The sequence below is a fragment of the Martelella sp. K41-7 genome (genome assembly GCF_055808365.1).
This window is the reverse complement of record NZ_CM147867.1, coordinates 1266180-1381522: the sequence shown is the minus strand read 5'-3', so window position 1 is coordinate 1381522 and position 115343 is coordinate 1266180. Positions and strand designations below refer to the sequence as shown.

Here is a 115343-nt window from a genome sequence, read left to right as displayed (position 1 = left end):
ACAGGGTTTCATGCTGGAAGCGGAATATCGAAAGCGCTACCGCAACGGCCAGCACACGCTGCGTTTTGCGGGGATCGACCAGCAGGGCAGAAACCGCTTCTCATCAGGCACGACCGATGCCGAGGCCACGGGACGCGCCATGATCGCTTCCACGGCCCAGTTCCAGATCAATCCGCGCTGGGTATTCGGCTGGGACGCAATGATCCAGACCGATAATAATTTCGCCCGGACCTATTCGCTCGACGGTCATGACGACAAGATCTTCAACAACCAAGTCTACCTGGAAGGCCTCGGCAAGCGCAGCTCGCTTTCCGTGAAAGCGAATTATTTCGACGTTCAGGACGCCGACAACCAAGATGCAGCGGAGAGCAAGCAGGCCATTGTCGTGCCGGTCATCGACTATGACTATGTTGCGCCGGAGCCGATTTTTGGCGGTCAGCTTTCGGTCACCAACAATTTGACCAACATTGTACGCAACAAAAACGATGTCGTATCAACAAGCATCAACGACCGTTTTCTGGGCCTTGAGGGCAACAGCACCCGGCTGACCAGCGAAGTCGCCTGGGAGCGCACCTATACGACCCCACAGGGTCTGCAGGTCTCGCCATTGCTGGCCGCCCGCGCCGACGGTTATCTGCTGAATGTCGACCAGCCCGACCAGATCAATGGCGGGGCTTATCACTACGCCGGCAACTTCGTTGATCAGGATGCTGCAGCCCGCGGTATGGTGACAGCGGGACTTGAGCTGAACTACCCCATCCTGATGACCAACAGCTTCAGTACGCACATCATTGAGCCGATCGGTCAGATTTACGTCCGTCCTGACGAACAATATGCTGGCGGTCTTCCGAACGAGGATTCACAGAGCTTAGTCTTTGACGCCGCGTCTCTGTTCGATCGGGACAAATTCTCCGGCTATGATCGCGTTGAAGGCGGCACACGCGCCAATGTCGGCTTCCGTTACCGCGGCGTCTACGAATCCGGTATACTGGTCGACGGATTGTTCGGTCAGTCCTTTCAGCTGGCGGGCAAAAACTCATTTGCATCGCCCGACCTTACCGGTGTGGGTATTGGTTCAGGCTTGGAAAGCGAACGCTCTGACTATGTCGGCGGAGTCGGCGTCTCCTTCCCCTTCGGACTTTCCCTCAACGGTGCCGCGCGATTCGACGAGGGCGATTTCTCGTTGCAACGAACGGATTTCGGTGTCGGCTACAACTCACACTGGTTCGATACCGCTCTGGACTACACGAACATCCAGGCCCAACCCGGTTATTCGTTCGATGAACGCAACAGCGAAATCAAATCCACAAGCCGCATCCGCCTCAATGACAATTGGAACGTAGCGGGTTCCATCACCTACGATCTTGCCAACAATGTTCTGACCAATCGCTGGGTCGGCCTGACTTACGAGGATATCTGCACGATTTTCTCGATCACCTATCAGGAAGACTGGGACAATAATAACCGTGAGGCTGTCGACTGGACCATAGGCGCGCGGCTGACCTTCCGGACACTCGGCGACATTGCCATCGGCAGCGACCCCCTCAATTAGGCGGCAGCAACCGGCATCGCCGATCAATGCCTTGCTTTTGCCCCTAAAATGGACAAAACATTTCATTAAGATACCGGGTTGAAATAGGTGCCGATCGAACAACGGTACACGTAAACACAAACGACGCCTTGTCGGATCTTGCCTTGGAGGGGCGACAGAAGCGTGTGAATTCCACCTGGGGAAGATACCGCTCTGCTGAAAGGCCGAACAGGGAGCTCCGCGCAGGACCATTGCTGCGCGCGACTGTCGAAAGGAAAAGAACATGACTGCCGCGAGACTTTCAGTGAGACTTTTTGCCGCCGCCATGATCGCAGCGGCGACAGTCGTCGGTTCAGCGCCGCAACCTGCTGTCGCCAAGACGATCGACATTGCCCTTATTGTCAATAATGTCCCGATCACCAACGATGATATCGCCAAGCGCCGCAACCTTATGCGTTTGATGGGAACGAGTGGCAATCTCAATGAGAAAGCGCGCGAGGCGATGATCGACCAGGCGCTGAAACAGTCGGAGATTGCCCTGCGCGGCATGTCCGTCACCCAGCCGGAAGTCGATCAGTCCTTTGCCAGCTTCGCCAACAGCAATGGCATGTCGGTTGCTCAGATGAGCAGCATCCTCAACCAGGCCGGCGTCGGGGTTGATCATTTCAAATTCTATATCGCCGTCAGCATGAGCTGGGGTCAGTTGCTGCGCGCGCGCTACGGCTCTGAAACCCTTCTGCCTGAAGACGAGTTCATCGCCCAGCTCGAACAGGCCGAAAAGGATGGAAAGAAGCCGGAAACGACCGAGTATCTGCTGAAACGCATCGTATTCGTCGTCCCGGAAAAAGAGCGCGGGTCGCTTCTTGCAAAGCGCAAGCGCGAGGCCGAGGCGTCGCGGTCTAAGTTTCCTGGATGCGATCAAGCTGTCACCTTTGCCGCAACAATGAACGATGTGACCGTGCTCGATCTTGGCCGCTATCTGGAGCCGCAATTGCCCGCGCAGTGGAAAGACGTTGTCGTCAAGGCCAAGGGTGATACGACATCGGTGATCACCACCCCATTTGGCGCGGAATATGTCGCTATTTGCCAGCGTGAAACCGCAGATGACGATTACGCGGCCCGACTTGTCCTGAGTGCCAAGGAGGATTCTGCCGAAAAGGACATGGACACGGAAAGCAAAACCTACATGAAAGAGCTGAAGGACAAGGCCCAGATCGTCACTCCGGGTAAGTCCTGATTTTCAGGGTATGACAGAAAACCTTCCCCTTGCCCTTTCCCAAGGAGACCCGGCCGGCATCGGACCCGAGATCGCTCTGAAGGCTTGGTCTCGTCGCAACGAGACCGGCATACCTGCCTTCGTTTACCTCGGCGATCCCCGCATTCTTGAGCAGCGCGCGTCGATGCTCGGTCTCAATGTGCCGATCGCGGTTTCTGCGCCGGAAGCGGCAGGACAGGTTTTCGCGAATGCCCTGCCGGTATTCGCAATCGATGCGGCGATGCCAGTTGCCCCTGGCACACCGGACCCGGCTACGGCGCCGGGTACGATTGCCGCCATAGAAACCGGCGTCAGACTGACGCTGCGCGGAAAGACGGCAGCACTTGTGACCAATCCGATTGCTAAATCGGTGCTCTACAGCTCCGGCTTCGGATTTCCCGGTCATACCGAATTTCTGGCAGATCTCGCGCTTCGCGAGACCGGAACTGCGTACCGCCCTGTGATGATGCTCGCCTGCCCGCTGCTACGTGTCGTACCGGTCACGATCCATATCCCGCTTTGCGAGGTACCGGCCGCGCTCGACCGGTCACTGATCCTCGAAACGGTCCGAATCACAGCGGCGGACCTGAAAAAGCGGTTTGCAGTCGCGTCACCACGCCTTGCTGTTGCCGGCCTCAACCCCCACGCCGGCGAACAGGGCACAATCGGACGCGAGGACGAGGAGATCATCCGCCCGGCACTTAATACCCTTCGCGACGAAGGCATTGACGTCGTCGGTCCGCTGCCGGCAGATACGATGTTTCACGCTGCCGCCCGCGCGCGCTACGACGCTGCCATCTGCATGTATCACGATCAGGCCCTGATACCGGTGAAGACGCTAGGTTTCGAGGAGGGTGTCAACGCGACATTGGGCCTCCCCTTTGTACGAACATCGCCAGATCACGGAACAGCTTTCGACATCGCCGGACGCGGCGTCGCCGATCCGCGAAGTCTCGAAGAAGCATTGAAGCTTGCGGCTGATCTTTCCGGTAAAGGGCCTCGTGCATGAGCCAGATCGACGATCTCCCGCCGCTGCGCGCGGTGTTGGCAACCCATGAACTGAATGCCAAGAAGGCGCTCGGACAAAATTTTCTGCTCGATCTCAACCTGACACAGAAGATAGCGCGCACGGCTGGCAACCTTGAGGGCGCGCATGTCGTGGAAGTTGGCCCCGGCCCCGGCGGCCTGACCCGCGCCATTCTTTCGCTTGGCGCGGAGAGGCTCACCATCATCGAACGCGATCCGCGCTGCCTTCCGGCTCTGACAGAGATCGCCGACCACTATCCCGGACGGGTCGAAATCATCGAAGGCGATGCGCTCAAGGTCGATTTCGCCGCCCTCGCCGCTGGTCGGCCCGTGAAATTGATCGCCAATCTGCCGTACAATGTCGGCACACAGCTTCTGGTAAACTGGTTGTTACCCGGAAAATGGCCACCCTACTGGGAAACGCTCACGCTGATGTTCCAGAAGGAAGTCGCTCAACGGATCGTGGCCGACCCCGGTAGCAATCATTATGGCAGGCTTGGCGTTCTTGCTGGCTGGCGCACCGAGGCGCGAATTGCCTTTGACGTGCCCCCGCAGGCATTCACACCGCCGCCGAAGGTAACCTCAAGCGTCGTCCATCTGTCGCCGCGCCTCGCGCCGCTGGCAGTCGAAGCCGCTGCACTCGAAAAAGTGACGCAGGCGGCATTCGGCCAGCGCCGCAAGATGCTGCGGCAAAGCCTCAAGGGTCTCGGCGGAGAAAGCCTGCTTGAAAGAGCCGGGATCGAGCCGACACGGCGCGCAGAAACGCTCAGTGTTGAAGAGTTCTGCACGCTCGCCTCGGCGCTGGGCTGAACTCACTCCGAAAGCAGCGAATCCACATGAAGCGGGACAGTACTCTCATAATCACGCTTCGCACGCTCCGTCCTCAGAATTGAACGCACAAGGTCATAGGCATCATCGAGGTCGTCATTCACGACGACATACTCGTAGTCGCGCCAGCGCGATATCTCGCCGGTGGCGTTGTTCAGACGCACCTCCATGGCTGCCTTGCTATCTTCCGCGCGTGCCAGAAGCCGTTGCTTCAGCGCCTTCATGGATGGCGGCAGCACGAAAATGCCGACTACATCGCGTGGCAACGCCTGTTTCAGCTGCTCGGCACCCTGAACATCAATATCGAAAAGCACGTCCCTGCCGGCCGCCAGCGAGGCTTCCACGGCCGCCCGCGGTGTCGCATAATAGTTGCCGTGAACCTCAGCCCATTCAAGGAAGGCGCCTTCATCACGCCTAAGAAGAAACTCCGAGGGTTCCAGAAAGAAATAATGGACGCCCTCCTGTTCGCTCTTGCGACGCTCCCGCGTGGTGGCGCTGATCGACAGGTCGATCAACGGATCTTCCGCCAGAAGCCGTCGTGCAATCGTCGATTTTCCGGCGCCGGAGGGGGCAGCAAGCACGAGCATAATGCCGCGTCGGTTCACAGGTTTTTCTTCAGCCATGGGCTACTCCAGATTCTGTATCTGCTCGCGGAACTGGTCGATGACCGTTTTCAGTTCAAGCCCAGCGGCAGTCACCGCCACCGCGTTTGATTTTGAGCAGACCGTATTTGTCTCACGATTGAATTCCTGCGCCAGAAAATCAAGCCGGCGCCCGCACGGGCCACCCTCGGAAAGCAGCTTCCGGGCCGCCTCGACATGCGCCTGAAGCCGGTCGACTTCTTCCTGGATGTCGGCTTTGGTGGCCAGAAGAACAGCCTCGGCATACAAACGCTCGGCGTCCAGCGAAGGTCCGGCATCAACAAGCTTCTCGACCTGTTCCCTGAGCCGGGCAGCGATGGCAGAAGGCTCACGTGACGGATCGGCAGCAATCATGGCAGTGAGCTCAGCCATCCTGTCGACCTGCCGGCCCAGCAGCACCGCGATTTTCTCACCCTCTTCACCGCGCATGGAGCAGAGCCTTTCAAGCGCAACATCGAGATCGGAAAGAATCATCTGATCGCGCTCATCAAGCACCGCATCACTTTCCTCGACCTCACGGAAATCTGCAACGCCACGCAACGAAAGCAGCGCCTCCAATGACAGCCGGCTGTCATCGACCAGGTCACCCAGCCGCGCTTTCAGGTCAACAACGGCTTTAAGTGCGGCATCGTTGACCACCAGCTCCAGCCTACTCTCAGCGAGCGTGAGTGAAAGTGTGGCCTGAACATTGCCACGCGACAGCGCCGCAGCCAGCTTCTTTCTGCAAACGGCTTCGAGTTGATCGCAGCCCGAGGGAAGCCTGATACGGTAATCGAGCCCTTTTCCATTTACCGATCGCAATTCCCAGGACCAGCGATAGCGCTGCCAGTGCCCGTCACTACGCGCAAAGCCTGTCATCGATTGCGGCTTCATGAAATCCCCCAATTGCCAATGCGAACCAAAACGGGACCAGTGGAATGAATTTGACATTTGAGTCCCGTTTCAGCGACCTCATCCATCAAATGTCAAATTCTAAAATTCCACCAGAAAACATATACTTGCTAGCGGTTCGTATGATTCCAACATTTGCTTATGAGGTCGCAGCAAGGGGAGCCAAATGTTGGAATCGGACGACTAGCCCGTTCTCGGCGCAACCTACAGCATTTCGCTCAATACGGTAACCACTCGACGCCAGGTTCAGCGATCAGTTCCCAGCTTGTTCGGCTTCGATCTTGCGCCAGCGGCGTACATTGGCGTTGTGCTCGTCGAGCGTTTTCGCAAAGGCATGACCGCCGCTGCCATCGGCAACGAAATAGAGGTCGTCCGTTCGCGCCGGGTTGGCAACAGCCTCCAGCGCGGCCCGGCCGGGATTGGCGATGGGACCAGGCGGCAAGCCGTCTATTCGGTAGGTATTGTACGGGGTTTCCTTTTCGAGGTCTGAACGGTAAATCGGCCGATCCGATGGTTTTCCCTCGCCGCCGAAAAGGCCGTAGATCACGGTCGGATCGGACTGCAGGCGCATGCCGCGGTCAAGTCTGTTAAGGAATACGGCGGCAACCTGCGGCCGCTCACGTGCAACGCCGGTTTCCTTTTCCACGATAGACGCCAGCGTCACAAACTCCTGCTTGTTTTCGACCGGAAGTCCCGGATCTCGCTTCAGCCAGATCTCGTCAACCAGTGTCTGCTGGCCCTCGCGCATCTGGTCGAGGATCTCCGTACGATCGGTTCCGCGCGAGAACCGAAAGGTCTGCGGCATCAGGCTGCCTTCCGGAGGAAGCGTCTCCGGCAGATCACCGGTCAGATCGGGATTTTCTGCCAAGCGATCGAAAACTTCCTCGACGGTAAGGCCTTCCGGGAAGGAAATACTGTAGAGAATGGTCTTGCCCGATTCGAGAAGTTCGGCAATCTCAGCCATGGACGCGCCAGCTTTGATCTCGTAATCGCCAGCCTTCAGGGTTTCGTCACTGCCCAGATTTGCAGCAGTGACATAGCGGAAAATCCGGGAATCGCTGATGATACCGTCCCGTTCCAGGTCACGGGCAATGGTTGAAAGACCGGCACCGCTGCGCACCGTGAATTCTGCATTGACAGAAAGCGGGCCAGCCTCATTGTAGCTCGAAGTCGCATAGTAATAGATGCCACCTGCCGCAGCCGAACCGAGAAGCAGCAGCGTCATCACAAAATTCAGAACTATGACGATCTTGCTCTTCGCCCTTTTCGAGCGCTGAACCGGCTGTGGCACTCGTTCCGGGCGCAATGCTTCCTTGGCCGATTTCGGCATGGCGGGGCGACGTTCTTCACCATGACCATTGCCGTTTTCGCGACCGCTATTCTGATCAGAACCGCGCACCGGTACCTCTTTCAAACAGTCTTTCCGCACACGCTCTTGCGCTGCGGTTTCATTCGCTGAAAGCCTGAGTGAGAAGATCACACAAGCAAAAGTGACAAACCACTGAACCCATGTTCAAATGATCAAACTGTCATAAAAAAACGGCTGCAAAATGTCAGCCGTTTCTTTTCATCCTCCACAAATTCCACGCCACCTAGCCGTTATAGCGGCGCAGCACCAGCGATGCGTTGGTTCCACCAAACCCGAAGGAATTCGACAGAGCGATGTCGATATTCCGCTTGCGGGCAACCTTCGGGACAAGATCAATCGCGGTTTCACGTTCGGGATTATCGAGGTTGAGTGTCGGCGGCGCGATATTGTCGCGAATTGCAAGCGTCGAGAAGATCGCCTCGATCGCACCGGCAGCCCCGAGCAGATGGCCAGTCGCGGACTTCGTCGACGACATCGACACCTTGCTCGCACTTTCGCCCAGAAGGCGTTCGACAGCGCCCAGCTCGATGGTGTCCGCCATCGTCGATGTACCGTGCGCGTTGATGTAGTCGATCTCCGACGGAACAATACCGGCCCGTTTCAGCGCGGAGGTCATGCAGCGGAAAGCGCCCTCGCCGTCTTCGCTGGGCGCCGTGATGTGAAACGCGTCGCCGCTGAGACCATAGCCGACAACTTCGGCATAGATGGTCGCGCCACGTGCCTTGGCATGCTCAAGCTCCTCAAGGACGACGACGCCTGCGCCTTCGCCCATGACGAACCCGTCACGGTCAACATCATAGGGACGCGATGCGCGCTGCGGATCGTCGTTGAAATCGGTAGACAGCGCCTTGCAGGCCGCAAATCCGGCCAGCGACAGACGGCAAATCGGCGATTCCGTACCGCCCGCGACCATTACGTCGGCATCTCCGAAACCGATCATACGGCTGGCATCGCCAATCGCATGTGCGCCGGTGGAGCATGCCGTGACGACGGAGTGATTGGGCCCGCGCAACTTGTGACGGATGGAGACCTGACCGGAGGCAAGGTTGATAAGGCGACCCGGAATGAAGAACGGCGAAACCCGGCGCGGGCCGCGGTCGCGGAGTGTGTAACCCGCCTCGACAATACCATTAAGACCGCCGATCCCGGAGCCGATCAGCACGCCGGTTGCGATCTGGTCGTCATCGCTTGCAGGATGCCAGTCGGCGTCGTTCAGCGCCATGTCGGCGGCAGCCATCGCGTAGGTGATGAAGGGGTCTACCTTGCGCTGTTCTTTCGGCTCAAGCCATTCATCGGCATTGAACGTGCCGTCGCTGCCATCGCCAAGCGGTATTGAGCAGGCAATCCTGGCTGCAAGGTCATCCGTCTCGAACGCAGTTACCTTACTTGCGCCGTTCCTGCCTTCCAGCAGGCGCGACCAGGTCACGTCGGTTCCGCATCCCAGCGGCGTTACCATACCCAAACCGGTGATTACTACACGCCTCATTGGTGGATCGCCCCTTCTTCAATTTTGTATGCACCCGGCCTCTTGATGAAGCCCGGCAGCCGCTTTCCCGGTTTAGCGGCTTGCCTATCCTGAACTCAGCCGACGGACGATCACCTGCAAACAGCGAAGGTGCTACCCGTCTAAACGCAAAGCCATCGAAATCCGAACCGGGTTCAGGATAAAAAAATGGCCCGTTTGACCGGGCCGATCAAGGCGGAGCTCAGGAAAAGCCCTGAAAACCGCCCGCTATTTTAGTCGATCAGACCTGGGCCTTCTCGATAAACTTGATGGCGTCGCCCACCGTGAGAATGGAGTCGGCCGCATCGTCGGGAATCTCGACACCGAACTCTTCTTCGAAGGCCATAACCAGCTCGACGGTGTCGAGCGAGTCAGCGCCCAGATCGTCGATGAAGCTGGCGCTTTCAACAACCTTATCGGCGTCAACGCCCAGGTGATCAACTACAATTTTCTTAACGCGTTCTGCGATATCGCTCATGTCGGTATCCTCGACCTGTCTCAAGTTCGATGGAATGCCAAAGGCATTCTCTTAAAGTTAACGCCGTCAGCTCCCTCTTTTTTGAGAGATGCGGCGGCAAACACGTGAACCAACGCCCACTTTGGAAAAATACCGGCCACCTGGACCGGATATCATCCGCTGGACTGTTCTTGGCAGTCCCGGCCCGCTTACCATGGTTTGTCCATGGCGCAAAGCCCAAAAAGCGCCGCATAGCGGCAAGTGCGGGCATTTCAAAGGCCCATCCCTGCCCAAAACGGCCCTCAGATCAGACCATCACCATGCCGCCATTGACGTGCAGGGTCTGGCCCGTCACATAGCCTGCCTCATTTGAGGCAAGATAGGTCACAGCCGAAGCAATGTCATCACCGCTTCCCATGCGCTTCATCGGCACTGCGCCGAGGATGCCCTCTTTCTGCTTGTCGTTCAGCTTGTCGGTCATCGCTGTTTCTATAAAGCCCGGTGCCACACAGTTCACAGTGACATTGCGGGGAGCAACTTCCTGCGCAAGCGACTTCGAAAAGCCGATCATACCGGCCTTGGCAGCACAGTAATTGGCCTGCCCAGGATTGCCGGTGACGCCGACGATCGAGGTGATGTTGATCACCCGGCCGAAACGACGCCGCATCATCGGATGCATGATGGTGCGCGTCAGCACAAAGGCAGCTGTCAGATTGACGTCAAGCACGCTTTGCCAGTCCGCGTTGCTCATGCGCACGAACAGGCCGTCCTTGGTGATGCCGGCATTGTTGACCAGAATGTCGATGCCGCCGAGATCGGCTTCGGCCTTTTCGCCCAACGCCTTGACCGCTTCGCGATCAGACAGGTCGGCAGGAAACACATGGGCGCGTTCGCCAAGCTCTGCCGCCAGGGCCTCAAGCTTTTCCTTGCGCGTGCCATGAAGCGCGACGGTTGCGCCCTGGCCGTGAAGCTGACGGGCGATCGCTTCGCCGATGCCGCCGCTTGCGCCTGTCACGAGCGCCTTGCGCCCAGTCAGATCCAACATGTCAAAACCTCATCCGGTTAAATTCGGTTACGCGGTCCGCCGCAGCAGTCCGGTTTCGCATTCGTCGGGCCTCAGCCCTTGATCGCCTTCAGCACGCCATCGATGTCATCGGGCCCGCCAACGGTCACGCCATTCAACGCGCGGTCGATACGCCGGGCAAGGCCGGTGAGCACCTTGCCGGCGCCAATCTCATAAAGCGTATCAATTTCATTTGCCGCAAACCAGCTCACGGTTTCGCGCCAGCGCACGCGTCCGGTGACCTGAGCCACCAGCAGGCTGACGATCTCGTCCGGGTCACTCACCGGTTCGGCACGCACATTGGCGACGACCGGCACAACGGGCGCCCCCTTGCGAACCTCTGCGAGCGCCTCTTCCATCGCATCAGCAGCCGGTGCCATCAGCGATGAATGGAACGGTGCGGAGACCGGCAGCAGCAATGCGCGCTTGGCGCCTTTTTCGCTGGCGATGGCAACCGCCTTTTCGACGCCTGCCTTTTCACCGGAGATCACCACCTGACCGCCGCCATTGTCGTTGGCGATTTCGCAGACACCTTCAGAAGCGGCTTCGCTGCACAGGGCCTCGATCTCCTCGAACGACAGTCCGATGATTGCCGCCATGGCGCCCTTGCCCACCGGAACGGCCTTCTGCATCGCATTGCCGCGAATGCGCAACAGCCGCGCGGTATCGGCCAGCGAGAATGTACCGGCAGCGCACAGTGCGGAATATTCACCGAGCGAATGCCCTGCAACGTAGGAAATGTCCTTGGCGAGATCGAGACCCTCGGCCTCAAGCACGCGCACGACGGCCAGCGAAACAGCCATCAGAGCGGGCTGGGTATTGGCGGTCAGCTGAAGCGCATCCTCCGGACCGTCCCAGATGGTCTGGGACAGTTTTTCGCCGAGCGCATCGTCGACTTCCTCGAAAACCAGCCTTGCAGCGGTAAATTCTTCAGCCAGCGTCTTGCCCATGCCGACGCTCTGGCTTCCCTGTCCGGGAAAGGTGAATGCGACTGTCATCTGCGGTCCCCTCAAGCCAATCATTAAATGCTTCTCAGCATGGTTTATCGCATGAACCATGCGGGAAAGGCATTCCATTTGACGTTTCGGGCCCGCGTGTCAATAGCCGCCTGATGCCAATCCCGCGCGAATCCGGACCCAAATTGCGCGCTCAAAGCTTGCACTGAAACGATATCGGGCTAAGTTCCGTCAAAATCCGCAAAATCGAAAATTCAGGTCATTTCATGAAAACCAATAATTTAGGCCGTACAGGAATCGAAGTTTCGCAAATCTGCCTGGGAACCATGACATGGGGCACCCAGAACAGCGAGGCAGAAGCACACGCACAGATGGACTACGCCGTGGAAAACGGCGTGAACTTCTTCGATACGGCGGAAATGTACCCCGTCACGCCGCTGAGCGCTGAGACCTATGGCCGCACGGAAGAGTTTGTCGGCACATGGTTCGAAAGCCGGAAGAAGCGCGATGATGTTGTGCTGGCGACCAAGATCGCCGGGCCCGGCCGCCCCTGGGTGCGTGACGGCAAGCCGATCACGCCGCAGGCGATCCGCACCGCGCTCGACGCCAGCCTGAAGCGGCTGAAGACCGATTATGTCGATCTCTACCAGGTCCACTGGCCCAATCGCGGCCATTTCCATTTCCGCAATTCATGGACCTATACGCCCTACGGCCAGGATCGCTACCAGAGCCATATCGATATCGCCGAAACGCTCGATACGCTGGACAGTCTGGTCAAGGCCGGAAAAATCCGCGCCATCGGCCTGTCCAACGAAACGGCCTGGGGCACGATGCGCTATCTCAACCGTGCGGAACAGAATGACCGGACCCGTGTTTCCACCGTTCAGAACGAATACAGCCTGCTCTACCGCCATCATGATCTCGATATGGCCGAACTCGCCTATTACGAAGATGTCGGCCTTCTGGCGTTCTCGCCGCTGGCAACAGGCCTTCTAACCGGGAAATATCTTGGCGGAAGGGTGCCGGAAGGCTCTCGGGCCTCGATCCAGCCCGAACTCGGTGGCCGCCGCCAGCCGCAGCAGGAACCGGCCGTGGAAGCCTATCTCGCGGTTGCCGAAAAGCATGGCCTCGACCCGGCCCAGATGGCAATTGCCTTTGTCCTTTCCCGTGCCTTTGTCACCGCCGCGATCATCGGCGCCACATCCATGGAGCAGCTCAAAACCAATATCGGGGCTGCAGACATGAAGCTCACCGATGAGGTTCTTGCAGATATCGCCCAGGTCCATCGCACCTTCCCGATGCCGATCTAGCCCAATTTTTGGTGGTAACATTGTTTCGGCTTGCGGACGCACCATATGGGTCCGCAAGACCACAGGTTTTGTGACACCGAACGGGCAATAGCAGGGACCGGAATTGGACTATATCTATATTACGCTCGGTCTCATTGGACTGTTTTTCGGCGCCGAATGGCTTGTCAGCGGCGCCGTTGCCACAGCAAGGCGTATCGGCATTTCGCCGTTGATTGCCTCGCTGGTCATTGTCGGCTTTGGAACATCGCTGCCCGAACTGCTGGTTTCGGTTCGCGCCGCACTCTCCGGCGCGCCGGGCATCGCGCTCGGCAATGTCGTCGGCTCCAACATTGCCAACATCCTGCTGATCGTCGGCGCTGCAGCCGTCATCTTCCCGATTTCCGGCTGGGATCGCAGTGTCAGGCGCGATGCGGCAACCATGGTTGCTTCGGCGGTTTTCCTGTTTTTCCTTGTTCAATACGATGTGATCGGTCGCGTCGCCGGTCTCGTCCTTCTCGCAATGCTCTCTCTGTATCTGCTGAGGACCTATCTTTGGGCCCGCAAGACCGGTGCCCGTCTCGATGAGGAAATCGAGGTTGATATTGACGCCATGCCGGTCTGGAAAATGGTCCTGCTCATCGTTGCGGGCCTTGTCGTTCTTCTTTTCGGCGCCGAGTTTTTGATTCTGCGGCGCCACCGCGCTTGCAGCGCATTTCGGCGTCTCCGATGCCATCATCGGCCTGACGGTCGTCGCCCTCGGTACCAGCCTGCCGGAACTCGCCACCGCTGTCGTCGCCGCCACCAGGCGCCATTCTGACGTCGCGATCGGCAATGTCACCGGTTCCTGCATCTTCAACACGCTTTGCATCCTGGGCGCCACGGCGGTGATTGCGCCGCTGCCGGTATCAGACGGCTTCGCCACGCTCGATGTACCGGTCATGCTGACGGCGAGCGTGTTCTTCGCGGGGATGCTGTTTTTCGCCCCGAAGTTCCACCGGGCGACGGGGGTGGTGATGCTGCTGGCCTATGCAGGATATATCTGGGCTTTGGTGTAACGGCAGATGCCGGAGCCCATTGCCTTCAGGCCCATTGCTAAACATGATTAATTTAGTCATATTAAAGCGATGAACAAAAGACCAGAACCCAAACGCTTCGAAGTCCTCTCCACAGAGCAAATCACCCCGAATATGCGCCGCGTCTCCATTGGCGGTCCTGCGATGGCCACCTTTCCGACCGGACAGGATGGCGGCTATGTGAAGCTGAGGCTTCCCGGCCCGGATGAAAAGCCTTTTGTGCGGACCTATACGATCCGCAGACAGAGCGCCGACGCGCTCGACATCGATTTCGCCCTGCACGGCGATAACGGCAGCGGCGGCCCCGCCGTTTCATGGGCGAAAGACGTAAAACCCGGCGAGACGATCACCGTCGGCGGACCGGGGCCGGCCAAGCCGCTTGCGCCCGGCGCCGACTGGTATCTCGTCCTCGGCGACATGACCGCGCTCCCCGCCATCGCCGTCAATCTGGAGGCGCTGCCCGCAGATGCCGTCGGCGATGCCGTGATCGAGATCCAGAGCGAAGCGGACCGCCAGGACCTCCCCCACCCCGAAGGCGTCACCCTGCACTGGCGCATCAACCCCGAACCCGGCCATCACCCGCAAGAATTCGAAACCTTCGTCCGCGCGCTCCCCTGGCGAACGGGCAGCGTCTACGGCTGGTGCGCCGCCGAATTCGAAACCATGCGCCGCCTGCGCACCTATCTCAGACAGGAACGCGGCCTCGGCCCCGACCAGCTCTATATCTCCAGCTACTGGAAACAGGGGCTCGGGGAGGATCAGCATCGGGTGGTGAAACGGGCGGATGCTGAGACGGCGGTGGGGTGAGAGGGGTTGCAACGTGAGTTGCGGCTGACGGCAATGGGGCCGAGAGCGGATTGGCGGGTTTAGGCAATCGGAGTTGGTGGAGCGCCATTCTCTTCGACAACGTGAAATTACTACCTGCATTAAATGGTGGCAGCGGATCGTCGATCAAATCGACTGTCTGGAAACCTAGAACAAGCCTTAGCTATCGAGAGGGCTGAATCCGTCTCCCGTTCAAGTGGAACTTATGCACTCGTCGGTTCCGCGACATCCTGATCGGCGTATCGTCGTCTAATCGTTTTCCACTGATATCGGTCGCGGCAAGTCCAGAGTTGCTGATCAAGCAATTGTCAAAATCCAGAACTCCGAAACACCGCGCCTCAATAAATGTCTCTGCAAAAGTGCAAGCTTCAAAAGTGACGTCCCCTAAGAGCCCGATTTAAAAGTTGTTGAGTGATATCAGAAGGATGTGATTCAACCACCTCTGCCAAGAACGTGGAGGATCGCATGCCCTGGAATGATATCACCCGCCTGCAGCATAACCGGGATCGCCTTCGCTATCCAACCGATTTGACGGACCGTGAGTGGGCTGTAATTGCTCCACTGATACCGCTGGCCAAGCCCGGCGGGCGGCCACGGAAAACGAATATGAGGGAAGTGGTGAACGCGATCCTTTATATTGCGGGCAGCGGCAGTCAATGGCGGGCTCTGCCGAAGGACTTCCCTCCGGTCTCCACGGTGCGAGGCTATTTCTATGGCTGGCGCGACATCGGCCTTTGGCAGACCATCAATCATCTGCTCGTCTGCGCTACGCGCGAACTGGAGGGGCGCGAGGCCTCGCCCACAGCCGGTGTCATCGACAGCCAGAGTGTCAAGACCACCGAAAGCGGCGGGGTTTCGGGCTACGACGCCGGCAAGAAGATCAAGGGCCGCAAGCGCCACATCATCACCGATACGATCGGGCTGATGCTGTTCGTGCTTGTCCATGCTGCCGATATCCAGGACCGCGACGGTGCGCCCGATGTCCTGAAAGCCATCCGCTACCGTTTCCCCTGGTTGCGCCATGTCTTCGCAGATGGCGGCTATGCCGGGCAGAAGTTGCGAAAAGCGCTGCGCGGATGCGGCCAATGGAACCTTGAAATCATCAAGCGCTCCGACATAGCGAAAGGCTTTGAGGTTCTGCCCCGCCGATGGGTGGTGGAGCGCACCTTCGGCTGGTTCGGACGATGCCGTCGGTTGGCCAAAGATTGGGAAAAGTCCATCGCAAGCGCCACAGCATGGGTCAACATCGCCAGCATCAGGGTGATGACCAGACGCCTCGCACGATATTGTTTCCCATCATGAACTTTTGAATCCGGCTCTAAGACGGCCTCCTCAAACCGAATTCTCGAAAGATCATAGTTGACTAAGCGGACTTGGTGCAGGTGGATACCACGCAACGCCAGTCCCTCGTCATCATGCTCCAATTCCAACCATCGCCGTCTCCAGTTCGTGCGAGCGACCGCCGAGAGAGCCGCCATGACGACGAAGTCAGTGCCAGGGAGCGTGGCAGGGTCACAGGTACATCCCTTCTTATAAACCGCCCCCGTTGCGACAGAGCAGCGCTCCAGCAAGAACTGGCGAAGCGTCCTAATGACAGGCTCCTGATATTCTTGATGCTCTTCGCGCGCCACTACTGACAACAATTCGATACCGCCAAGTTTGGCACTGTCCGCCTCAGCCCCCAGCAGCTCGACACCCTTTTGATAACGATTTGCGATAGCCGCGCGCTGATTTACCCGATAGCTCCGCAGCGCAAGAAATGCTGCGGTGATCGCGACTAGAGTTGTCATCAAGCCAATTACGAGATCATAGACGCTTTTGGAACCTATCCAAAACCCGTATGCTGACCTGCCATCTGGAGTGCTGAGCCACTTAAAAGCGCTTTCAAGACTTGCGCGTTCGGCGATAATGAAACTTATCGCAAGTACTGCGCCCCATATAACCCATATAACTAGAGGCCTACCCATTCGTCTCCGCTGCCTGTAGGTAGTTAACCTCGACCCCCGCTCCGCTGCCAAAAGCATTGCGACAATCGCTCTTTGACACGTTCGGCGGAACGCCTTTAAGATTTTTCTGCGCAACTTTAGCCACCCTTTAGCCATATCTTGACCAATACAGTTTCTTGGCTGTTCTATCAAACAGAATGTAGTATTGGTGCCAAGATGCGCAGGCCTGTTGCATGCCATTTTTGAAAGCAAGGCAACGATGCTGTGGTTGCTTTCGGGTAGAACATCGAAGATTTCGAATGTGAGGGAAGATGGCGGCCTACAAATACTACTTTGCATATCCGCTCGAAGCGATCTGGATCGGACCACGCCTTACCGGCGACGAACCGCTTGGCGATGGCGGCTGGCGAGCACTTATGGAAGAGGTTGCAGGAACCGCCGAGGTGTACGGTTGGGTGCTTCGGGTGGAGCGCGATGGCTGTATGGTACTCACGCCACCGACAGATAATGACGCAGATCAGGCTCCTAATCGGAATATTGAAGCCGACATAACGAGGTGGCGCGATATTTGCGCACGCTTTAATGCCTTCAGCTTACTGTTGGCCTCGGAAAGCGACAAATCAAAAGATGAAGCAAGCGTCCCCTTTAGGTATCTCGACCATCAAGAAATCGTGGTGACGAGCGGCGCAAACGGCGAGGATTATCCAGCCTTCGGATTGCATCAGACAGCTCACGCACTTTGGCGGCTGAGGCTTGAAATTGGCCACGATCCTAGAAACTTGGGTCCGCTTGTGATGAGGCCCCTGCGTTCAGCTGAAACCGTTGAAAAAGCAATTAAAGCCTATAAAGCATTAAGTAAGGATCCAACGGCACTGAGGCTGCTCGACATGCTAGCAATCGCGCAAAGCGACTTCCATTCAGGTCAGCATAACACATCCGTGGTTCTTTCATGGTTTGTTATTGAGTCTTTTCTCAACACCGAATGGAGCCGATGGCTAGAAAGCAAAAATGGGAAGGTAGGGGAAACTACAGGCGGACAAAACATTACGCGGATCAACTCCGACCGGAAGCAATATCTAACCGGTCGCGATTATACCGCTTCTATAATCTCTCAAAACCTAGAGCTGCTCGGCATTCTCACATACGATGACTTGGCAGAAATCAACGAAGTGAGAAAGAACCGCAACGCAATAGCTCACAAAGCTGGTATCGAATTCGGAATGGAGGCGCCGATGCTTGCGCTGCGCACCGCGATGAAACTTTTCAGTCGAGAATACGATGCGGATGTCGTTCCGAATTTGGTGCGCTCGTGGTTTACGCCATGACTATGCGATAAATGTACCAAAGCTACAAATCCCTTGAGTTTACCTTGATAGGGGCGAGACAATTCCGTTGCTCTTTGGAATGGCAGCTACCCTCAAAATGAAGTGTTAGCTCATTCGCCGCAAGACCGCCTTTGTTGTAACCGATGCGCAGCCCAAGCGCCTCAAACGAGGGCGCAACGCTGACCTTCCCTGCTACCGTCACGGCCGTTCATCTCCCCACCCCTTGCATTCCGCCCGAAAATCCGTATAAGCCGCTCATCCAAAGGTCCGGTCTTCAGGCTGGTGGCTGAACGGAGGGCTGTTTTCGCTGTGGCGGAAATGCCTGGCGCGGTAAAAGCGCCTGCCTCCCGTGTCGCCGCTCTCGACCGTCTCGTCTAACGCTTTTCTTGCCGGGGTTTCCCCTCAAGAGCAGTCGTTGAGGCTTAGCCGCCGAATTCCGGGTCCTGGAAACGCAAGAAAGGCGAATATCAATGGCACTTTACGAACACGTGTTCCTGGCCCGCCAGGACATCACGGCGCAGCAGGTCGACGGTCTCGTCGAGCAGTACAAGGCACTGCTCGAGGAAAACGGCGGCAAGGTTGGCCGTATCGAAAACTGGGGCCTGAAGTCCCTCACCTACCGCATCAAGAAGAACCGCAAGGCGCATTACGCGCTGATGGACATCGAAGCGCCGGCTGCCGCGATCCACGAAATGGAACGCCAGATGCGCATCAATGAAGACATCCTGCGCTACATGACCATCAAGGTCGATGCGCATGAGGAAGGCCCTTCGGCGATGATGCAGAAGCGCGACCGCGACGACCGTCCCCGCCGTGATGGTGGCCGTGACAACCGTGGTGATCGCGGCGATCGTGGCGATCGTGGCGATCGCCGACCGCGCAGCTGATTGCGAGATTAAGGAGTTAAAATCATGGTAGCTATCGCTTCTATCCCGTCGCGTCGTCCGTTTAACCGTCGTCGCAAGACCTGCCCCTTCTCCGGTGCCAACGCTCCGAAGATCGACTACAAGGACGTGCGTCTTCTGCAGCGCTACATTTCCGAACGCGGCAAGATCGTTCCGTCCCGTATCACAGCCGTCAGCCAGAAGAAGCAGCGTGAACTGGCCCGCGCCATCAAGCGCGCCCGCTTCCTCGGCCTGCTGCCCTACGTCCTTTCGTAAGGCATTTCGGCCTTACGGCCAGACTTTCGGAGAAGGCGCATCCGGCGGCTTCTCCGGCAAAGGCTCCGGCGCGGTGGGCGCGCAGCAGTCTTGAAAATAAACCCAGGTTGAGAATGGCCCGATATTGGCTTCTCTAACTGCTCCTTGGAAGCAGGACAGCGGATGAATAACCTCAATGCAAAGACATTGCTGATCGGCGCGCTTGCCGGCGTTGCGGGCTTCATGCTTGCTTACGCTGCGAGTTTCAACGCGCTGTTTTCAACGCTGCTTTCCGCTGCCTCCGCGCTTCCGATTCTGATTGCCGGCCTCGGCTGGGGCAATTTTGCAGCCATCGTCGCAATCATTGTCGCCGGCGGTCTCGGCGCGACCCTGGTTTCCCCGTTTTTTGCGCTTTATACGCTGGCCATCACGCTGGTGCCGGCCGGCTGGCTCAGCCATCTCGGCAATCTGGCGCGCCCGGCAAGCGAGATCGGCGGTCCCGACGGACTGACCGCCTGGTATCCGCTTTCCGATATCCTGATCCATCTGTGCGCGGTCATCACCGTTGCGCTGATCATTCTGGGTATCGTCGCCGGCTATGGCCCCAATGCTACCGGACAGCTGATCGACGCCTTCGTGGAAGCGCTGACGATGCAGAACCCGGAGCTGGCCAGCGATGCCGCACTGATCGCGCAGTTCAAGTCGATGTTCGTGGTTATGCTGCCGATCGTCCAGGGCGCAACCTCTGTGATCCTGCTGTTCGTGGCCTATCATTTTGCAACCCGGATCGTGATCTCGTCAGGCCTGACCAGTCGCCCGCGCGAAGATGTTGCAAAATCACTGCGCATGCATCGCAATGCCATCTTCGTTTTTCTCGGAGCTTTGGTTGCGACCTTCTTCGGCGGAACCATCGGACTGATGGGGGCTGCCTGCCTCGGCGCATTCGGTGGCGGCTTTCTTCTGGCCGGACTTGCCCGCATGCACCTTGCCGCACGCGGCAAGAGCTGGGGCGTGCCCGTTACCATTCTCTCCTATCTGTCGCTGATTTTCACCTTCCCGGCCCTGATCTTCGTGGTGATGGGCCTTCTCGACACACGGCGGGCAATCGCTCTTTCACCGGGAGCAACACCGCCAGACAATGATGACAATGAAAGGAATAACCCATGGACGTGATCCTGCTTGAACGCATCGCCAAGCTTGGCCAGATGGGCGAAACCGTAAAGGTTCGCGATGGCTATGCCCGTAACTACCTGCTGCCGACCGGCCGTGCGCTACGCGCCAATGCCGCCAACAAGGCCCGTTTCGAAGCCGAACGCGTGGTTCTTGAAGCGCGCAACCTCGAGCGCCGCAACGAAGCCCAGACCGTTGCCGACACGCTTGACGGTAAGTCCTTCATCGTTGTTCGCTCCGCCGGCGAAACCGGTCAGCTCTACGGCTCGGTTGCTACCCGCGATATCGTTGAGATCCTCGCAGACGAAGGCTTCTCGATTTCGCGCAACCAGGTTGTTCTCAACCACCCGATCAAGACCGTCGGTCTGCACAAGGTTGAAATTCAGCTCCATGCTGAAGTTTCTGTGACCGTCGAACTGAACGTTGCCCGTACGGCGGAAGAAGCTGAACGTCAGAAGAAAGGCGAAGACCTCACCTCTGCCGATGCCATCTACGGTGTCGACGAAGATGCGCTGCGTCCGGAAGACTTCTTCAACCCGGATGCCGATTACGACCTCGACGAAGACGACGCTGAAGAAGGCGAAGAAGCCGAGGCTTCCGCAGAAGACGACGGCGAAGAAGAAGACAAGAACGCCTGATCGGCGTCTTGAAACTCTTGTCATTCAGGCCCGGTCTCTTAACCGAGAGACCGGGCTTTCTTTATGCTATACTGAGGCGGGCTGGCTTCGATTCGTGTCAAGGTTTGCGGGTGTTTTGCGTCAAGTTTAACGCAGCCAGAACGGCCTGCCTGTGGATTACAGGGACGAAGGCCGTGTAAGCGCATATCCCCGGATGAACGGGTGTCTTTGACTGCGTCAATTGTCTATGCTCCGTCCCACCGCCTTCAGACCTTCGGAAAAGATCGATCATGAATGACATCGCGCCTACCCTTTCCTTCCAAGCATCCGGCGCGCCGCAAGCGCGTGAAGCGCCGAATAATCTGGAAGTCGAACAGGCTCTCCTCGGTGCGATTCTCGTCAACAACAGTGCGTTTTACCGGGTCTCCGATTTTCTGAAGCCAGAGCATTTCTACGAACCGCTGCACCGCAAGATCTATGAACTTGCCGGCGATACGATCCGCATGGACAAGATCGCCAACACGATCACGCTGAAAACCCACCTGCCCTCCGACATGAAGGTCGGCGACCTGACCGTCGCGCAATATCTTGCCCGTCTTGCCGCCGAAGCTGTCACCATCATCAATGCCGAAGATTACGGCCGCACGATCTACGATCTTGCGCTGAGGCGTCAGCTGATCGAAATCGGCGAGGGTATCGTCAATACCGCCTATGACGCCCCGATTGACCTGCCGCCGTCCGAGCAGATCGAGGATACCGAGCGCAAGCTGTTCGCACTGGCCGAAACGGGCCGCTACGAGGGCGGTTTCCAGTCGTTCGAAAACGCCGTGACCATCGCGATCGACATGGCCAGCAAGGCCTTCGAGAGTGACGGCCATCTCTCCGGCGTTTCAACCGGTCTTCACACGCTTGATACCAAGATGGGCGGTCTGCAGCGCTCCGACCTGATCATCCTTGCCGGCCGTCCGGGTATGGGCAAGACCTCGCTGGCCACCAATATCGCCTGGAACGTTGCCTCGGCTTACGAGCCAGAGGTTATGCCAGATGGTACGATTGAGGCCAAGCAAGGCGGTGTGGTTGCCTTCTACTCGCTCGAAATGTCTGGCGAACAGCTCGCTACCCGTATCATTTCCGAGCAGACGGAAGTCTCGTCATCGAAAATCCGCCGCGGTGACATCACCGAAGCCGATTTCGACAAGCTGGTAGCCTGCTCGCAGACCATGCAGAAAGTGCCGCTCTACATCGACCAGACTGGTGGTATTTCAATCGCTCAGCTTTCCGCACGCGCGCGCCGGCTGAAGCGCCAGCGCGGCCTAGACCTGGTGGTGGTCGACTATATCCAGCTGATGACTGGCTCGAAGAGATCCGGCGAAAACCGCGTGCAGGAAGTGACCGAAATCACCACGGGCCTCAAGGCGCTGGGCAAAGAGCTGAACGTTCCGATCATCGCGCTTTCCCAGTTGTCGCGTCAGGTGGAAAACCGTGAAGATAAACGCCCGCAGCTTTCTGACCTTCGCGAATCAGGTTCGATCGAGCAGGACGCCGACGTGTGTTTGTTTGTGTATCGTGAGGAATATTACGTTCAGAACCTCGAGCCGCGCGACCCGGACGATCCTGCCTATGACGAGTGGAAAATGAAATTCGACAAGGTGAAAGGCACCGCCGACGTGATCATTGCCAAGCAGCGTCACGGGCCGACAGGCACTGCCAATCTCGCCTTTCAGGCCGCCTATACCCGGTTTGCGGATCTCGCCGATCCGTCCTATTCCAGCTTTGACGATTAATGATGGGCGAAGCAGCGTAAACGCGCTACATTCGCCGTAAGTTTGCAACAAACGGCGATTTCATGTGTGAATATTCGAACATTTATGAAGACGAGACGCTTTCAGAAGGTGAAATTCCCTTCGAAGCGGCACCTACCCGGCTGACGGTCGACCTCGGTGCCATTGTCAGCAACTGGAAGACCATGCGCGGGCTCTCCGGCTCTGCCCGCACGGCGGCTGTCGTCAAGGCCGATGGCTACGGGCTCGGGATCGAGGATGTCGGCGAGGCGTTGTATGGCGCAGGCGCTGCCGATTTTTTCGTTGCGGTGCCTGAAGAAGGGGCGACCCTCAGGCGTTTTGCGCCGGATGCCCGGATCTTTGTGCTGTCCGGCATGTGGCCGGGTACGCAGGAGGTGTTCTTCGAAAACGACCTTGTCCCCGTTCTGGCAAGCACGGAGCAGCTGTCCTTGTTCTTTTCTGCGGTGGCGGAATTTGGCGATTTCCCGTGCGCACTCCAGATTGACACCGGTTTCAACCGGCTGGGTCTGACGGTGGAGGAAGCGCTTGCACTGGCCGGGGACGTTTCGCGCCCGGCAAGTTTCGAGCCTGTTCTGATTCTCTCACACCTTGCCTGCGGGGATGATCCGGCAGCGCCGATGAACAAGACCCAGCTCGAATTGTTCCGCACTGCCACTGCAGCCTATGAGGGCGTGGACGCCAGCCTTTCTGCATCTGCCGGTATATTCCTCGGTCCTGACTATCATTTTGACCTGACCCGGCCCGGTATCGCACTTTATGGCGGCGATTCGCAGCCCGGCACGTCGAAAAGGCTCACGCCTGCGGCAACTGCGGAAGCCCGCATCGTTCAGATTCGCGCGGCTCGCGCCGGTGAAACGGTAAGCTATGGTGCCACATTCAGGCTTTCCCGCGACAGCCGGCTCGCGGTTGCCGCTGCGGGCTATGCCGACGGGTATCACCGTTCACTATCGGGCTCGGGCGCACCATTGCGCGGGGCGGTCGAACCCGGCGGTTCCGGTTTCATTGCCGGCCACAAGGTACCGATTGCCGGACGGATCACCATGGACATGACCATCTACGATGTGACCGATGTGCCCCAAGGCGCCATCCGCGTCGGTGACTATATCGAGCTTTGTGGACCCAATCTTGCGCTGGACGATGCAGCCACGGCAGCGGGCACAATCGGATATGAGTTGCTGACCTCCCTTGGCTTGCGCTACCGTCGCCGCTATATCCAGCCGGACTGACGCGTTTTCGAAAAAGAAGAGATCTTGGCCAAACAGAAGACCCAGTTCATCTGCCAGAATTGCGGCAGCGTGCATCCACGCTGGGCGGGCCGGTGCGATGCCTGCGGCGCCTGGAATACCATCGTCGAGGAGAACCCTCTGGCGGGCATCGGCGGCGGTCCGGCACGCGCGCCGAAGAAGGGCCGCGCTGTCGCGCTCGTGCCACTTGACGGTGAAAGCGAAGAAGCGCCGCGCATAGCCAGCAATATGTCTGAACTCGATCGTGTCACCGGTGGCGGTTTCGTGCGTGGCTCGGCAGTGCTGGTGGGCGGCGATCCGGGGATTGGTAAATCCACGATCCTGATGCAGGTGGCGGCGGCCCTTGCCCGACAGAACCAGCGAGTGATCTACGTCTCAGGCGAAGAAGCCATCGCCCAAGTACGTCTTCGCGCGCGGCGTCTCGGTGCGGCTGACACGGGCGTTTTGCTTGCGGCCGAGACCAATGTCGAGGACATTCTGGCCACCCTTGCCGAAGGCCCCCGCCCCGATCTGGTTATTGTCGATTCGATCCAGACGCTGTGGTCGGATCAGGCCGAAGCCGCACCCGGCACGGTCACGCAGGTACGTACCGGCGTTCAGGCGATGATCCGTTATGCCAAACAGACCGGAACCGCGATGGTGCTGGTCGGCCACGTCACCAAGGAAGGCCAGATCGCCGGCCCGCGCGTGGTCGAACACATGGTGGATGCCGTGCTTTATTTCGAGGGCGAGCGCGGCCACCATTACCGTATTCTGAGAACCGTGAAGAACCGCTTTGGCCCAACCGACGAGATCGGCGTGTTCGAGATGGGCGACAGCGGCTTGCGCGAGGTCGCCAACCCCTCCGAGCTGTTTCTTGGCGAGCGCAACGACAAGGCCCCCGGAGCTGCCGTATTCGCCGGCATGGAGGGTACAAGGCCCGTTCTTGTGGAAGTCCAGGCGCTTGTCGCCCCCACATCGCTTGGCACGCCGCGCCGCGCTGTCATTGGCTGGGATTCGGCACGGCTATCGATGATTCTGGCGGTTCTTGAAGCCCATTGCGGTGTCAAACTCGGGAATCATGATGTTTACCTCAACATCGCCGGCGGCTATCGCATCACCGAACCGGCAGCCGATCTTGCAGTCGCAGCTGCGCTGATTTCATCGCTTGTCGGACTTGCCCTCCCCGTCGATTGTGTCTATTTCGGCGAGGTCAGCCTTTCAGGTGCGGTAAGGCCCGTAACCCATCCGGCTCAACGATTGAAGGAAGCGTCGAAACTCGGGTTTTCGCGCGCTGTCCTGCCAGCCGGTTCGGCGGAAATTGCGCCGGGGAATGTAAACGGGTTAAAAGGACTTGAGAGTCTGCCGGACCTGGTTGCCGATATAGCCGGCATGAAACCGGAGCCCGGCCCGAACGATGACGGTTGATCGAACCTGAAATCGCCGGGCAGAGCAACCAACAGCATGTGCGGGCCGATGCCCTACGACAAGCGGAGCGATGAATGCCAATAACCCTGTTCGATATTATTGTTGTAGGCGTTGTTCTGTTCTCTGCTTTTCTGGCCACGGTCAGAGGCTTTTCCCGCGAAATCCTGTCTCTTCTTGCCTGGGGGCTTTCTGCAGTCATCGCGTTTTACGCCTATCCCTGGCTCACGCCGACGCTTGAGGGCTTTCTCGGCGACCCACGACTGGCAAAAGCCGGCGCCTTCGCTGCTATCTTTCTGATCGCACTTGTCCTACTTTCGCTGGTGACCACGCGATTTGCAGACTATATTATCGACAGTCGTGCAGGTGTGCTCGACCGATCACTCGGTTTTGTCTTCGGCCTTGTGCGCGGTGTTCTGATTCTGGCTGTTGCTGTCGCTTTCTGGAACTGGATGGTCGGCGATGCGCAAAGCCCCGACTGGATCAGAAATGCGAAATCCAAGCCGGCGCTCGATATGCTGGCAACAAAGCTGGAATCCTATCTGCCCGGCGGAAGGCAAATCGAAAGCAATCTCGGTCGCGATGCGACACATTTGCTGGCGATGATCGACGGCAAGCCAGCCATTCAATTTTCGCCTGATTTCAGGCCTATGAACTGATAAGTCCGGTCCGAACAGAAATCGGACGAGCCCTGCCCCAGCCAATTGCGGACCAATCGATGAACACCAGTTTTGACGACCATGATGATTTCAGCCTTGACGACGATACGCTGCATGAAGAATGCGGCGTCTTCGGCATTCTGGGCCATCCCGATGCCGCCGCGCTGACGGCACTCGGCCTGCATGCGCTTCAGCATCGCGGCCAGGAAGCAGCGGGCATCGTTTCTTATGACGGGCAGCAGTTCCGCTCGGAGCGCCATCTCGGTCTTGTCGGCGATCATTACACAGACCCGGCCATGCTGGAGAGCCTCAGAGGCTCCATGGCCATGGGGCATGTCCGCTATTCGACGACCGGCGGCACGGTGCTGCGCAATGTTCAACCGCTTTTCGCCGAACTCGGCGTCGGAGGCATTGCCATTGCTCATAACGGCAATTTCACCAACGGCCTGTTCATGCGCCGCAAGCTGATCTCCGATGGTGCGATCTGTCAGTCGACCTCGGATACCGAGGTTGTGCTCCATCTGATTGCCCGCTCCCGTGCCAAGACATCGTCCGACCGGTTCATTGATGCCATCAGCCAGATGGAAGGCGGCTATTCGATGATCGCCATGACCCGGACAAAGCTGATCGCCGCCCGCGACCCGACCGGAATCCGTCCGCTGGTGATGGGCGAACTCAACGGCAAACCGATTTTTTGTTCGGAAACCTGCGCGCTCGACATTATCGGTGCAAAATTCGTCCGCGATGTCGAAAACGGTGAGGTGGTCATCTGCGAAGAGCAGCCCGATGGCTCGATTCAGATTGATTCGCGCAAACCCGCGCTGAAACAGCCCGAGCGGCTCTGCCTGTTCGAATACGTCTATTTCGCCCGTCCCGATTCCATCGTCGGCGGTCGCAATGTCTATCAGACGCGCAAGAATATGGGCGTGAATCTGGCGCAGGAAGCCCCGGTTGAGGCGGATGTGGTGGTGCCCGTCCCTGACGGTGGCACGCCAGCTGCAATCGGGTATGCACAGGAAAGCGGCATTCCCTTCGAGCTCGGCATCATCCGCAATCATTATGTCGGGCGCACCTTTATCGAGCCGACGCAGCAGATCCGGGCCTTCGGCGTCAAGCTCAAGCATTCCGCCAACAAGGCGGTGATTGCCGGCGCCCGTGTCGTGCTGATCGACGATTCGATTGTGCGCGGCACAACCTCGGTGAAAATCGTGCAGATGCTGCGTGAAGCCGGCGCAAAGGAAGTTCACATCCGTGTTGCCAGCCCGATGATCTACCATTCGGATTACTACGGCATCGACACACCGGATCGTGACAAGCTTTTGGCCAATAACCACGAAACACTTGCCGACATGTGCGAGTTTATCGGAGCGGATTCGCTGCAGTTCCTGTCGATCGACGGGCTCTATATGGCCGTCGGCGGCGAGAAGCGGAACAATGGCCTGCCACAGTTCACTGATCATCAGTTCACCGGGGATTATCCGACCCGCCTACTCGACAGAGAGCACGAGGGTGAGTTTTCCAAGATCGAGCTTCTGGCCGGCAACGGCTGAAGACTGAATTCTTCCGGAGAAGACATCATGAGTAAGTCACTCGAAGGCCGGCTGGCCGTCGTAACCGGGGCCTCTCGTGGCATCGGTTATTTCACTGCATTGGCACTGGCCAGTGAAGGCGCGCATGTGATTGCCTGCGCACGAACGGTCGGTGGACTCGAGGAGCTCGACGACGCGATCAAGGCTGACGGCAATGGCTCTGCCACGCTGGTGCCGATGGATCTTGCCGATATGGGTGCTATTGACCGCCTTGGCGGTTCGATCTTCAAGCGCTGGGGCAAGCTCGACATCATGGTTGCCAATGCCGGCGTGCTTGGTGTTGTTTCACCGCTCGCGCATCTGGAAGCCAAGGTATTCGAGCAGGTCATGACCGTGAACGTGACCGCCACCTGGCGGCTGATCCGTTCTCTCGAGCCGCTCCTGCTGCAGTCCGACGCCGGACGCGGCGTGCTGATCTCCTCTGGTGTTGCCCACACATGCCGGCCGTTTTGGGGTGCCTATGCGGCTTCAAAATCCGCAGTGGAAGCGCTGGGCCGCACATGGGCGGGCGAAACCGCGCACACCCCGATCAAGGTCACCAATTTCGATCCCGGCCGCACCCGTACCGCCATGCGCGCGCAGGCAGCCCCCGGCGAAGATCCGATGACATTGCCACATCCAAGCGAAGTCGCGGCCAAGATCGTGCCGCTGACAGATCCGGCATATCAGGAAAGTGGCAGACTGTTTGTTTTCCGGGAAGATAAGCTGAAGGACTACCGCTTGCCGGAATAAGGTTCGGGCCAAAAGGGAAAGACACGACATGGCAACCTGGTTGAATGAACCGGCGGAATGGACCACAGAAGACAGCACGCTCGAACTGGTGACCGACAACGCCACCGACTTCTGGCGCAAGACCTTCTACGGTTTTGTCCGCGACAGCGGGCATGCCTATGTCGAACCGGTTTCGGGTGACTTTTCCGCCAGCGCGACCATGACGGCCGACTACGAAACGCTTTACGATCAGGCGGGCCTGATCCTGCGCATCGACGAAACCCACTGGATCAAGGCGGGCATCGAGTACACTGACGGGCTGATGCATTTCTCGACCGTCGTTACCCGCGATGTCTCCGACTGGTCGGTGATCCCGCTACCTCAAGCGGATCCCAAGACACCGGTTTCGATCCGTATAACCCGGCATGATGACGCGGTGCGGGTGCAGTTTCATCTCGGCGACGGCCACTGGCAGTTGGCACGTCTCTGCCCCTTCCCTGCATCTGATGCCCAGATCGGGATGACCGCCTGCACGCCGGAACGCGCAGGCCTCAAAGTGCGGTTTTCAGGCTTTACGGTCGGCTCACCGATCTCGCGCGAACTTCACTGACCGGGTATCAGGCCTTTCGCATCCGCCACATCAGGCCGGCGCAAACGGCCAGCAAAGCGAACGCGCAGAGGCTCACAGCCTCAAATCCAATCCCTGCATAAAGCCCGCTCATAAGCAGCGGGCCGAAAAACACGGCAATATAGGTTGCTGTGGTGTTCAGGCCGATCAGCGTACCGCGTGCTTCAGGTTTTCGCTGTGCCAGCAGCAGCACGGTCAGATTGAGACCATAATGGTTGAACATGCCGAGCAGAAACGTTGCCAGCAGCGACGACCAGTAGGCCTGCGTGACCACAAACAGCGACAGGTAGAGAAACGCCGATCCGGCAAGGAAAAACGGAAAAAGCCGCGCCGGACCAAAGCGGTCGACATGCCCTGCCAGCGCTCCGCCGAATCCGAATCCAAAACCATATGCCATCACAGCAAGGCTCGCGGCCCAAGCAGAAATACCAAGCGTTTCTCGCATCTGGTGGCCGAGCAGAGCATAGCTTCCATAAAATGCAATCATGAACAAAAGCCCGGTCGAAAGCAGGCTGACAACCCCGCGAACGCGGATCACTTCACGGCGACTGAAACGTTTGGCGACAGGCGCCGGTGCACGATCACCGGTAACAGCAAAGACAGCCGCCGCTGCTACAGCCAGAACAGAAAGTGCCCCATAGGCAATACGCCAGTCGAGAACATCGCTGAGCAGTGCGGAAAGCGGCACGCCACAGATCAGCGCAATCGACCAGCCTGAAAGCACAAAACCAAAGGCCCGCGCACCCTGCCCTTCCGGTGCGGAACGCACAGCTTCGGAGTAGATCGCGGGCAGCAATACACCCGTCGCAAGTCCGGCCACGGCCTGAAACAAGGCCAGCACCTGCCAGGCATGACTGAGAGCAGAACCGGCAAAGCCCGCTGCGATCAGCAGTGCCGAGACGGCGAGCACCAGCCGCATGGCATACCGGTCAATCAGCTGTGAAAGAAAAAAGCCGAAAAGGCCGTTGCGCCGCCGAAAGCGGAAATCGCCCATGTTATCGAAACCGCGCTGGTATCAAGCGCCGCCGCCACATCCCCGAGGATCGGCCCGAGAATAAAGGAATTCGCGCCGATCAGAAAGACGCCGGCGACAAGCGCCGCCAGCCTTAGGCGAAGAAGCAGAGGTGATTGCACGGAAAGGCCTGTGTGTGGTGATTCACTTCGACCATTATCCGTGATCCCGGGCGACAATCAACCGCCCGTCCGGGTGAATCCTATGCCTGCCTTGCAATCCAGTCGTGGTCGGGATGGTTCTTGAAGCGCCACTTGCGCATCGGCCCGGCCATGACGTTCAGGTAATACATCTCGTAGCCATGCGGCGCGCCGCATGGGTGATGGCCCTTCGGCACCAGCACTACCTCGCCATCGTGAACGGCCATGGTCTCGTCCAGTTCGCCATCTTCCGTGAACACTCGCTGGAAGCCGAAACCCTGCGAAGGGTTCAGACGGTGGTAATAGGTCTCTTCCAGATATGTCATCTCCGGAAAATTATCCTCGTCATGCCGGTGTGGCGGATAGGACGACCAGTTGCCGGCCGGCGTGAACACTTCCGTCACCAGCAGGCTGTCAGCAACATCGCGGTCTTCCATCGCAATCGGATGGATGTAGCGGGTGTTGGAGCCCTTGCCGCGTTCTTCCAGCCCAATATCCTCGATGACCTGCGCCTTGTGGCCACCGTGGCCGGGCGCCGAACAGACGGCGAGCGTGCAGTCGGTGTCAGCCGTAGCAGACCAGCCGGCATGATCCGGCACATAGACGGCAGCAGGCTTTTCTCGCTCGAACACATTCATGCGTTTGCCGAGTGTACCGAAATCCTCGCCCGCGCCGGAAATCCTGGCCTTGCCTTCAACGAGTACGAGAATCACCTCGCGGTCGCCGGTGTCTTCGGAAACACTCTCACCGGCGGACAGGTGATAAAGTCCGAAGCCGACATAGCCCCATCCCGCACTTTCCGGTGTGATGTCATGGACCTTGCCGAGGGTCCCGTTCGGTTTGACCAGCAGTTTGCTCATCGCGATATCTCCTCGTCGTCTATTATTGCAGTCCGGCTTCACGCGCTGCCGCCTTCAGCGCTTTCAGCCCCATGCTCTGATAATGGGAGGGGTTGCGCACCGCCGGGTCCTGTTCAGCCTCGATCACGACCCAGCCGGAGTAGTCATGCTCGGCAGCAATTTTCAGCACGCTCACGAAATCGACCATGCCCTCCTCGTCACCGGGAACGGTGAAGACGCCGCGCCGCACCCCCTCCAGAAAACTCAAACCCTCACCCTGGACCTGCTGCATGATCGCGCCACGCACATTCTTGGCATGGATGTGGGCAACGCGCGCCATATGACGACGCGCAAGCGCCGCCGGGTCGCCGCCGCCGAAGGTGGCATGGCCTGTATCGAGCAGCAGATGCACATCCGGTCCGGTCAGCGCCATCAGCCGGTCGATCTCCGCCTCGCTCTGGATGATCGTGCCCATGTGATGGTGATAGACCAGCGCGATGCCGCTTTCGGCGCAGTAGGCGCCAATCGCATCAAGCTTGTGTGCAAATACTTCCCACGCCCCCTCGTCAAGCACCGGCCGGTCGCCAAGGGCAGCTGCATCATTGCCGTGAATGGCGTTGGACGTTTCACAGACAATGCAGACCCTCGCGCCCTGCGACTTCAGCAGATCAAGATGCGGGCGGATCGCGGCCTTTTCATCGTCTACGGAATGAACAAGCAGGTTCAGCGAATGCCAACCAGAAACAAATTTCAACCCGTGTGCCGAAAGCACTGCCGAAAGGGCTGCCGGATCGGTCGGGAATTTATGGCCCTTCTCAATGCCATCGAAGCCGATTTGGGCGGTTTCCGAAAGGCAGGTTTCAAGCGAAATATCGGCGCCGAGGCTCTGGTCGTCGTCGTTGGACCAAGCAATCGGATTGGTTCCGTAAAGGATCATGGTTTACCCTTTCAAAGGCAAAAGAAACTCAATCGAAGGCCCGCTGACGGGTGCGGTCTTCGAGATAGGTCTTGCGCGCCGCATTAACTTGGTCACGTTCGGAGACCTCCGGCACGGCCACATCCCACCAGTTGCCACCGGCTTCCGTGGTGATCATCGGATCCGTGTCGATCACGATCACATGGCTTCGGTCGCTGGTTTTCGCCCGCTTCAGCGCTTCCTCCAGTCCTGCGATGTCATCGACTTTCTCGGCGATGGCGCCAAGCGCCGCAGCATGGGCGGCGAAATCGATATCGGAGGGAACGACATGGCGTGCGGTGTCGATCAGATTGTTGAAGCTTTCGCCGCCGGTTGCCCGCTGCAGCCGGTTGATGCAGCCAAAGCCACGATTATCCAGAACCACCACTGTGATCTTCTGGCCGAGCATGACAGAGGTCGCCAGCTCGGAATTCGCCATCAGATAAGAGCCGTCGCCGAGCATGACGATGACATCGCGCTCCGGCAGGGCCATCTTGACGCCGAGCCCGCCGGCGATCTCGTAGCCCATGCAGGAATAGCCGTAGTCGAGGTGATAGCCATTGGGCAGTTCCGTCTGCCAGAGCTTGTGCAGTTCGCCGGGCAGCCCGCCGGAAGCACACACCACCACGGTATCATCGCCGCTCTGGCGTTGGACCGCGCCGATCACATGACCATCGCTCGGCAGCGCGTTGCCCGCCGGCGCATCGGTCGCGGCCGCAACCGAGGTCATCCATGCTCTCTTGAGTTCCGGATCAATTGCAGACGCCCGACGGCCGCCAAGCTTCTCGCCCAGCATCTCAATCGCTACGCGGGCATCCGCAACCAGCGGCAGCGCATCGTGCTTGTAGCTGTCGAAGGCCGTGACGTTGATAGCCAGAATGCGCCGCGCCGGGTTCCGGAACACCGACCAGGAACCGGTGGTAAAGTCCTGAAACCGTGTCCCGAGGCCGATCACCAGATCGGCATCAGCAGCAATGGCATTGGCAGCCGACGAGCCGGTCACACCGATAGAACCGAGGTTCAGCGGATGGCTTGCCGGCAGCGAGGACTTGCCCGCCTGAGTTTCTGCCACGGGGATCTGATGGGTTTCCGCAAAGGCTTTCAGCGCATCGGTAGCACCGGAATAAAGAACGCCACCGCCCGCAACGATCAGCGGGCGTTTCGCCGCCTTGATGGCTTCAACGGCACGCAAAAGCGCATCCGCATCCGGAGCCGGACGGCGCTGGTACCAGATTTTCTCGCCAAAGAAGCTTTCCGGCCAGTCAAAGGCTTCGGCTTGCACGTCCTGACAGAAGGACAGTGTCACAGGACCGCAGCGTTCCGGATCTGTCAGCGTTGCGAGTGCGCGCGGCAGCGCGGTCAAAAGCTGTTCGGGACGGGTGATCCGGTCGAAATAGCGGCTAACGGGACGGAAGCAGTCATTGGCCGAAACCGTGGCGTCGTCAAAGTCCTCGACCTGCTGCAGCACCGGATCCGGCGCACGGCTGGCAAACATGTCGCCGGGGATCAAAAGCACCGGCAGGCGGTTCACATGGGCCAGCGCACAGGCCGTGACCATATTGGTCGCGCCAGGCCCGATGGAGGTCGTCACCGCCATAGCCTGCCGGCGGTTCTTCGCCTTGGCATAGGCGATTGCGGCATGGGCCATGGTCTGCTCATTGTGGCCGCGCCAGGTCGGCAGCAAGTCGCGCGCGCCGTAAAGCGCCTCGCCAAGAGCTGCGACATTGCCGTGCCCGAAAATCGCCCAGCAGCCCGGAATAACTGGATCACCGTCTTCATTCTTCTGGGCAATAAGATAGCGCACCAGTGCCTGTGCGGCAGTCAAGCGTATCGTTTTCATCAAACCGCCTCATCATTTGTATGCTGTTTGGCCTGTTGTCGCGCGTCATCCCAGTGACGGCAGAACCGGCGATATTTCTCTGTCATTTCGACCATGGCCTCATCATCGCTGATGGAACCGGAAAGCCATGCGCGGGCCGAATCGGCAAAGATCGAACGGCCTACGGCAAAGCCCTTGACCAGCGGGAAACCCGCAGCGGTCCTGAAGCTTGCAACCAGTTCTTCTTCCGGTGCATCGAGACCGAGCACCACGATACCGCGGGTATGGCTGTCATTGCGTTCAATCGCGGCTGAGACATTGGCCCACGCTGCTTCGGAAACCAGCGGCTCCAGTTTCCACCAATCGGGATAGATGCCAATTTCATAAAGCCTTTCGATCACTCGCGCCGCACTCATGTCATCGGTCTCGCCATGCTTTGATGACACGACTTCCATCAGGAATTCCAGCCGGTTGCGGCGGGCAGCGGCGAAAAGACGCTTCAAGGTCGCCTCTTGGTCGGTTTTCAGCGCGTCGTCATCATCCGGGTGATAGAAACACAGCACCTTGACGACATGCTCCGCCGGCCATTCGGTAAAACCACCCATATCCTCGCCAAGCTCCGGCTCAAGCGTCAACGGGCGTGACCCCGGCCACTCCGTCGGACGACCGATCCAGAGACCGGTTCCAGCGGCCTTGTACAGTGCCGAACGGCCGATCCTGCTGTCGCAGAGAATACCGTGTCCCGGACTGTTATTGGCCACATCCAGTGCGGCTTTGAGGCAAAGTTCCTTGAAGACGGCCAGCTTTTCGGCCGAAGCACCGCACTCTTCGGCCATGTCCTCCAACTGGATCCGGTGATCAAAGGCAAAGACGCGCATTTCCGGCCATTCACCATGACGGTTGGTCGACCAGTGCAACTGCTCCAGCGCCTTGTCCTTGCGCAGCGCCTGTGTCGAGGAACCATGCTCCAAAAAATACTCAAGCTCGGTCAGGCTGGGATAGGCTGGTGTGCAGCCGTGGCGCGAGACCGCGAAAGCGCCACAGGCATTGGCGATCGTCAGGCTCTCGGCCCAGTCCCGATCTGTCAGCCAGCCTTTCAGGAGTCCGGCCATGAAGCCGTCACCGGCACCGAGCACATTGAAGACCTCGATGCGGAAGCTCTTTCCCGCAACGCCGCCGTCGATGTCATCGGGGATATCGTCCTCGAAGGCCGAGGCGCCATCTGCGCCGCGCTTCAACACCAGCGTTGCCGCACTTACCTTGCGCACGTTCTTCAGCGCCTGCAGGGTATCCGTCGTACCGCCAGCGATGTGGAATTCCTCTTCGGTACCGACGATCAAGTCAAAGAGAGTAAGAGTCGATTGCAGCTTGGCTGTCACCTTTTCCGAAGCAATGAAACGGTTTTCGCCGTCGCCATGGCCGGACAAGCCCCAGAGATTGGGGCGGTAGTCGATATCGAGCGCGGTGCGCGCGCCATGCTTGCGGGCCAGTTTCAGCGCTTTCAGCACTGCCGCTTCTGTCTGTGGGTTGGACAGATGCGTACCGGTTGCCACCAGCGAGCGCGCGCGGGCAATCAGCGCCTCGTCGATATCCGCCTCGCACAGCGCCATGTCGGCGCAGCTTTCACGGTAGAAGATCAGCGGAAACTGTTCCTCGTCCCGAATGCCGAGGATCACCAGTGCCGACAAGCGTTCCGGGTCGGTGACAACGCCAGTGACGTCGACCCCTTCCCTGGCCAGCTCCTCGCGGATGAAGCGCCCCATATGCTCATCACCGACGCGGGTGATAAGACCAGACTTCAGCCCGAGACGGGCAGCGCCGGTCGCCATGTTGGTCGGCGAGCCTCCGAGATATTTCTCGAAGGACAGCATGTCTTCCAGCCGACCGCCGACCTGGGCGCCGTAAAGGTCGACCGAGGATCGGCCGATGGTGAGACAATCGAGTTCATGCATGCTCTAGACAGTGCCTCCCAGCGAAGATTCGAGTTCAACAAGTTCACGTCCGCCGGCCATCAGATCCTGAAGCTGTTCGGCATTGATCTCACCACGCTTCGCAGTGCCCAGCGTCTTGCCGTGATTGATGACAGTGAAACGGTCGCCGACGGCCAGCGCATGGCGGACATTATGTGTGATGAAGACCACGCCGATGCCCTTTTTGCGCACCGCGTCGATGGTGGACAGCACATTGGCCGTCTGGCGCACGCCCAGCGCCGAAGTCGGCTCGTCGAGGATCAGCACGCGAGCGCCGAAATAGACCGAGCGCGAAATCGCAACCGTCTGCCGCTCACCGCCCGAAAGCGTGCCGACGGCCTGATCGGCCGAGCGCAGCTGAATACCCATCTTCGCCATTTCCGCGACTGTGACGGCGCCGGCTCGTCTGTGGTCGAACACTTTTATGGGACCGATGCGCCGTTCCGGTTCACGCCCCATCCAGAAATTGCGGGTGACCGACATCAGCGGGATCATCGCCAGATCCTGATAGACCGTGGCAATCCCGGCGGCCATCGCATCGCGCGGATCGTTGAAGCTGACTTCCTTGCCGTCGACGAGAATGCGACCATAGCTCGGTTTGTGAACGCCGGACATGGTCTTGATGAAGGTGGATTTGCCGGCACCATTGTCACCGAGCAGACAATGGCATTCTCCGGCCATCACCGAGAGCGACACACCGGCAAGGGCAATCACCGGGCCGAAATGCTTTTCGATATCTTCGAGTTCGATCAGAGGTGCGCTCATGTCTAGCGTTCTCCCGTGATGCGGCGACGGATATAGGTGTTGAGAATGACGGCGAGCAGCAGAATAACGCCGAGGAAAACCCGGAACAGAGAGCTTTCGACCCCAGCAAAAAACAGGCCCTGCTGAACAACGCCAAAGATCAGTGCGCCAAGGGCTGCGCCGATCACCGAGCCGTAGCCGCCGGTGAGCAACGCGCCACCGATGACGACCGAAATGATCGCCTCGAACTCCTTCAACAGGCCGCGGTCCGCCGCTGCCGAGCCGAACTCCATCACCTGGCAGGTGGCGAAGATAGTGGCGCAAAATGCCGTCAGCATGAACATCAGAATTTTGACACGGTTGACCGGGACGCCGACATAGCGCGCGGCCTGCGCATCACCACCGGCGGCAAAGATCCAGTTGCCGAACTTGGTGCGCACCAGCATGAAATGACCGAGCACCACCAGAACAACCGCCCACACCATCAGCATTGGAATGCCCTCGACAACCGGTTGTCCGGCGCGTGGCCCCGCAACGAAGGTCGAAATCATGTCATGTTCGGCAAGCCAGCTGAACAGCCCGGTCAAAACCTTGCCGCCGAAAAGCGAGGCTACGAAATCGCCCTCGGATGCCTCGCGAACACCGCCGATAATGGTCTTGCCGGTGGTCGAGATGGCGATGAAGATCGTCAGGCCACGCAGGATGAACAGGAAGGCGAGCGTCACGATAAAGGACGGCAGGCCGGTGCGGATCACCAGAAATCCGTTCAGCGCGCCGATGGCAACCGCGACCGCAAAGGCAGTCAGGATGGCAAGCCAGGCGGGCCAGCCCAATTGCACTGTGAGAAGAGCGATCACGATACCGGCAAAGCCGATCATCGAGCCAATCGACAGGTCGAACTCGCCCGCGATCATCAACAGGCAGGCGCCGACGGCGATAATCGCGAACTGAGCGGACACTGTGCCCCAATTGATGAAGCCTTCGGCCGAAAACATGCCGCTGTCGCCGGCAATCGTTGCAAACAGCAGGAATACGAGAATGGTGCCGCAGATGGAGCCGAGCTCGGGCCGGATCAGCGCCTTGCGCCAGCGTGGCACGGGGCGCATGCGCTCTTCGAGGATCAACTCCTCGATTGGCCGGTGCGGCTTTTGTTGTTGGGATTTGGACATCGATTTCTCTCCGCCACGCAGGCAATGGTTTTCTGGGCCGGCGGCTCTTTTTGACATCCGGCAGGGCTCGGTCTTTCAGGGTACCGGCAGGATGCCGGAGAAACCGCCACGCGACAAAAGCCGCGCGGCGGCGCCATTGTCAGACGTTAGCGATACTGACCTGCATATTTCTCAACCAGTTCGATATTGCTGTCGGTGATGAAGCCCGGACCCGAATTGATCGAGTTGCCCGGCATCACGCCGTAGCGGGCATAATTGGTCAGAATGACCACCGGCAGGTATCCTTGCAGATAGGGCTGCTGGTCGATCGCAAAATCGATGGTGCCAGCCTTAATAGCATCGGCGATCCCGCTCGAAAGATCGAAGGTGCCGAAATAGACTTCGCCCGCCTGGCCCGCCTCATCGAGAGCCGCGATCGTCGGCTCGGCAGAGTTGGGACCGAGCGTCAGGATAGCGCCGGTATCGGGGTTGGAATTGAGATAGGCCATGACCTTCGACTTGACCTCGGAAGGGTCCATGCCGCTGTCAATCATCTGCTGGCCGAGTTCGACACCGAGACCGTCGGCAAAGCCCTGGCAGCGTTCAACTGATGCCGGATTGGTGATGTAGTGGTTGACGCACAGGAAGCTGTCGGCATCCGACTCCTTCTTGGCCCGCTCCCCGGCCAGCTTGCCAGCCATATATTCCGGCTGCCCCACATGCATCATTGCACCAAGCTGTTTCGACTGCTCCTCGGTGCCTGAATTGATGGTGATCACCGGAATGCCCTTGGCCACGGCATCCGAAACCGGTCCCGACAGCACGTCATAGTCGGCAATCGTCACGATGATACCATCCGGGTTGGACGCAGCCGCTTGCTGGACGATACGGCCCATATCGGCAAGGTCGCCCGTCGGCGGGTTGCGGTATTCCACTTCAACATCCATCTGGTCGCCTGCAACATTGATGGCGTTCTTGATGGTGTTCCACCAGCTGTCGCTGTCGGGCGCATGCGAGATCAGAACGAAGCGCTCGCCTTCGGCCTGCGCCGCAACAGGCGCCAGGCTCGTGATTGCGACAGCCGTTGCCGCCAGCGCAAGAAATCTTGTTTTCATGATTAAGTCCTCCTCCAAGGATGAATTCGCCCCAACCTCCTCCCGGCAAGGGCAGATTTCAGTACCGAAACGCAAATAGCTCTGCGTTTCGCGAAAGGAATTTAAATTCTATTTACGAATCATTGCAATATTTATTTTCTATTTTTTCGGCTTTCGCGAGCGGCACCGACCGAAACGGCCAGCGAGATGGCAAGCGAAAGCGAGCCGGACAACGCGCGAAAGGCCCCGACATCGGGCTCGGCCACATGCAGCGTGGTAGCGCCAAGCTGCACCAGCGGGCTGGTGACATAATCGGTGATCGCAACAAGCCCGGCGCCGCGCGCCTTGCCTGCCTCTGCGATTTCCAGCGTCCGCTCGGTATAGGGGGCAAAGGTGACGGCGAGCACGGCATCGTCGGCGCGGATCGTGTGTTCGAGACCGAGACCGGCGGTGCCCGTATGCAACACCGCAGGGATGCCCATCTTCTCAAACGCATAGGCGAGATAGGACGTCACGGGAAAGGCACGCCGAAACCCGGCAAGGTGGATCGTTTCCGCCCTGGCTAGCATTTCAACAGCATCATTCAGCGCTTCGGTTTCCACCGAGGTCAAAAGATTTTCGAGCGAAATCCGGCCGACTTCGACAAATTCGGCAAGAAGTGCTGCCGGGCTGTCGGAACCGTGACCGCGCAGCGAATCGAGCCGTGTAGCGTAGTCCGGCCATTTCCGCGAATAGTCACTGCGGAATAGCCGCTGCATCTGGGAGAAGCCGGAGAAACCGAGTTCCTGGCAAAACCGCATGAAGGCCGATGGCTGAACGCCGGCTTCCGCTGAAAGCTCGGCAACTGTCGATACCGCGACACGATCAGGGTTGGCGGCAACGAAATCGGCGCACTGTTTCAGCCGCTTCGGAAACGCCGATGAACGCTCCGCCAGGCGGGCAAAAAAGGCGTCGATCGTATCGGGCGCGGCACTGGCGTGGTTGGACATGAGGGGCTCCGTGATTGCGCTTGACATATTCCACAATTGATGTTTTTAGAATTTTTATTCTATTTTCACAAGCGACACAAGATCGGTCGCGGATACGGGATTGCGGGAGGACATATGACTGTATCGATTGCACTTTTGGGCGCCGGACGGATCGGGCGTGTCCATGCGCGCGCCGTGACCTCGGTTGCAGGCGTCAGGCTCGCTGCCATCGCCGACGCCAACACCGACGCCGCCAATGAAATCGCGGCGACCTACGAGACCGCGGTTTCGACGATCGAGGAGATTGCCGCCGATGCCAGCATCGATGCGGTGATCATCGCCACCCCGACCGGCACCCATGCCGACCTGATCGAAAAATTTGCGCGCGCCGGAAAGGCGATCTTCTGCGAAAAACCCGTCGACCTCGATTCGGCGCGGGCGCGCCAGTGCCTTGCCGTGGTCGAGGAAACCGGCACCCGGCTGATGCTAGGCTTCAACCGCCGCTTCGACCCCAATTTCCAGGCCCTGAAGCAGACGATTGCCGACGGCAAGATCGGCAATCCGGAAATGCTGCACATCATTTCGCGCGACCCCTCCCCGCCGCCGATTTCCTATCTTGCCTCCTCAGGCGGTTTCTTCAAGGACATGACGATCCATGATTTCGACATGAGCCGTTTCCTGCTCGACGAGGAAATCGAGACGGTGCAGGCCAGTGGATCGGCGCTGATCGATCCGGAAATCGGCAAGATCGGTGATTACGACAGTGCCTCGACGCTTCTGACTACGGTTTCCGGCCGCCAGTGCACGATCTCGAACTCGCGTCGCGCCACCTTCGGCTATGACCAGCGCATAGAGGTTCTGGGCTCCAAGGGTGCGGTCTCCGCCGAAAACCTCCGGCCTGCATCAATCGAACTTGCCACCGCCGAGGGGTTTCTGCGTCCGCCGATCTATGATTTTTTCATGACCCGCTACGTAGACGCCTTTGCCGCCGAAATCCGCAGTTTTGCAGAAAATCTGAAATCCGGGGCTGCAATGTCGCCGAGCGGCGATGACGGGCTGAAGGCGCTTGAAATCGCCGAAGCAGCTGACACCTCGGCCCGGGAAAAACGTCTGGTTTACATTTCGGAAATCCGGGGCTGACGGAACCTTGCGGTCCCCACCGGGATCGTTGAAAAACCGGAATCCCCACAAAAGCCCGAGACCGACCGGAATGACCGGCGTTTCGGGTTCTTGCGTTGCGTGATCATCGACTTAGATCATGAAATCCTCTCAAGCGGCTCGCGCCGGGCGGCCGGATTTGCGATAATGGAAACCCGATCTGAAGGAATCTCCATTGACCGCACAGCAAACCCGTCCCGCTCCCGCCGAACCGCTCACCGTTCTGCGCGAAATCTACGGTTATTCCGAGTTTCGCGGCAAACAGGCAGCCGTGATCGAGCAGGTCATCTCAGGTGGCGACGCCGTGGTGCTGTTTCCCACAGGTGCCGGAAAATCCCTCTGCTATCAGCTGCCCGCGCTCTGCCGAAACGGCGTCGGCGTGGTGATTTCGCCGCTGATTGCACTGATGCGCGATCAGGTTGAGGCGCTGAAGCAGCTCGGTGTGCGGGCTGCGGCCCTCAATTCCTCACAGTCCCAGGATGAATTCGTCACGACACGAAGGGCTTTAGCGCGGCATGAACTCGACGTCCTTTATGTCACGCCGGAACGGGTGGCCACGTCCGGCTTCATGGAGATGATGCGCGATCTCGATATCGCGCTCTTTGCCATCGATGAAGCCCACTGCGTTTCCCAATGGGGGCATGATTTCAGGCCGGAATACCGGTCGCTCGACCGGCTTGCCGAGGCCTTTCCCGGCGTGCCGCGTATGGCGCTGACGGCAACCGCCGATCCGCATACCCGCGAAGATATCATCGAACGGCTGGCGCTTCAGAATGCGGCCGTGTTCACGACCTCGTTCGATCGCCACAACATCACCTACGAAATCGTCGAGCGCGAACAGCCGCGCCGCCAGCTTCTGGATTTTCTGTCCCGCCACAAGGGCGAAAGCGGCATTATCTACTGCCTGTCGCGCGCCAAGGTGGAGGAAACTGCCGAATGGCTGAACACGCAAGGGATCTATGCGCTGGCCTATCACGCCGGCATGCCACGCGAGACCCGTGATGCCCATCAGGATGCTTTCCTGCGCGAGGAAGAACTCTGCCTTGTGGCTACCGTCGCCTTCGGCATGGGGATCGACAAGCCGGATGTCCGCTATGTCGCCCATCTCGATCTGCCAGGTTCGGTGGAGGCCTATTATCAGGAGACCGGGCGCGCCGGCCGAGACGGCCTTCCCGCCGATGCCTGGATGGTCTACGGCATGGCCGACGTCACCCAGCGCGGCCGCATGATCGACCGCGGCGCCTCCGCCGATGAGGTCAAGCGCGTCGAGCGCACCAAGCTCAATGCGCTGCTCGGCATCTGCGAGACGGCGGACTGCCGCAGACAGGCCATTCTTGCCCATTTCGGCGAGCAGCACGGCGGCAATTGCGGCAATTGCGATACCTGCCTGTCGCCGGTCGAAACCTGGGATGGCACCGAAGCGGCCATCAAGGCCATGGCCGCGATCTACCGCACCGGAGAGCGTTTCGGCGCCGGCCACCTGATCGATGTGCTGACCGGCAAAGAAACAGAACGAACCGAGAGCTTCGGCCATAACACCATGCCGGTTTTTGGCGCGGGCAGGGATATCGCGCCCAAGACATGGCAATCGGTCTATCGCCAATTGCTGGCAAAGGGCCTGATCCGCGTCGATCACGATGCCTATGGCGCCCTGAAGCTCGAGCCCGAGGCCCGCGCGGTGTTCAAACACGAGCTTTCGCTGCGGTTCAGGGTCGACCGCACGCCCAAGGGCAAAGCGTCCTCCGGCGCGCGCAGGCGCAATGATGCGAAAGCAGCTCTTTCCGAACATGATCAGGCGCTGTTCGAGGTCCTGCGCACAACCCGCACAGCACTGGCAAAGGAGCTTGAAGTTCCGCCCTACGTCATCTTTCCTGATGCGACATTGATCGCGCTGGCCAGCCAGCGCCCCGGTTCAGCGGAGGCAATGCTTGAGATCCAGGGCGTCGGAAAAACCAAACTGCAGCGCTATGGCGCAGAGTTTCTGGACGCCATCCGCGCCCACGGCTGACGAAAAGCCGGGCACTGCCTTTCCGGCTCCCCCTTGATTTTCAACGGAACAATTTCCTTTCCGCTTGGTTTAACGGGAGAATCCCCAACCGAAGGAGAGATTGTGATGAGCAAGATCGACAAGGAAAAGGAAACCGAACGCACGCTGCGCCAGGTCGAAAATATGGGCGCGGGCGGCCATCTCGGCGGCACCTATTTCGGGCAGGAACCGGATGCCAGCACATCGGCAAATCACGGCAAATCGCAACAGAACGGCAATAGCCCTTCATAACAACCGCAGCCCGAAAGCGGCCTGAACCAAGACCCGCCGCCTGACAGGACGGCGGGTTTTTCCGTTCAACGCGCCGGACAAAGGAACGGTATCATGACCACTACAAAACAGACGAAGACCGCCATTCTCTATCGCATGGTCATGCCTGATCATGTCTGCCCGTTCGGCCTGAAATCGCGCCATCTGCTGAAGAGCAACGGCTATGAGGTGGAAGACCATCATCTTACGACCCGGGAGGAGACCGATGGCTTCATGGAGGAACACGGCGTCAAGACGACACCCCAAACCTTCATCGACGGCAAGCGCATCGGCGGCTACGACGATCTGCGCGTTTTCTTCAAGCTTGACCCACCGCCGGAAGAGCAGAGCGAAACCAGCTACAAGCCGGTGATCGCGATCTTTGCTGTGGCGCTTCTTCTGGCGCCCGGCCTGTCCTGGCATCAATACGGAACACTGCTGTCGCTGCGCGCTGTCGAATGGTTCATCTCGCTGTCGATGACTATTCTCGCGATCCAGAAGCTGCAGGATGTCGAGAGCTTTTCCACGATGTTCCTGAATTACGACCTGTTGGCCCGCCGCTGGGTGCCCTATGGCCGCATATACCCTTTCGGCGAGGCGCTCGCCGGCATTTTGATGACCGCCGGCGCGCTCGTCTGGTTGTCGGCGCCGGTCGCCCTTTTCATCGGTATCGTCGGTACGGTCAGCATCTTCAAGGCGGTCTATATCGACAAGCGAGAGCTCAAATGCGCCTGTGTCGGCGGCAGTTCATCCGTTCCCCTCGGCTTTGTTTCACTCACCGAAAGCGTGATGATGACGCTGATGGGCATATGGATGCCGCTGAAGGCATTGCTGTTCTGAAACAAGCGGACAGGGCGACGACGCCCTGCCCTTTTCGCTTTGAAGCCTGATCAGCCTGCCGCCAGACTGGCATCGGCTTCAGGTTCTTCAGCACCGCCGGCGATGATGACCGGCACCAGCAGATCGCCCCAGCTTCTGGTGCCGCCATGGTGGCGGGCAGAGCGGATGATCTCGACCGAAACCCCGGCATCGACCGCCCGCATGACCGACTGATTGAGCCGGTGCAGATCATTGGCAACCATGCGGATGGCGGCCTGTTGCTCGCTGGACATGCGCGTGGCCTGAGCCTCGGCACGTTCCTTGACATTGATCTTACGCGTCATGTTATCTCCTCCTCATCGAAAAGAATGCTGGTGCCTTATTCAGCAGCATGAAACTGGGCTGTTTCGGTGGATTCGCCCATCGCTGTTGTCGAGCCGGTACCGCCGGTGATCGCCATCGAAACCGCATCGAAATAACCCGTCCCGACCTCGCGCTGATGCCGTGTTGCGGTATAACCGTTGGCTTCGGCGGCGAACTCCGCCTGCTGCAATTCGCTATAGGCGGCCATTTGCCGGTCGTTGTAGCCGCGTGCCAGTTCGAACATGCCGAAATTGAGCTGGTGGAAACCCGCAAGCGTGATGAACTGGAACTTGTAGCCCATGGCGCCCAGCTCTTTCTGGAAGCGCGCGATCTCGTCATCACTGAGATTTTTCTTCCAGTTGAAGGATGGCGAGCAATTATAGGCGAGCAGCTTGCCCGGATGATGTTTGTGCACGCCCTCGGCAAACCTGCGGGCCTGATCGAGATCCGGTTTCGAGGTTTCACACCAGATCAGGTCGCAATAGGGTGCATAGGCCACGGCGCGAGCAATACAGGCTTCGAGCCCGTTTCTGACCCGGTAAAAGCCCTCCGCCGTCCTTCCCGCTTCATAATCAACGAATGGCTGGTCGCGCTGATCGATGTCGGAGGTCAGCAGCTTGGCCGCTTCGGCATCGGTGCGGGCAATGACCAGCGTCGATACGCCCATGACGTCTGCGGCAAGCCTTGCCGCCGTCAGATTGCGGATATGGGCGGCGGTCGGGATCAGCACCTTGCCGCCCAGATGTCCGCATTTCTTTTCAGATGCGAGCTGGTCTTCAAAATGCACGCCGGCAGCGCCGGCCTCGATATAGGCCTTCATGATTTCGAAGGCGTTGAGCGGTCCGCCGAAACCGGCCTCCGCATCGGCAACGATCGGCGCAAACCAGGTCTCGACTGAGAGTTCATTGCCTTCCGAAATTTCAATCTGATCAGCACGTTGAAGTGTTTTATTGATGCGTTTTACCAACTCCGGACCGGCATTGGCCGGATAAAGCGACTGATCAGGATACATCGCAGACGCCGTATTGGCGTCAGCGGCGACCTGCCAGCCGGACAGGTAAATCGCTGTGAGCCCGGCCCGGACCATCTGCATGGCCTGATTGCCAGACTGGGCTCCGAGTGCGTTGACGAAATCCTCATCATGGATCAGCTGCCACAGCCGTTTGGCGCCTTCCTCTGCCAGTGTTGCCCGGATCTGAACCGAACCGCGAAGACGGCGCACATCCTCGGGACCATAAGGCCTTTCAATACCGTCGAAACGCCCGGCAGGTGCACCGTCAACAATTCTGTAAAACTCAGTCATGCCTGTTCTCCTCCTCAAGACAGTTTGAATGCAGTCACGACACAAAACATCAATATGACCGCATTTGATGTGACAAACTTAACTGAATTGACAAATGAAAAGCCACAGAATTGCGACTAATCAATTCATAAATCGGGTCATCTTGTATTCTGCTTGACTGTTTCGTTTTGTAATGTTGTAAATTATGTCAACATGTATTCACGCAAGTCTGGGAGCAAAAAGGTGGCAGAGAAGAAGATTTTCGCAGGGCCGCGTCTGCGGCGGATCCGCAAAGGGCTCGACCTGACGCAAACCGCAATGGCCGAGGCGCTCTCAATCTCGCCGTCCTATCTCAATCTGATTGAACGCAACCAACGCCCCCTGACCGTTCAGCTTGTGATGAAACTGGCGACCGTTTACGGCATCGATATCGGCGAGTTACAGGGAGAAAGCTCAGGCACGATCAGCCAGCTCAAATCGGTATTCTCGGATGCCTTGCTTTCAGGAGAACTGCCCGGCGATCAAGAGCTTCTGGAGGTGGCTGAAGCGGCCCCCAACGCCGCGCTTGGCGTGATCAAGCTTTACCGTGCCTATTGCGAACAGGCCGCCCGCCTGTCGGACCTCACCACCCTTCTGGCCCATGAGGGCCGCGAAACACATCTGCCGGGAAAACGCTTGCCGCATGAGGAGGTCCGCGACGCAATTTCACGCCGCCCCTATTTCTTCGACAGTGTCGACCGCGCCGCCGAAGCCCTGCACAACGAACTCGCACCGGGCGACGACCTTTCCGCCGCATTGAAGACATGGCTGACGGAGCGGCACAGCATCGCCGTCAGGGTCTTGCCACCGCACGCCATGGTCAATCTCGGCCGCCGTTTCGACAGGCATACGATGCGGCTGTTCATTTCGGCGCGTTTCTCCCCCTATGACCGCCAACGCGAAATCGCCATTGAGGTTGTCCTTCTGGCGCTGGCTGAACCGATAGCGCTGGCCATCGACGCTCTGGCCCTTTCTAGCGACGAAGCCCGGCGGATCGCCCGTTTCGAGCTTGCCCGCTACGCCGCGCTGGCAGTGATGATGCCTTACGATGCGTTCATCGAAGCTGCCCGCCGTGACCGGTTCAACATCGGGCTTCTCTGCGGACGCTTCGGCGTTTCCTTTGAGCAGGCGGCAATGCGTCTGGTCAGCCTGCAGCGTCTGGAAAACGCCGGCCTGCCCTTCTTCGCGATGGAAATCGACCAGGCCGGCAATATTTTGCGACGCATCGGCGCAGAAGGTTTTCCGCATGCGGGCTTTCGCGGCGAATGTCCGCGGCTTGATCTTTATGATGCCTTCTCGCGGCCCGGCCGGATCGTTACCCAGAATGTGGAAATGCCGGATGGCATCGGCTATCTCGCGATCGCACGCACACTGGAAGGCCCGGAACCGGCAATAGGCGAGCGGCCGCACCTGACTGCAATCCTGCTCGGGCTGCGCCGGGACAAGGCCGCAGCAACCGTGTATGGCGCCATTGGCAGCGCCAGCGCGGAAGCCATTCCGATTGGGCCGGTCTGTCGTCTTTGCGAGCGTCCCGGCTGTCTTTCACGCGCAGAGCCGCCGGTCACCCGCCCGCTCGGACTGGACGAAATGGTCGCCGGGCTTTCGGCCTTCGACTTCCGCTGAACCTTTCCAAACTCTGAGGTCTCGGCCACGCCGCCCTGCCGACACCCCGGCGAAAACAGAACCTCAGAACTGGTCTCGTCCAGCGCGGGTGGAAATCGTCGATCACAAGAGGGTGACTGTGGGTGCGGTGGCCGTCGAGATGCGGATGGTCGAGCGGGAGGTTGTCATGGCTGTGTTCCAAGGCTTCGTCTTCCCCGCCTGCAGGCCACTGGATGAAACAGACCGCGATACCCAGGCTCGCAAGACCTGCCAGCACCACGAGCGCGGCAACCACGCCGAATTCCGTCATCAGCCAGCCGGAAAGCGGATAGGTCAGCAGCCAACACGCATGGGAGAGCGCAAATTGCGCGGCAAACAGAGCCGGCCGGTCTTGCGGATGCGCAGAGCGACGCAGCAGACGCCCGGACGGTGTCAACACGGCCGCATAGCCTAAGCCGACTGCGAGCCAGGCGCCAAGCAGCCCGGACCACGCCAACCCGCCAAATACGATGCCTGCAGCAAGCGTCAGCAGCGTGACCACCATCAGCCCTGCGCCCGCCAGCATGACAGGCCGATCCGCAACACGGTCGAGAATTTTCGGCAGCAAAAGAGCTGCCGTCATCGACCCGGCGCCGAAGGCAAACATGGTCCAGGCGAGATCGCTGGCGGAAAGGCCGAGCAGCCCCCGCACCAAAACAACCGAATTGACCAGCACCATGGCACCCGCCGCGGCAACGGCAAGGCTGAGCGCAAGGAGCCCGCGCAGCCGTGGTGTGGCCAGATAAATCCGGATACCGCGCGTGGTGCGGTCATAAATGCCACGAGTTTCTGATGCCCTGGGGCTCGGCAGCAATACCGAGACAACGAGCAGCGCGGATGCAAGGAACCCGACCATCGTGCCGAGAAACAGCACATTGTAGCTCATCACCGCCAGCAGCAATGCGGCAAGCGTGGGGCTGACAATGTTTTCAAGGTCGTATGCCAGTCGCGAAAGCGAAAGCGCCCTTGTGTAGCGCGCCTCTTCAGTCAGAACGTCGGGGATCGTCGCCTGAAATGTGGGCGTGAACGCAGCCGATGCCGATTGCAGCAAGAAGATCAGCAAATAGACCTGCCAGACCGATGTGACAAACGGCAGCGCCAGCGCCGCGCCGGCGCGCACCAGATCGAGCGTGACGAGCAGCATCCGCCGGTTGACCCGCCCGGCGAAGGCACCGGCAACCGGCGCGATGCCGACATAGGCAACCATCTTGATGGTGAACACAGTGCCGAGAACCATTGCCGCGCCCTCGCCTGCAAGGTCATAGGCCAAAAGCCCGAGCGCGACCGTTGCCAGCCCGGTGCCGAGCAGCGCCACGATCTGCGCCAGAAACAGGTGGCGATAGGTGCGATCGGTGAGAATCTCCAGCATATCGGTCTCACAGATAACGGGTGATGGCCTTCAGCTCGGCGCGCTCGGCGTCTGTGCCGTCAGCGTCAAGGCAATGGTCCATATGATCGTGAATCAGGGTCTGCTTTGCATTGCGGACCGCGCTTTCCACTGCCTGCAATTGCTGCGCGACATCAAGACAGGATCGCCCGGCCTCAATCATCTCAACAACGGAACGCAGGTGCCCCTCGGCGCGCTTCAGCCGCGCGACGACCCTGGGATGACTTTCATGTCGGTGTGTATCGCTCATGCACGCAGTTTATCCTCCCCAGGGGGATATGGAAAGGTGCTTTCTACGCGCTCCAGAATGACCTTCTGAAAGCCTGCCACCAAACTCTTGTGCGGATGTTTCAGGGCTTGGTGGGTTTCCAGCCACGCTCCGACAATGGCTGATCCGGTGCTTCGATGGTGATGAAGCTTGCGAGTTCCGGACCGAAGGTCGGCAGCGCCATCGGGCAGCGAACGCCCGGCAATACGCGCACGTCGAAAAGCTCCTTGATGCCGCCTTCGAGGCGAAGCCATTCGACGATATCGCCATTGGCTGTGTTCACGATCTGCAGACCGCACCACGCCTCGGCTTTGCGCTTTTCCAGCTCGTCCTGAAGATTGAGCCCGGAGAACACGCCCTCGCGCCGCGCAAGCGAAAGCCCGACGAAGGCGTGCCCCTCATGAAAGGACAGGCCGCGCAAGAAGCCGGGACAGAATGCGACGTGTTCCCGCTTCCGGCTTTCCAGATCAAGCCGGGTGAGAAAGCCATTCCCGGAATCGAGAAACCACAGCGCGCCATCATGGAGGCGCGGCGAGTGCGGCATAGACAAGCCTTCGGCGACAATTTCATCGGTTTCGATATCGACGACCACGCCGCCATCACGGCGATGTTCGCGCCAGCCATCGACGATATCCGAGGTCGAAACCGACGTGACAAATCGCGGAACGCCATTTTCCATGGCAAGACCGTTCAGGTGGCACCGATCTTCCGGCGCCAGTCTGGAGATGAAAGGCGGGCGCCAGACCGGCTTGAACGAATGCGCGACGCTGTCTGTCGCCAGACACGAGTATTTCGTGTTGACGAAAATCAGACGACCGGCGGCGTCGATGCCGAGCTCGTGGACATCCAGATCGGAAACCGTCTGGCCGCGACGCGGCACATAGAGCTTGTCGAACTGGCCGTTTGCACGCTCATGGGGCGCCAGCACATTTTCGAAGCGCCATATCTGCGCAAGGCCGGCCAGAAGAAGACGTTGCTGATCGCCGATCAACCCCATCGCCCTCACGAAATTGCGCTGATGCAACGACAACGATCCGTTGGGCAACGTCCCGACAAGAAACAGCTGTCCGGTCTGATAGGACGTAAACGCGACAGAACAATTGTGCATCGCCAGCCACTGCGGAAACCCGCGTGAACAGGTCACATTGGTCTGAAGAACCGAGGGGTCTACCGGCTCTTCCGGCGCATCCGCGCGATCCTGCGAGGGTGGCGCTTCCGATGCGCCTGATGGCTGAGCGATGCCTTCAGCGGCGGCGGCGGCATCCTTCGTTTCGGACAGATCGGCGGGCATGCGGTATTCCTGTGCATTGGGTAAGATCAGGGCGGCAGAGAAATCTCTTGCCGCTCTGAGATGTTTTCGACGGACGAAAGCTCGCAGGTTTCGTCAGAACCGGTATCCGAACCGGATCGAACCGGTGTGGGCCTGATAGTCATTGGCAAACGCACCATCATACTGGAATTTGAGCTCCATGCCCTTCCGCTTTGCCAGATCCAGGCCGAAGGTGACATGGCCCACCGTATCGGCAATCGGTGTGAATGTCGAAAAACTGTCCATCGATGAAAGCCCGGCAAAGCGCGCGGTGGTCTCCCAATTGTCACTTGAGAGAAACGATACGCCGAGATCGCCGTAAAGCCGCGCCGGCCAATCCTCCATGAACGGGATCCGTGCCCCGAACTCGATGCCTGGCGTGACCCCGAAAGCGGTATCGGAATTGCCGTCGACCATCAGGTTCATCGCACCGGCGCCCGTTTCGGTATAGCCGTACTGGTGCATGTTGATGACGTCGAAGTCGACCTTCGGGCGCATGTAGTATTCATCGCCGAAGGCAAATTCGTACGACGCACGGGCACGGGCAAAGAACATCGCCGAATCCGGCTCGCCGCGTGCCGTCGCTGAAAGCGTATCGAGATTGATATAGCGCTTGGAATCGCCCCAGTTGTAGCCACCGCCTCCGACGAGGCCGAAGAGCCAGGGGCCCATTTCCTTCTTCAGCGCAACGGCACCGGTGAAGGATTGCTGCTCCATCTTCTCCGAGCCGCTGTCATTGCGGAACCAGCTGTTCTCGTAGGTCAGCCCCGAGCCAAGGAACCAGCCGTCGGAAAGTTCTGTTTGCCCGCCAAACTGCAAACCACCGACGGACTGCGTATAGCCGGAGGAATCGCCGTGCGCGCCTTGCGTCGTCTCGCCGCCAAGCACGCGGCTCCAGACACACGAGCCCTCGTCCATCAGCACGCCCGTCGTTTCAAAGGCGGGACATGACAGAACGCTGTTGGCTGCGGCAATGGCGGCAGACGGCGAATCAGCCAGCGGGGCCGCTGCCGTTTGTGAGGCCAGCTCCAGCAGCATGTCGGAGAAGGTCTCCGGTTCGGCCTGATGGAATGCACCGAAAGCCGCGCCAAGGGATATTTCGTCTTCGCCGAACTTCACCTCAGTCGCACTGCCATCGGCGATCCTGTCCCAGGCCTGCTGCATCGCCTTCGAGACCCCGCCGGCATTCCTGCCCAGTGAAACACCGTTCCCGCTGAAGTGGGCATCATCCACGGAAAACCCGTGCCAGCCCTCGGCGGATTTTGTCACATCGGTAAAGTCGAAAACCAGAGAGGACAGCGCCGTGATCGTCGACGTATCGGTGCCCTCGGCCATCAGAAAATCGGTGCGCGTATCTGGAAGCAGCGCATTGGCGTTGACATCCACACCCCAGGTACCGGCGAAATCCCCCGCGATCAGAAGTTTGTCGGCTGTGCCGTTTTCCATGTCGACATCGACATTGGTGAACAGCCCACCCTTGCTGGACGTCTCCGTCCGCCAGTCGATCCTGTCGCTGCGCTTGAAATAGCTGAACGGCGAGAACGTGGTCGAAAGGCCGAGATCGGCAACATTATAGGCACTGCCACCGGATTTTGTCCCGACACCCAACAAATCGCCGGTAAACTGCGTCTCTTTGGTGTTCCATGCACCGCCGGGATTGATATTGCCGGCGTTGAGAACACTGTCGACATCGGCGATCGCACCGGTCACGAAGGTGCCCATCCCCTGGTTCAGGAACAGGGTTGTACCGGCCAAAGCCGCCGTCTGGACCATTCCGTTCGCCGCGGAAGACGATGACGTCGCGAAGTCGTGCTGCACGATATTGCCGGTGAATGTGCCGGAATTGCTGGGCGTGACGCTGGTCTTCTTGGCCGCCGAAACATAGAGCGCGCCGCCCTGAAACTCTCCGTCCACGGCGGCCGCTTTGGACCCCGTCAGCGTCCCGCCCTCGTCCAGCGTCAGCGTCATCGTATCGCCGGTGGTCTGGGCCCAGACGCCCCACGCCGTCGGGTCGTTGACCGTAACAGAGCCACCGATCGTCACGGAGAGTGAACCGGATGACGTATTGCCATCCGCATCAGAACCTTGCGTGTTGTTGAAACGACCGAGTGTGCCGGCATAGGTCTTGCCGTTCTGGGTGAAGATGCCGCCCGACCCGCCAATGGCCTGGGCCACGATGCCGTGGGCGTATTTGCCGGTGGTCTTGACCGATGCGCCGGCGTCGACCGTAACGTTGACGATGCCGGCGCTATCCGCGTTGCCGCTGTCGGAATAGTAGTAATTCGAACCGCTCGACGTGCCGCCGTAATAACCGTAGGTCGCATTGAGCTTCTGCGCCAGATCGGCCGAAACGCCGCCGCCGCCGGAAACGCTCTGCGCCAGTATGCCGAAAGCGCCATCGCCCGAGGTGACGATGGTGGCCTTGTCTTCCAATGAGATATCGACGGGGTGAGCACTATTCGGCGCCTGACTCTGGACGAAACCGGCCTTGTCGAAACTGTTCGCAGCCGCCGTCAGGAAGCCGCCGCCGCCGCTGATCGACTGGCCGACAACACCGACAGAGCGTTTACCGGACGTGCCGATATAGCCGGAATGATTGACCGTGACATACTCCCCGTGAGCGCCACCGCTGTCGCTCCCGCTGCCGAAGGTGGAACTGATGACACTGGAAATGCTCTCGTCATTGACGGCGCTGGAGGTGCCGAGGGCGACACCCGCAAAACCGCCGCCGCCGCCGATGGACTGCCCCAGAATGCCATTGGCGTTATCGCCGGAGGTGGTAATCTTGGTACCTGCAATCGTATCGATCGTCACATTGCCTGCGCCGCGGTTATCGGCGGACTGCCCTTTCGCGCCGAATTTGACATTGACCTTGTCCATGGCATAGCCGGTCTGGATCGCATGACCGCCACCGCCGCCGACCGACTGGGCAATGACGCCGTTCGCAGCAAACCCGCTTGTGTATATGTTCGCGGCATAAACGGTGACATTGCCACCATCGCCGGCCGCACCGTTACTCGCCCCGAACGAGATCGTCGAAACGTCGAGATCGGCTTCCGTCGCGGCGACCGAAACGCTGTTGGCGCTTGACGACGTCGCGGCCGCCCCACCGCCGCCGCCAATCGACTGGGCCAGAACACCGTGCGAAAAGGAGCCATAGGTTGTGGTCGTGCCTGTGGACTGGGACGAGCCCTTCTGTTCGACGCCAACATAGACATCACCGCCATCACCGCCGCTGCCGCCCGAGGCACCGGTATTGGCTGAAAGCGTGACGGCCACGTCAAACGAAGGATGCGCCTTTACCCAGTCGGTGAACTTGACCTTGCTTTCCTTCTCGAACTCGAAGGCATGGCCGATAGAGCTGGTGCCGGAGCCGCCCTGGCCGCCGCCGCCGCCAATCGACTGTGCAACCAGCCCGGCAGAGGAGTCTCCCTTGGTCAGGATCGTTCCGTTGTTCCATGCATAGACATTGCCGCCGGTTGCACCTTCACCGCCGGTCGCACCAATTCCGATTTCAAGTTTGTTGTCGGCGTTAACATCTCCCGTACCGCCGCCGCCCTTGCCACCGCCACCGCCAATCGACTGGACAAAGAGACCGGCCGCGTTCGATCCGGAGGTTTTGACAGAACCGGTATCCGCCACACCGCCATAGGCCGAACCGCCATCGCTGCCCTCACCGGCGTCTCCACCGATCGCAAGCGACACGTTGAAGGTAGAGCTGCCGAAATAGTCAATGCCGTCAGTCTCGCCGGAACCGCCCTGTCCGCCGCCGCCGCCAACCGACTGAACAAGCATACCGTCTGCGAAATCGCCATTGGTGGCGATCGCGCCGTAATTATGGGCGAAGGCTTTTCCGCCGCCGCCTGCGGCTCCGCCCTGGCCCCCGATCGAGAAGGTGAGCGTGGCAGTGACGGAGTCACCTTCCAGCTTTTTCTGAAGCTCAGCCTCACCACCGGTCACCTTGGCAAAGGCGCTCTGAAAGGTTGCGGTTCCGGCAGCAGCCGTTGAATCGCCCCCTGGCCGCCGCCGCCGCCGATGGACTGGACGTGCAGGCCAAGCGCGCCGTCGCCTTGCGTCGTGGCGGAGCTGCCTTTTTCGAGAATGACTTTCGCCTCCGCGCCGTCGCCGGCAACGCCGCCATTGCCGCCATGGGATACCGACAGCGCAAGCGCGAAACTGTCACCTTTTTCGTCGAAAGGCAGCCCAAAGGCCAGCGACTTGGCGCTCGAAGTACCGCCATTGCCGCCGCCGCCGCCGACCGACTGCACCAGAATGGCGGTGGCATCGTAACCGGTGGTCGAGACCGCACCCGAATGGGTCAGTTCCGCACTGCCGCCATCACCACCTGCGCCGCCATTGCCACCGGTTGCGATTGCGATGGCAAAGGTTTTGCCGACAGAGACCGATTTCGCCGCGCCGCCACTGCCACCGCCACCGCCAATCGACTGAACAAGAATACCGAGACCATTGACGCCCTCGGTTGCCAGCTTCGTTCCTGATGTCGTGGTGACATCGACAGAGCCACCATAGCCGCCATCGCCGCCATAACCGCCGATGGCATCGGCAAAGCCGACGCCCCAGGCTGTCGCCTTGCCGCCGGCACCGCCGCCGCCGCCGATCGATTGCGCCACGATGCCGGCGGCATAGTCGCCGGAAACCTTTATATTGCCGCTGGACTGCACGGTAACACTGCCGCCGTTACCGCCATTGCCGCCGCTGCCGCCGACGGCAACGAACAACCCCTTCTTGTTGCGGCCCGTACCACCGCCACCGCCGATAGACTGGGCGACGATACCGTGCGCATCCGCGCCGTAAGTGGCGAGGGCGCCATCGTTTTTGACCGAGATTGAACCGCCGTCAGAACCGTTGCCGCCGGACTTTCCGCTGCCGCCAATGCCGCCGATCGCCCCTTTGCCGGTATTGTCGCCGCCACCGCCGCCGATCGACTGCGCGAGAATAGCAATGCCGCCGCCAAGCGGCACATCGCTCGCACTGTTGGTGCCCGTTTTTCCCGCCGCATATCCGCCATGGGTGGTAATGCTGGCCTTGTTGATCACCTGAACGCCAGCCCCGTGGGCACCGCTGGCCTGGCCGCCGACAGTCTGGCCATCCGTATCATTGACGGCTGAATAGGAGCCGTAGGACGTGGTCGAAATCGATCCGCTCGAGGTCAGGATCCCGCCGCCGCCGCCGATCGACATGGCGACAATACCGTGGGAATCGATACCGTAGGTTTCAATTGCACCGGTATTGTAAACATAGGCCTCGCCGCTTGAGTTCGAGGCGATATTGGCATCACCCCACTGAAAACCGCCATTGCCGGACCAAACATAGATGCCGCCGCCCGCACCGGACGAAACCGTGACAATGCCATGGGAATAATCGCCCTTGGTGGTCACTGACATCGCGTTTTGCACATAGACATTTCCGGATGTGCCGCCTATGCCGCTGCTGCCACTATCCGTCGAGGCTTGTGAGGCAATCTGGCCCAGCCCGCCGAGCGATGTCGCCACGATGCCGCTGGAGTTTTTCCCGGATGTGCCAATGCTTCCGCCGCCCGAAAGCTTGACCTTAACCGTGCTGGCCGCACCACCCTGTTTGGACGCGTCATAATAATCCAGGCTGGAACCGCCATAGCTGGCGGCAAGAATGCCCGCTGAACTATCGCCCGATGTCTTGATTGTGGTGCCGGAAGCACCGTAGAGCGTGACGTTGACAGCGCCGCCATCGCCGCCGTCATATCCGCCGCCGGAACCATTGGTGTTGACCGGCCCCTGCCCGCCATAACTGATGGCCGCCAGTGCAATGCCAGTTTTGCGATCGGCAAAGGTCCAGTCTTCGCCGATTTTTCCGGCGGCAACCGTCGAAACGGTACCTGCAAATGCGGTGTCGCTGGAGCCAAGTGTCAGAGTGGCGGTACCGGCCTTGCCGCCAATGCCACCCTGCGCGCCGCCCGCCGATGTGTTGTTCGGGCTGTTACCGCCGTATGAGGCGACGAAAACCCCGCCGCCGGCGCTGGTCGATGCGATCGAGTTCACATCGCCGGAGACCATCACCGTTGCATCTTTGCCATCGCCGCCGGTCTCCGCCCATGTGGCGCCGCCCCGGCTGATCGCGACGATCCCGAAACTTGTGGCGGAAATGTCGGCTGTCGTGCTGACGTTAACGGTTCCGGCATCGCCGCCATAAGTGGCATAGGCCATTCCGCCGCCGGAGACGGCATAAATGCCATGCCGCGCGGCCCCCTGAATGGCTGCTGTATTGGTAACCGAGACATTGCCCCCAGCGCCGCCGGAGTATTTGTCTGCATCCTTAACCTCGGCACGGAAATTAAGGCTGCCGGCAGAAACGACGGATATCGCGTCGGAATGCGATTTCTTGTAGAAATTCGTTCCGCCGCCCGGCGCCGAAAACGAGATCATCGAAGAGACATCGCTTCCAGAAGAAACGTCGATGACCGCGTTGTTGGTGATGGTGATATTCAGACCCGGCTGCGGATGGTCCGGCGGGCTGGAAAAGTAACCGTAATAGACATTGCTCGACTGGTACCAGGTCATCGCGCCGCCATAGGCATATTGCGGCGCGGTCACGTTTGAAGACGATGAAATCGTGCAGCTGAATGTTGTCGAACTGATCTTGTCTGAGGCGTTGACGTAGCTGCTGGTCGAACTCGGACTACAGACTGCCTGGGCATAAACGCGCGTGTAACCACGTGAATAAAAAGGCATGGGCACGCCGGCGAGCGTCCCGACAAGCGCTGTTGAATGAAACAAAACAGAAGATGCAATCCATCGCCCCTTGCGACCGATTTGCTTTCTAACCGGCTTTGAATCGGGGAGGTTCTCCGAGGGATAACACCGCTTTTTTTAGCCACAATTCGTACTCCGGCACATCTGCATCTTGGTCACTAGTGGAGAATGACAAAAAGAACTCAATTCTACCATATTTTTATTTATTAACACCAGAATAAGTCTAGACAGGCCCAATACGGACGTGACGAGGAATACCGCTTTCAAACCGAGCGAGATGGTGAAGGGCTGCCCCATACGCAAAGCGGCAAACGCACGGCGGTTCGAGGTCAATCGCATCACCGACTATCTGTTGCTGAACTTGCGCGGGCTATCGGCATATGCCCCTCTTGGCTACACCCAGAAGAAACTGATCGATCGCGCCCGAACCGCAGGAGCAGATGTTCGGCACCAAGAGGCGCGGCGCCGCTTCCGGCCCTAGCTCAAAAACGAGAGTCGTTCCTGATCAGGTCTGCGGCCTTTTCGGCGATCATCACAACGGGCGAGGCCGTGTTGCCGGACACGATTTTGGGCATGATCGAGGCATCGATGATCCTCAGACCATCAATCCCCCGGAACCGCAGTTGCGGATCGACAACGGCCTCGCCATCGATGCCCATGCGGCAGGTACCGACCGGATGGAAGATCGTGGTTGCGATGTTGCCGGCTGCCGAAAGCAGCGCATCATCGCCCTCGACTGCCGGTCCGGGAAGAATTTCTTCCGGGCCGTAAGGCTTCAGCGCCTTCGCCGTCATGATCTTGCGGGCCTGTCTGATCGAGGCGACCGCAATATCCCTGTCCTTGGCAGCCGAGAGATAGTTCAACCTGATTTCCGGCTGTGCCGTGGCGTCAGCAGTCGCTATGTGGCTGGCTCCAACGCTTTCAGGCCTGAGGTTGCAGACCGAAATCGTGATGGCGGGAAAGGTGTGAAGCGGTTCCCCCAGCCTCTCGGTCGAAAGCGGCTGAACGTGATATTCGAGGTCAGGCATCTCCAGCGACGGATCGGATTTCGTAAACATGCCGAACTGGCTCGGCGCCATCGACATGGGTCCCGATCGCGTCAGTCCGTATTCAAGCGCTATTGCCGCCTTGCCGCGAAGAGAGTGGACCATGGTGTTAAGTGTCTTTGTGTTCTTCACCTTGTAGACCGTGCGTATCTGCAGGTGGTCCTGCAGGTTTTCCCCCACGCCCCGTCTTGCGAAACAGGGGGCTATCCCAACGGAAGAGAGCCGCTCCGGATCGCCAACGCCGGAGAGTTCGAGGATTTTTGGCGAGTTGATCGCACCAGCACAAAGCAACACTTCAGCCTTTGCACACGCCGTGAAGGCCGCGTCCTTGTGATGAAACAGGACGCCAGCCACCCGTCGGTCCTCGATGATCAGCCGTTCGGTCTCGGCATGCGTGACAAGGCGCAGGTTTGGCCGCTTCAGGGCGGGCCGCAAAAAGCCCTTGGCAGTGTTCCAGCGCACGCCGTTCTTCTGGTTCACCTCGAAGAATCCGCTGCCCTCATTGCTGCCATCGTTGAAATCAGGGCGCGGCATGATGCCGAATTCCTTCGCGCCCTCCTGAACGGCCTTGAGAATGTCCCAGCGTCCTCGCTGACGGGCGACTTTCCATTCGCCGCCACTGCCATGCATCGCGCTCGCGCCCGCATGATGATCCTCGGATTTCAGGAAATAGGGCAGAACATCATCCCACGCCCAGCCGACATTGCCGAGCTGACGCCAGTGGTCGTAATCGGCGGACTGGCCGCGCATGTAGATCATGCCGTTTACCGAGGAGCAGCCGCCCAGCACCTTGCCGCGCGGATAGACCAGGCTGCGCCCGTTGAGACCCGGTTCGGCGGCGGTCTTCATCATCCAGTCGGTGCGCGGATTGCCGATGCAATAGAGGTAACCGACAGGTATATGCACCCAATGATAATTGTCCGAGCCACCCGCCTCCAGCAACAACACGCGGCAGGCCGGATCCTCGGTCAGCCGGCTGGCGAGAACACAGCCCGCCGTCCCTGCCCCGACGATGATGTAGTCATAGCTGCCGTCCAGTTTCATCCCTCGGTCTCCGAAGCCGCAAGATCACGCCACACCGGCTCCATTGCCCGGATCGCACGATTCCATATTTCATAGCGCCTGTCATAATGGGCGCGCATTTGCGGATCGGGCTCAAAGGTACAGGCCGGCCGGGTCATCCTGGCGACAGCCGCCGCCTCATCAACATGGATGCCGACGCCAACGGATGCGGCGATCACAGCGCCCAGAGCGCCGGTTTCGCGCGCTTGCGCGACGGTGACCGGGACGCCAAGCCCATCAGCGAACACTGGCGGCCAATGTGGAGAACGCGCCCCGCCGCCCGCAAGCGCCGCCCTGTCGAAGGTTACGCCGGCCTGCGCCAGCACTTCGATATGGCGACGATGCTCGAACATCACGCCCTCGTAGAGCGCGCGCAGCAAGTGCCCTTCCCCATGCCAGCCGGCGAGGCCGAAAAAGCCGCCGCGCTGATGCGCGCCCAACCGACCACCATAGAGAAAGGGGTGAAACATCGGATCTTCAGGTCCCGGCGTCACGCCGCCGACGGCGTCATTCACAAAGCCGAAGGGATCGTCGTGATGGCCGCCGCGCTCCACGCAAGTCCTCACATACCATTCCAGATTGGCCGCCGACGTGGCGCTGTTTTCCATGTTGGCAAACCGGTTGCGGCCATAGGCCGAGATCATGAAGACACGATCATCGCGCACCGGGACTTCGGAAAAGACCTGATTGACCGACCAGCTTCCAACAATAATCGAGGCCGCCCCCTGCCGACCGCGCCCGAGCCGAGCGCGGAGGCCACCACATCGAAATAGCCGGCGACCACCGGCGTGCCCTCGGCAAGTCCGGTCGCCTCCGCCGCAGCTTTGGTTACCGTACCAACAATACTGGTCGGCTCAACAAGCTCCGGCAACAGCCTTTGGGCATCTTCGAGACCATAGAGCGCAAGCAGATCACTATCATAGGCGGCCTCAGGCAAACGAAGCAGACCGGCGCCCGACATATCCGAAATCTCGCTCGCCCTTTGGCCGGTCAGATGCCAGCCTATGACGTCCTTGGCGAAAAGCAGCGTCCCCGCCCGCCTATATATGTCCGGACGATTGACCTTCAGCCATGCAAGCAGCGTCGGGGTTTGCGACGGCCATGGCCGCTGGAGGCAAATGGCGTGAAGCGCATCGCCTCTGGCCGCATCCAGTTCACCGGCAAGCGCCGCAGCTCTGGTGTCAAGCGACTGTATGCCGATCAGAGCTTCGTCGTCCCTGTCCAGCAGGTAGAGCCCGTTGCCGTGCCCTGCCATGCCGATGGCGGCGATCGCGGATGGCGGACAACCACTGGCCTCAAGACAGCCCCTGATCGCGACCCGGGCATTGTCCCAAAGCTCGGCGACGGATCGTTCAATCATACCGGGCGCGGGCGTGTCGGTTGCACCATCAATGGCATGAGCGGCAATCTGCCGTCCCTCGAGATCGAACAACACCGCCTTGATCACGGTGTTGCCGGCATCCAGCCCCAGCAGATATCTTGCTTGATCAGCCACGACTATAGATTTCCCACGCTTCGTCGCCGCCGGCGCCGTAATGGATGATCGCCATCAAGGCCGCGACCACCGCCGCCGGACTATCATGCTGATAGATGTTGCGGCCATAGACCATGCCTTTTGCGCCCTGCGCTATCAAGGTTGCTGATTTGCCCAGCACCGCTCTCAGATCTTCCTTGCCACCGCCGCGCACCAGCACCGGCACGCGCGCTGCCTCGACCACACGATGAAAATCCTCCGGATTTTCGGTCGGGTCAGCCTTGATGATGTCGGCGCCCATTTCGCTTGCCAGCCGCACCAGCGTCACGATCTTTTCGACGTCGCCATCGACCTGATAGCCGCCGCGCACATCATTGGGCAGCATTACCAGAGGCTCGATCATCAGCGGCATGCCGTATTTGTGGCAGGCCGCTCGCACACGCGAGATATTTTCCACGCACTGGCGGAAAAGCTCGGGCTCGTCAGGCAGCATGAACAGATTGACCACCACGCAGGCCGCATCCATCTCAAGCGCGCCGATGATAGGTTCATCCGCGTTCTGCAGCATTGACCACATCACCCGATGACGCTGGTCATTATAGGGATTGCCCATGTCGATGCGCATCACCAGCGCCGGCTTGTCCTTTTCCGTCCGGCCCTGCAACAGGTCCGCCGGGCCATAGGCCATCTGAATAGCGTCAGGCCCTGCCTTGATCAGCCTGTCGACCACGCCGGCCATGTCCTCAAGGCCGACCAGGAAACCGGGCTCGTTGCAGACCCCATGGTCGATGGCGACATCCAGGCATCCCCCATTGGTGAACAATCGGTTCATGCGGGCTTTCGTGCTTATGCGCATTGCCGGCTCCTTGTCTCTGCTCTCTGTTTCAGAATTTCCGGCGGGACCCCGTGATAGTCCCGCAACTCTTCGATGACCGCCTGACATTCTCTCGCCTGGCGGGCGTCATCCCAGCCCAGCTCTTGCGCCATGACCGCGGAAATAGCCTTGATCTGCTCGTGATCAATCCTGCCGGTGATGGCAAGCGACGTCCGGCGCAGAATGATATCGGAAAGGTGCTCGACATGCTCATCGGCAGTAACCAAGGCGATTTCCGCGGTCGTGAGTTCAAGTCCTTCAATCGGCGTGTCATCCGCTCGGGTCGCCAGAGCCGGTAGCAGGGTCCGCGAACGCGTTCCGTAGGCGTCCGCCATATGCGTTGCGCGCGCCTGGCTGATGCCAAAAGTATCCATCAGCTCGCTGACCAACAATTCGGGCCTTTCCGGGTAATCGCGTCCGCCGCCGATCGGCAGCGCCTCGGTTCGCGTGACCCGCTCACGCCCGAGTTCCGTCAGCACGGCATCGGCGGCCTGCTCTGAAAAAGCCCTGAACGATGTCCATTTGCCGCCAACCATGCAGAATTGCGGCACGGGTCCGTCAATGCGATGCACCTTGTGGTCGCGCGAGATCCGTCCCGTGAAATCGTGGTCGCTGACAGGCAGCGGACGGATGCCGCTGTAGCTGAAGACCACTTCGCTCTGGTGAATGGCGATTCCAGGAAAAACCAATTTCAGAGAACCGAGTATATAGGCAAGCTCCTCGTCCTCGCAGCGCGTGCGACCGGCATGCTGAACCCTGATATCCGTCGAGCCGGCAAGCACCTTGCCCAGATAGGGAAACACGATGCAGACGCGGCCATCCGCGTTCTCGAAGTAGATCATGTGACCGTTGAGCCCCGCAAGGAGTCGGTCATTGTCGATAATGAGGTGCGAACCCTTCGTGCCTGAGACCAGTTGCCAGCCCTCTTCCCCATGCGGCGCGATCTTTGCGTTCACCTCATCGAGCCAGGCGCCGGATGCGTTGACGATGACGCGGGTGGATAGAGAGTAGCTATTGCCGGTCTCCTTGTCCGTTACCGTATAGCCCTCGCCCTGTGGGCTGATCTCGGCATAATTCAAGGCAATCGAAGCCGGCGCGGCGCGCTCCGTATCCAGCACCAACTCCACACCCAGCCTTTCGGGATAGGATATCCAGGCGTCGTAATAGGTGGCCGAGCAGCGCAGCCTGCCGGTGAGCTCCGGCCACCTCCGACGGGTCTTCGCAGCGCCGCGGAATGTGTGTTTCGGCAGCCTGCTTCGCCCGCGCGTAATTATGTCGTAAAGGGTCAGGCCGAGTTTGATTGGCAATGCGCCCCGGCTCGATGGCTTGCCCGATCCGCCGAACAGGGTTGCCGCCGAATTGAACAGGCCGGATAGATAGGAGGTGACCGGTATGGTTGTCGGCAATGGCCGGACCATATGCGGCGCGTTGGCAAGCAGGGCGTCGCGCTCGGCAAGGGATTCGCGGACCAGGTCGAACTCGCCGTTTTCCAGATAGCGCAGGCCGCCGTGGATCATGCGCGACGGAGCGGCGCTGCAGCCAGAGCAAAAATCGTTTTGCTCCACCAACAGCACACGAAGACCCTGCAGCGACAGGTCCCGGAAAACCCCCAGACCATTGATGCCCCCCCGATCACAACGACGTCAAAGACGCCGTTTGCGGCCAGTTTCTTAAGGATTTTCGCTCTTTGCGCAGACATAGGGTCTCCGTTCGCCGGAGTGGGCTCCGGCGTTCTCAAATTCCAATATTGCGGTCGGTTAACCGTCCAGTTCGCTCAGATGGGTCGCAATAGCACTGCTGATGATTTCCCTTTCCTCCCCAGAAAGCGTGAGCCGACCCGCCGCAGCGTTCTCGCGCGCCTGTTGAGCATTTCTCGCGCCACACAGCGAAAAGGTGATACCCGGCTGGGCCAGCGTCCATGCAATCACCACCTGCGCCAGACTGGCGTCGCAAGCGCTGGCGATCGGTTCGATCGTGTCCATCAGGGCCGCGACCTTCCGCCGGTTTTCGAGTGAGAAACGGGGATTGTCCTTGCGCTGGTCATCGCCGCTGAACGTCCGGTCAGGACCGACCTTTCCGCTCAGAAGGCCCAGCGCCAGAGAGGAGTAGCTCAGCACCGAAACGCGGTTGCGTAAGCAGACCGGAAGCAGCGTGGTCTCGATATCCCGTTTGACCATGCTGTATTCTTCCTGGATTGCGTCGAGTTCTCCCGCGGCCAGATAAGCAGCGATATCATCTGCCGAAGTATTGCTAGCGCCGATCGAGCGGATCTTCCCTTGTCGTTTCAGCTGCTCCAGCGCCTCCATCGTCTCATCGACGGGCGTTGTCGGATCCTGCCAATGGGTGATGTAGTGATCGATATAGTCGGTCCCGAGACGCTTGAGGCTCTGCTCGATTTCATAGACGATCGATTCCTTGCCGAGATATCGATGGACCGGTTGTCCGTCGTAGTCGAAGAAATGATTGCCCTGCGGCGTATGCCAGACCAGACCACATTTAGTTGCCAGAACCACCTTGTCGCGCCGCCCGGCAAGCGCTTTTCCGACGATCTCTTCGGCCAGCCCCTGGCCATAGGCGGGCGCGGTATCGATCAGCGTGATGCCCTCATCCAGGGCGGCGTGGATGGCCTCGATGGAGCGCACCTCGTCCGTGCCGCCCCACATCCAGCCGCCGATTGCCCAGGTACCGAGACCGACCACGGAGGCCTCGATGCCGGATTTACCGATCGGGCGTTTTGACATTTCATGCGACATTTTTAGACCTTTCCATTTCTGCGAGGACCGCGTTCACAGTCCCCTCATCCAGGATCAACGAGATCCAGGTATTTTCCGCTCAGAACCGTCTGGATCGGGCGAACCTTATGCTGGCCGGAGGCGACGCCGATCACCGTTCGGCAACCTGAGATCTCAGAGGGCGCGACAGCGACCAGCCGCGAGTTCAGTTCGTAATTCGCGAGGTTTCCGCCCTCCAGGATCAGATGGGCCATGAACTCCGCCGATACGCCTAGCCCGACCATCATCTTCCGGTCCTCCTCCGGAACCGGGTTCAGATCGTAATAGCTCGATCCGCTTGGCTCGATGGAACCGATGCCCGTGAGGGCAAGGTTGGCGGCGCGCGCCAGATCGAAAACCTCGCGCACGGAGGACATTTCCTTGAGCATCTCGCATTGCGCCCGGCTTTCGGCGAAAAGCGGCGCATGGACCATCAGCGCCCTGCCCCCCAGGCGTTCGGCAAGCCTCGAGGCCAGATTGTTGACGTCGGTATAGAACTTCCCCTGAACGCCTCCCGTCAGCGGCACCACGGTGACATCGAAACTGCGGTCGGCGACCAGATTGTCGACCGTCGCGCTGACGGCCTTACCGCCGGTAACGGCGATGACGTCGCCGTCGCGGACATTTTCGAGGATCACGCTGGCGGCTGCCTTGCCGACCTGCTGCAGGTTGGTTTCAGCATTCGCGGACACGGTCGGCGTGATCACTGCAGACCTCAGGGACGTCGCTTGCACCAGTGCCGCTTCAAGCTCCATCAGGCGCTGATAGGGAGTCTCGATATCGATCCGAACCATGCCGAGTCTGCGCCCCTGGGCGATCAACCGGTTGACCTTGGAATGCGACAGGTTGAGCCGTTGCGCGATTTCCGACTGCTTCATCCCCTCGAGGAAATGCAGCACCAGAACGGTGTGCATCTGGCGGGCAGTTTCAAAATCAAGATTGTGGTCGGGCATGTCCGAGGCCCCTTCTATGCACGCACTTTGTGGAGGTAATGATCGATCGAAACAGCCGACAGCAGGATCGACCCGCGAATGATGTCCTGCCAGTAGACCGATACGTCCAGCAGCGCCAGCGAGCTGGAAACCACCGACAGCAGGACCGTGCCAAGTATCGCACCTAAAATCGTGCCCGAGCCACCACTGAGACTTGCCCCGCCGATGACGGCGGCGGCAATCACATTGAGCTCCATACCGATACCGAAGGTCGGCTGGGCCGAGCCGAAACGCGCCATATAGATGATGCCGGCGACGCCGCAGAGTGCCGAGCACAGCGTGGTCGTGGAGAAGATCACCCGCTTGGTGCGAACGCCGGAATAGGCCGCCGCCTTCTCGTTGCTGCCGGTGTAAAACACCTTGCGGAAAAGCGTGGTCCGGCGCAGCGCGAAGTCGAATGCAACAACGACGACGAGAAAGATAACAATCACCAGCGGCACTGGCCCGATCGTGCCCTGCCCGATGAACTTGAACTCCGGCGGCAGGGTGTAGAGCCCGAGCGGGCGTCCTCCGGTCGCCAGCAGGCATATGCCGCGCGCGATCACCATCACCGCCAGCGACACGATGAAGTGATGCAGTCCAACGCGTGTGACGAAAAAGCCCATGAAAGCGCCGATGCCTGCGCAGGCCGCAATCGATATCGCCGATGCGACCCAGGGATCGACCCCATGGAGATAAAGCCAACCTCCAATCACCATCGCCAGTGCCGTTACCGAGCCTACGGAGAGATCGATGCCGCCCGATATCAAAAGGATCGTCATGCCCACCACCACGATGCCCTCAACCGCAAAGGCCATCGCCATCGCCCGCATATTCACCCAGGTCAGGAAATAAGGCGAGGCAAGGGACATCACGATAAACAAAGTAAGAATAATCGCGATCAGTCCCGTCTCGCGCATTCTGAACAGTTTCTTCAGCGGGCTTGTACCGCCGCGTCCCGGCTTTGGCGCTGACATTTCCATAGCACTGTCCACCTCACCCTCCCTCAGGCAGTCTGTTTTCGATGATCAAGCACGGATGCCAGATGCATTATGTTTTCCTCGGTCATCGCCTCACCAGCGACCTCGCCGCTGATACGCCCCTCGCGCACCACCAGGATGCGGTCGCAGATGCCGATCAGCTCCGGCAGTTCGGACGAGATCGTCACGATGCCGACGCCTGCCCGCGCCAGTTCGCGCAGAATGCGGTGAATTTCGGATTTGGCGCCGACATCGACGCCGCGCGTCGGCTCGTCGAGAAAGATCAGCTTCGGATTGACCGACAGCATCTTCGCGAGCGCCACCTTCTGCTGGTTTCCGCCTGACAGCGACGAAACCGGATCGCTGAGACGGCCATATTTGAGGTTGAGCGTGCGGCCAAGCCGCTCGGCCAAGCCGTGCTCTTTGCTGCTGCTGATCAGCCCGCCGAAACCGGAGATCTGGTCGAGGTCAAGCGCCGAAACATTCTCCGCGATCGACATATCCAGAAAGACGCCGTCGCCCTTGCGGTCCTCGCTCAAATAGACCATGCCGGCGGCAATGCTGTCGGCATACTCGGCAAGCGCTAACTTTTGACCGTTCAGCCATACCTCGCCTGCTACATCGCCTTCGAGACGACAAATACCCTTGACGATCTCGCTGCGACCGGAGCCTATCAGCCCAGCGAAACCGAGGATCTCACCTTTCTTCAGCTCGAAGGATATATCTTGGAAGCGCCGAGCCTCGCTCAGCCTGTCGACTTTGAGGACAATCTCTTCGGATACCTCCGCGGGAGACTGTTTTTCCGGGTAAAGCTTGTCGATCACCCGCCCGACCATGGCGTTTACGACATCGCCCGGCTCGATATCGGCGACATTGTAGGTGACGATATACTGGCCGTCGCGAAACACGGAAACACGATCACAATTGTCGAAGATTTCAGCCATGCGGTGCGAGATATAGATGATCGATATCCCGCGATCGGCCAGGCGGCGCATGATCGCAAACAACACCTGCGCCTCGGTTTCCGTCAGCGCCGCGGTCGGCTCATCCAGGATCAACACCCGGCAATCCAGCGTCAGGGCCTTGGCGATTTCAACCAGTTGCTGGCTGGAGATTGAAAGATCGCGCACCAGAGTTGCGGGATTGATGTCGGCAAGTTCCTCAAGAACAATCTTCGCCTTCTTCCGCAGAGCATTGTAGTCCATCAGAAACGACCGGCTCACATTGGTTGCGGCCATGAACATGTTCTCCGCGACCGTGACGTCCGGGCACAGTGCGATCTCCTGATGCACCAGGCCGATGCCGAGGTGTTGGGCCACCGCGGGAGACGATATCCGAACCGCCTCGCCATCGCGAATGATCTCGCCGCTGTCAGGCTGCAGGATGCCGTCGATCACATTCATCAAGGTCGACTTACCCGCACCGTTCTCGCCGGCAAGCGCGTGGATTTCCCCCTGCGCAACTCGAAATTCACGCTCTTCAACGCCTGGATGGCGCCGAAAGATTTGCTCACATTGGCAATTTTCAGGATCACGTCGTCGGTCATGGCGAGCGCCCTTAATCTCGGATTGAAACTGCTGCGGACGGTGGCGGCCACCGCCACCGCCCATGATATACCCTTGCGAAAGGGCTCAGTTCACATCGCGACCTTCCATGTATGTGTTGAGGTCGAAGCTTTCGGCGTTCTCTTTGGTGATGACGGCAAAGCCGTTGTCGGCAAAGGGAATCTGAAACGGGTTAAAGCCAGAGACCTTGTAGTCGTTGAACGGATCGAACACGTCACTGTGCACGGCGAAGAACGTCGCCAGAAAGCCGAGAAAGCCCTGCATGCCCTGGTTCGGGCTGAGCGCCATGTGAATATTGCCGGCCTTGATCTGCTCGAGCGTCGCCGGCGTGATATCGGCATGCATGATCAGCACGTCGGCGCCGGTTTCGTTGACGGCCGCGACCGCGCCCTCGGCAGAGCCCGCTTCCGGGATCCACATCGCGCCGAGATTGGGATTGGCCTGGAGAATGGAAGCCGTCGCCCGATAGGCGGCATTGCTGTCCTGATTGGTTGTCTGCCGACCGACCAGCTTCATGTCCGGGTAGTTGTCTTCCATATAGGAGATCAGCGCCGTGACACGAAGATCATGGTTGGATTGGCCAGGATTTTCCAGAACCGCATATTCGCCGTCTTCGCCGATCTGGCTGACGATCTCCTCCGCTGCGAACTTGGCTTCGGCCAGATTGTCGGAGGTGATGTAGGAGGTTCGCTTGGAATTCGGCGAGTCGGCCGCAAATGTCACCACGGCAACCCCGCTGTCGACGGCCTGGTTGATCGGCTCGATAAAGGGATCGGCCTGCATCGGATGCAGCAAAACGCCCGCCGGCTGCTTCACCAGATCCTGCTCGAATGAGGCAATCTGCTTGGTGATGTCGTAATCCGGCGTTCCGGAGAAGAGGGTTTCACAGCCAAAGGCGTCAGCCGCCTGCTTGAAGCCCTCATATACCGGCACCCAATAAGGGTGCGCCGAAACCATGACATTCATGACATAGGTTTCACCCGGCTCGCATTTGATTGTATCGGCCGAAGCCGGCGCTGTGCCGGAGACAAATGCTGCAAGCGCCAGAGATGTCACCGCACCGCCCATAGTAAGTTTCATCATTTCCTCCTCCCAGAAGACCATGATCCAAGATCATCGGTACGCAAAAAAAAGTACCGCACGAAATTAATATCACGCAACGCAATTTATTGCGCATCTGGACGTTAGGCGGCAGAGCGGAACGCTGTCAACACACTTTGATATTTTCCCTATAGAGTGAAATATATTGCAATAGCAGAAGTGGCTCGGGAAAACTGAACAGGCGAGATAAGTGGTTTTTGGCTCTTCGATCCGGCATCATGCCGTCAGCAGGAGCCCTTATGACAAGAAGGCCCCGCTGCAATCACAGCCCCGCTTTCCAAGCGAAAGTCGCGCTTGCCGCGATCCAGGGCGAAAAGACGATGGTGGAGCTTTCGCAGCAGTTCGGCATCCACGCCAACCAGATCAAGCAATGGAAAGATCAATTGCTCGAAGGCGCGATGAACGTCTTCGATGATGGGCGCAAGGAAGACGCCGCGCCTGTCGTTGACGTCAATAACCTTCATGCGAAGATCGGCGAACTGACGTTGGAGAACGATGCTCCGCCGAGCCACAGGTCTCGGCTGCGATAACCGGCGCGCTCGGCAAGGCCGGATTGCTGAGCGGAAAACGATGATCGACCGGAACCATACCCTTCCCATTTCCCGTCAGGCCCGGGCTCTCGGCATCAGCCGTGGCAGTGTCTACTATCTGCCTCGGGCGACATCGGCGGCAGATCTGGCGCTGATGCGCCGGATTGACGAGCTGCATCTGGACTACCCCTTCGCCGGAAGCCGGATGCTGCAGGGGCTTTTGACAGCGGAAGGCCATCACGTCGGGCGGCTGCACGTCAGAACGCTGATGAGGAAGATGGGTATTGAGGCCATATACCGCCGTGCGAACACCTCGAAACCGGCGCCGGGCCACAAGATTTATCCGTATCTCCTGAAGAATGTTGCGGTCACCCGCCCCAATCAGGCCTGGGCACTCGACATCACGTATGTGCCGATGGCGCGAGGCTTTGTCTATCTCTGTGCCGTCATCGACTGGTTCAGCCGCCGGGTGTTGTCGTGGAAGCTTTCGATCACGCTGGAAGCCGCGTTCTGCATTGAAGCCGTCGAGGAAGCGCTCGCCCGATATGGCAAGCCCGAGATATTCAGCAGCGATCAGGGATCGCAGTTCACATCTATTGATTTTACCGGCGTTCTGAAAGACGCCGAGATCAAGATATCGATGGATGGCAAGGACGCATGGCGCGACAACGTCTTCGTCGAGCGGCTTTGGCGGTCTATCAAATATGAAGAGGTTTATCTTCACGCCTACAAGACGGTCGCAGAAGCCCGAGCCGGGATCGGACGATATCTGACCTTTTACAACAGCCGCCGTCCGCATTCATCGCTTGACCGGAAGACACCCGATCAGGCTTACTTCAACGCGCTGCCCGCGATATCAGAGGCAATATAAACAAGGCCGAAAACCACTTAAGAACGACCATCAGCCCGTTCAAACAAACCGAGCCGCCTCAGGCGTCCCGTCGTTCCCTTGCGCCAACTGACCTGTCGCCACTTCGCGTCTTCAAGCATGGCCTGCGCACCCATGGATTTGACGTCCGGCAAACGTCGCACACGGGGGCGACCGTGCCCCGCGACCGGGGAAATCAGTTGAACATTGGAGGGGTAAACCTTCTGGTGCCGAGGGATACCCACGGCCCAGCAAAGGCCACATGCGCTCAGTACCTGCCGGAACGGAGCGGAAAGCCCGTAACCGGAATCGGCCAGCACGCAGCCGAAGCGCACTCCTGCAGCGATGACACGATCGATCTCTTCAATCGAGATCTCGGGCTTCGTGTGGTATCCCTGCAAGGGCGCAGGCACACCAGCTTTCTCCATGCGCGTGACATCGCTCGTCCAGCTTTCTGAAAGAAGCAGCCGCAAGCTCAGAATCACCGCAATTTCGCCCGAGGCAATCGAGCAGAAGATCAATGCGCTGGATCAGGCAGCGCCTCTTCAGGGGTGGGAACTGCCGGAGGAATTCTCAACGCTGCCTCGCCTGATGGAAGGCCGCATGGCAAAACATGGCTGGCGAGAATACGTGCAGGTTCTTCGACTGCTGGAGGTTTTTGAACGCGTCGACCTGCATGCGGCGGTACTGCGGTTTGCTTGCCACTGAACGTGCAATGAAAAGTGTAAAATTTCATCAAAATATTTCAGATTACGATGTGAAATCAATGTAGGAGATGCCAAAGGAGTGCTCTCCGCGCGCATTTAGCCCCGAGTGGCACAGGTGTGACTGGGTGACCTCATGAGTGCTGTACTAATGCCCATAGAAGGAAATCTATGAGAGCAGTGTGGGTGCACAGTACGAAAGTTCTCCAATTGTTCTTGTAACGTTTATGCAAGAAGGTCCTGATTTCTCGGAAATGAGCCTTCTTTTTCCGGTTTGGGACCAGAGCGGCGGAGTTCGAATCTCTCCCCTCCGACCATTATCCCAAAATGTCTGTGAAAAAGAGCTTCAACCGTTGGTTCCGGTATTTTGCCGGAGTGCGTAGAATTCGCGCTTCTTGCGGTACATCTCGGCGTCTGCACGGCGCACTGCCGATTCGATCGTTTCGCTTGTCTCGCAGATCGCCATTCCGGCGGAAATGCTGATCGGAGCATCGGCATAGAACTGGTTGTTGACCTCAAGGACCCTGTAGATTTCTTCAAGGGCGACCTCTGCCGCCTTGCTATCGGCGCCGGGCATCAACACCGCGAATTCGTCACCGCCGATGCGAGCGGCGCAGTTCGGCAGTGAGACCGATTCGTTCAGGACCTCACCAAGCCGACGCAGCAGGCTGTCCCCGGCGTCATGCCCCAGCGCGTCATTGGATTCCTTCAGGCCGTTGAGATCGATGATCAGCAAGCCGACGGGACGAACTCTCTTGCGTTCCAGCCGGTTGACCTCTTCGGTGTAGAAAGACCGGTTATACAGCTTGGTCAGAACGTCATGGCGGCCAAGATATTCTAGATAGGCCTCTGCCTTCTTGCGCGCGGTAATGTCAGTCAGCGAAACCAGGACCAGCGACCAGTCTTCTTCATGGCCGGGAAAAACCGAGAACTGAAGCAGGACGTAGCGTTCGGAGCCGTCGAGAGCATAGTTCATCACCTCGTGGGAGTGCAGCAGCCGGCCCTCCCAGAGGTCGATCAACTGCTCGCGGAAATGGTCCTCGACATCATCGCGAAACACGACATGCTGGTTTTGCAGCAGCACCTGGCGATTGGGCGCGCGGAACATATGAAGCGTGGCCTGATTGACGTCGATAACGCGGATTTCTCCGAGACACTGACGTATAAATTCCGGATGTACGTCCAGGAAAACTCTCAGGTTGACGATATGGCGTGCCCGCAGTTCGGCGAGCAAGGTGTGGATGCGCGAAAAGTCTTCGACCCAGAGCGAGACCGGCGAATGTTCGAACAAGCCTTGGGCGTAGAGCGACTGGAACCTTTCGCGCCGATGGGCTTCCTCGCGTTCAGTCACATCCTCCGTCGCCAGCAGGACGTAGTCTAGCGTTTCCTCGTGGCCCGGCAAGACCTGGCCCCGCAGCTGAACGTCGAGCCGTTTGCCAGAGAGCGTGTAGTTCACGGTGTAGCTGGTGAAATTCAGCTTGCCCTCGAACAGTTGTGCCAGCTCGTCGATATGAGTCTCGAGCATTTCGTCCCGGAAAACGGAACCGATATTGTCGACAAGCTCAGCGGTGTCTCTGGCCTCGAAAAGCTCCAGCGTCTTGCGATTGACCTTCAGTACGCGGATGGCATGGGCACATTCAGCAACACGTGACATGTCCTCGCGCAAAAACGGGATGATATCGCTAACACCGTTCGTACGCCATTTGTCGAAAATGACCTTTACTGCACTGAAATCCTCGACCCACATCGCGATTGGGGCAAGTTCGAACAACTCATGCCCGGAGGTGCTTTCGTTCGACATGCTGCTCATCTGTTCGGCGGGCCTTTCCTCATATATTGGATGTCGCTGCAATTCTAGCAATGCAAGCGGCCGGTCTCCTGGTCGTTGTGCATGCGCACTTGAAGATTTGTAATCTTAACGTGCTTCTGGTGCTCTGCAAAGCTGTGCGGGTTGATCGCATCAACGTTTGACGGGGAAGTGAATGACGAGCGCAGCGGAAACGAGCGTTTTTTAGCGCACAGCGCCTGTAGCGGGTGTTTTGACCGCGCGGTTGGAGGCTGCAGTGGCTGTCCGGATGAGACTGTCTAAAATTTTGTGCCGTGACGTTATTCCAGAACATAAGGAAACGTTGTCGAACCTGATGGCGAGCTGGCTTTTGACGGCGTGGCATTCGCGCACTGAACGTTTCCACCCTGTGAAGCTAGCATTGAGGGTCAGATAGATCAACTTGGCCGCGGCCTCGTCACTTGGGAAGTGGCCTCGGGCTCTGACGGCGCGGCGGATTTTCGAATTCAGCTCCTCGATGGAATTCGTGGTGTAGATCAGCCGGCGCACTTCGGGCGGGTAATCGAGAAACGGGATGACCGCGTTCCAGGCCCGCCGCCAACTCGGCGCGATCGCCGGATAGCACCTGGCGAGATCGCTGCCCTCAAAGGTTGCCAGCGCCTGTTCCGCCGCCTCGACGTTTCGCCCGTGTAGACCGTCTTGAGCGCCCTGACGACGGCCTTGTGGTCCTTGTCGCTGGCGAAGTTCATGGAATGGCGGAGGAGATGTGACGATACAGGTTTGAACCTGCGTCCTTGGGAAGGCCGCCTCGATGGCCTGCGGAAAGCCCTTGAGACCGTCGACGGCGGCAATCATGATGTCCTGAACGCCCGGTTGTGCAGTTCGCCAAGCACGCCGGCCCAGAATTTTGCGCCCTCATTGGTCTGGAACCACTGGCCCAGAACGTCGCGCGTGCCGTCCGGCAAAACGGCCAGTGCCACGATGGCCGCCTTGTTCGAAACCGCTCCGTCGCTGCGGATATTGGCCCGGATCGCATCCATGAAGACGATCGGATAGCAGGGCTCCAGAGGGCGGTTCTGTCATGCCGCGACCTCATCCATCACGGTATCGGTGATTGCGGAAATCAGGCCGGGTGACGTCTCGACGCCGTAGATCTCCTCGATATGCCCCTGAATCTCGTGGGTTGTCATGCCCCTTGCGTACATCGAAATGATCTTGCGGTCGATATCAGGAAAACGGCGCTGGTATTTGGCGATCAGCACCGGATCGAAGGTGCCGTTGCGCTCGCGCGGGATGTCGATGACCACCTAGCCGCTGTCGGTGGTCACCGTCATGCTGCTGCCATTGCGGCGGTTTGCGGGCCGATTATGGCCTTCGGGCACTGCGTCAGCCTGTTCCTCATCGAGATCGACGTCCAGCTCGGTGTTCAGGACACGTTCGGCCAGGGCCTTCGTCAGTTCGGACAGAAGACCATCCTTGCCGAACAGATCACAGGGCGAACGCCCTTCCATCAGGTGGTCCAAAAGGTCATTGTCGGTGCTCATACGTGGGGCTCATCAAAGAGCAGTTACCACGCAAGAGCACAAAATTCGGGATAGACCCACGGGATGGTGGATTTTTTGAGCGCTTGTGGCGCCAGACCTTGATTTTTATTGCCCGAAAGCGAAAATTGCTTCAGAAGAACCGAAGTTCGGTGCGCCAGTCGGCGCGCAACCCAAACGGAGCATACAGGATGTCGGCGAAGATCTATCGTCCCGCCAGAACGGCAATGCAGCAAGGCCAGGCCAAGACCCAACAGTGGGTGCTGGAGTTTGATCAGCAGACACCGCGCACGATCGACCCTCTCTTCGGTTATACCTCGTCTTCCGATATGTTGCAGCAGGTGAAGCTGAGCTTTGAAACGCAGCAAGAGGCGGAAGACTACGCCCGCCGCCACGGCATAGCCTATCGTGTTATTGCGCCGAAGGACGCCAAGGAAAAAGTCGTTTCCTATTCCGACAATTTCAGATCCGACCGCATCCAGCCCTGGACACACTGAAAGGCCGTTCTTTTCACCATGAAAATGGTTGCAGCTTGCAGGCAGATGAGCCTTAACGGTTTCCTCCTCATTGTGTTTGTCAGATTGGCAGGTTGTCTTTTCAAAACGGATGGGTCATTCATTCCGCCCATGTTCCACGCGCCAAACCGGCCCCTTAGCTCAGCTGGATAGAGCACCGGCCTTCTAAGCCGACGGTCGCAGGTTCGAGATCCTGCAGGGGTCGCCAATCTTTTCAATTTGCTGCCAATGAAGCATAAGAGTGCACGAAATCGTCATTTCTCGTGCACCCCGAGTCACCAAAATTTTCTGAATCGGCCCGTTTGTTCAAAAAAACATAATAAAAATAGATATTTGATGCAACTTTGGTCCAGCATTTTCTGGAAAACCGAGCCCCGCGCCTCCGCCGCAAAACGGAGCCGCCCGTTCACCTCCTTCCATATTTTCGCGATCTACCCCGGTACGGCAACTGATGACGGCAGCTTCGCGCCCCCATTCCGGACATTTGGTATAGCGTGATTTCCTATCTAGAGGAGACGTTCAATAGTTATTTCAATCGAGCACTATTTCTGTGACCTCGGATCGCAATGATCTATCAAGAACGCCGCGCAATCACTCAGTTTCAGGGGCCGGGAACACACTTGCCCAATCGTGCTTCATGCTGATCACGATCCAGCCGCTCGCCTCAGCCTCATCCACCGTTGCCTGAGAGAGGTGACCGAAGTTTGTGCCTGGCAGCCCACCGGCCGGTCCGTAAGCGTATTCTCGGTCCGCGTCGTCATGGTTCACCAGAAGCGCAAGTCGTTCGCCCGGGCCGGCTGTGGTCCATTCGAGCATCTGCCGGTCGCCATCGGAATTTCCGAAGGCCATGACGGGGCGTTTGCCGATTGCGGTGTTGATGCCGACCGGTTTGCCGCCTTTGTCGTCGTTGAACGCAAGAGATGGCAGCCGGGTCAGTTGTGGCGCGCCATCGACAATTTCATACTTCGTCTCAACCACGGAGCCCACGACCTGCTGGGGCGGGATACCGTAAACTGCGTTGGTGATCACACGCATGAACTCGATGCCGCCGCCAGAAACGATGTGGGTCTGGAAACCTTCCGAAAGGAGATAGTCGAGTATTTCCAGCATCGGCTGATAGGCAAGTTCGGTATATGGCCTGTCGAACCTTGGGTGACGGGCGCTGGTGAACCAATCGGCGACAGCTTCGGAAAACTCGTCGGAACTCATGCCTGCATGGGTTACTGCAAGAAGCTGCGCCACCGCACCTTCTCCGGCTGCAGCAACGCCCTTCATGTCACCGGCGAGCGCCGACTTGAACGGTTCGGTTGTCTTCCATTCCGGATGCTCCGGGGCCAGAGCCTTTAGCCGATCGAACATGAAGGCCAGCTGGGTATACATCGGGTGCTCATTCCACAAAGTGCCGTCATTGTCGAAGACAACAATCCGGTCCTCCGGCGCCACATATGCGTCGTCTGTTTCATCGGCGGCAGCCGCCACGAAGTCGAGAATGTTCTGTTTCGTATCGCCGTCATTCCATGAGGCGAGCGGCTCTGCCTGCTGTGCACCCGCCTGGGTGATGGTCAAAAACAGAAAGCAGGTGGCCAGTAAGGTTCGGCCCAGTGCGGCCATGCTCATTGTCGAGTACCCCTCGCGCGTGATCAGAAGCAGCCCCGCAGACGAAGGTCCGTCTGCGGGGCGTTGGTTGCTATTGCGCCATACCGCTAAGCACATCGTCGAGATGGGCCTGGATCTGGTCGACCGAGAAGCTGGCTGCGCCCTGAGACGGCGGATACTCCTCGAAGGTTTCGAAGAACTTGGCCACCTCGAGTTGAGCCGGCACCAGCAGGAAAGCGTGATCAAGCAGCCAGTCGTAATAGGTGTTCGACGTGACGTCGGCGCGCTCATAAGGGTCGGAGCGGAGGTCGAAGATCTTCGGCACCCGCAGCGGGGTGAATGGCTCCGCCCAGATGTTCAGCGTCCCAGTTTCACGCTGCTCCGCAAAGACCATCTTCCAGTTTTCGTAACGCAGCGCGACAATTTCGCCGTCATCGTTGAAATAGAAGAATTCGTTGCGCGCGCTCTCGTCCTCTTCGCCAGTCAGGTGGGGAAGCTGATTATAGCCGTCGAGATGGACCTTGTACTCGCTTCCGTCGATCGTCGTGCCCTGCTTCAGGCGTTCGGTGATGTCCGTGTCGCCTGCTGCTGCCAAAAGTGTCGGAAACCAATCGAGGCCTGAAAAGATGCCGGTCTTGACCGTTCCCGGTTCGATATGACCCGGCCAACGGATCATGGCGGGCACGCGGAAGGCGCCTTCCCAGTTGGTGTTCTTTTCGCTTCGGAATGGTGTCGTGCCGGCGTCCGGCCACGAATTCTGGTGCGGTCCATTGTCGGTGGAGTAGATGACGATGGTATTATCGGCGACACCTGTTCTCGTCCAACGCGTCAAGGATTGTACCGACAACACTGTCATGCTCGATCATGCCGTCTGCATATTCGGTGAGCGCCGTCAGTCCCGGTTCGCTTCGGTGCTCATCGCGGACATGGGTGCGGAAATGCATGCGTGTCGTGTTCATCCAAATGAAGAAGGGTTTGTCCTCCTCAACTTGGCGGTTCATGAAATCGATGGCCGCAGCAGAGGTTTCGTCATCCACCGTTTCCATGCGCTTTTTGGTCAGCGGTCCGGTGTCCTCGATTTCGCCATCGGCATAGGCATGGATTACGCCGCGCGGACCATACTGTTCGCGGAAAGCCGGATCGGTCGGGTAGTTGCGGTTTTCTGGTTCTTCTTCGGCGTTGAGGTGGTAAAGGTTGCCGAAGAATTCATCGAAGCCGTGCGCGGTCGGCAGGAACTCGTCCTTGTCGCCAAGATGGTTCTTGCCGAACTGTCCGGTGGCATAGCCCAAATCCTTGAACGCTGTGGCGATCGTCACGTCATCGGCGCGCAAGCCGACATCTGCGCCGGGAAGGCCGACCTTGGACAGGCCGGTCCTCAGCGTCGATTGTCCGGTGATGAATGTCGAGCGGCCCGCCGTGCAGCTCTGCTCCGCATAATAGTCGGTGAATTTGGCGCCATCAGCAGCAATGCGATCGATATTGGGCGTGAGATATCCCATCAGACCGAAGCTGTAGGTAGACAGGTTTGTCTGCCCTATATCGTCGCCCCAGATGACGAGAATGTTGGGCTTGGCGCTGCTTTCCATGCTTTCCTGAGTCTGGGCGAGGCTCGGCGCCCCGACAAGAGACAAGAGGCTCAGGGTCATGGCAACCGAAGAATATCTTCGCAATTTCATTTGGTATCCCTCTCTGTGTTGAACGCACACGTCAGCCTTCGGCGTGTTTCTCATCGGCTTGAGGTCTGACGTGGATGATGGTGTGCGATGAACCGGAGCACCTCTCGCTCCAGTTCGACGACCAGGTTCGCGTACTGCGCAGCCCGCGTTGCATCATGGTGCCAATCGGCAAGGGCTTGTGTTGCAATGGCATAATCGTCGCAAAGGGCTTTGAACTCGGCGTCGAGACCACAAAGTCGCCTGAGAGCGAATTCGTGTTCAGGGAGCCTGGAGATGATCGGGACCGTTGTGATGCTCATTGGCCTTGCTCTTGTCTGCGCAGCCAATGGTCTCCTTGCGGCTGAACGTTTGCTAGGCTCAGGACTCGTTAAAATCATAGCCAGAAGATAACAGCAGCAGCGATGCATATGCTTGAGAAGAAAGTGTGTGCACAACGGTCGTATCGGGTGTGAATTCGGCGCCAGTCCTTGAGCCTGCCAAACATGTTCTCGATTTTATGACGCTTTTGGTAGAGCTTGCGGTCATGCGCTATTGGGACCTTTCTGTTCGCCCTCGATGGAATGCAGGCCTTGATTTTGCGCTCCGCCAAGGCCTCTCGAAACCAGTCGGCATCGTAGCCTTTGTCGGCCAGTAACGTCTTTGCTTTGGGAAAGGATTCTATCATTCGGGCAGCACCTTTGTAGTCGCTCGTCTGCCCTTCGCTCAACAGCATGATCAGTGGTCGGCCATGGCCATCGCAAACCGCATGCAGCTTGGAGTTCAGGCCGCCTTTGGTGCGCCCGATACGTCTGGGAACATCCCCTTTTTTAGCAGACTGGCTGCGGTGCGATGTGCTTTCAAATGCGTGGCGTCGATCATCAACTGTTCCGGCTCACCGCATTCGGCCGCCAATTCAGCGAAAATCCTGTTGAACACACCAAGCCTGCTCCAGCGGATGAAGCGATTATAGATCGTCTTGTGCGGTCCATATTCCTTCGGCGCATCGCGCCATCGCAAACCATTGCGCAAGACAAAGACAATGCCGCTCACGATCAGCCGATCATCAACACGAGGCACACCGTGGGACAGCGGGAAATAAGGTTCAATCCGGCGCATCTGCGCCTGCGACAGCAGCGGCAAATCACTCATTGCGGTTCTCCATTCGAGTCCAATGAATCAAAACGAAGAGAACGTCGCAAGTGATTTAATAGGTCCTGAGCCTAGGTTCGCACTGTACGAACATGTAGCGATCACCAGTACAGAGCCTAGGTTCTTTTCCTAATTGAGCTGACTTTTCAGTAGTTTTCGTTTGATCATAAATATTTAATAGTTCACGGAACCCGCACTCTGGAAAAATAGGCCTGACTTATATTTGAAATCGTTGATGGAAAATCGCCAGCGGATGAATTACGCTTTACGAATAAATGCCGACGGGAAATCTTCCGAGAGACAAGGGAATTGACTTCCGAGGAGGCCGCGCTTTGGAGCGGAAGGCAGATTTCGACATTTCAACAATGGAGGAGTTTTGTCCCGATGACATCAGGGCAGAGCTTTGCCGGATACTTGCTAGCTCTTCGTTCCGCGCGACACGGTTGCGGCGCGAAATGCTCTCCTTTGTTGTCGAAGAAACCCTTGCCGGTCGTGCTAACGAGCTGAAGGGCTACACAATCGGCGTGCATGTTTTCGCGCGCGCGGATGATTTTGACCCGGGTGCCGATCCGGTCGTTCGGCTCGAGGCACGCCGTTTGCGCAACGACCTCGGCGTTTACTATTCGGAGGCCGGCAGGCGTGACAAGCTGAGGATTTCCATCCCCGTTGGCGGTTATGTTCCCTCAATAACCCGGCAATTGCCGCTTGCCCCTGATGTGCCAGAGCCGACCGAGGCGGAACCCGTTAAAGCCAGGAATACGGGCGGTTTGCTCCGGCGTTGGCGCGTTATGGCAATTTTTGCGGCCGTTCTGGTCCTTTTAGGTGCCGAAGCGGGAAGGTTCTTGGCAGCAGAGAAGCCGAAAGGGGGCACAGAGAGACCCTCACTCGTCGTGCTGCCTCTACAGGTATTCAGCGACAATGATAATGACAGATTCTTGGCGCTCGGCATTGTCAGCCGCATCGTCGGCGATCTGAACCGTTTTCAGGGGCTGTCGCTTTACGATCCCCGCCAGGGCCTGTCTCAGAAGCCGGACACGGATCCGGCCGAACTTGGTAGGCAATGGGGCGTTTCATATGTGCTTGCCGGAGATTTCTGGACCCGCGGTCCGCTTGTCACCGTTGTTGCTCGGCTCATCGAAAGCGGGACCGGGCGCGTGGTATGGACGGGTTATTACGACCGGGCTCTGAGCTCGCACGATGCCAGGGCGCTCGAACAAGAAATAGCCGCCAGCCTTGCCTCCGCGCTCGCCCAGCCGTTTTGGGTGATCAATGCGGATATTGCCAGAACCCTCCCCGATGATCCGGGACCGAGCACCGAGAACTACGAGTGCGTGCTGCGCGGATATTATTTCCGTCATACCTATGAGCCGAAGCTGCATGCCCCGATTAAGGCGTGCTTGGAGGCGGCAGTCGCGCGAGACCCGTCCGACGCGGAGGCCTGGGCAATGCTCGGCTTCATGCATTTCACATCCGTTGCCATGAGCATCATTCCCGATTATCCGGAAATTACGCTCGACAGTGCCGCCGATTTTGCACTGCGCGCGATCCAGATCGAACCTGAGAACATTCTCGGCATCAAGACGCTTTCGGTTGTCCAGTATCTGCGGGAGAATTACGAGGATGCCGAGCGCCTTGCTCGCCTTGCAATCCAGCTCAATCCCAAAGCGCTCTACCAGCTCGGCTGGCGGCTTGCGATCCGCGGACACTTTTCCGAAGGCGTGCCGCTGATAGAAGAGGCCATCGAGCGGACGGTCAATCCGCCAGGGCCGTATTATCACCTGCTGTCAATCGACCAGCTGATGCGTGGCGATGGCGAGGCCATGCTGGCATTTGCCATCCGGGCATCTTCTGACGGCTCGGCGCTCAGCCAGTCGCTGGTTGCAATGGCGGAAAATCTTCTTGGTGATCACCATGGTGCCCAACGTGCCATAGACCACATGAACATGATCACGCCCGGCTACGACCCGATCGCCCGCTTCCGTGCCTATAAGGCGACAGACGACATAATCGTGGCAATGACCTCAGCCCTTGAGGGTGGGATCAAATGACGGCGTGATGGTGAGAACTCTCTGGCTGCGTCCACCCTTGTGGTAGCGCTGCCTGATCCAGCGCATTTATCTTCGACTCCACCAGCCACAGGCAATGCATATTGTTCCGTCTCAACGCCTTTGAGACAGATGCTGGTTAACGGATAAGGGAGGATTCTGTCTCATCATGGCTCACGCAAAGGAAGCCAAGATGAGACAGAAGTCCGGGCAGCAGAAGTCGAGCGCAGACAAGGCGATCAAGGATATCCGCCGTGCCACACGTAAATCCTATTCGGCTGAAGAAAAGATCCGTATCGTGCTGGAAGGCCTGCGTGGCGAAGACAGTATCGCCGCGCTCTGCCACCGCGAGGGTATCGCCGAAAGCATGTACTACACCTGGTCGAAGGAGTTTCTGGAGGCCGGCAAGCGGCGCCTGGCCGGTGATACGGCACGGGCCGCGATCACGGATGAGGTGCAGACGTTGCGCCGTGAAGCGCGCGATCTGAAAGAGGTCGTGGCCGAGCAGACACTGGAGCTGCGCCTGCTCAAAAAAGCATGATAGCGGATGGGGGCGTCGAAGAATGAGATACCTCGCATCCGAAAAGCTGGAAATCATCCGGTTGGTTGAACAATCGCATTTGCCGGTGAAGATGACATTGGATCAGCTCGGCATTCCACGACAGACTTTCTACTGCTGGTACGACCGGCTCCAACGGCTTGGCGTTGAAGGTCTGGAGGATCGCTCATCCGCCCCGTCACGGGTGTGGAACCGTATTCCCGACGATGTCAGGGAAGACCTGATCGAGCTGGCGCTTGACGAGCCGGAACTGTCGCCGCGCAAACTGGCGGTGACGTTCACAGACACGAAAAGCTATTTTGTATCAGAGGCTTCCGTTTATCGCCTGCTCAAGGCGCACGACCTGATCACCTCGCCGGCTTTTATCATCGTCAAGGCAGACAACGAATTCAAAGACAAGACTGTTCGGCCCAATGAGATGTGGCAAACTGATTTCACTTATCTGAAGGTAATCGGCTGGGGCTGGTTCTATCTGTCCACCATTCTCGATGATCTAGAGTTGGCTCGGGAAATCTGCACAACGGGGATAAGTGGAATTTCTGCCTGACTTCGGCTTAGATGCCGGGAACAGGAGATACCATGACGAGACGACCGCGCCGGAACCATAGCCCGGCTTTCAAGGCAAAGGTGGCGCTGGCCGCCATCCGAGGTGAGCAGACGCTGGTGGAGTTGTCCCAGCAGTTCGACGTGCACGCCAACCAGATCAAGCAATGGAAGGGTCAGCTCCTTGAGGGGGCGACAGGCGTTTTTGGCGATGAAGCGAAGTCGGAGCCGTGGGACCAACTGTCGATGTCAAAACCCTTCATGCCAAGATCGGCGAGCTGACGCCGGAGAACGATGCTCCGCTGAGCCACGGGTCTCGGCTGCGATAGCCGGAGCGCTCGGCAAGGCGGGATTGCCGGGGGACAAGAAATGATCGACCGCGAGCATAAGCTATCCGTCGTGTGCCAAGCGAAGCTTCTCTGCTTCAGCCGTGGCAATGTCTATTATCGGCCTCGTCCAGTCTCTGACGGCGATCTGGCTCTGATGCACCGGATCGATGAACTGCATCTCGACTACCCGTTTGCCGGAAGCCGGATGTTGTCAGGGCTCTTGAGGGGAGAAGGGCTGGTAACTGGGCGGCTGCACGTCGCCACGCTGATGAAGAGGATGGGCATCGAGGCGATATACCGTCGCCCGAACACGTCGAAACCGGCACCTGGGCACAAAATCTATCCCTACCTCCTGCGCAAGCTGGCGGTTACCAGGCCCAACCAAGTCTGGGCTATGGACTTGACATATATCCCCATGGCGCGCGGCTTCGTCTATCTCTGCGCCGTCGTCGACTGGTTTAGCCGGAGGGTGCTGTCGTGGCGGCTGTCGATCACGATGGAGGCAGCCTTCTGCATCGAAGCCGTCGAGGAAGCGCTTGCTCGTTATGGCAAACCCGACATATTCAATACCGACCAGGGATCGCAGTTCACCGCTATCGACCTCACGGCGGTGCTGAAGAACGCCGAAATCGCCATCTCTATGGATGGCAAGGGGTCGTGGCGGGATAACGTCTTCGTCGAGCGGCTCTGGCGGTCGATTAAATACGAGGAGGTCTATCTCCACGCCTACAAGACTGTGTCCCAAGCCCGCGCTGGCATCGGTCGCTATCTGACCTTCTACAACACCCGACGCCCACATTCATCCCTTGAACGGCAGACGCCGGATCAGGCTTACTTCAACGCGCTGACACCGATGATGGTGGCAGCATAATCAAGGCGGAAATCCACTTAGCAAAACGCCCGAAACTGTTCAAACAAACCGAGCCACCTCTAGCGCAACCGGCCGCACTTAAAACAACTTGCAGATAGTTGAAACAAAGGCGCAGGCGGGCTTTTATCGCGGCTTGGGATAAGGCGTACCGTTTTCGTTCACCACCATGCGCGCCGACGGAAATGGAACAGTTCCCGTTCGCGAGTCCCTTGTTCCGTCGGCACCAGCCTTGATGAGGCAGCAGGAGAATTTCCGTATGGAAGATGAACGCGAGGTCGGACCGGTCGGGACGTGGTTTCAGAGCCTGTCCCTCAGGGCCTGGCTTGTGTTTGGCTTCCTGATGGCTCTTCTGCCCGTCATCATCCTGACGGCTGTCTGGTATGTTCAGTACAAACAGCAGATCGCCGGACCTTTCCGCGATGTCCTGCATACCCAGCACCGCGTTCTGGTGTCGCTGGAACGCATCCAAAGCGAGCTCTGGGATATTTCCGCAGCAGTCAACGATTATGCAAATAGCGGAGAGGAGCACTTTCGCACGGACTTTGAAGCTGCAGAACGCGATGTCGCCGTTCACCTGCGCGACCTCGAGAAGGTCACGGATGATTACCCAGGCTTCAGGCCCATTCTTGAAAGCGTAAACCAGCAATGGTCGCAGCTGCTGCAGACGGCCGCAAGCGTCGAAGCCTCTGACGGCAATGCGGATCCGGTGCTGCTGCGGTTCGAAAGTGTCGTCGCGGAGACCGGTAAACGTGTCGGATCCATCGCCGAGAGCATGCGGCTGCTCAACGAGGAAAGCCATGCGCGGGCGCTGGCGGCGATGAAGCGCCTCGAGACATTCGCGATGATCGCGATCACACTGGCGATCGTCTTTGCGGGCGTCGGCATCTACATCATCGACCAGGCGCTGATCCGCAGCACTGACAAACTTGTCGAGGGCGCGATGCTGGTTGCCGGAGGCGAGCGCGGGCGGAAAATCGACGTCACCGTGCCGCCGGAACTGGCTTCCGTGGCACAGGCCTTCAATTCAATGCTGAAGCAAATCGTCCAGCAGGAAGACGAGCTCGCCGCGTCGGCGCGCGCCGACGGGTTGACCGGCCTCGACAACCGGCGTGAATTCGACCGTGTGCTCGACGCGCAGATCAATGCGGCTCGCGAGACCGATGAGCCTTTCTCCCTGTTGATCATCGATGTCGACCACTTCAAGCAGTTCAACGATACCCACGGACATCTTGCCGGTGATGACATCCTTCGCCAGGTGGCGCAGATCATCGCAGGCGCGGCGCGGCGGGAAGATCATGCCTTCCGCTATGGCGGCGAGGAATTCGTGATGCTGCTACCCGGCCTGCGCGCCTATGAGGCGGCGGCGATAGCCGAGCGTGTTCGCAAGGCGGTGTTCGAGCAGACAATGATCCTGCCGGACGGCACGGAAGCTCGCCTGTCTATCAGTATCGGGGTCTCTGTCTTCAACCCGCAGGCTACCCAGCCCGATATCGTCGGCCTAGCGGACAAGGCGCTTTACATCGCAAAAACTGAAGGACGCAACAGGGTCAAGGTTACGGCCTGAGCCACGTTGCCCGATACGGATTTTTTACGTCCCCGATCGCGACGCTTCCCTCTCGGGCGTTCAACATGCTGTCAAATACCCTGAAAGCTGGTGCTTGCCATTTCACGCAATATGTCCGCTTCTGGGTGGATTCCGGACCGTCTGCTTTCGTGAAGAGTTTCGGGTGCCGTCAGGCGTACGAAAGTCGCCGAGGAAGGGCCCCGCGGGCGGAATATCCCGGGCCGGATTTGTGGCTATGCCATGCCGGATCATGACGCATTCTCCCGGTTTTTTGCCGCCGATTCAGGTGGCCCGCGCGGCTGGCGCCAGCGTTCGAACACCTCGATGACAATCATGCGTCCGCCACAGCATGGGCAGGCGGGCGGATATCGATCGGCTCTTCGACAACGTCATGATCGGACGGCAGGACAGCGTTCAGGAGATCGCGGGCGCGTGCGATGTTGACCTTCTGGGAACTTCCGGCGAGCAGACCGTAGTGCCGGATGCGGTGGAAGCCCTTTGGCAGGACATGGTTCAGGAAGCGGCGAATGAACTCGTCGGTGGCGAGTGTCATGATCTGCGGCCGTCGGCGGTAGTCCTTGTAGCGGAAGGTGACGCCGGCCTTGTCGAACGAGATCAGACGTCTGTCCGAGATCGCCACCCGGTGGGTATAGCGCGACAGGTGCCGCACAAATGCCCGGCGATCGGCCAGATGGGCTACTGAGCCGAAGACGGTAAGTTTGCCGGCGTCACGGAGCTGAAGCGCAACGCGCGTTTCGTCCGCACGTTCTTCCATGGTCTGGTTCAGCCAGTTTCCGTCAGACGAACCGACGCGAGGATTGTCCCAGGACGCCACGGCGAGCATGGTGTTGATCAGCGGAGCGTATCCGCCTTCTGAGGTGCTATCCTGGGCGCCGTCACCATGAACGGAAGACTACGGCCGCCTTCGGCGCCACGTCGGGGAGCCAGAGCGTTCCCGACACGGATGCGCCTGCGGATACGAAGTCGAAGCTCTCGCTGTCGCGCAGATCGAGGTCATGGTCGGCCAAACGCCAGAGGAGAAAGCCTGCGATGACGACCAGAACCACAACGGTTGTCAGAACTGCGCCCAATCTCAATTGAAGCGATTTCCACATCTCACGATTTGACGGTGTATCTATGGAGGCGGTACATTGAACACAAATCTGGACCAGCCATCAATCCAGATTGAGGCCGTCCTCGGCACTGCAATCTCGCGGCACGGGGATACTGGCGGCCATCACAGGGTACCGTGACTTATGTGTGTGCCTCGGTTTCTCGCACTATCTATTTGCAAAGCAGATTGACAACAATTGGCCCCATCTTTGTCGACCTTCCTGAGCCTGGCTCGTGTTCGGGTACTCGAAGTTTTACGTTGATCAAGACCACAACGACGGGGTCGAAGGTTCATATCTCATCAAGACCTGATGCTGTCCATCAATACGGACTATGCCGCTCTCGTGCGAAACAGGCCAACTGGTACAACTGCCGCGCCATTAAGCAATGTGACCGGAGCATTTGGGTGGCGGTCGGTTGGGTCCGATTGCAGGCACTCCGATGTGCGGCGGTCGGACACATACAATGCTGGCCCGGCGAAACGGTTCAGGTGGCCGCAGGATGCCAGCCGCGTTCAGACAGCGGCTGGTCCGGGGCTTCGATGGTGATGAAGCTTGCAAGGTCGGGACCGAATGTTGGAAGGGCCATCGGGCAGCGCACACCGGGCAGGATCCGCACATCGAAAAGCTCCTTGATGCCGCCGTCCAGCCGCAGCCATTCAACGATATCGCCATTGTTGGTGTTGACGATCTGAACACCGCACCACGCTTCAGCTTTGCGCTGTTCAAGCTCATCCTGCAGGTTCAGCCCGGAAAATACGCCCTCGCGGCGGGCGAGAGAAAGCCCGACGGCGGCATGGCCGGCATGGAAGGAAAGGCCGCGCAAAAAGCCCGGCAGGAACGCCACGCGCTCACGTTTCCGGCTCTCACGGTCCAGCCTTGTGAGGTAGCCATTACCCGAATCCAGAAACCACAACGCGCCCTGATGAAGGCGCGGAGAGTGCGGCATGGAAAGCCCTTCGGCCATGATCTCATCGGTCTGGACGTCGACAATGACGCCTCCATCGCGGCGATGATTGCGCCATCCGTCAACGATATCCGTGGTTGAAACGGAGGTGACGAAGCGCGGCACGCCGTTTTCCATGGCGAGCCCGTTCAGGTGGCAGCGATCTTCCGGGGCGAGTTTCGAGATGTAGGGCGGCCGCCAGACCGGCTTGAAGGAATGAACCACGCTGTCAGTTGCCAGACAGGAGTATTTTGTATTCACAAACAACAGCCGCCCGGCAGCGTCAATGCCGAGTTCGTGGACATCGAGGTCGGAGACCGTCTGGCCGCGGCGCGGCACATAGAGCCGGTCGAACTGTTCATTGGCCCGCTCATTGGGGCCGAGCACATTTTCAAAACGCCAGATCTGCGCCAGCCCGGCCAGCAACAGCCGCTGGTCGTCGCCGATCAGGCCCATGGCGCGAACAAAATTGCGCTGGTGAAGCGATAGCGAGCCATTGCCCAGAACACCGACCAGAAACAGCTGGCCGCTCTGATAGGACGTGAAGGCAAGCGAACAGTTGTTCATCGCAAGCCACTGCGGAAACCCGCGTGAACAACTGATCTGCGTTTGCATTTCCTGAGGCTGGGACGCCTGCGCGCCCGGTGCATCGGCGCGCGGCATCTGCTCCTGGCTGGCCCCCTCAGCCCCGGGGTTCGCGCTTTCGTCTGTATCTGCTGTCATGAAATGGTCTCGATATTGTTTTTTGTCTCGTTGGATAGCCGTCGTGCCGGCACGTTTTCGACACGACGCTATCATTGCTCGCTGTGCATCCGGTTGATCAGAACCTGTATCCGAAGCGCAGCGAGCCTGTGTGGGAGCGATAGTCATCGGCGAATGAGCCGTCATATTGCAGCTTCAGCTCCATGCCCTGCCGCTTGGCGAGATCAAGGCCGAGCGTCACATGCCCGACTGTGTCTGCAATCGGGGCAAAGGTCGAGAAGCTTTCCATCGACGACAGGCCGGCAAATCGCGCCGTTGTCTCCCATTCATCCGCAGAGATGAAGGACACGCCAAGATCGCCGTATAGCCGCGCAGGCCAGTCTTCGAGGAACGGGATGCGGGCGCCGAACTCGATCCCCGGCGTCACGCCGAAAGCGGTGTCGGAATTGCCGTCAACCATGAGATTGAGCGCACCTGCGCCGCTTTCGGTATAGCCATACTGATGCATGTTGATGGCGTCGAGATCGACCCGCGGGCGCATGTAATACGCATCACCGAGCGCGACTTCATAGGACGCCCGGAACCGCCCGAAGAACATCGCGGAATCCGGACTGCCGGTTGCCGTCGCCGAAAGCGTGTCGAGGTTGATATAGCGCTTGGAATCGCCCCAATTGTAACCGCCGCCGCCGACAATGCCGAACAGCCACGGACCGATTTCCTTCTTCAATGCGACGGCGCCCACGAACGAATCCTGATCCAGCTTCTGTGTGCCGTTGTCATTGCGGAACCAGCTGCTCTCATAGGTCAATCCGGAGCCCAGGAACCAGCCGTCCCGCAGCTCCATCTGGCCGCCGATCTGCAGACCGCCTTTCGACTGGGTATAGCCGGCCTCGTCGCCTTGACTGTCCTGGGTCGTTTCACCACCCAGGGCACGGCTCCACACGCATGAGCCTTCATCCATCATCACGCCCGACGTCTCGAAAGCCGGGCAGGACAGAACGCTGTTGGCCGCGCTGATCGCCGCCGAAGGCGAAGACGAAAGCGGCGCGGCCGCCGTTTGCGAGATCGTTTCCATCAGCATGTCGGAGAAGGTCTCCGGCGTCGATTGATGGAAGGCCCCAAAGACCTGTCCGAGCGAGATCTCGTCATCACCGAACTTGACCTCGGTTGCCGAACCGTTCTCAACCCTGTCCCAGGCCTGCTGCAGGGCAGCAGATGCCTGACTGCCGTTGCGACCGAGCGATACGCCATTATTGGCGAAATGGGCGCTTGCGACCGAGAAGCCGGTCCAGCCTTCGGGTGAGGTACTGGCATCGGTAAAGTCAAACACCAGCGATGACAGGATCGAAAGGTCCGAGGTGTCGCTGCCAGAGACCTTGAGGAACTCCGTTCTGGTGTTGGGGAGCAATGCGTTGGCATTGACATCGACGCCCCAGGTGCCCGCGAAATCGCCTCGGACCAAAAGCTTGTCGGCAATGCCATGTTCCATGTCGACATCAAGACCGGAGATCAGGCCGCCCCTGCTTGAAGTCGCGGTCCGCCAGTCCTTCTGTTCGCTGCGACGGAAATAGCCGAACGGAGAGAATTCCGTCGAAAGGCCGATGCCTGCGACATCATAGGCACTGCCCGCATCCGCTGTGCCGATACCGACGAGATCGCCCGTTACCATCGTCTCGATCAGATTCCATTCACCGCCGATGTTCATGGTGCCGGCATTCAGCACGGTATCGACATCGGCGATCGCGCCGGTGACGAACGTGCCGCGGCCCTGGTTGAGGAACACCGCCTGGCTGGCGAGCGGCACGGTACTGAGCCGGACGGCACCGTCGGCGGCCGCCGACTTACTGGAGGCGTAGACCTTCGACCAGTCTTCCTCGCCGGCGATGGATCGGACCACGTTGCCGGCAACCGTACCGGAGTTATCGAACGTCGCCGTGCCGTCGGTGCTCAGAGCCGCGTGTGCGGCGCCACCATTGCCGTCGGACGGGCTTGGACCCGAGAGCGTGCCCGACGAACCCACCGTCACGGTTATCTTGTTCTCCTGGGTCTGTGACCAGATGCCCCAGGCGTTGTCGGCGTTGACCTTGACCGTTCCGTCGACGGTTACGCTGACGATCCCATCGCTGTTATAGCTGTTGCGGTGGAACGATCCGGCATAGGTCTTGCCGTTCTTCTCAAAAATGCCCCCTGTTCCGGCTACGGACTGGGCGATGATGCCGTGGGCATACTTTCCCGTAGTCGCGATCGAGGTGCCGGAATTGACCGAAACCGTGACGGTCCCCGACTGGTGATTGTAGCCGCCGTAGCCGCTCGACGTGTAAGTGCCCTTGTCGAAGTCAACATAGTAAGTGTTCAACTTGGCGTTCAGATCCGCCGCGACGCCGCCACCGCCGGCGACCGACTGGGCCAGAATGCCGACGCCGCCGTCACCGCTTGTCACGATCGACGCACCGTCGTGCAGGGTGACGGTGACGTCGCGACTGCCGGCCCTTGCCTGTTTCGTCTCGAACGAGACCGAATTCAGCACCGCTTCCGATGCCGTGACGAAGCCGCCGCCGCCGCCGATCGACTGCGCCACAATGCCGACCGCGCGCTCACCCGCCGTGGAGAGAGCGCCTTTGTGGCTAATGGTGACCGCCTCACCATCGACGGAGTCGCGGGAGGTAGGCGGGTAGCCAGAGGTTCCCAGCTTGACGGAGAGTATGTCCTTCAGCGTGTCGTCGTTGACCTTGCTCGCCGTGCCGAGCGCCACCATGCCAAGGCCGCCGCCGCCACCGATCGAATGGGCGACGATGCCGTGGGACGCCTCGCCCTTGGTTTCGATCTTGGAGCCGGCCAGCGTGGTAACGGTCACCGCACCGCCCTCTCCGCCGCTGCTGCTTCCGCCGCCTCCGAGTTTGATCTTGACCTTCGAGACCGCGAGGCCGGAGGACACGCCGCCGCCGCCGCCGCCGCCGATCGACTGGGCGACCACTCCATGCGATGCGAAGCCGGCGGTATAGATGTTACTGGCATAAACCGAGACGTCGCCGCCATCGCCCCCATCGCCCCCAACGGACCCAAGGGTCAAATTGATGCAGCTATCCTTGTCGCCCGAGCTGGAATCGTCGCTGCTGGAGCTACTGCTCGAGCTGTCGCAACTGCTGCTGTCGGAGCTGTCCGACGAACTGGAAGAACTGCTGTCGTCGGAATCATCGCTGCCCGAGGAAACCGCCACCGAGCCGCCGCCTGCGCCGATCGACTGAGCGACAATGCCTGAAGACATCGTGCCGTAGGTATGGATCGTCCCGGTCCCGACCACCGTGCCGGAGCTATCCTGGCCGATGGTCACGCTCCCGCCGTAGCCACCATAGCCGCCGGCCCCACCGACGGTTACGCCGAATGTAAGAGCCTTGTCGTCGCTGTCGCTGTCATCGTCGCTGTCGTCATCGTCGTCTGACGACGCAAACACGAACATGGACTCATCCGCTGATTCTGCGTCGTCGTCATCATCATCGCTGTCGTCATCCTCGTCCTGCTTGATCGAGAGCGAGCTCTTGCCTGAGCCGGCTGCCCCGCCGCCGCCGCCGATCGATTGCGCCAGGATCGCATCCGACCAGTCGCCCCTGGTCACGATCGTGCCTTCGCTCGAGATCACGACGGAACCGCCATCGCCACCTGCCTCCCCGCTGGCCCCGAGGCCGATGGTGAGACCCCAGTCGGCATCACCCATGCCACCACCGCCGGAGGAGGAACCGCCGCCGCCGCCGATCGACTGGGCGAAAATCCCGCGTGACACATGCCCGCGGGTGTAGATCGAGGCCGCGCTGTCGTCCATATGGACATCGACGCTGCCGCCGCTATTGCCCTTTCCGCCGCTGGCCCCCAGACCGACATTGAACGCCGCGGACTTGATGCCTTTTGCGGCCTTGGTCGAGCCGGAACCGGTGCCGGCATTGCCGCCGCCGCCGCCGATCGAATGCGCCAGAATGCCGTCTGCATAGTTGCCCGTCGTGCTGATTGCACCGACATGGCTGACACTCACCTTGTCGCCGCTCCCGGCACCGCCACCGGTACCGCCCAAATAGGAATTCACCGAAACGGCGAAATTCATACCTTCGTCTTCATCTGTATCGGCATCGTCGTCATCATCATCGTCACCGTCGTTCAGCCATGACGTAATCGATTTTGAGACGGAGCTCGCGGTCGCGTCGCCACCATTACCGCCGCCGCCGCCGATCGACTGAATGACAAGCCCGGCCGCGCCGTCGCCGGTCGTTATGATTCTGGATGTCTTGTAGATATTGGCCTCTGCCGTGCCGCCATCGCCACCGGCACCGCCCGTGCCGCCATGCGCCATGGAAATGGAAAGTGATATCGTGTTGCCGTCTTCATCGAACGGTACGCCTGCAGCGATCGCCTTCGAAGAAGCCTGACCACCACTGCCGCCGCTGGCGCCAATCGACTGAATGACAATACCCTGGGCATCCGTTCCGGACGTCGATACCACACCGTTGATATCGACCTTGGCATCGCCGCCACCGCCGCCATGTTCACCGGATCCGCCATGCGCGCTGGAAATAGAGACGCCGGCGCCGACACTGGTCGATTTTCCATTGCCACCAACGCCGCCACCGCCGCCGATCGACTGCACCAGAATGCCGGTGCCATGATCACCCTTCGTCGAGACCACGCTGTAGTCGCTTGCACCCTTGGTGCCTGACCCGGATTGGGTCACGTATATATTGCCGCCATCGCCGCCGGGACCGCCGCTGCCGCCGGTGGAGCTTGAAAACCCGATACCCCAGGCGGTTGCCTGGCCGCCGACGCCGCCGCCGCCGCCCACGGACTGGCCGACAATCCCGATCGCATAATCGCCCTTCAGTGTAATCGCGGTGTTGGCTTCGGTGGTAACCTTGACGACACCGCCGTAGCCGCCACCCCCACCACTGCCGCCGACGGTGTGGAACAGACCCTTCTTGTTGCGTCCCTGACCACCGCCGCCACCGATCGACTGTGCAACGATGCCGTGCGCTTCCGAACCGGTCGTGGCAAGATTGCCGGAATTGATGACATTGACAGCACCGCCATTGCTGCCGTCTTCGCTGCTGCTGCTCTTCAGGCCCGCCGAACTGGCGCTTTTCCCTGCGCCGATCGCGCCCGTCGCGCCCACGCCACTATTGGTGCCGCCACCGCCGCCGATCGACTGCGCCAGAATGGCGATACCGCCGCCAAGCTCCGTTGCGTCGGAACTGCTGGCGGCAGTCTTGGCGCCGGCATAGCCGCCATAGGTCGAAATATTGCCCTTGTTGATGACAGTCACCGTGGCAGGAACGGAGCCGTAGTTCTGCCCGCCGATCGTCTGTCCGCCGGTCGGATCGGAAATCGGCGAACCGTTCTTGTAACCCGAACTCGCGGTCGATATCGTCGCGGTGGACTGCAACAGGCCGCCGCCGCCGCCAATGGACTGGGCGACAATGCCGTGCAGATCGATGCCATATACGGTGATATTACCCGAATTGATCACCGTCACATCGCTGCTGGTCGAACCGCTGGCGCTGGTGTCGCCCCAGGTCAGCGCATCATTGCTGTTATTGATATAAATCCCGTCGCCATCGGCAGCGGAGGCCGACTGTGCGACGATCCCATGGGAGTGATCACCGGTCGTGGTGATCGCAAAATCATTCGCTACGATGACATCTTTGGCGTAGCCGCCTACTCCGTAAAAGATGTTATCTTTATAGGTCCCTGTCCCGCCGCCGCCCAGAGATTGCGCGATGATACCGCTTGACTCACCGCCACTGGTGATAATCTTTCCTCCTCCCGTCAGCGCAACATTTACGTTTTCGCCTAGGCCGCCCGACGCTTCGTGATCGTCCTTGGTGCTTTCGTATGACGTGCCACCCTGGCTAACAGCCAGAATGCCGGGAGAGTAATCACCGTTTGTCTGAAGCAGGGTCGATGCCCCACCGAAGACAGCCACCTCAACTGGCATGGCGTACCCGCCTACCATTGCACTCTTGCCGCCACTGGGCAGACCATCACCGGCCCTTGCGATTGCCATGATCGCCGCACCGGTTTTGCGGGTGAGCTGTACGCTCTGTTTGTTGGTCCCAAGATAAACAGCCCCGGCTGACTGTGTCGTGATTTTGCCGGTCATCGGTGTCTTTACTGAACCGATCTGCACCTTGGCAGCCCAAAATACAATCTGGTCATTTATAGGGTTGTTTCCGCCGCCATTTCCACCGGGACCTGCGTCGAAGCTGTTGGTGTTATAGGGTGTGTTGCCACCATATGAAGCAGCAAGAATAGACGGTCCGCTGGTGGTCGCGTAAACGGATTTCGATGTGTAGACCGAAACCGGGCCGCCATAACCACCGCTGGTATAATTGCCGGAATCCGAATAGGTTGCCGGGCCGCCAACGCTCAGCGCAGCAATGCCGAAACTGGCACCGGACACTGTTCCCGTTGAATAAACGGAAACAGGTCCACCCCGACCTCCGGTACCGTTAACGCCGTGAGTATCCCGACTGGTCCCTCCTTGTGAGAGGGCAAAAATGCCGCCGCCAACCGAGCTTGAGATATCCCCGGAACTGATGATCGAAACACTGCCGCCATCGCCCCCGCCGGTTTTCTTGTTATCGTCATGCGGGCTCCAGTTAAGCGCGCCGAGCGACACGGCATTCAGTCCGTTAGACTGGGTCTTGCCAATACGCAGATTGCTGTAGGGAATGTCATCTCCCGGCTCAAACAGCAAATGGGTGTCAGCAGAATCGGTAATCTTAATCGTCGCATTGTTTGTGACGTTCACACTAAAACCGGCCCAGCCCCAGTTGGAGTGCACGTAATAGGTCTGCCCGCGGTAGGTTTCGCTGCTATTGCCGGTCCACAGATCGGTAACCGCCATATAGGCACCGCTATAGGCATACTGCGTCGTGGTCAAAGTCCCGGAACTAATCGTGCAGCTGATCGTCTGAGAATAGATAGCCTCTTTGCGGTCATCAAAATTGTCTGTTTTGACACCTGAAGCCGATTCGGTGTGCACTTCGGACGGGTCGCAGGTTGCCGCTGCATAGGCCCGCGAATAAAGTCCGCGCCCGTAAAACGGCATGGGCACACCGGCCAGCGTTCCCGCAAGCGCGGTCGACTGAAACAGTAGCGAGGATGCGACGAGCTTGATCTTGCCGCGCCCGGGCCGGGAGGCCGGCTTTGAAGCGGGACGATCTCCCGGTTTGCTTCGCCCGGTGGTTTCGACACACATAGATCCGCTCTTATCGTCCATCAGCCCCATCCAATCCAGCCAGCTTGCAGTTATCTGCTCCGTGCCCATCCCAAGGCACGTCAGCAGTCCCTTACCTATTCCTAGCCGCGATCGACCGCACTTGTCGACAAAAAAGGGCGACGAATGTTGTCCAGTTTTTCGAAAACTCCGGAAGCGGGTTAGTGATTTGTAGTTGGTTGATTTTCGTGGGCAAGTGTCTGGGTGGCGCCCGCATCACAATCTTTCATTTCTCGCCGCACTTCGATCGGCGTTTTATTGCACAGCGTGGAATGTGGCCTGACGTGGTTGTCGTTATATCGCCACAGGGCCAGTTTTCGTCGGGCTGGACCTGTCAAGGTTTCGTACCGGCCCAATCGCTCGTTTATGCCACTTTCCGTTCAAAAGCGACGGGGCTTGTCCAGCCCAGTGCAGAGTGGCGTCGCCGTGGATCGTAGAAGCCGTTGATGTATTCGAAGATTACCATTTCAAACTGCCTTCGCGTTGCCCATGGCCGCCACCAGATCAGTTCTGCCTTGATGGTTTTGAAGAACGCCTGCACAGCTGCATTGTCGTAACAATTACCCTTGCCGCTCATGGAGACCTTGAACCCGTGCTGATGCAGGATCTTTTGGTCGTCGTGCGCACAATATTGGCTGCCACGGTCCGTGTGATGACCGCAGTGCTTTGGGGGAGCACGCAATGCGATTGCCGTCTTTAGGGCCCGGATCGCCAGATCACGCTTCATGCGATTGCTGTCAGTCGTGACCTTGTGTTTGCCGGTTCTAACCAAGGATATACCATTCTGGCGCATCAGACGGCCAACACGACGGTGACCGTATCCAGTCCGATCTCTTTCAACTCTTCTGTCATCCGTGGCTGCCATCGCGGCCAAGGATGAGACGGAATTACTCCTTGATTGCGCCACCGTCGCCATGTCAGATCGCTGCCTGCGGCTTGCTGGCCTATTGCGGAACGCACGCAACCCACGCAAGCTGACATCCATAACCTGACATAGACGGGCGGCTGAAAACGCATCCCTGTGTTTTTCGATGAACCTGAACCTCAAGGCTTTTGGCGCGAAGAACTGCATTGCTTTTTTAGGATGTCCCGCTCCTCCTTGAGGAAGCGAATCTCGCACTGAGGCCGATCATTCTCCTGGGCGAGGCCCAAATCGTCTTGTGACACAACATCCGTATCTCGGTGGGTGGTAATCCATGTGTTCAGCGTCGATATTCCAACACAAGGGTCCTCAGCCACCTGCTTACGCGTAAGTCCACTGGTCAATGCGATCCGCACCGCATCCTGGCGGAGTTCGTCCGTCCGTTTCTCTCCCATGGTCTGTCTCCTTTGTTGCAGTAAATGCCATCAAAGGAGCGGCATCAAACCGCGGCAGGTCCATTGTCGCAGAAGGCTCCAGAACGACCGATTGGTCCAAAAAAATCGATCCTGACTATCTCGAAGGCCCGATGCGCGCGACGGATTTGATAATCCAGAAGCTGCAGAAACACACCCACAAGAGCCTGATTGCACCCACAATGCACTCACACGGAAAGCTTCGCGTAGTTTCACGCCCGAAAAAATAAAAAGAAATTTCAAAATGATGAATGGTCGGAGTGGAGAGATTCGAACTCCCGACCCTCTGGTCCCAAACCAGATGCGCTACCAGGCTGCGCTACACTCCGACTGCGGCCCGGATACACTGAAGGCTCTGCGGCCGCAACAGGAAAAATAGGATTTTGTCGCAAAGGTGCTATTCGTCGAGTGCCGGTCCGCTCACACTATCACCCGGTTTGAGCCCATAAAGTGCGGCCTGCTCGCCGCCGATTTCCAGCACGTACCTGACCGCCTCGGATGAACTGATGACTCTTTTTGATAGTGGCTGGGCGTTCTCATAAATGTCTGAAACTGTTCCATCGGCGCGAATGAACACCATGTCCAACGGAATCAGCGTATTCGCCATCCACATCGACGCTGGACGCGGCACAGCGAAATCGAAGATCATACCCTGTCCCCCGGCAAGCTCGGTGCGATACATCAGCCCGTGCTGGCGCTGCGCAGAGCTTGTCGCAACCTCAACAACAAGGGGATAATCGCCGCTTTCGGTGTGAAGCGTCAATTCCGACACAGGAAAGCGGATTTCATCGCTCTGGGCTGCGACAACCCCGGCAGACAAGAACAGAAAAAACGCCGTGACGACAGCCAGCGCCTGTTCACGTATTCGCAGCATCACCTGTCTTCCTTTTCGGATTCTGACATCAAACGGCCCAGGACGCAAAACCGGCCAGAACTCCAGCGCGCTTCGCATCAGGTTTAGAGACAACATTAATAGCGCCTCGTATCGGTTTCAGAAAAGGATTTTCGCCGTCCGCATCTCACATTAGCGCGCGCAGCCTGAGCGACGTTAATGCGTGTGTCGCTGGGGTGACGGCTGATCGGGATGAACCTCAGCCGCCATCAGCCCCTTAGGGCCCTGGCCAAAGCGCACAAGCACGCTCTGCCCGGGCACCAACTCGGTAATGCCGTAGCGTCTGAGCGTTTCCATATGCACGAAAATGTCCTCGGTCCCCTCGCCCCGTGTCAGAAAACCAAAGCCCTTCTCGCGGTTGAACCATTTGACCAGAACCCGCTCAAGCCCGCTCGAAGGCTCGACCTGAACATGCGTCTTTACCGGGGGCAATTGCGATGGATGCACCGCCGTCGACTGGTCCATGGAGAGAATGCGGAAAACCTGCAGGCCACGATCCCGCATCTGCGCAAGGGCGACAACGCGCGTGCCTTCCAGGATGGTCTGATAGCCGTCACGCCTCAGGCAGGTGATGTGCAGGAGAATATCCTCCATGCCGTTATCCGGCACGACAAAGCCAAAGCCCTTGCCGACATCAAACCACTTCACGAAACCGGTAACCTCGATCAGCTCCCCCGTTTCCGTGCTCGCCTCTTCTCCGGCCGCGTATCTTTCTGACTGTGACCTCTCGGCCATACCGCCCCGCTCCTTGAAAAAATCCGGCAACGAATTAACTGATTCTTGTCATAAGAATAACATTCATCCGGCGGGTTCCCGCAAGTTCAAAACGTAAAACTCCTATTTGCGGGACCTCCAGAATGACAGTTCGTCTCTGAAAACACCATAGGGAAGAGAAAAATGCATTACCTTCACACCATGGTCCGTGTCACGGACATCGATGCTTCGCTGCACTTTTACTGCGAACTTATGGGCCTTCAGGAAGTGCGCCGCATCGACAATGACAAGGGCCGGTTCACGCTGGTGTTTCTTGCAGCCCCCAGAGACCTCGAAAACGGTGACGGCGAACATGTGCCGAAACTCGAGCTCACCTACAATTGGGATCCGGAGGAATATGCCGGAGGTCGCAATTTCGGGCACCTCGCCTACCGTGTCGAAAATATCTACGATTTCTGCCAGAAGCTCTCCGATGCAGGCGTGATCATCAACCGCCCGCCACGCGACGGGAACATGGCTTTCGTCCGTTCACCGGACGGCATTTCGATAGAGATTCTACAGCAAGGCGACCCCCTCGAGCCGAAAGAACCCTGGGCATCGATGCCCAATACCGGCAGCTGGTAAGCCCAAACGATGTCGCGTCAGAAGGCGCGGCATCTTCCCATAAAAATCAGATGCTTACGCGCCGACGTGTGATCGCATTTGCAACATGTCGTTTTTTTGAAGGAATCGCTGTTTTACGCTTGCAGCAATTCTATTGCCTGATTATAAGGGCGCCCAGCGAACGCACGCGCCCTTCGTCTATCGGTTAGGACGCCAGATTTTCATTCTGGAAAGAGGGGTTCGATTCCCCTAGGGCGTGCCATTCGCACATGGTCGACAGACCTTGCTGCGAAAGGTCCGGAGTATAGCTCCGGATATACGGTGTTTTCGCTGACCGGCGACCCCGCATGGGCGGTTTCGTCGATCTGAGATGCGCGCCCTTCGTCTATCGGTTAGGACGCCAGATTTTCATTCTGGAAAGAGGGGTTCGATTCCCCTAGGGCGTGCCATTCAGTCTGCCAGCCGGCAACCACCTCTGCAAAACAGCGATGGCTACCGTCAGTGTGTTTGCGCCTTCATGGGCGCTTGCGCCCTTCGTCTATCGGTCAGGACGCCAGATTCTCATTCTGGAAAGAGGGGTTCGATTCCCCTAGGGCGTACCAGCTATCCACAGCCCCACTCCGGTCTCAATCAACATTTCCACAAAGGCCTGCCCCTATCGGCGCCCATATTCATGCATTTCAGCACATTGCAGTGGCTTGCGTTTTATTAGCAAAACATAATAGTCGACGGTAAACTGTCGGAAATTGCGGCGCCGCTGCGGCCACACCGGGACGAGGAACAGGCATGCATCTGATCCATGAATCGATAGCGCTGATCGAGCCCTATCTCAAGCATTACGGGCTGCCGGCGCTTTTTATCATCGTCTATCTGGAATCGCTCGGCGCGCCCTTGCCCGGCGAAAGCGGGGTCATCGGCGCTTCGCTGCTCGCATCAACCGGACAATTACCGATCGAGGGCGTGTTTCTTGCTGTTTTCGCCGGCGCGGTTCTCGGCGATAACACCGGCTATGCGATCGGCCGTTATGGCGGCCGCACCATTATCGACCGTTACGGCCGTTATATCGGGCTCAACGAAGACCGGCGGGCGTGGATCGAAGGCCTCTACATGCGGCGCGGTCCCGCCGTCGTAGTCGGTGCACGTTTCGTCGTGATTCTCAGGCAACTGAACGGTATCGTCGCCGGCATGATGGCAATGCGGTGGCCGCCGTTCCTGCTGGCTAACATCGCCGGCGCCTTGCTCTGGACAGCCGTCTGGACTTCCGCGCCGTTTGTATTCGGCGACTTCTTCGCCTCACACTTTCATGATCTGATGAAGTAACGGGCTCAGCCGGAAATCATCCGGTCGATCTTCACGGCATAACGGTCGGTCATCCCAGAAACATAATCGGCAAGCGTATGCAGCGCCGAATAGGGATCGCGGGCATGCCGCAGGTCAATGCCGAGAGCGCGTTGAAGCTGTATGGGATAGCCCGACAGCCTGTCGCTGTCGAAATCCACTGCTGCCAGCGCTTCGATCACCGGCAGTACGCCATCAAGGATGCGGTGAACGAGGTTGCGGCCCATCACCTCCAGCTCTGTCTTGCGCGGTGAGGTGAAGATCCGGCCATTGGCAAGCCTGCCAATCGCGGCAAAATGCTCCGCTTGGGCGGACGCCTCCACAAGACCAGACGAAAACGTGCCAGTCATGATCGCATCATAATGCGCGCTGAAGGCCTTGCTGCAATCCTCAAATGCCCGGCTTATGGCGACGGCGCGCAGCAGCGCCATCTTCTCCGCCGGCGTATTGCCACGGTCATCGCGTGGCACCATATCCGCAACAGCCGAAAGCGGGTCAGCGGCTTCCCTGTATGAAAGATCGCCTGCGGTGAAAGCATCTTCGAGATCGAGGATATTGTAACAGATGTCGTCAGCGGCCTCGACCAGATAGACCAGCGGATGACGCCGCCACCATGTCGCCGTTTCATCACCGGCGACAAGACCTGTCTGAGAGGCAACCACCTGAAGCGCCTCGCGCTCGGTTTCGAAGACGCCAAACTTTTTCAGGCCGCCGTCACGGTTCGGAACGGATCCACGCACCCGCGCCGTTACCGGATATTTGAGGAACGTTGCCAGCGTGCCATGGGTCAACCGCATGCCACCGCGCCTGTGCATTTCCAGCCCGGCAAGAATGCGAAACCCCTGGGCATTGCCCTCAAATGCCTCGAATTCCTCAGCAAAACAGGTTTCACGATCGGCAAACAGCCCGGCGCCCCTGTCGAACTTTTCGGCAAACCACGCACCGATGGCGGCCTCGCCGGAATGGCCGAAGGGCGGATTGCCGATATCGTGGGCGAGGCACGCAGCGTGCACCAGACCGGCAACAACCGCCTGCCCGCCCTTTTCCACCTTGCCCGCTTGTTCCAGCCACCAACCGACCTCGAGGCCGAGCGAACGGCCGACACTTGCGGTTTCCATACTGTGGATCAGCCGGTGATGGATGTGGTCGTGATCGTAAAGGGGATGAACCTGCGTCTTGTTGGCGAGCCGCCTGAAGGGCGCCGAGAAGCTGATCCGGTCAGCGTCCTGATCATAGGCAGGGCGACGCGCATTCTGCTGGCGCGAAGTCTGAAACAACGGTTCCAGATCCAGCAATTTCGGCCATTCCATCGCCGCCATGCGTGTCCCTTCCTGTCAGCAGGCGGTGTTATTCCGCAGCCTTGCCGTCATTATCCCCGGTCTCGTCATCGCTGTTGGCAGCGATTTCATCCCTCTCCATCTCGTAGGCATAGCCCTCGAGCATCGTATAGGCCTGCTCGATCGCGTCGATCTGCGCCTCAGCGTTTCGGATCGCCTCGGCGATTGATTCGCTTCGCGAGCGCAGCATGGAACCGAGAACATCGGAGGTTCCGCTATCGCGTTTGCGGCGGCCGAGCCTCGCCATGTGCTTGCGCACGCGGGCGCGGTGACGCTCAAGCTCCAGAATGTGAAAGCGGCTCTTCAGGATATCGTCGGAGAGCTTGCGACGCATTGCCGCAACCGGATCGAAACTGCCCGGTTCCCGGTCATCAAGGATCATCTCGTTGACGAGCGGCTCCAGCAGAAGCAGACCTTTAAGATCCTTGGCATCAGCAAGCTCGGGGTCATAGCCGGTGTCGTCAAACACCCTGCGCCGGACCGGATCCTTCAACAGGTCATAAGACGCCTGCAGCCGGGCGAAACGCTCGTCATCACCGCCGCTGTCGGGATGTGCATCCTTGGCAAGCCGCCGATAGGCCGCCCGCACGGCCTTCTCGTCACAATCATGGTCTACGCCAAGCACTTCATAGGGGTCGATCAAAATACTGCCCGTCTCACCATGTCAATCAAATGCCCCTTTGAACTACTCTGCTCGCGCCGACGGTTCAAGCCGAAAGCCACCCTACATCGGAAGGACAGGGTTGAAAAAAACAGAACACCCTATTTCAGATAGCATAGCCGAGATTTCGCCACCTGAACGCCTGAAATTTGACATTGCACCGCCATAATTCTAAACAACGCAGGCCGCGATATCGTTGAATTGACAATGGATAAGGCGGCCTTGTCGGGCTCCCATGAGCCTTGGGGTATAGCGGACATTCGCCGGACCGGCCTAGCCGATCCTGCGCTTTTGCTCGAATGCGAAAGAGATGTCCGGATGGAAGCGAGCGTCGCTTCCAGCGACCCGTTGCGTTGCCCACGCGGGCCGCGCACGCAGGCACAACCGAATATCGCACGCCTCAGGGAACCTCATCCCCCTGTTGCCGAGTAAGGAAGAGGTATGACTGTCAAACTGACCGCGAAAAACGTCTCCAAGCTATTCAACGATGATAGCGGCGAAGGGGCACGTCGCCTCGCCGCCGGCGAAAGCAAGGAAGAAATCTTCAAGGCCACCGGTGTGACCGTTGGCATCGACGACGTGAGCTTCGAAGTTCAGGAAGGCGAAATTTTCGTCATCATGGGCCTGTCAGGCTCCGGTAAGTCCACCATCGTCCGCACGCTCAATGGCCTGATCCCGCCGACATCCGGCTCTATCGTGATCGACGATGTCGACGTTGCTTCCTGCAGCAAGGAAGCGCTGAGAAATGTGCGCAGGCAGAAAATCACTATGGTTTTCCAGCACTTTGCGCTGTTTCCTCATAAAACCATTATCGACAACGTTGCCTTCGGCCTGAAGCTCAAGGGTGTCGACAAGGACGAGCGCCACAAACAGGCCCTCGCCTCACTCGCCAAGGTCGGTCTGGATGCCTACGCCAACAGCTATCCGAGCCAGCTTTCCGGCGGCATGCAGCAGCGTGTCGGCCTTGCACGCGGGCTGGCAAACGATCCTGAAATCCTGCTGATGGACGAGCCTTTCGGCGCACTTGACCCGCTGATCCGTCGCGAAATGCAGGATGAGCTGATCGTTCTTCAAAAAGAGTTGAAGAAAACCATCGTGTTCATCACCCACGACCTTAACGAGGCAATGATCCTCGGTGATCGTATTGCCATCATGAAAGACGGTGCTTTCGTTCAGGTAGGCACCGCTCAGGAAATCGTTTCGGATCCGGCAGACGATTATGTCCGTGCGTTCGTTTCCGATATTGACCGCAGCCGGGTGTTCAAGGTTTCCGATATTTCCAACGATGCCGCCTGGGTTAAGGTCGATGCCACCGCACGCGACGCGCTCGGCGTCATGGACAAGGCCAAGTCGGACCTTGCCTATGTGGTTGAACGCGGCGTGCCCGTCGGTTTGCTGATGCGTTCCGACGCCTTGCAGTGCCCGCGCAACACACCGGTGCGCGAGGTCATGTTCGCGGAACCACCGACGATCTCAGAAGAAGCATTCCTCAACGAAGTCTACGGGGCCGCTCAGGGCGGTGTCCCCATGGCCGTGACCGATGATGACGGCAAACTGGTCGGGGTGGTCTCGCAAGACGACATCTTCGAACAACTTGCTGCTGATGAAGAAGAACCAGAAGCGCCGACTGAAGAAACCGACGAGCAGAAACAGAAACCGGCTGCTAACCAGCCGGCTTCCGAGTAAGCCGACAGGAGACCAGAGATTTGCTAGATCCATCTCAGTATTTCACGATCCCGTTCGACACGTGGGTCAACGACTTCGTCCGCGGCTTCCTCGTTCCCAATTTTCGGCCGTTCTTCCGTGCACTTCAGGTGCCGGTCAACCAGGTGCTGATGGCACTCGACACCTTCCTGGCATGGGTTCCCATGCTGGCGATGACCGCAATCTTTGCGCTTCTCGCCTGGCGGATCGTCGGCAAGAGCATGGCGCTGGTCACCATTTTCGGCTTTCTTTTCGTTGACCTCATCGGACTGTGGCCGGACACGATGACAACGCTCGCCATGATCCTGACCTCGGTGATCTTCTGTACCATCCTCGGTGTTCCAGTCGGCATTCTGGTGGCCCGCAGCGACACGACGTGGAAGATCGTACGACCGATCCTCGACGTAATGCAGACTGTTCCAAGTTTCGTCTATCTTGTTCCGATCGTTATGCTTTTCGGTGTCGGTATGGCACCCGGCATCATCGCCACGATCATCTTTGCACTGCCGCCGATTATTCGCATGACCAATCTCGGCATCCGTAATGTGCGCACCGATCTTATCGAGGCATCGGAAGCTTTTGGCGCAACTTACTCCCAGACCCTGTTCGAAGTTCAGCTACCGCTTGCGATGCGGACCATCATGGCGGGCTTGAATCAGACGCTGATGCTCGCCATGTCGATGGTTGTCATCGCAGCGCTCATCGGCGCGGGCGGCCTTGGACAGGTCGTCAACACCGGCCTCGGCCGGCTGGATGTCGGCGGCGCGACCGCTGGCGGCCTTGGCATCGTGGTTCTGGCGATTGTGCTCGACCGCATCACTCAGGGCCTCGTTGAGCCTTCCGATCCCAACCGGATGACGTTCCGTCAGGCGTTGGGAACTCTGTTCAGCGGCCAGAAAAAGGCCGCCGATTAAGCAAGAGAGCGGCTCGAGGGCCGCTTTCAAGGGATCTCCGATCCCGTAGCCAAGGCGATGCGCCTGCCACGTGCAGGCGACACGCCGCAACACGTAAAACGGAGAAACACTCGTGAACAACAATCTCAGCAAGATTACCGCCGCCCTCATGATCGGTGCGGCCAGTCTCGTTCCGGCCACTGCGGCTTTCGCGCAGGAGCACTGGCGACGGCAAGACCATTCGTATGGCGCAGGCAGACTGGGATACCGGTTGGTTCCAGGCCGAAATCTACAAGCAGATGTTTGAAGATCTCGGCTACAGCGTATCCGGCCCGATGACGCTCGGCGCCTCGGCCTTCTATCAGGCCGTATCTCAGGGTGACGTCGACCTTTGGGTCAATGGCTGGTTCCCGCTGCACGAAACCTACAAATCGACCTTTGAGGGCAAGGCCAAGGTTGATGGCGCAGTTGCCAAGGGCGGCGCGCTTCAGGGCTACCTCGTCGACAAGGCCGCCGTCGAAAAGTTCGACATCAAGACGCTTGACGACTTCAAGCGTGACGAAGTCAAGGAAGCCTTCGACCGCAATGGTGACGGCAAGGCCGATCTGGTCGCCTGCCCTCCGGGCTGGGGCTGCGAGCTGACGATTTCGCAGCACATGGAAGACTTCGACCTCGGTGACGACATCAACCCGATCAAGGCCGGCTACTCAGCTTCCATGGCCGATGCAATCGCTGCCTACCAGAACGGCGAACACATCCTGTTCTACACCTGGACGCCGAACTGGACCGTTGACCAGCTGGCACCGGGCAAGGATGTGATGTGGATCGAAGTTCCGCAAAAGGAAGGCGTCGATCTGCCGGCTCCGGCCAAGGGCCTCGACACCTGCGTCGCCGATCCGTGCTACATGGGCTTCGTCGCTAATGACATCGTACCGGTCGTCAATGACGAGTTCATCGCCGAAAACCCGGCTGTCGATACGCTTCTGAAGGAAGTATCGATCCCGCTGCCGGCGATCTTCGCGCAGAACACCGCCATGAACAACGGCAATGACGATGTTCAGGCCCAGGCCACCCAGTGGATCAAGGACAATCAGGACCAGGTCAACACTTGGCTTGAAAAGGCACGCGCTGCTGCCAACTGATAGCACTGCGACTGCCCTGTCTCATTCAGAGCATAATAGGAAACCCGGCTGTAAAAGGCCGGGTTTTTTGATATCAGCCGGAAACAACTACCGTCACTCCAAGCTAACGCCGCGGGTTTCAATCCGGAAGAAGAATGTCACCACCGCGCCGATCAAAGAGGTTACCACCAGACCGTAAAGAAGCGCCGTCGTGCCGATATCGGCCAGCAGGACCGGAAACAGAAACGCGGTAAGGCAAGCGCCGATCTTTGCAAATGACGCGGCAAAGCCCGCGCCTGTTCCGCGAATGCGTGTCGGGAACACCTCGCCGGCGATCAGATAGGTCTGGGCGTTCGGGCCAAGATTGGTCATGAAGTTAAACAGCATGAACCCGCCGAACACCAGTGCGGTCTGCGTGGCACCCGAGTAGCTCCCGGCCTGGGCCGCAATAAACAGACCCGCGGCACAGCCGATAAACCCGAAAACCTGAAGCCGGATGCGTCCGATACGGTCGGCCAGAAGCACAGCGCCGATGATTCCGACCAGAAGCAATATGTCCAGCAGCGCCGTTCCTTTCGCCGCGATCAGATCATTGTGCACCAGATCGGCAACATTTTGGGCATGCTCGCGCTGATGGCCGACGGTTGCCGCCAGGATCGTTGGCGTGAAAATCCCGATACCATAGGTGCCGAGGTCCTGAAGGAACCATGGAACAGACGACAGCACCAGCGCCCGGATATTGCGTTTCTTGAACAGCCCGCGGTAGCCCGTCCGGGCTTTGTGATGTGGCTCGGCAGGCTCTGAGAGACTGATGGCTTTCGGATAGGCCGGCTCGCGCTGCAGCAATTTTTGCAGTTCGGTCTCCGCGTCACGGCCCCGGCCATGCACAGCCAGCCAATGCGCGCTCTCCGGTATGAAAAAACGTCCGATAAAGACCGCTAGCGCGGGGATGATTGCGACCCCGTACATCCAGCGCCAGGCACCGATTGACGGGTCAATCGTCAGGATCATGTAACCAAGCGCTGTCCCGAAGATCGCGCCAACAGCCTGGAAACCAAAGGCCGAGAGCACCAACCCTCCCCGGTTTCTCGAGGGCGTGCTTTCGGAGATCACAAGATGGGCGGTAGGATAGTCACAACCAAGCGCAAGTCCCATGCCGAAAAGGCAGACGATCAGCCATGCGAAGCTCTGGGTGAAAACAATCGCCGTGAGAAAAGCGATGAACAGGCCGAGCTCGAAGATGAAGACCCGTTTGCGACCGTAACGGTCGGCAAGGCCGCCGAGCGCACTGGCACCGATCAGGATGCCGAACAGCGAGGCGGAGCCGACCATGCCATGTTGCGAAGCGTTGAGTCCGAATTCGCGGGCGATCAGCGGCAAGGCCACGCCGGTCATGAACACGACGAGACCTTCGAAAAACTTTCCGGCGACCGACAACCACCAGATAAGCCACTGCTTGTCCGTCATCTTCGGCGGCGGCGCTTCGGTCCCATCAACCCAGTAAGGGCGCTCGTCGATATAAAACTGCACACTGCGCGCAGCTTTCAGGTGCGACTGATCGCTCAAAATGTCGTTCATACGGTCTTTCCTTCGAGAATTGGCCATAATCTCTGCGGGCAATTTCTAGCCGCCACACTTGTGAGTTTAATGACATTTTTGAAGCAAACCGCGAATTGACATAGCCCGGTGCGGCAGGCGTAGGCCGCCGTGTGCGCCATTCTTGACCTAAGTCAATGAAAGCGGGTGCGATTTGTCTGCAAATAACAGCCGGACGGTCGATTCAGCAGGGAGGAACGCATGACTGCCGAAACCCTCGTCACACATTGTTTGGACATGAGATTGAACCAGCCTACCCCAGAAAACCTTAGTGCGGCCGGCGAAGCGCTGATGTCCGCACATGCACAGATCGAACGCTTGTGCGACGCGCTCGAAGCGGTCGCCGATTCGCTTCCGGCGAACGTCAACCGTGACGACTGTCGCCAACTGGCCGACAAGCTGGTGCAGACGCTCAGGGCGGCACAGGACATGGAAGAGATGCGTGTGTTCCCGGCCATCCGCCGGGCCGATGATCGCCACGCATTGATTTCCGATGCGCTGGATCGGCTCTCATACGAGCATTTCGAGGATCTGTGCTTTGCCGAAGAGGTCACCGAGGTGCTGCGACGGCTCTCAACAGGCGGCGGCGTAAACACGGAAGCTGTCGGTTATATGCTGCGTGGCCTGTTCGGCGCTCTACGGCGGCATCTGGCATTCGAGCACGAGCTTGCAGCCAACCGCCTGCGGCGCTGACGGTGCTTGCGCCCTATCGCCCCCGGCGGCTCCAGCGGTCATGATACCAGAGCCATTGCTCGGGATTTTCGCGCACCCATGATTCGACTTTGTCGTTGAGCGCCTGCGCCGTAGCGGGCACATCCACGCTTCCCGTCGCCGTGCGCGGCAGCGGTAATTCCTCTTCAAGCTCGAGGCGGAAACGGTTATCCGGCAACCGAATGCAACGCGCAGGGAAAACCGGGCAGTTGAACTGACGCGCAAGCTTTGCCAACAGCGGATTGGTTCGGACGTCCTGTCCGAAATACTGCGAGGTCATTCCGCGTTTGAATTTCTGGTCCACCAGCACGCCGACCCCCTTGCCCGCATCCAGCGCACTGGCCAGAGCAAAGGCGGATCCCGCATGCGAAGGCACCAGTTCGCCCATGCGCTTGCGGCGAAAGCGGAAGACCTTGCTGGCGATATAGGGGTTGTTCGGCGGGCGGAACAGCACCGAAACGTTCAGCCCGAAAGATGCGGCAGCCACCGGTAGAATTTCGAAATTGGCGGTGTGGGCGGTAAACACGATGAATGGCCGATCAAGCTCGAGCAATTCCCTGAAACGTTCGATGCCGGCAACCTCGATCCGGCCCACCCCCGGATCATCAGGGTCGAAGTCAAAAAGTTCATCCAGAAACACATATTCCGCGGCAAGCCGGCCGATATGCCCCCAGCTTTCCAGCGCGATGCGCGTGATCTCGGCCTCGTCTTTGTCCGGAAACGCACAATGCAGGTTTTCGAGAATCAGCTTGTGGCGGCCGGTGAATGGCCCGATCTTGCGCATCACCCAGTCTGCAAAGCGGATCGAACCGTCAGCGGGAAACAGCTTGAACACTGAAAGCAGACCGAAGACCAGATAAGCGACCAGCCATTGCTGGACCTGGCGGGCTTTGAGAACGATACGGGTGATGAAGAACTTCACAGACTCAGATCCAAAATTGACTGCGGGCAGCACGAAAGATCGTGCCGCCCGACTTTTAACTGTGATTCTTGTTTACGCCAAGCTTAACAACGGCAAACGCTCAGTCACCGATCTCGAGCACGATCTTGCCGAAGACCTGACGACTTTCCATACGCTCAAGCGCCTTGTCGATACCGTCGAAACCAACCAGCGTGTCGATGACCGGGTGAACGATACCTTGCGCCATTTTCTGCATGGCGTTTTCCATGTTCTCCATCCGGCAGCCGAAGGAGCCGAAGAATTTCAGCTGCTGCTGGAACAGCATCATCAGGTTAACACTGGTGGAAACGCCGGAGGTTGAGCCACAGGTCACCAGCCGGCCACCGCGTTTCATGGAAAGCATCGAGCCTGCCCACGTATCGGCGCCAACATGTTCGAAAACGACATCGACGCCCTTCTTTTTGGTAAGCTTGCGGACCACGCCTTCGAAACGGTCTACGCGATAATTGATGACTTCGTCGGCGCCGAGCGCGCGCGCCTTCTCCATCTTGTCTTCCGAGCCGACGGTGGTGATCACCCTGCAGCCCATTTTCTTTGCAAGCTGTATCGCAGCCGAGCCGATACCGGATCCACCGGCATGAACGAGAATGGTCTCACCCGGCTGCAGCTTGGCATTATCGAACAACATGTGCTCGACGGTTCCGAAGGTAACAGGCGCAAGGGCGGCGGCAACAGCATCGATACCGGGCGGAGCAACGACCAGTTGACGTGCCGGAATATTGATCTTCTCCTGGGCAAATCCGTCGAGATGGAAGCCATGCACGCCGCCGACATGTTCACAAAGATTGTCCCTGCCCTCGCGGCAGGCCTTGCAGTGGCCGCAGGTGCGTGCGCCATAGATTGAAACCAACTGGCCCGGCAGCACATTGGCAACGCCCGGGCCGATCGCCTCGACAACACCGGACGCTTCCGCGCCGATGGTGAGCGGCAGCTTGCGCTTGGCAAAAGCCATGCCGCGCCAGCCCCAGACGTCAATGTGGTTGAGCGCAACCGCCTTCGGCCTCAGCGTCACTTCTCCCGGACCGGGCGCTTCCGGTTCGGCCACGTCCCGTATTTCGATCTTGCGATCATCGATCAGCTGCAATGCGCGCATTGGTCATTCCTTCGCAGTCTCGTCAAAGGCAGCAAAAACCACCCAAAAAATCTCCACGCGTTGCCGTCAGGACGGTTCGCGGGTCATCACCAGACAGGCATTCTGCCCGCCAAAGCCGAACGAACTGGAAAGCACCGAGGAAACCGAAGCATTCCTCGCCGTGTTCGGCACCACATCGAGATCGATCGTCGGATCCGGATTGATGTAGTTGATGGTCGGCGGCAGCACGCCCGTGAGCATGGTCTGCAGAGAGAACACTGCCTCCACTGCGCCCGCGGCCGTCAGCGCATGGCCAATCATCGACTTGTTCGATGACAGCGGAATGGATGGCATCAGCTCATCACCGAACACGGCCTTGAGAGCGGAATATTCCATCTTGTCGTTTTCGGGCGTCGAAGTGCCGTGGGCGTTGATGTAATCGAGCGAGTCGATGCCGAGCCCCGCATCCTCAAGTGCCGCACGAATGGTCGCGATCGCCGGGCCGCCATCGGGCGAAGACCGGGTCCGGTGGAAATGATCGGCTTTCTCGCCGCAACCACGGATAATGCCGTAGACTTTGGCGCCACGGGCATGTGCTGCCTCCAGCGATTCGAGAATGAGCGTGGCCGCCCCTTCGGCGATCACGAAACCGTCGCGATCCTTGCTGAACGGCTTGGAGGCCTTTTCCGGCGGATCGTTCTGGGTGGAAAGCGCAGACAGCAATGAGAAACGCACCAGCGCCTCGGCCGTCACCGAACCATCGGTGGCCACCGTCATCGCCTTGTCGGTGCGGCCCTGACGGATGGCTTCAACGCCGAGCTGGATCGCAGTGGCACCGGAGGCACAGGCCGTCGACAGCGTGACCGGAAGGCCGCGCGTTCCAAACCGGTCAGCGATCCGCTCCGAGATCGAGCCGAACATCACGGCCTCGTGGAAAGCCGGATCCGCCTGTTCGCGCATGGCCGCCAGAAAGCGGACATAGACGTCATTATCTTCTTTCGGCGGCGGCGCACGGTCGCCCAGATTGAAGCGCATCGACCATTCCGGCTCCACCGGTGGGGCGGCGAGGAACAGCGGCGCATCGAAATCACCTGAAAGCCCGGCCATTTCGAGGGCTTCCTCAATCGTCGCCTCGGCAAACGCGTACGACCGCGCTACCGGATTGGGATCGGAAGGGATGAAATCCACTGTACCGGCGATCCGGGTCGACAGAAGCTCTGTCGGGAACCGCGAAATCCCATGAATGCCGGAAACGCCGGCGGTTAGCCGTTCCCAGTTGTCCTTCAGGCCGCGACCGAGCGAGGTCACAACGCCCATCCCGGTCACCGCGACGAGCGGACGGCCCAGATGATCGGTAAATTTGCTGCTCATCTGCCGGTCCTTTCTCAGTTTTCGCCAACCAGCACGGCAACACCTTCGCCGCGCTGCAGGCCAACATTGGTCACGGCGATCTTTTGCGCCGGCGCATTCATCGGTCCTTCACCGTCATTGAAGAGAGGGACCGGTGTCTTGTTGTCGAGCGCCAGCGCGCCAAGCGCAATACCGAGGGGAAAATTGGCTTCCATGGCATGGCCGGTTATGCCGGTGTAGCCGCGAAGCGGGGTATCCGGAAACGCTTGCTTGACGAAATCCGCCTCGCGCTTCGTCAGCGCAGTAAGGCCTGTCGCGCCGGAAAACACGACGTCACCTTCGCCGCCCTCAAAGCCTGCATCGGCAAACAGCCGGCCGAGACGTTTTTCAAGCCTGCCCTCGTCGCGCTTGCCGCGATCACCCTCGACACCGGAAATCGTCGCATAGATATGCGCGCCGCGCGTCTCGGCATAGGCGCGTGATTCAAGCACCAGAAATGCACCCGCTGAGCCCATCACCATGCCGCCGTCATCTTCGGCTGCACGATCCCAGAGCGGTGCCCGTGCGCCGCGCGACAGCGCATGAACGGCTTCCAGCATCAAAAGAATATCGCGCCGCTCGGCAACAAAGGCCCCGCCGACAAGTGTGTGCGTCGACTGACCGGCAAGAATACGGGCATAGGCGGTGGCAACGGCGGAAATGCCGGCGGCCTCTTCACCCATGAAGGTGCGCGACGAACCGGTAACCTTTTGCACGATCGAGATATTGCCCGCCACCAAGTTAGCCAGCTGGGCCAGAAACAGGGTCGGACGCAATTCCGTGGTCAGCTTCTCGTTGAGCAGAATTTCCCGGTCGCTGCGTTCCAGCCCTTCATTGATGATCATCGTGTCGACGGCGATATCGCGCTCACCGCCGCCGGCGGCCACGATCATGTCCATCGTCGAGCAGATATCTTCATTGCCCTTCACCCCGGCATCGTCGAGCGCAAGGCCCGCCGCATACACACCGAGACGCTGCCAGTTCTCCATCTGCCGCTGGTCGCCGCGTTTCGGGATCTGGTCTTTCCAGTCGATCTCGGGCAGCGGATGCACCGGATAGGGTGCACAGATTTCACTGTCGACATTGACCGCGGGCGTGGCGCTTCCGGTCAGCATGGCGACATGCGGCGCCTGTCCGACACCGAAACTGGTCACAAGTCCGATACCCGTGACAACGACATCATTGTCCGACTTCGTCATTTCAGGACCTTTCCACGGTCTGGCTGCGCGCGATCGCGGCAAACAGACCGACTTCCTCGGCGCGCCGCCTGACGATCGGCGCGAGATCATTATCTTCAAAAGAGAGCGTTCTGAATTTCAGCTGCGCGCTGGAGATAGGCTTGCCGTCCGAGGCTATCTTCGCCTTTGTCACGGCAAAGCCCGATCCTTCGTGCTCCAGCACCGCCTCAATATCGATGACGGCATTCGGCGCGACGAAACTGCGCAGTTTGGCGCTGTCGACCATCATAAGGAAGGGCATGGATGAGCAGTCGTTGACGCCAAGCAGCAACATGCCGGACGCCTGCGCCATGGTTTCGATGAGCAACACACCGGGTACCAGCGGCATGCCCGGAAAATGTCCTTCGAAAACAGGGCTGTTCTCCGGCACCGTCGAGCGTGCATTGATCCTGCCCGCAGAGATATCCACGGACACGATCTGGTCAATCATCTGAAAATATTCGAGCAGCATGAATGCCTTCAGCCTCTCCTGCCTGTGTCACTTACGGCCAGAAACCGGAAGCCACGGCAGGCTCCGAAGCTTGTCCGCATGGAGGGCTGCCTGGCAAAATCAGGACTGTTTGGCCGCCCTGAGTTCGTCGATCTTGGCGCAGAGATTCTTCAGGATGAAGTATTCATCCGCGTCGACCTTGCCCTCATTGACTTCCTGAGTCCACTTTTCGAGCGGAATCTTGATACCGAATTCCTTGTCAACGGCAAAGACGATATCGAGGAAATCAAGACTGTCGATGCCCAGATCGTCGATCGTGTTGCTTTCCGGCGTAATCTTTTCGCGGTCGATCTCGCTCGTTTCCGCGATGATGTCGGCAACTTTATCGAATGTAGCGCTCACGCCTATACCTCTTCAAACTATCAATTCAGCCCTTCTCATAGGCAAAGATTGCCGAAAAGCCAATGGCCGCTAGGTGCCTGATGACGTTTTTTCGACATTTGATCAGACTGCCGATGAGTGCCGGCCGCGACCACCCCCAAGATAGGTATCAAATGTCGCCGCAACAGAGCGGGCAAACGGAAAAGCAACTTTCTGCAGGCGAAAACCGAACGCATCGAAGCGACAAATGTCGGGATTGAGCCGCGCATAGGCCTTCGCCTCCGCAATAACCGGCTCGGCAGAAGCGCCGAAACGCGCCCGCAATTCGCAGCTGGAAAAGCCATAGGCGCACATCACTTTCTCGATCACAAAGCCGCGCAACCGGTCCTCGTCATCAAGGGCTATACCGCGCACAACCGGCAATTCGCCGGCTTCCGCCAGCCGCCCGTATTCGCCGATCGCGGGGATATTCTGCCAGTATCCTTGCGGAACCTCGCTGATCGAGGAAGCACCAAGCCCGATCAGAGCATCGGCGCTCTCATCGGTATAACCCTGGAAATTACGCCTCAGACGCCCGGATTTCGCGGCTTTCGCCAGGCTGTCTTCCGGCAATGCAAAATGGTCGATGCCAATCTGCGTATAGCCGGCATCCACGAGTTTCCCGCCGGCAAGCGTCATCTGCTCGAAACGAGCTTCGGAATCCGGCAGCGCCTGTTCGGGAATCAGCGTCTGATGCTTTTTCATCCATGGCACATGGGCATAGCCGAACAGGGCAATCCTGTCCGGGCGGAGTGATATGATCTGTTCAACAGTCCGTGAAAGGGTGTCGAGGCTCTGGTAAGGCAGGCCGTAGAGCAGATCGCAATTGACGGACCCCACGCCGCGTTCCCGCATTGCCGAAATCACCGATGCCGTCTGCTCGAAGCTCTGCAGACGATTGATGGTTTTCTGGACCTTGTCATCGAAATCCTGCACCCCGAGGCTGGCGCGGGTCACGCCGATATCGGACAGCGCATCATAGCGCGCTTCATCGAGGTCGTTCGGGTCCATCTCGACACTGATCTCGGCATCCTCGGCGAAACTGAATGCCGCGCGCAGCCAGCCCATCAGCCTGCGCATGTCCTCGGGCTTCAGCATGGTGGGAGACCCACCACCCCAGTGCAGCGCTTTCACCTGGACGTCGGGCGATACCAGCGCGCCAACGCTCTTGATTTCCTGCCTCAGACTTTCCAGATAGGTGGTGATCGGGTCATAGCGTAGCGTATGTTTTGTGTGACAGGCGCAAAACCAGCACAGCCGGTCGCAATAGGGGATGTGAACATAAAGCGACAGGCTCTGGCCTGCAGCGAGCCCCTTGATCCAGCCGGAAACATCGCCGGCGGAAATGCCACCGTGAAAATGCGGTGCGGTCGGATAACTCGTATAGCGGGGCACGGGTCGCGCAAACGTCGCCAGCAACTGCCTGTCCGAGATCATGACGAAAAACCCTCCTTCATTCGGGATGAGTTTTCGTTAACGCCTTGCGCTTGCCCCGGCTTTGACTTTAATCAAGGAATGAAGACGCCGCCCGCTTGCGTAAACTGCTAAATGGTTGCGCACCGCCCAAAGGGCGGCTAGAGCGGGTCCGGGAAATGAAGACAGCCATGTCAAATGGCCGCAGTTTGGTGAAACCATGGATGACAAGCCCCATCTCGCAATTGACGACGACGCCATACCGCATGTGTGCCGCGCCTGTGAGGCCCGCCACGGGGGGATCTGCTCGGTTCTGAACGGTTCTCAGCTCGCAACGCTGAACAAGCATTCCTCAAAACGAACAATCGACCCGGGTACGGAAGTTGTTGGCCAGGGCGAAAACGTCAACAGCTATTCCAACATCCTGCGCGGTGTTGTGAAGCTCTCGAAGATGAT

84 protein-coding genes, 5 tRNA genes and 12 pseudogenes (2 of these 101 cut by a window edge) are annotated in these 115343 nt (G+C 58.9%); 44 read left to right on the top strand and 57 right to left on the bottom strand.

What is annotated here, in order from left to right; translation table 11 throughout:
- The 4 genes and pseudogenes from AC0L7L_RS06580 to rsmA form a co-directional block, all read left to right on the top strand.
- A pseudogene (locus AC0L7L_RS06580) lies at positions 1 to 1552 on the top strand (LPS-assembly protein LptD); it begins 756 nt to the left of the window's first position.
- A 262-nt stretch (positions 1553 to 1814) separates the two neighbouring features.
- Positions 1815 to 2768 carry a SurA N-terminal domain-containing protein gene (locus AC0L7L_RS06575; protein ID WP_473512902.1) on the top strand — a complete coding sequence of 318 codons (954 nt, stop codon included), beginning with the start codon at positions 1815 to 1817 and terminating at the stop codon, positions 2766 to 2768.
- Positions 2769 to 2778: 10 nt separating this feature from the next.
- The gene (gene pdxA, locus AC0L7L_RS06570; protein ID WP_473512900.1) at positions 2779 to 3795 is read left to right on the top strand and encodes a 4-hydroxythreonine-4-phosphate dehydrogenase PdxA; all 1017 of its coding nucleotides are present in this window, start codon (positions 2779 to 2781) and stop codon (positions 3793 to 3795) included.
- On the top strand, positions 3792 to 4622 hold the full coding sequence (gene rsmA / locus AC0L7L_RS06565) for a 16S rRNA (adenine(1518)-N(6)/adenine(1519)-N(6))-dimethyltransferase RsmA (protein ID WP_272210976.1): 831 nt from the start codon (positions 3792 to 3794) through the stop codon (positions 4620 to 4622). The genes pdxA and rsmA overlap by 4 nt, the downstream gene beginning before the upstream one ends.
- 2 nt (positions 4623 to 4624) lie before the next feature.
- On the opposite strand, the gene gmk is transcribed toward rsmA, so the two are convergent.
- From gmk to fabD, 7 genes are all read right to left on the bottom strand, one after another.
- Positions 4625 to 5263, bottom strand: coding sequence for a guanylate kinase (gmk, locus tag AC0L7L_RS06560; RefSeq protein ID WP_473512896.1), 639 nt, complete (start codon positions 5261 to 5263; stop codon positions 4625 to 4627).
- A gap of 3 nt (positions 5264 to 5266) precedes the next feature.
- Positions 5267 to 6154: a YicC/YloC family endoribonuclease gene (locus tag AC0L7L_RS06555; protein ID WP_272210975.1), complete on the bottom strand. Its 888-nt coding sequence runs from the start codon at positions 6152 to 6154 to the stop codon at positions 5267 to 5269.
- Positions 6155 to 6425: 271 nt separating this feature from the next.
- Positions 6426 to 7571 (bottom strand): endolytic transglycosylase MltG, encoded by a 1146-nt coding sequence (gene mltG / locus AC0L7L_RS06550; RefSeq protein ID WP_473512893.1) that lies wholly within the window; start codon positions 7569 to 7571, stop codon positions 6426 to 6428.
- 193 nt (positions 7572 to 7764) lie between these two features.
- Entirely contained in the window at positions 7765 to 9027 is a 1263-nt protein-coding gene (gene fabF, locus AC0L7L_RS06545; protein WP_272210973.1) for a beta-ketoacyl-ACP synthase II, read from the bottom strand.
- 259 nt (positions 9028 to 9286) lie between these two features.
- On the bottom strand, positions 9287 to 9523 hold the full coding sequence (locus AC0L7L_RS06540; protein WP_272210972.1) for an acyl carrier protein: 237 nt from the start codon (positions 9521 to 9523) through the stop codon (positions 9287 to 9289).
- Positions 9524 to 9809: 286 nt separating this feature from the next.
- Positions 9810 to 10547, bottom strand: coding sequence for a 3-oxoacyl-[acyl-carrier-protein] reductase (gene fabG, locus AC0L7L_RS06535; RefSeq protein WP_473512885.1), 738 nt, complete (start codon positions 10545 to 10547; stop codon positions 9810 to 9812).
- Between the two features lie 71 nt (positions 10548 to 10618).
- Entirely contained in the window at positions 10619 to 11563 is a 945-nt protein-coding gene (fabD, locus tag AC0L7L_RS06530; RefSeq protein ID WP_473512883.1) for an ACP S-malonyltransferase, read from the bottom strand.
- A gap of 224 nt (positions 11564 to 11787) precedes the next feature.
- Here fabD and AC0L7L_RS06525 point away from each other — a divergent pair, with 224 nt between their 5' ends.
- The 17 genes from AC0L7L_RS06525 (at position 11788) to AC0L7L_RS06445 (ending at position 28924) form a co-directional block, all read left to right on the top strand.
- Positions 11788 to 12831: an aldo/keto reductase gene (locus AC0L7L_RS06525; protein WP_272210968.1), complete on the top strand. Its 1044-nt coding sequence runs from the start codon at positions 11788 to 11790 to the stop codon at positions 12829 to 12831.
- A gap of 103 nt (positions 12832 to 12934) precedes the next feature.
- Positions 12935 to 13627, top strand: coding sequence for a sodium:calcium antiporter (locus AC0L7L_RS06520; RefSeq protein WP_473512880.1), 693 nt, complete (start codon positions 12935 to 12937; stop codon positions 13625 to 13627).
- A complete protein-coding gene (locus AC0L7L_RS06515; protein WP_473513806.1) occupies positions 13542 to 13865 on the top strand; it encodes a sodium:calcium antiporter in 324 nt (107 codons plus the stop codon). Before AC0L7L_RS06520 ends, AC0L7L_RS06515 begins: the two co-directional genes overlap by 86 nt.
- 69 nt (positions 13866 to 13934) lie before the next feature.
- On the top strand, positions 13935 to 14690 hold the full coding sequence (locus tag AC0L7L_RS06510) for a siderophore-interacting protein (protein WP_473512878.1): 756 nt from the start codon (positions 13935 to 13937) through the stop codon (positions 14688 to 14690).
- Positions 14691 to 15173: 483 nt separating this feature from the next.
- The gene (locus tag AC0L7L_RS06505) at positions 15174 to 16010 is read left to right on the top strand and encodes an IS5 family transposase (RefSeq protein ID WP_272210312.1); all 837 of its coding nucleotides are present in this window, start codon (positions 15174 to 15176) and stop codon (positions 16008 to 16010) included.
- 955 nt (positions 16011 to 16965) lie between these two features.
- Positions 16966 to 17979: a hypothetical protein gene (locus AC0L7L_RS06500; RefSeq protein WP_473512875.1), complete on the top strand. Its 1014-nt coding sequence runs from the start codon at positions 16966 to 16968 to the stop codon at positions 17977 to 17979.
- 470 nt (positions 17980 to 18449) lie between these two features.
- Positions 18450 to 18866, top strand: a complete 417-nt coding sequence (gene rpsF / locus AC0L7L_RS06495; protein ID WP_272210963.1) for a 30S ribosomal protein S6 — start codon at positions 18450 to 18452, stop codon at positions 18864 to 18866.
- 24 nt (positions 18867 to 18890) lie between these two features.
- Complete coding sequence (gene rpsR / locus AC0L7L_RS06490; RefSeq protein WP_272210962.1) at positions 18891 to 19139, top strand: 30S ribosomal protein S18; 249 nt, start codon at positions 18891 to 18893, stop codon at positions 19137 to 19139.
- A gap of 162 nt (positions 19140 to 19301) precedes the next feature.
- Complete coding sequence (locus AC0L7L_RS06485; protein ID WP_473512870.1) at positions 19302 to 20291, top strand: YybS family protein; 990 nt, start codon at positions 19302 to 19304, stop codon at positions 20289 to 20291.
- Positions 20282 to 20926 (top strand): 50S ribosomal protein L9, encoded by a 645-nt coding sequence (gene rplI / locus AC0L7L_RS06480; protein ID WP_272210959.1) that lies wholly within the window; start codon positions 20282 to 20284, stop codon positions 20924 to 20926. Before AC0L7L_RS06485 ends, rplI begins: the two co-directional genes overlap by 10 nt.
- Before the next feature lie 269 nt (positions 20927 to 21195).
- Positions 21196 to 22689 carry a replicative DNA helicase gene (locus tag AC0L7L_RS06475; RefSeq protein WP_272210958.1) on the top strand — a complete coding sequence of 498 codons (1494 nt, stop codon included), beginning with the start codon at positions 21196 to 21198 and terminating at the stop codon, positions 22687 to 22689.
- A 62-nt stretch (positions 22690 to 22751) separates the two neighbouring features.
- Positions 22752 to 23933, top strand: coding sequence for an alanine racemase (alr, locus tag AC0L7L_RS06470; RefSeq protein WP_473512866.1), 1182 nt, complete (start codon positions 22752 to 22754; stop codon positions 23931 to 23933).
- 24 nt (positions 23934 to 23957) lie between these two features.
- Positions 23958 to 25358: a DNA repair protein RadA gene (radA, locus tag AC0L7L_RS06465; protein WP_473512864.1), complete on the top strand. Its 1401-nt coding sequence runs from the start codon at positions 23958 to 23960 to the stop codon at positions 25356 to 25358.
- 74 nt (positions 25359 to 25432) lie between these two features.
- Complete coding sequence (locus AC0L7L_RS06460; protein WP_272210951.1) at positions 25433 to 26014, top strand: CvpA family protein; 582 nt, start codon at positions 25433 to 25435, stop codon at positions 26012 to 26014.
- A gap of 59 nt (positions 26015 to 26073) precedes the next feature.
- Positions 26074 to 27564: an amidophosphoribosyltransferase gene (gene purF / locus AC0L7L_RS06455; RefSeq protein WP_473512861.1), complete on the top strand. Its 1491-nt coding sequence runs from the start codon at positions 26074 to 26076 to the stop codon at positions 27562 to 27564.
- 27 nt (positions 27565 to 27591) lie between these two features.
- Entirely contained in the window at positions 27592 to 28335 is a 744-nt protein-coding gene (locus AC0L7L_RS06450) for an SDR family NAD(P)-dependent oxidoreductase (protein WP_473512858.1), read from the top strand.
- Between the two features lie 28 nt (positions 28336 to 28363).
- Positions 28364 to 28924: a DUF1349 domain-containing protein gene (locus AC0L7L_RS06445; RefSeq protein WP_272210946.1), complete on the top strand. Its 561-nt coding sequence runs from the start codon at positions 28364 to 28366 to the stop codon at positions 28922 to 28924.
- Between the two features lie 7 nt (positions 28925 to 28931).
- On the opposite strand, the gene AC0L7L_RS06440 is transcribed toward AC0L7L_RS06445, so the two are convergent.
- From AC0L7L_RS06440 to AC0L7L_RS06400, 9 genes are all read right to left on the bottom strand, one after another.
- Positions 28932 to 29936: an MFS transporter gene (locus AC0L7L_RS06440; protein ID WP_473512856.1), complete on the bottom strand. Its 1005-nt coding sequence runs from the start codon at positions 29934 to 29936 to the stop codon at positions 28932 to 28934.
- Positions 29937 to 30156: 220 nt separating this feature from the next.
- Complete coding sequence (gene iolB, locus AC0L7L_RS06435) at positions 30157 to 30954, bottom strand: 5-deoxy-glucuronate isomerase (protein WP_272210941.1); 798 nt, start codon at positions 30952 to 30954, stop codon at positions 30157 to 30159.
- A gap of 22 nt (positions 30955 to 30976) precedes the next feature.
- Positions 30977 to 31870, bottom strand: a complete 894-nt coding sequence (iolE, locus tag AC0L7L_RS06430; protein ID WP_473512853.1) for a myo-inosose-2 dehydratase — start codon at positions 31868 to 31870, stop codon at positions 30977 to 30979.
- Positions 31871 to 31898: 28 nt separating this feature from the next.
- Positions 31899 to 33728, bottom strand: a complete 1830-nt coding sequence (gene iolD / locus AC0L7L_RS06425) for a 3D-(3,5/4)-trihydroxycyclohexane-1,2-dione acylhydrolase (decyclizing) (protein ID WP_272210938.1) — start codon at positions 33726 to 33728, stop codon at positions 31899 to 31901.
- A complete protein-coding gene (locus AC0L7L_RS06420; RefSeq protein WP_473512851.1) occupies positions 33728 to 35659 on the bottom strand; it encodes a bifunctional 5-dehydro-2-deoxygluconokinase/5-dehydro-2-deoxyphosphogluconate aldolase in 1932 nt (643 codons plus the stop codon). Before AC0L7L_RS06420 ends, iolD begins: the two co-directional genes overlap by 1 nt.
- A 3-nt stretch (positions 35660 to 35662) precedes the next feature.
- A complete protein-coding gene (locus AC0L7L_RS06415) occupies positions 35663 to 36442 on the bottom strand; it encodes an ATP-binding cassette domain-containing protein (RefSeq protein ID WP_473512849.1) in 780 nt (259 codons plus the stop codon).
- Positions 36443 to 36444: 2 nt separating this feature from the next.
- Entirely contained in the window at positions 36445 to 37527 is a 1083-nt protein-coding gene (locus tag AC0L7L_RS06410) for an ABC transporter permease (protein WP_473513804.1), read from the bottom strand.
- 209 nt (positions 37528 to 37736) lie between these two features.
- Positions 37737 to 38684 carry a sugar ABC transporter substrate-binding protein gene (locus AC0L7L_RS06405; RefSeq protein ID WP_272210933.1) on the bottom strand — a complete coding sequence of 316 codons (948 nt, stop codon included), beginning with the start codon at positions 38682 to 38684 and terminating at the stop codon, positions 37737 to 37739.
- 131 nt (positions 38685 to 38815) lie between these two features.
- The gene (locus AC0L7L_RS06400) at positions 38816 to 39652 is read right to left on the bottom strand and encodes a MurR/RpiR family transcriptional regulator (RefSeq protein ID WP_473512847.1); all 837 of its coding nucleotides are present in this window, start codon (positions 39650 to 39652) and stop codon (positions 38816 to 38818) included.
- Positions 39653 to 39766: 114 nt separating this feature from the next.
- Here AC0L7L_RS06400 and iolG point away from each other — a divergent pair, with 114 nt between their 5' ends.
- The 4 genes from iolG to AC0L7L_RS06380 all read left to right on the top strand — a co-directional run bounded on the left by iolG (position 39767) and on the right by AC0L7L_RS06380 (position 43925).
- Positions 39767 to 40771 carry an inositol 2-dehydrogenase gene (gene iolG / locus AC0L7L_RS06395; protein WP_272210930.1) on the top strand — a complete coding sequence of 335 codons (1005 nt, stop codon included), beginning with the start codon at positions 39767 to 39769 and terminating at the stop codon, positions 40769 to 40771.
- Positions 40772 to 40964: 193 nt separating this feature from the next.
- The gene (gene recQ, locus AC0L7L_RS06390) at positions 40965 to 42797 is read left to right on the top strand and encodes a DNA helicase RecQ (protein WP_272210929.1); all 1833 of its coding nucleotides are present in this window, start codon (positions 40965 to 40967) and stop codon (positions 42795 to 42797) included.
- Between the two features lie 105 nt (positions 42798 to 42902).
- Positions 42903 to 43067 carry a hypothetical protein gene (locus tag AC0L7L_RS06385; protein ID WP_272210928.1) on the top strand — a complete coding sequence of 55 codons (165 nt, stop codon included), beginning with the start codon at positions 42903 to 42905 and terminating at the stop codon, positions 43065 to 43067.
- Between the two features lie 93 nt (positions 43068 to 43160).
- Entirely contained in the window at positions 43161 to 43925 is a 765-nt protein-coding gene (locus AC0L7L_RS06380) for a glutaredoxin (protein WP_272210927.1), read from the top strand.
- A 50-nt stretch (positions 43926 to 43975) separates the two neighbouring features.
- Here AC0L7L_RS06380 and AC0L7L_RS06375 read toward each other — a convergent pair whose 3' ends face one another.
- Both AC0L7L_RS06375 and aceA read right to left on the bottom strand, forming a co-directional pair.
- Positions 43976 to 44248, bottom strand: coding sequence for an SMc00767 family acetate metabolism repressor (locus AC0L7L_RS06375; protein ID WP_272210926.1), 273 nt, complete (start codon positions 44246 to 44248; stop codon positions 43976 to 43978).
- Between the two features lie 35 nt (positions 44249 to 44283).
- Positions 44284 to 45570 carry an isocitrate lyase gene (gene aceA, locus AC0L7L_RS06370; RefSeq protein ID WP_272210925.1) on the bottom strand — a complete coding sequence of 429 codons (1287 nt, stop codon included), beginning with the start codon at positions 45568 to 45570 and terminating at the stop codon, positions 44284 to 44286.
- 222 nt (positions 45571 to 45792) lie between these two features.
- On the opposite strand from aceA, the gene AC0L7L_RS06365 reads away from it, so the two are divergent.
- Positions 45793 to 47211 (top strand): helix-turn-helix domain-containing protein, encoded by a 1419-nt coding sequence (locus AC0L7L_RS06365; protein WP_473512829.1) that lies wholly within the window; start codon positions 45793 to 45795, stop codon positions 47209 to 47211.
- On the opposite strand, the gene AC0L7L_RS06360 is transcribed toward AC0L7L_RS06365, so the two are convergent.
- From AC0L7L_RS06360 to AC0L7L_RS06295, 14 genes and pseudogenes are all read right to left on the bottom strand, one after another.
- Positions 47150 to 48598: an MFS transporter gene (locus AC0L7L_RS06360; RefSeq protein ID WP_473512825.1), complete on the bottom strand. Its 1449-nt coding sequence runs from the start codon at positions 48596 to 48598 to the stop codon at positions 47150 to 47152. The genes AC0L7L_RS06365 and AC0L7L_RS06360 overlap by 62 nt on opposite strands.
- A gap of 7 nt (positions 48599 to 48605) precedes the next feature.
- Positions 48606 to 48866, bottom strand: a complete 261-nt coding sequence (locus tag AC0L7L_RS06355) for a metal-sensing transcriptional repressor (protein ID WP_272210923.1) — start codon at positions 48864 to 48866, stop codon at positions 48606 to 48608.
- 100 nt (positions 48867 to 48966) lie between these two features.
- Positions 48967 to 50175, bottom strand: a complete 1209-nt coding sequence (locus AC0L7L_RS06350) for a TIGR03032 family protein (RefSeq protein ID WP_473512819.1) — start codon at positions 50173 to 50175, stop codon at positions 48967 to 48969.
- Positions 50176 to 50268: 93 nt separating this feature from the next.
- The gene (locus AC0L7L_RS06345; protein ID WP_473512815.1) at positions 50269 to 54153 is read right to left on the bottom strand and encodes an autotransporter outer membrane beta-barrel domain-containing protein; all 3885 of its coding nucleotides are present in this window, start codon (positions 54151 to 54153) and stop codon (positions 50269 to 50271) included.
- Positions 54150 to 56921 (bottom strand): beta strand repeat-containing protein, encoded by a 2772-nt coding sequence (locus tag AC0L7L_RS06340; RefSeq protein WP_473512810.1) that lies wholly within the window; start codon positions 56919 to 56921, stop codon positions 54150 to 54152. The genes AC0L7L_RS06345 and AC0L7L_RS06340 overlap by 4 nt, the downstream gene beginning before the upstream one ends.
- A 503-nt stretch (positions 56922 to 57424) precedes the next feature.
- Complete coding sequence (locus AC0L7L_RS06335; RefSeq protein ID WP_473512807.1) at positions 57425 to 59032, bottom strand: GMC family oxidoreductase; 1608 nt, start codon at positions 59030 to 59032, stop codon at positions 57425 to 57427.
- Positions 59029 to 60545: pseudogene (locus tag AC0L7L_RS06330) on the bottom strand (FGGY-family carbohydrate kinase). The gene AC0L7L_RS06335 and the pseudogene AC0L7L_RS06330 overlap by 4 nt, the downstream one beginning before the upstream one ends.
- On the bottom strand, positions 60538 to 61380 hold the full coding sequence (locus AC0L7L_RS06325) for a class I fructose-bisphosphate aldolase (RefSeq protein WP_272210909.1): 843 nt from the start codon (positions 61378 to 61380) through the stop codon (positions 60538 to 60540). The pseudogene AC0L7L_RS06330 and the gene AC0L7L_RS06325 overlap by 8 nt, the downstream one beginning before the upstream one ends.
- Complete coding sequence (locus tag AC0L7L_RS06320; protein ID WP_473512801.1) at positions 61371 to 62972, bottom strand: glycerol-3-phosphate dehydrogenase/oxidase; 1602 nt, start codon at positions 62970 to 62972, stop codon at positions 61371 to 61373. Before AC0L7L_RS06320 ends, AC0L7L_RS06325 begins: the two co-directional genes overlap by 10 nt.
- Before the next feature lie 183 nt (positions 62973 to 63155).
- Complete coding sequence (locus tag AC0L7L_RS06315) at positions 63156 to 64151, bottom strand: aldo/keto reductase (RefSeq protein ID WP_473512798.1); 996 nt, start codon at positions 64149 to 64151, stop codon at positions 63156 to 63158.
- Positions 64141 to 65122: pseudogene (locus tag AC0L7L_RS06310) on the bottom strand (sugar-binding transcriptional regulator). Before AC0L7L_RS06310 ends, AC0L7L_RS06315 begins: the two are co-directional and overlap by 11 nt.
- Positions 65123 to 65136: 14 nt before the next feature.
- Positions 65137 to 66117: an ABC transporter permease gene (locus AC0L7L_RS06305; protein ID WP_473513802.1), complete on the bottom strand. Its 981-nt coding sequence runs from the start codon at positions 66115 to 66117 to the stop codon at positions 65137 to 65139.
- 29 nt (positions 66118 to 66146) lie between these two features.
- Positions 66147 to 67666 (bottom strand): annotated as a pseudogene (locus tag AC0L7L_RS06300) (sugar ABC transporter ATP-binding protein).
- Between the two features lie 85 nt (positions 67667 to 67751).
- On the bottom strand, positions 67752 to 68768 hold the full coding sequence (locus AC0L7L_RS06295; protein ID WP_473512794.1) for a substrate-binding domain-containing protein: 1017 nt from the start codon (positions 68766 to 68768) through the stop codon (positions 67752 to 67754).
- A 257-nt stretch (positions 68769 to 69025) separates the two neighbouring features.
- Between AC0L7L_RS06295 and AC0L7L_RS06290 the strand changes: the two genes are divergently transcribed.
- Positions 69026 to 70187 (top strand): IS3 family transposase gene (locus AC0L7L_RS06290; RefSeq protein WP_272211536.1). Its coding sequence is split into 2 segments (ribosomal slippage): positions 69026 to 69285 and positions 69284 to 70187, totalling 1164 coding nucleotides; the frame shifts between segments, so codons are not numbered across the junction.
- 56 nt (positions 70188 to 70243) lie between these two features.
- Here AC0L7L_RS06290 and AC0L7L_RS06285 read toward each other — a convergent pair.
- Positions 70244 to 70705: pseudogene (locus tag AC0L7L_RS06285) on the bottom strand (transposase); the annotation flags it as partial.
- Between AC0L7L_RS06285 and AC0L7L_RS06280 the strand changes: the two are divergent.
- Positions 70689 to 70871, top strand: a pseudogene (locus tag AC0L7L_RS06280) (IS21 family transposase); the annotation flags it as partial. The pseudogenes AC0L7L_RS06285 and AC0L7L_RS06280 overlap by 17 nt on opposite strands.
- 363 nt (positions 70872 to 71234) lie before the next feature.
- On the opposite strand, the gene AC0L7L_RS06275 reads toward AC0L7L_RS06280, so the two are convergent.
- Together AC0L7L_RS06275 and AC0L7L_RS06270 are read right to left on the bottom strand one after the other, a co-directional pair.
- A complete protein-coding gene (locus AC0L7L_RS06275) occupies positions 71235 to 72689 on the bottom strand; it encodes a sensor domain-containing diguanylate cyclase (RefSeq protein WP_473512788.1) in 1455 nt (484 codons plus the stop codon).
- A gap of 210 nt (positions 72690 to 72899) precedes the next feature.
- A pseudogene (locus AC0L7L_RS06270) lies at positions 72900 to 74185 on the bottom strand (IS256 family transposase).
- A gap of 221 nt (positions 74186 to 74406) precedes the next feature.
- Here AC0L7L_RS06270 and AC0L7L_RS06265 point away from each other — a divergent pair.
- Together AC0L7L_RS06265 and AC0L7L_RS06260 are read left to right on the top strand one after the other, a co-directional pair.
- The gene (locus AC0L7L_RS06265; protein WP_473513801.1) at positions 74407 to 74712 is read left to right on the top strand and encodes an ETC complex I subunit; all 306 of its coding nucleotides are present in this window, start codon (positions 74407 to 74409) and stop codon (positions 74710 to 74712) included.
- Between the two features lie 148 nt (positions 74713 to 74860).
- Positions 74861 to 74938: transfer RNA gene (locus tag AC0L7L_RS06260), tRNA-Arg, on the top strand.
- Positions 74939 to 75321: 383 nt separating this feature from the next.
- On the opposite strand, the gene AC0L7L_RS06255 is transcribed toward AC0L7L_RS06260, so the two are convergent.
- The 4 genes and pseudogenes from AC0L7L_RS06255 to AC0L7L_RS06240 form a co-directional block, all read right to left on the bottom strand.
- Entirely contained in the window at positions 75322 to 76341 is a 1020-nt protein-coding gene (locus tag AC0L7L_RS06255; protein ID WP_473513799.1) for an HAD family hydrolase, read from the bottom strand.
- 76 nt (positions 76342 to 76417) lie between these two features.
- Positions 76418 to 77972, bottom strand: a pseudogene (locus tag AC0L7L_RS06250) (arylsulfatase).
- Positions 77973 to 78052: 80 nt separating this feature from the next.
- Positions 78053 to 78301, bottom strand: coding sequence for a hypothetical protein (locus AC0L7L_RS06245; protein ID WP_272210893.1), 249 nt, complete (start codon positions 78299 to 78301; stop codon positions 78053 to 78055).
- Between the two features lie 74 nt (positions 78302 to 78375).
- Positions 78376 to 79130, bottom strand: a protein-coding gene (locus AC0L7L_RS06240) for an IS5 family transposase (protein WP_473512783.1) whose coding sequence is annotated in 2 segments (ribosomal slippage) — positions 78376 to 78797 and positions 78797 to 79130 — 756 coding nt in all. Because the reading frame shifts where the segments join, the coding sequence is not laid out codon by codon here.
- A gap of 332 nt (positions 79131 to 79462) precedes the next feature.
- Here AC0L7L_RS06240 and AC0L7L_RS06235 point away from each other — a divergent pair.
- The 4 genes and pseudogenes from AC0L7L_RS06235 (at position 79463) to AC0L7L_RS06220 (ending at position 85041) form a co-directional block, all read left to right on the top strand.
- Positions 79463 to 81178: a hypothetical protein gene (locus tag AC0L7L_RS06235; RefSeq protein WP_272210890.1), complete on the top strand. Its 1716-nt coding sequence runs from the start codon at positions 79463 to 79465 to the stop codon at positions 81176 to 81178.
- Positions 81179 to 81368: 190 nt separating this feature from the next.
- Positions 81369 to 82257 (top strand): annotated as a pseudogene (locus AC0L7L_RS06230) (transposase); the annotation flags it as partial.
- Between the two features lie 56 nt (positions 82258 to 82313).
- Positions 82314 to 83477: pseudogene (locus tag AC0L7L_RS06225) on the top strand (IS3 family transposase).
- 256 nt (positions 83478 to 83733) lie between these two features.
- Complete coding sequence (locus AC0L7L_RS06220) at positions 83734 to 85041, top strand: GGDEF domain-containing protein (RefSeq protein ID WP_272210889.1); 1308 nt, start codon at positions 83734 to 83736, stop codon at positions 85039 to 85041.
- Positions 85042 to 85289: 248 nt separating this feature from the next.
- On the opposite strand, the pseudogene AC0L7L_RS06215 reads toward AC0L7L_RS06220, so the two are convergent.
- The 8 genes and pseudogenes from AC0L7L_RS06215 to AC0L7L_RS06180 form a co-directional block, all read right to left on the bottom strand.
- A pseudogene (locus AC0L7L_RS06215) lies at positions 85290 to 85777 on the bottom strand (transposase); the annotation flags it as partial.
- 160 nt (positions 85778 to 85937) lie between these two features.
- Positions 85938 to 86138 (bottom strand): hypothetical protein, encoded by a 201-nt coding sequence (locus AC0L7L_RS06210; RefSeq protein WP_473512777.1) that lies wholly within the window; start codon positions 86136 to 86138, stop codon positions 85938 to 85940.
- 502 nt (positions 86139 to 86640) lie between these two features.
- Complete coding sequence (locus tag AC0L7L_RS06205; protein ID WP_473512773.1) at positions 86641 to 87822, bottom strand: TIGR03032 family protein; 1182 nt, start codon at positions 87820 to 87822, stop codon at positions 86641 to 86643.
- A gap of 97 nt (positions 87823 to 87919) precedes the next feature.
- Positions 87920 to 95062: an autotransporter outer membrane beta-barrel domain-containing protein gene (locus tag AC0L7L_RS06200; protein WP_473512771.1), complete on the bottom strand. Its 7143-nt coding sequence runs from the start codon at positions 95060 to 95062 to the stop codon at positions 87920 to 87922.
- Between the two features lie 361 nt (positions 95063 to 95423).
- A pseudogene (locus AC0L7L_RS06195) lies at positions 95424 to 96376 on the bottom strand (DDE-type integrase/transposase/recombinase).
- A 270-nt stretch (positions 96377 to 96646) separates the two neighbouring features.
- Positions 96647 to 96723: transfer RNA gene (locus tag AC0L7L_RS06190), tRNA-Pro, on the bottom strand.
- Between the two features lie 68 nt (positions 96724 to 96791).
- The gene (locus tag AC0L7L_RS06185; RefSeq protein ID WP_272210881.1) at positions 96792 to 97268 is read right to left on the bottom strand and encodes a DUF192 domain-containing protein; all 477 of its coding nucleotides are present in this window, start codon (positions 97266 to 97268) and stop codon (positions 96792 to 96794) included.
- Positions 97269 to 97442: 174 nt separating this feature from the next.
- Complete coding sequence (locus tag AC0L7L_RS06180; RefSeq protein ID WP_473512767.1) at positions 97443 to 98021, bottom strand: cold-shock protein; 579 nt, start codon at positions 98019 to 98021, stop codon at positions 97443 to 97445.
- Between the two features lie 162 nt (positions 98022 to 98183).
- On the opposite strand from AC0L7L_RS06180, the gene AC0L7L_RS06175 reads away from it, so the two are divergent.
- The 5 genes from AC0L7L_RS06175 (at position 98184) to AC0L7L_RS06155 (ending at position 99923) form a co-directional block, all read left to right on the top strand.
- Positions 98184 to 98624, top strand: a complete 441-nt coding sequence (locus tag AC0L7L_RS06175) for a VOC family protein (protein WP_473512764.1) — start codon at positions 98184 to 98186, stop codon at positions 98622 to 98624.
- A 166-nt stretch (positions 98625 to 98790) separates the two neighbouring features.
- Positions 98791 to 98865 (top strand) — tRNA-Glu (locus tag AC0L7L_RS06170).
- 112 nt (positions 98866 to 98977) lie between these two features.
- Positions 98978 to 99052, top strand: a tRNA-Glu gene (locus tag AC0L7L_RS06165).
- A 78-nt stretch (positions 99053 to 99130) separates the two neighbouring features.
- Positions 99131 to 99205, top strand: a tRNA-Glu gene (locus AC0L7L_RS06160).
- A gap of 184 nt (positions 99206 to 99389) precedes the next feature.
- Positions 99390 to 99923: a DedA family protein gene (locus AC0L7L_RS06155; protein WP_272210878.1), complete on the top strand. Its 534-nt coding sequence runs from the start codon at positions 99390 to 99392 to the stop codon at positions 99921 to 99923.
- Positions 99924 to 99928: 5 nt separating this feature from the next.
- Here the strand turns inward: AC0L7L_RS06155 and dgt are convergent, their stop codons facing one another.
- The gene (dgt, locus tag AC0L7L_RS06150) at positions 99929 to 101260 is read right to left on the bottom strand and encodes a dGTP triphosphohydrolase (protein ID WP_272210877.1); all 1332 of its coding nucleotides are present in this window, start codon (positions 101258 to 101260) and stop codon (positions 99929 to 99931) included.
- 28 nt (positions 101261 to 101288) lie between these two features.
- On the bottom strand, positions 101289 to 101921 hold the full coding sequence (locus AC0L7L_RS06145) for a J domain-containing protein (protein ID WP_473512761.1): 633 nt from the start codon (positions 101919 to 101921) through the stop codon (positions 101289 to 101291).
- 459 nt (positions 101922 to 102380) lie between these two features.
- On the opposite strand from AC0L7L_RS06145, the gene AC0L7L_RS06140 reads away from it, so the two are divergent.
- From AC0L7L_RS06140 to proX, 3 genes are all read left to right on the top strand, one after another.
- A complete protein-coding gene (locus tag AC0L7L_RS06140) occupies positions 102381 to 103625 on the top strand; it encodes a quaternary amine ABC transporter ATP-binding protein (RefSeq protein WP_272210875.1) in 1245 nt (414 codons plus the stop codon).
- A 20-nt stretch (positions 103626 to 103645) separates the two neighbouring features.
- Positions 103646 to 104557 carry an ABC transporter permease gene (locus AC0L7L_RS06135; protein WP_473512758.1) on the top strand — a complete coding sequence of 304 codons (912 nt, stop codon included), beginning with the start codon at positions 103646 to 103648 and terminating at the stop codon, positions 104555 to 104557.
- A gap of 224 nt (positions 104558 to 104781) precedes the next feature.
- Positions 104782 to 105678 (top strand): glycine betaine/L-proline ABC transporter substrate-binding protein ProX, encoded by an 897-nt coding sequence (proX, locus tag AC0L7L_RS06130; protein ID WP_473512756.1) that lies wholly within the window; start codon positions 104782 to 104784, stop codon positions 105676 to 105678.
- Positions 105679 to 105771: 93 nt separating this feature from the next.
- Here proX and AC0L7L_RS06125 read toward each other — a convergent pair whose 3' ends face one another.
- Positions 105772 to 107235 carry an MFS transporter gene (locus AC0L7L_RS06125; protein WP_272210872.1) on the bottom strand — a complete coding sequence of 488 codons (1464 nt, stop codon included), beginning with the start codon at positions 107233 to 107235 and terminating at the stop codon, positions 105772 to 105774.
- Between the two features lie 219 nt (positions 107236 to 107454).
- Between AC0L7L_RS06125 and AC0L7L_RS06120 the strand changes: the two genes are divergently transcribed.
- Positions 107455 to 107946, top strand: coding sequence for a hemerythrin domain-containing protein (locus AC0L7L_RS06120; RefSeq protein ID WP_473512752.1), 492 nt, complete (start codon positions 107455 to 107457; stop codon positions 107944 to 107946).
- 13 nt (positions 107947 to 107959) lie between these two features.
- Here the strand turns inward: AC0L7L_RS06120 and AC0L7L_RS06115 are convergent, their stop codons facing one another.
- The 7 genes from AC0L7L_RS06115 to hemN all read right to left on the bottom strand — a co-directional run bounded on the left by AC0L7L_RS06115 (position 107960) and on the right by hemN (position 114911).
- Positions 107960 to 108886: a lipid A biosynthesis lauroyl acyltransferase gene (locus AC0L7L_RS06115; protein ID WP_473512749.1), complete on the bottom strand. Its 927-nt coding sequence runs from the start codon at positions 108884 to 108886 to the stop codon at positions 107960 to 107962.
- A gap of 100 nt (positions 108887 to 108986) precedes the next feature.
- Positions 108987 to 110018, bottom strand: a complete 1032-nt coding sequence (locus AC0L7L_RS06110) for a zinc-binding dehydrogenase (RefSeq protein WP_473512747.1) — start codon at positions 110016 to 110018, stop codon at positions 108987 to 108989.
- A gap of 66 nt (positions 110019 to 110084) precedes the next feature.
- On the bottom strand, positions 110085 to 111368 hold the full coding sequence (locus AC0L7L_RS06105; protein WP_272210866.1) for a beta-ketoacyl-ACP synthase: 1284 nt from the start codon (positions 111366 to 111368) through the stop codon (positions 110085 to 110087).
- 14 nt (positions 111369 to 111382) lie between these two features.
- On the bottom strand, positions 111383 to 112585 hold the full coding sequence (locus AC0L7L_RS06100; RefSeq protein ID WP_473512745.1) for a beta-ketoacyl-ACP synthase: 1203 nt from the start codon (positions 112583 to 112585) through the stop codon (positions 111383 to 111385).
- 1 nt (position 112586) lies between these two features.
- The gene (locus tag AC0L7L_RS06095; protein WP_272210864.1) at positions 112587 to 113075 is read right to left on the bottom strand and encodes a 3-hydroxyacyl-ACP dehydratase FabZ family protein; all 489 of its coding nucleotides are present in this window, start codon (positions 113073 to 113075) and stop codon (positions 112587 to 112589) included.
- Between the two features lie 99 nt (positions 113076 to 113174).
- Entirely contained in the window at positions 113175 to 113462 is a 288-nt protein-coding gene (locus AC0L7L_RS06090; protein WP_473513797.1) for an acyl carrier protein, read from the bottom strand.
- A 96-nt stretch (positions 113463 to 113558) separates the two neighbouring features.
- Positions 113559 to 114911: an oxygen-independent coproporphyrinogen III oxidase gene (gene hemN / locus AC0L7L_RS06085; protein WP_272210862.1), complete on the bottom strand. Its 1353-nt coding sequence runs from the start codon at positions 114909 to 114911 to the stop codon at positions 113559 to 113561.
- Positions 114912 to 115107: 196 nt separating this feature from the next.
- Here hemN and AC0L7L_RS06080 point away from each other — a divergent pair, with 196 nt between their 5' ends.
- Positions 115108 to 115343: the 5' end (the start) of a Crp/Fnr family transcriptional regulator gene (locus AC0L7L_RS06080; protein ID WP_473512739.1), read on the top strand. Its footprint extends 493 nt past the window's final position; the window shows 236 of its 729 coding nt (coding positions 1-236); it begins with the start codon at positions 115108 to 115110; the stop codon falls past the right edge of the window.

What these genes read in the sequence shown, in the direction of transcription:
- AC0L7L_RS06575 (WP_473512902.1), top strand. Translation starts at nt 1,815, where the DNA reads ATGACTGCCGCGAGACTTTCAGTGAGACTTTTTGCCGCCGCCATGATC.
- pdxA (WP_473512900.1), top strand. Translation starts at nt 2,779, where the DNA reads ATGACAGAAAACCTTCCCCTTGCCCTTTCCCAAGGAGACCCGGCCGGC.
- rsmA (WP_272210976.1), top strand. Translation starts at nt 3,792, where the DNA reads ATGAGCCAGATCGACGATCTCCCGCCGCTGCGCGCGGTGTTGGCAACC.
- gmk (WP_473512896.1), bottom strand. Translation starts at nt 5,263, where the DNA reads ATGGCTGAAGAAAAACCTGTGAACCGACGCGGCATTATGCTCGTGCTT.
- AC0L7L_RS06555 (WP_272210975.1), bottom strand. Translation starts at nt 6,154, where the DNA reads ATGAAGCCGCAATCGATGACAGGCTTTGCGCGTAGTGACGGGCACTGG.
- fabF (WP_272210973.1), bottom strand. Translation starts at nt 9,027, where the DNA reads ATGAGGCGTGTAGTAATCACCGGTTTGGGTATGGTAACGCCGCTGGGA.
- AC0L7L_RS06540 (WP_272210972.1), bottom strand. Translation starts at nt 9,523, where the DNA reads ATGAGCGATATCGCAGAACGCGTTAAGAAAATTGTAGTTGATCACCTG.
- fabG (WP_473512885.1), bottom strand. Translation starts at nt 10,547, where the DNA reads ATGTTGGATCTGACTGGGCGCAAGGCGCTCGTGACAGGCGCAAGCGGC.
- fabD (WP_473512883.1), bottom strand. Translation starts at nt 11,563, where the DNA reads ATGACAGTCGCATTCACCTTTCCCGGACAGGGAAGCCAGAGCGTCGGC.
- AC0L7L_RS06525 (WP_272210968.1), top strand. Translation starts at nt 11,788, where the DNA reads ATGAAAACCAATAATTTAGGCCGTACAGGAATCGAAGTTTCGCAAATC.
- AC0L7L_RS06510 (WP_473512878.1), top strand. Translation starts at nt 13,935, where the DNA reads ATGAACAAAAGACCAGAACCCAAACGCTTCGAAGTCCTCTCCACAGAG.
- AC0L7L_RS06505 (WP_272210312.1), top strand. Translation starts at nt 15,174, where the DNA reads ATGCCCTGGAATGATATCACCCGCCTGCAGCATAACCGGGATCGCCTT.
- AC0L7L_RS06500 (WP_473512875.1), top strand. Translation starts at nt 16,966, where the DNA reads ATGGCGGCCTACAAATACTACTTTGCATATCCGCTCGAAGCGATCTGG.
- rpsF (WP_272210963.1), top strand. Translation starts at nt 18,450, where the DNA reads ATGGCACTTTACGAACACGTGTTCCTGGCCCGCCAGGACATCACGGCG.
- rpsR (WP_272210962.1), top strand. Translation starts at nt 18,891, where the DNA reads ATGGTAGCTATCGCTTCTATCCCGTCGCGTCGTCCGTTTAACCGTCGT.
- AC0L7L_RS06485 (WP_473512870.1), top strand. Translation starts at nt 19,302, where the DNA reads ATGAATAACCTCAATGCAAAGACATTGCTGATCGGCGCGCTTGCCGGC.
- rplI (WP_272210959.1), top strand. Translation starts at nt 20,282, where the DNA reads ATGGACGTGATCCTGCTTGAACGCATCGCCAAGCTTGGCCAGATGGGC.
- AC0L7L_RS06475 (WP_272210958.1), top strand. Translation starts at nt 21,196, where the DNA reads ATGAATGACATCGCGCCTACCCTTTCCTTCCAAGCATCCGGCGCGCCG.
- alr (WP_473512866.1), top strand. Translation starts at nt 22,752, where the DNA reads ATGTGTGAATATTCGAACATTTATGAAGACGAGACGCTTTCAGAAGGT.
- AC0L7L_RS06460 (WP_272210951.1), top strand. Translation starts at nt 25,433, where the DNA reads ATGCCAATAACCCTGTTCGATATTATTGTTGTAGGCGTTGTTCTGTTC.
- purF (WP_473512861.1), top strand. Translation starts at nt 26,074, where the DNA reads ATGAACACCAGTTTTGACGACCATGATGATTTCAGCCTTGACGACGAT.
- AC0L7L_RS06450 (WP_473512858.1), top strand. Translation starts at nt 27,592, where the DNA reads ATGAGTAAGTCACTCGAAGGCCGGCTGGCCGTCGTAACCGGGGCCTCT.
- AC0L7L_RS06445 (WP_272210946.1), top strand. Translation starts at nt 28,364, where the DNA reads ATGGCAACCTGGTTGAATGAACCGGCGGAATGGACCACAGAAGACAGC.
- AC0L7L_RS06440 (WP_473512856.1), bottom strand. Translation starts at nt 29,936, where the DNA reads ATGGGCGATTTCCGCTTTCGGCGGCGCAACGGCCTTTTCGGCTTTTTT.
- iolB (WP_272210941.1), bottom strand. Translation starts at nt 30,954, where the DNA reads ATGAGCAAACTGCTGGTCAAACCGAACGGGACCCTCGGCAAGGTCCAT.
- iolE (WP_473512853.1), bottom strand. Translation starts at nt 31,870, where the DNA reads ATGATCCTTTACGGAACCAATCCGATTGCTTGGTCCAACGACGACGAC.
- iolD (WP_272210938.1), bottom strand. Translation starts at nt 33,728, where the DNA reads ATGAAAACGATACGCTTGACTGCCGCACAGGCACTGGTGCGCTATCTT.
- AC0L7L_RS06420 (WP_473512851.1), bottom strand. Translation starts at nt 35,659, where the DNA reads ATGCATGAACTCGATTGTCTCACCATCGGCCGATCCTCGGTCGACCTT.
- AC0L7L_RS06415 (WP_473512849.1), bottom strand. Translation starts at nt 36,442, where the DNA reads ATGAGCGCACCTCTGATCGAACTCGAAGATATCGAAAAGCATTTCGGC.
- AC0L7L_RS06410 (WP_473513804.1), bottom strand. Translation starts at nt 37,527, where the DNA reads ATGCGCCCCGTGCCACGCTGGCGCAAGGCGCTGATCCGGCCCGAGCTC.
- AC0L7L_RS06405 (WP_272210933.1), bottom strand. Translation starts at nt 38,684, where the DNA reads ATGAAAACAAGATTTCTTGCGCTGGCGGCAACGGCTGTCGCAATCACG.
- AC0L7L_RS06400 (WP_473512847.1), bottom strand. Translation starts at nt 39,652, where the DNA reads ATGTCCAACCACGCCAGTGCCGCGCCCGATACGATCGACGCCTTTTTT.
- iolG (WP_272210930.1), top strand. Translation starts at nt 39,767, where the DNA reads ATGACTGTATCGATTGCACTTTTGGGCGCCGGACGGATCGGGCGTGTC.
- AC0L7L_RS06385 (WP_272210928.1), top strand. Translation starts at nt 42,903, where the DNA reads ATGAGCAAGATCGACAAGGAAAAGGAAACCGAACGCACGCTGCGCCAG.
- AC0L7L_RS06380 (WP_272210927.1), top strand. Translation starts at nt 43,161, where the DNA reads ATGACCACTACAAAACAGACGAAGACCGCCATTCTCTATCGCATGGTC.
- AC0L7L_RS06375 (WP_272210926.1), bottom strand. Translation starts at nt 44,248, where the DNA reads ATGACGCGTAAGATCAATGTCAAGGAACGTGCCGAGGCTCAGGCCACG.
- aceA (WP_272210925.1), bottom strand. Translation starts at nt 45,570, where the DNA reads ATGACTGAGTTTTACAGAATTGTTGACGGTGCACCTGCCGGGCGTTTC.
- AC0L7L_RS06360 (WP_473512825.1), bottom strand. Translation starts at nt 48,598, where the DNA reads ATGCTGGAGATTCTCACCGATCGCACCTATCGCCACCTGTTTCTGGCG.
- AC0L7L_RS06355 (WP_272210923.1), bottom strand. Translation starts at nt 48,866, where the DNA reads ATGAGCGATACACACCGACATGAAAGTCATCCCAGGGTCGTCGCGCGG.
- AC0L7L_RS06350 (WP_473512819.1), bottom strand. Translation starts at nt 50,175, where the DNA reads ATGCCCGCCGATCTGTCCGAAACGAAGGATGCCGCCGCCGCCGCTGAA.
- AC0L7L_RS06340 (WP_473512810.1), bottom strand. Translation starts at nt 56,921, where the DNA reads ATGCCTTTTTATTCACGTGGTTACACGCGCGTTTATGCCCAGGCAGTC.
- AC0L7L_RS06335 (WP_473512807.1), bottom strand. Translation starts at nt 59,032, where the DNA reads ATGAAACTGGACGGCAGCTATGACTACATCATCGTCGGGGCAGGGACG.
- AC0L7L_RS06325 (WP_272210909.1), bottom strand. Translation starts at nt 61,380, where the DNA reads ATGCGCATAAGCACGAAAGCCCGCATGAACCGATTGTTCACCAATGGG.
- AC0L7L_RS06315 (WP_473512798.1), bottom strand. Translation starts at nt 64,151, where the DNA reads ATGTCGCATGAAATGTCAAAACGCCCGATCGGTAAATCCGGCATCGAG.
- AC0L7L_RS06305 (WP_473513802.1), bottom strand. Translation starts at nt 66,117, where the DNA reads ATGTCAGCGCCAAAGCCGGGACGCGGCGGTACAAGCCCGCTGAAGAAA.
- AC0L7L_RS06295 (WP_473512794.1), bottom strand. Translation starts at nt 68,768, where the DNA reads ATGATGAAACTTACTATGGGCGGTGCGGTGACATCTCTGGCGCTTGCA.
- AC0L7L_RS06275 (WP_473512788.1), bottom strand. Translation starts at nt 72,689, where the DNA reads ATGTCGAACGAAAGCACCTCCGGGCATGAGTTGTTCGAACTTGCCCCA.
- AC0L7L_RS06265 (WP_473513801.1), top strand. Translation starts at nt 74,407, where the DNA reads ATGTCGGCGAAGATCTATCGTCCCGCCAGAACGGCAATGCAGCAAGGC.
- AC0L7L_RS06255 (WP_473513799.1), bottom strand. Translation starts at nt 76,341, where the DNA reads ATGGCCGCACTGGGCCGAACCTTACTGGCCACCTGCTTTCTGTTTTTG.
- AC0L7L_RS06245 (WP_272210893.1), bottom strand. Translation starts at nt 78,301, where the DNA reads ATGAGCATCACAACGGTCCCGATCATCTCCAGGCTCCCTGAACACGAA.
- AC0L7L_RS06220 (WP_272210889.1), top strand. Translation starts at nt 83,734, where the DNA reads ATGGAAGATGAACGCGAGGTCGGACCGGTCGGGACGTGGTTTCAGAGC.
- AC0L7L_RS06205 (WP_473512773.1), bottom strand. Translation starts at nt 87,822, where the DNA reads ATGACAGCAGATACAGACGAAAGCGCGAACCCCGGGGCTGAGGGGGCC.
- AC0L7L_RS06200 (WP_473512771.1), bottom strand. Translation starts at nt 95,062, where the DNA reads ATGGACGATAAGAGCGGATCTATGTGTGTCGAAACCACCGGGCGAAGC.
- AC0L7L_RS06185 (WP_272210881.1), bottom strand. Translation starts at nt 97,268, where the DNA reads ATGCTGCGAATACGTGAACAGGCGCTGGCTGTCGTCACGGCGTTTTTT.
- AC0L7L_RS06180 (WP_473512767.1), bottom strand. Translation starts at nt 98,021, where the DNA reads ATGGCCGAGAGGTCACAGTCAGAAAGATACGCGGCCGGAGAAGAGGCG.
- AC0L7L_RS06175 (WP_473512764.1), top strand. Translation starts at nt 98,184, where the DNA reads ATGCATTACCTTCACACCATGGTCCGTGTCACGGACATCGATGCTTCG.
- AC0L7L_RS06155 (WP_272210878.1), top strand. Translation starts at nt 99,390, where the DNA reads ATGCATCTGATCCATGAATCGATAGCGCTGATCGAGCCCTATCTCAAG.
- dgt (WP_272210877.1), bottom strand. Translation starts at nt 101,260, where the DNA reads ATGGCGGCGATGGAATGGCCGAAATTGCTGGATCTGGAACCGTTGTTT.
- AC0L7L_RS06140 (WP_272210875.1), top strand. Translation starts at nt 102,381, where the DNA reads ATGACTGTCAAACTGACCGCGAAAAACGTCTCCAAGCTATTCAACGAT.
- proX (WP_473512756.1), top strand. Translation starts at nt 104,782, where the DNA reads ATGGCGCAGGCAGACTGGGATACCGGTTGGTTCCAGGCCGAAATCTAC.
- AC0L7L_RS06125 (WP_272210872.1), bottom strand. Translation starts at nt 107,235, where the DNA reads ATGAACGACATTTTGAGCGATCAGTCGCACCTGAAAGCTGCGCGCAGT.
- AC0L7L_RS06120 (WP_473512752.1), top strand. Translation starts at nt 107,455, where the DNA reads ATGACTGCCGAAACCCTCGTCACACATTGTTTGGACATGAGATTGAAC.
- AC0L7L_RS06110 (WP_473512747.1), bottom strand. Translation starts at nt 110,018, where the DNA reads ATGCGCGCATTGCAGCTGATCGATGATCGCAAGATCGAAATACGGGAC.
- AC0L7L_RS06105 (WP_272210866.1), bottom strand. Translation starts at nt 111,368, where the DNA reads ATGAGCAGCAAATTTACCGATCATCTGGGCCGTCCGCTCGTCGCGGTG.
- AC0L7L_RS06100 (WP_473512745.1), bottom strand. Translation starts at nt 112,585, where the DNA reads ATGACGAAGTCGGACAATGATGTCGTTGTCACGGGTATCGGACTTGTG.
- AC0L7L_RS06095 (WP_272210864.1), bottom strand. Translation starts at nt 113,075, where the DNA reads ATGCTGCTCGAATATTTTCAGATGATTGACCAGATCGTGTCCGTGGAT.
- hemN (WP_272210862.1), bottom strand. Translation starts at nt 114,911, where the DNA reads ATGATCTCGGACAGGCAGTTGCTGGCGACGTTTGCGCGACCCGTGCCC.